The sequence below is a fragment of the Streptococcus sp. HMSC034B03 genome (assembly GCF_001838575.1).
Taxonomy (GTDB): Bacteria; Bacillota; Bacilli; order Lactobacillales; family Streptococcaceae; genus Streptococcus; species Streptococcus anginosus.
The window spans coordinates 1-99663 of sequence record NZ_KV837621.1 but is presented as its reverse complement, the minus strand read 5'-3'; the positions used below and the strand labels follow the sequence as shown (position 1 = coordinate 99663).

Sequence of the window (99663 nt, the reverse complement as noted above, 5' to 3'; positions counted from 1 at the left end):
GAGGTCGGTGGTTCGAGTCCACTCGTGCCCATAATAATTTTTGGAGAATTACTCAAGAGGCTGAAGAGGACGGTTTGCTAAATCGTTAGGTCGGGTAACTGGCGCGGGGGTTCGAATCCCCCATTCTCCGTATGTAAGGAGTGTAGCGGTAGCTATCTCCTTTTCTATTACCTGTTGAATCTGGCGTGTCTATTGTGGGAGTAGAGTGAATCGTATGAAAAAATCCAAATTTATTATTATGACTGCTATTTTGATAATCGTAACTTCTGTACTTTTAGTTACTACTCGTTCTTTAGGTGTGGTGAATGCAACTTCTAATGTTGTTTCTATTTTGGATAATATTATTTCAAAACCATTTAATTTTTTGGTGGATGTTAAATCAGATTTGACTGATTTATCACGGACATATAAAGAAAACAAGCAATTAAAAAAAGCTTTATTTAAAGCAGAAGAACAATCTGCTGATTCAGCTTCATTAAAAGATGAAAATGCTCAATTAAGACAGCTATTAGAAATGAAAAATCTTTATGAGTCAAAAAAAACGGTTTCATCTGATGTTATTACGCGTATGCCGGTTTCTTGGTTATCTGAATTAACTGTCAATGCTGGTCGTCAAAATGGAATTCGAAATACAATGCTAGCGGTGGCAAACGGTGGCTTGATTGGTAGTGTGAAAGATGTCGCTTCTCATTCTAGCCAAGTAAATCTTTTAACAAATAATAAAAATGTTGATAATATTTCAGTAAGAATTCAAACGGAGACAAGCACAATTTATGGTGTGATTGTTGGCTACAGTAAAGAAAGATCTGCTTTTATTATTAGTCAGTTAAATAGTTCGGATACCATTAAAAAAGGTGAGAAAGTTGTGACCAGTGGTTTAGGAACGTACAACATTCCTAATATTCCGGTTGGAACAGTCCTTTCTGTTACTGAAAAATCGGACCATTTAACAAAAGAGGTATTTATAAAACCGAGTGCAGATTTGTCAGATATTCGTGTGGTAACATTGGTAGGAAATTGATATGAAATTTTTTAAAAACTACGTTTTACCTTTTTTGGTTTTATTTGTTGTGATGTTAGTAGATGGCCATCTTTCAAATCTTTTAACTAATTTATTTCCAAATAATATCCACTTACTAAGTCATCTTTTGCTTATCTTTATTTTGTATATTTCGATAAATCTTTCAGAAAATACTAATTTTATCATGTTGCTGTTAATTGGTTTATTGTATGATGTGTATTATTTTCATATTATCGGCATTTCGACACTATTGTTGCCTTTAGTGGGGATTGTTATTAGTAAATATAATTCTGTTTTGATGTCTAATCGAGTTAGTCGTTTTTTAACAGTTGCTATTTTAGTATTTTTCTTTGAGGTGGCTACGTTCGCTTTGGCAAATGTTACCCATCTAGCTCAAATGTCTTTTGCAGATTTTGTCGTTTATACAATTGCTCCGACAATGGTCTCAAATTTACTATTCTTTTTGTTGCTTCAACCAATTTTGGAGAAGATATATTTATGATAAGATTTTATGATGAATTGGAAATAGAAATGTAATAAAGGCGTAACATACTCAGCGCCTTTTTTTGTTATACTTATAAATGTCTTATCGAATAGGAGTATAATTGTTTATGAAGAAAAAATTACTTACGTCAATCTTATTAAGTACAATGGTTTTTGCACAGGGAGCATCTCTTGTAAATGTACATGCAGATTCTACTGATGACAAAATCGCTGCACAAGATAGTAAAATTAATAGTTTGAATGATCAACAAAAATCAGCTCAAGCTCAAGTAGATCAAATTCAAGCTCAAGTTTCATCTATTCAATCTCAACAAGAAAAATTGAAAGCTGAAAACGAAAAACTTCAAGCTGAATCAACAAAATTATCGGCTGAAATCGAAACGTTGTCTAAGAATATTGTAGCGCGTAATGAATCATTGGCTAATCAAGCACGTAGTGCTCAAACGGGCGGTACAGCTACAAGCTATATCAATACAATTGTAAATTCAAAATCGATTACAGAAGCTATTTCACGTGTTTCTGCTATGAGCGAAATTGTTTCAGCAAACAATAAAATGTTGGAACAACAAAAACAAGATAAAAAAGCTATTTCTGAAAAACAAGTAGCAAATAATGAAGCGATAAATACTGTTATCGCAAATCAACAAACACTTGCAAATGATGCAAAAACATTGTCTACTAAGCAAGCTGAACTAAAAGCAGCGCAGTTGAATCTTGCTGCGGAAAAAGCAACTGCTGAAGGTGAAAAGAACTCATTGTTGGCACAAAAGGCAGCGGCACAAAAGGCAGCTGAAGAGGCAGCAGCACAAGAAGCAGCTTATAAAGCACAACAAGCGGCGCAAGAACAAGCTGTAGCTTCTTCTGCTAATACAAGTTTGGCAGCACAAGTACAAGCTGTAAACAACAATAGTGGTGCAGCAGCTACGCCAACTCAAACAAATGTGACGCAACAAGCAGCAACTACTACTACTAGAACTGTGAGCCGTCCTACATATAGTTCATCTGCTTCAACTTATCCAGTTGGTCAATGTACATGGGGAGCAAAAACATTAGCTCCGTGGGCTGGTGATTATTGGGGCAATGGGGCTCAATGGGCAGCAAGTGCGGCTGCAGCTGGTTTCCGTACAGGTTCAACACCTCAAGTAGGTGCAATCATTTCATGGAACGATGGTGGTTATGGACACGTTGCTGTTGTAACAGCTGTTCAATCAGCTACAAGTATTCAAGTATCTGAAGCAAATTATGCAGGTAATCAAGCTATTGGAAATTATCGTGGTTGGTTCAATCCAGCTGCTGCAGGACAAGGTTCATTTACTTACATCTATCCAAATTAATGAATATAAAGATAAAAAGCGCATCTTGCGTTTTTTATTTTTAATTGAAAAATTCACTAAAAAGGGTTACAATGTTAAGTGGAGAATTTTGTAACTGATTTACAAAGAAACGAATATATACTGGAGGAAATCATGTCGTTTTCTGATTTAAAGCTTTTTGCTCTTTCATCTAACCAGGAACTGGCTAAACGCGTTGCTCAAGAGATTGGTATGGAGCTTGGAAAGTCAACTGTGCGTCAATTTTCTGATGGGGAGATTCAAGTAAATATCGAAGAATCTATCCGTGGAAAACATGTTTTTATCTTGCAGTCAACGAGCTCGCCCGTCAATGATAATTTGATGGAAATTTTAATCATGGTGGATGCTTTAAAGCGTGCAAGTGCTGAATCAATCAATGTTGTAATGCCTTATTATGGCTATGCTCGTCAAGACCGAAAGGCACGTGCTCGTGAGCCAATTACTTCAAAATTAGTTGCAAATATGTTGCAAGTGGCTGGTGTTGATCGTTTGCTGACAATTGATTTGCATGCGGCTCAAATTCAAGGATTTTTTGATATTCCAGTAGATCATCTTATGGGGGCTCCTCTCATTGCGGATTATTTTGAACGTCGTGGGATGACAGGTGGCGATTATGTAGTTGTTAGCCCTGACCACGGTGGTGTGACGCGTGCTCGTAAATTAGCTGAATTTTTGAAAACACCGATTGCTATTATTGATAAGCGCCGTAGTGTAGATAAGATGAATACGAGTGAGGTGATGAATATCATCGGTAAAGTAGAAGGCAAAACTTGTATTTTAATTGACGATATGATTGATACAGCTGGGACAATTTGCCATGCTGCTGATGCGCTTGCTGAGGCAGGTGCGGTAGAAGTTTATGCAAGCTGTACTCATCCAGTACTTTCGGGTCCTGCTATGGATAATATTCAGAAATCGGCGATTAAAAAATTGGTCGTGTTAGATACAATTTATTTGCCAGAAGAACGTTTAATTGATAAAATTGAACAAATTTCGATTGCTCATCTTTTGGCAGAGGCGATTGTACGTATCCATGAAAAACGTCCTCTTTCGCCATTATTTGAAACTTTAACGGCTCTTTAATAAGAAATCTAGAAGGGAATCACTCTGATAGCTGGAGTGATTCTTTTGCTTCAATCAGATGATAAGTGATGAATTTTCTCAATATTATGATATTTTTGCTATGGCTTAGGTTTTATAGTATAATAGTTCTATCAGATTTTGGAGGTAAGATATGGATTTGGCGAAACGTTTTAACAAAAATTTAGATAAAATTGAAGTTTCTTTGATTCGGCAATTTGATCAATCTATTTCGAGCATTCCTGGAGTTCTTCGTTTGACATTGGGAGAGCCTGATTTTACAACTCCAGATCATGTAAAAGAAGCTGCGAAAGTAGCAATTGATGCAAACGAGAGCCATTATACAGGCATGAGTGGGTTGTTAGCATTGCGTCAGGCAGCTAGTCAATTTGTGAAAGAAAAATACAATCTTTCTTATGACCCTGAAACAGAAATTTTAGTGACAATTGGGGCAACCGAAGCTTTATCTGCGACGTTGACAGCTATCTTAGAAGAAGGAGATAAGGTACTGTTGCCTGCACCTGCTTATCCGGGATATGAGCCGATTGTTAATCTTGTGGGAGCAGAAATTGTCGAGATTGATACCACAGACAATGACTTTGTTTTAACGCCTGAAATGCTGGAAAAGGCTATCTTGGAGCAAGGTAATCAGCTTAAAGCAGTGATTTTAAATTATCCAGCTAATCCGACAGGAGTGACTTATTCACGAGAACAAATGGCTGCGTTAGCTGATGTATTGAAAAAATATGATGTCTTTGTTGTTTGCGATGAAGTGTATTCTGAGCTGACTTATACCGAGCAACCACATGTGTCTATTGCAGAATTTTTACCAGAGCAAACGATTGTAATCAATGGTTTGTCTAAATCACACGCGATGACGGGCTGGCGTCTAGGCTTCACTTTTGCCCCAGCTGCTTTTACGGCTCAATTGATTAAAAGTCACCAATACTTGGTGACAGCTGCAAACACGATGGCTCAATTTGCAGGAGTGGAAGCATTGACAGTAGGTAAAGATGATGCAGAGCCGATGAAAAGGGAATATATTGAGCGTCGCGATTACATTATCGAAAAAATGACAGAATTGGGCTTTAAGATTATCAAGCCAAATGGTGCATTTTATATTTTTGCTAAAATTCCAGCTGACTATAATCAAGATTCTTTTGCTTTTTTGAAGGATTTTGCACAAAAAAAAGCAGTTGCTTTCATTCCTGGTGCTGCTTTTGGTCAGTATGGGGAAGGTTATGTACGTCTTTCTTATGCGGCCAGCATGGATACGATAAAAGAAGCTATGAAGCGGCTTAAGGAATATATGGAGGAGTATGCTGAAATCCATCACAAGTAAAGGTTTGGTTCTCTATAATCGTAATTTCCGAGAAAATGATAAACTGGTCAAAATTTTCACAGAGCAAGCTGGTAAGCGAATGTTTTTCGTGAAACATGCTAGAAATTCTAAGTTGAATCCGGTTGTCCAACCATTGGTAGTGGCCGATTTTTTGATGAAAATAAATGATGACGGTTTGAGTTATATCGATGATTATCAAGAGGTTACGACTTTCCAGCATATCAATCATGATTTGTTTACAATGGCTTATGCAACTTATGTGGTAGCTCTGGCAGACGCCAGTATTCAGGATAATAAAATAGATTCGGCTCTCTTTGCTTTTTTGCAAAAAACGTTGGAATTGATGGAGCAGGGCTTGGATTATGAGGTGCTGACCAATATTTTTGAAATTCAAATTTTGTCACGTTTTGGAATTTCTTTGAATTTCCATGAATGCTGCTTTTGCCACCGAGTAGGATTGCCGTTTGATTTTTCTTTTACTTATAACGGCGTTTTATGCTCGGAACATTACAACAAAGACGAGAGACGGAGTCATTTGGATCCCAACATTCCTTACTTATTAGACCAATTTCAAGCGATTCAATATAGTGAATTGGAGACCATTTCTTTGAATCCTGAGTTAAAACGACAATTACGAAAAGTGATTGATCAAATTTATGAAGAATATGTTGGGATTCATCTAAAGCCAAAAAAATTTATTGATTCTCTGGGAGACTGGGGAGAAATTTTAAAGAATAAGGAGTCGAAATGAAAAAAATAGCGATTGATGCCATGGGTGGCGATTATGCTCCACAATCTATTGTAGAGGGAGTCAATCAAGCACTGAACGATTTTTCGGATATTGAAGTCATCCTTTATGGAGATGAAGCAAAAATCAAGCAGTATTTAAAGGCAACTGAACGGGTTCGTATTGTTCATACGGATGAAAAAATCAACTCGGACGATGAGCCAACCAAAGCAATTCGCAAGAAGAAAAATGCCAGCATGGTGCTAGCGGCAAAAGTAGTAAAAGATGGAGAAGCTGATGCCGTTCTTTCAGCGGGGAATACTGGCGCACTCTTGGCTGCGGGATTTTTCATTGTTGGTCGTATCAAGAATATTGATCGTCCGGGATTGATGTCCACATTACCAACGACAGATGGAAAAGGCTTTGATATGTTGGATTTGGGGGCTAATGCGGAAAATACAGCTCATCATTTGCATCAGTATGCTATTTTAGGGTCATTTTATGCTGAAAATGTCCGTGGAATCAAGCAACCACGCGTAGGGCTTTTAAATAATGGGACAGAAGCGAGCAAGGGTGATCCGCTTCGTAAGGAAGTGTATGATTTGTTAGTAGCGGACTCCTCGCTAAATTTTATTGGAAATGTGGAAGCGCGTGATTTAATGGATCATGTAGCAGACGTTGTGGTAGCGGACGGATTTACAGGTAATGCTGTGTTAAAATCCATGGAGGGAACAGCCATGGGAATTATGAGTCAGCTCAAGAAATCCATTTTGAACGGTGGCTGGAAAGCAAAACTAGGTGCAGTGTTGTTGAAAGACAGTCTAAAGTCTTTGAAGAGTAGTTTAAATTATTCTGATGTAGGGGGTGCTGTTTTATTTGGAGTAAAAGCACCTGTTGTTAAAACACATGGAGCGAGCGATGCAAAAGCAGTTTATAGCACGATTCGTCAAATTCGTACAATGTTGGAAACGGATGTTGTAGGAAAAGCAGTAAAAGAATTTTCAGGAGAGGTAAAATGATAGAACAAGAAATTTACGAAAAAATTGTAGAGATTATTCAGGAAAGTCGTGGAAAGGAATTTCAAGTTTCTCAAACACTTAGTTTGAAAGATGACCTGCAGGCAGATTCTGTTGATTTGATGGAATTTATTCTAACTGTGGAGGATGAATTTGGTATTGAAATTTCAGACGAAGATATAGATGAGTTGAAGAATGTGAGTGATGTTGTTGCTTGCGTGCAGAAAAATTTGAAGAAAGCATAAAAACGAACTTTTTATTGACTAAATAAAGAAAATATGAGAAAGCAGCTGAAACCCCAGCTGTTTTTTGATATTTGCGAATATTGTACGGCATTTTCTTGAAAATCCTTTTTGAATATGATAGACTTAAGTCAGAAAAACATGAAAGGCGAATATTAAAATGACAGGTGATTTGTTATATTCGGGAAAAGCCAAAGATTTATTTTTAACAGATGATGAAAATCTTATTATTGCACATTACAAAGACCAAGCGACAATGCTTAATGGTGCTCGTAAAGAGACTATTAAAGGTAAAGGCGTTCTTAATAATCAAATCTCATCTTTAATTTTTACGAAATTGAATGAAGCAGGTGTGGCAACTCACTTTGTTAAACAATTGTCAGAAACCGAACAATTGAACAAAAAAGTGGATATCATTCCGCTTGAAGTTGTTTTGCGTAATGTCACTGCAGGTTCATTCTCAAAACGCTTTGGTGTTGAAGAAGGAATTAAATTAGATACTCCAATCGTTGAATTTTACTACAAAAATGATGATTTGGATGACCCATTTATTAATGATGAACACGTAAAATTCCTTGGTATTGCAAGTGATGAAGATATTGCTTATATCAAAGCAGAAACACGTCGTATTAATGACCTTTTGAAAGATTGGTTCAGCCAAATTTGTCTTAATTTGATTGATTTCAAATTGGAGTTTGGCAAAGACAAAGATGGCAAAATTATTCTTGCGGATGAATTTTCACCAGATAACTGCCGTCTTTGGGATGCTGAAGGTCATCACATGGATAAAGATGTTTTTCGTCGTGATTTAGGTAGTTTGACAGATGTTTACGAAGTTGTCCTTAAAAAACTCAAAGGGCTTAACTAAAAACTGTGATTTCTAATTAAGTAGAAAGAAGAATTCTAAAAAGGGTAAAAAATGAATAAACGAATTTTCGTTGAGAAAAAATCAAATTTTAACATTAAGGCTCAGGCGCTTGTTAAAGAACTCAAACACAATCTTCAATTAACGAGTTTGACCGATTTGCGTATTATTAAAGTGTATGATGTGTTTGGCTTGGCAGATTCGCTTTTTGAGCGTGCTGAAAAGCACATCTTCTCTGAACAAGTAACGGATACTATTTTGGCTGAAAGTGATGTGGTTGCTGAACTTGCTAACTATGCTTTCTTTGCCATCGAATCACTTCCAGGTCAATTTGATCAGCGTGCGGCTTCATCACAAGAAGCATTACTCCTTCTTGGCAGCAGTAATGATGTAACGGTTAATACGGCTCAACTTTATCTTGTTAACAAAGATATTGATACTGCTGAACTTGATGCGGTTAAGAATTATCTTCTTAATCCAGTAGATTCTCGTTTTAAAGATATTACGACAGGAATTGCACCGCAAGCATTTTCAGAGTCGGACAAAACGATTCCAAATCTTGATTTCTTCAAGACTTATACAGCTGAAGATTTTGCGGCTTACAAGGCGGAACAAGGTTTGGCAATGGAAGTGGATGACCTTGTCTTCATCCAAGATTATTTCAAATACATCGGGCGCGTGCCAACGGAAACAGAATTGAAAGTGTTGGATACTTACTGGTCAGACCATTGCCGCCACACAACTTTTGAAACTGAGCTGAAGCATATTGACTTCTCAGCGTCTAAATTCCAAAAACAACTACAGGCAACTTATGATAAATATATTGCTATGCGTGATGAACTTGGACGTTCTGAAAAACCACAAACATTGATGGACATGGCGACAATCTTTGGTCGTTATGAACGTGCGAATGGTCGCTTGGACGATATGGAAGTGTCAGACGAAATTAATGCATGTTCTGTTGAAATTGAAGTGGATGTGAACGGTGTTAAAGAACCATGGCTTCTGATGTTCAAGAATGAAACACACAATCACCCAACGGAAATTGAACCATTTGGTGGTGCGGCGACCTGTATCGGTGGTGCAATCCGCGACCCATTATCAGGACGTTCTTATGTTTATCAAGCGATGCGTATTTCAGGTGCTGGTGATATTACAACACCAATTTCAGAAACACGTCTTGGTAAATTGCCACAACAAGTGATTTCTAAAACAGCGGCACATGGTTATTCTTCATATGGTAACCAAATCGGTCTTGCCACAACTTATGTTAAAGAATATTTCCACCCAGGATTCGTCGCTAAACGTATGGAACTCGGTGCCGTTGTCGGTGCAGCTCCTAAGGGAAATGTTGTTCGTGAGAAACCAGAAGCTGGTGATGTGGTTATTCTTCTCGGTGGTAAAACTGGTCGTGACGGTGTCGGTGGTGCAACTGGTTCATCTAAGGTTCAAACAGTTGAATCTGTTGAAACGGCTGGTGCAGAAGTTCAAAAAGGGAATGCCATTGAAGAACGTAAAATTCAACGTCTTTTCCGCAATGGTAATGTGACTCGCCTCATTAAAAAATCAAACGACTTTGGTGCTGGTGGTGTATGTGTAGCTATCGGTGAATTAGCTGACGGTCTTGAAATTGATCTGAATAAAGTACCACTTAAATACCAAGGGCTTAACGGAACTGAAATTGCCATTTCTGAATCACAAGAACGGATGGCTGTTGTGGTTCGTCCGAAAGATGTTGATGCTTTTATCACTGAATGTCACAAGGAAAATATTGATGCGGTAGTGGTTGCCACAGTTACGGAAAAACCAAACCTTGTTATGACTTGGAATGGTCAAACAATCGTTGATATTGAACGTCGTTTCCTTGATACAAACGGTGTGCGCGTGGTGGTTGATGCCAATGTCGTTGACAGTCAAGTTGATTTGCCAGAACAACGCACAACATCAGCTGCGACACTTGAAGCTGACACTGTAAATGTCCTTTCAGATCTTAACCATGCTAGTCAAAAAGGTTTGCAAACTATCTTTGATAGTTCTGTTGGTCGTTCAACGGTTAACCATCCGATTGGTGGTCGTTATCAAATCACACCAACAGAAAGTTCAGTTCAAAAACTTCCTGTTCAAAACGGTGTAACAACAACAGCTTCCGTTATGGCACAAGGTTTTAACCCATATATTGCAGAATGGTCACCATATCATGGTGCTGCCTATGCTGTTATCGAAGCGACAGCTCGTTTGGTCGCAACTGGTGCGAATTGGTCTAAAGCACGCTTTTCTTATCAAGAGTATTTCCAACGTATGGATAAACAAGCTGAACGCTTTGGACAACCAGTTTCAGCCCTTCTTGGGTCAATCGAAGCACAATTACAACTAGGTTTACCATCAATCGGTGGTAAAGATTCAATGTCTGGTACCTTTGAAGAATTGACAGTACCACCAACATTGGTTGCCTTTGGTGTGACAACAGCTGATAGTCGTAATGTTCTTTCGCCAGAATTTAAAACAGCTGGTGAATACATTTACTACATTCCAGGGCAAGCTATTTCACAAGACATCGATTTTGACTTGATTAAAGCTAACTTTGCTAAATTTGAAGCGATTCAAAAAGCACATCCTATCACATCAGCTTCAGCTGTTAAATACGGTGGTGTGGTGGAAAGTTTGGCACTTGCTGCTTTTGGTAACCATATCGGTGCTAAAGTAGAATTGGCAGAGCTTGCGACTAGCCTGACAGCACAACTCGGTGGCTTTATCTTTACATCTACTGAAGAAATCGCTGAAGCTAGCAAAATCGGTGAAACTACAGCTGACTTTACACTTACTGTCAACGGTGTCAACCTTGTGGGCGATAAACTTTTGTCAGCCTTTAAAAGCAAACTCGAAGATGTTTACCCAACTGAATTTGAACAAAGTACTAAACTTGAAGATGTTCCAGCAGTTGCTTCCGATGCTGTCATTAAAGCAAGTAAGAAAGTGGCAGAGCCGCTTGTTTACATTCCAGTCTTCCCTGGTACAAACTCAGAGTACGATTCAGCTAAAGCCTTTGGACAAGCAGGTGCAAAAGTTAACTTGGTACCATTTGTAACACTTGATGAAGCAGCTATTGAAGCATCTGTTGACACAATGGTTGACAATATCAGTAAAGCTAACATCATCTTCTTTGCAGGTGGTTTCTCAGCTGCTGATGAACCAGACGGTTCGGCTAAATTCATTGTCAACATCTTGTTGAACCAAAAAGTCCGCGCAGCTATTGACAGCTTTATTGAAAAAGGTGGCCTTATCATCGGTATCTGTAATGGATTCCAAGCACTTGTGAAATCAGGTCTGCTTCCATATGGTAACTTTGAAGACGCGACTGAAACAAGCCCAACTCTTTTCTACAATGATGCTAACCAACACGTGGCGAAAATGGTTGAAACACGTATTGCCAATACGAATTCACCTTGGCTTCTTGGTGTTGAAGTGGGTGACGTTCATGCTATTCCAGTATCACATGGTGAAGGTAAATTCGTCGTAACAGATGAAGAATTTGCAGAACTTCGTGATAATGGACAAATCTTCAGCCAATATGTTGACTTTGACGGTAAACCAAGTATGGATTCTAAATACAATCCAAACGGTTCTATTAATGCGATTGAAGGGATTACCAGCAAGAACGGTCAAATCATTGGTAAAATGGGACATTCAGAACGCTGGGAAGACGGTCTTTTCCAAAATATCCCAGGAAATAAAGACCAACACTTGTTCCGTAGCGCTGTGAAATACTTTACAGGGGAATAATCAAGCACAGCAGTTGATATGCTGTACTGAACACGGGCTAAGCAATGTATCAAAAAGAACTTAGAAAAACAGGATTTCTTCTATTTTGATTAGATGCTTAATGGCCTTTGTATCGAGGTGAAAATGACATACGAAGTGAAATCTCTTAATGAAGAATGTGGAGTTTTTGGGATTTGGGGACATCCTCAAGCTGCTCAAGTGACTTATTTTGGACTCCATAGTCTTCAACACCGCGGTCAGGAAGGTGCTGGTATCGTGACAAACGATAAGGGCAAACTTCTTCAGTACCGTAATACAGGTCTACTTTCAGAAGTATTTAAAAATCCTGCCGATTTGGAAAAATTGACCGGGCATGCTGCAATTGGACATGTTCGCTATGCGACAGCAGGCTCAGCTTCTATTAACAACATTCAGCCATTTCTTTACAATTTTACAGATGAACAGTTTGGCCTTTGTCATAATGGAAATCTGACAAATGCTTTGTCGCTGAAAAAAGAACTGGAGGACCAAGGAGCGATTTTTAATGCTTCGTCTGATACTGAAATTCTAATGCATTTGATTCGCCGTAGCCATAATCCTGAATTTATCGGTAAAGTCAAAGAAGCGTTGAACACTGTCAAAGGTGGCTTTGCTTACCTTTTGATGACAGAAGATAAGTTGATTGCTGCGCTTGACCCAAATGGTTTTCGTCCCTTGTCAATTGGGCAAATGGCAAATGGTGCTTGGGTAGTATCAAGTGAAACGTGTGCCTTTGAAGTGGTTGGTGCTAAATGGGTTCGTGATGTAAAACCAGGAGAACTTGTTATCATTGATGACAATGGCATTCAGTATGACACTTACACAAATGATACACAGCTTGCTATCTGTTCAATGGAATACATTTATTTTGCACGTCCTGACAGTGATATTTATGGTGTCAATGTTCACACGGCTCGTAAAAATATGGGGAAACGTTTGGCACAGGAATTTCAACATGAAGCTGATATTGTTGTTGGTGTACCGAATTCATCACTTTCAGCAGCAATGGGATTTGCTGAAGAATCAGGTCTCCCAAATGAAATGGGCTTGGTGAAAAATCAGTACACACAACGTACTTTCATTCAACCGACACAAGATTTGCGTGAGCAAGGTGTTCGCATGAAGCTCTCAGCTGTATCTGGTGTTGTTAAAGGTAAGCGCGTGGTCATGGTTGATGATTCTATCGTGCGTGGAACTACATCACGCCGTATCGTTCGTTTGCTTCGTGAAGCTGGTGCGACAGAAGTTCATGTGGCAATCGGTAGTCCAGAATTGAAATACCCATGTTTCTACGGTATCGATATTCAAAATCGTCGTGAATTGATTTCAGCTAATCATACCAAAGATGAAGTTTGTGAGATTATCGGTGCTGATAGCTTGACTTACTTGTCAATTGACGGTTTGATTGAATCAATCGGTCTTGATACAGATGCGCCAAATGGTGGTTTGTGTGTAGCTTACTTTGACGGTAAGTATCCAACACCACTTTACGATTACGAAGAACCTTACCTCAAGAGCTTAGAAGAAAAAACAAGTTTCTATATTCATGAAGTTAATGAAAATAAATAGAACTGTTTAATAGCTCTGCTATTTCCCAAAAGGAGAAAAATATTATGACAAAAAATGCTTACGCTCAATCTGGTGTTGATGTTGAAGCGGGTTATGAAGTTGTTGCACGGATCAAAAAACACGTTGCGCGCACCGAACGTCTTGGCGTCATGGGCGCTCTTGGCGGTTTTGGTGGGATGTTTGACTTGTCTCAGCTCGACGTGAAAGAACCTGTTTTGATTTCAGGAACTGATGGTGTGGGAACAAAACTCATGCTGGCTATCAAGTACGACAAACACGATACCATTGGTCAGGACTGTGTGGCCATGTGTGTCAACGACATCATTGCAGCTGGGGCAGAGCCGCTTTACTTCTTAGATTACATTGCTACGGGTAAAAATGAACCTGCAAAACTTGAACAAGTCGTTGCAGGTGTTGCGGAAGGTTGTGTTCAATCTGGTGCAGCTCTTATCGGTGGCGAAACGGCTGAGATGCCTGGTATGTATGGTGAAGACGACTATGATTTAGCTGGTTTTGCGGTTGGTATCGCTGAAAAATCACAAATCATCGATGGCTCAAAAGTCAAAGAAGGAGATGTGCTACTGGGATTGGCTTCCAGCGGTATCCATTCAAACGGTTATTCTCTTGTCCGCCGTGTCTTTGCTGATTATACAGGTGAAGAAGTACTTCCAGAACTTGAAGGCAAAAAATTGAAAGAAGTGCTGCTTGAACCAACACGTATCTATGTCAAAGCGGTGCTTCCGCTTATCAAAGAAGAATTGGTTAACGGTATTGCTCACATCACTGGTGGCGGCTTCGTTGAAAATGTTCCACGGATGTTTGCGGATGATTTAGCTGCTGAAATCGAAGAAGACAAGGTGCCAGTTCTGCCAATCTTCAAGGCGCTTGAAAAATATGGTGAGCTGAAGCACGACGAAATGTTTGAAATCTTCAACATGGGTATCGGGCTCATGCTGGCTGTCAGTCCTGAAAAGGTTGACCGTGTCAAGGAAGTCCTTGATGAGCCTGTTTATGAGCTTGGGCGTATCGTGAAAAAAGCTGACGCAAGTGTGGTGATCAAATAATGAGCAAAAAAATTGCTGTTTTCGCTTCTGGTAATGGGTCAAATTTTCAGGTCATCGGCGAGCAATTCCCAGTAGAATTTGTTTTCTCTGACCATCGTGATGCCTATGTCTTGGAGCGTGCTAAAAATCTTGGTATCAAAAGTTACGCCTTTGAACTCAAGGAATTTGACAACAAAATTGCTTATGAGCAGGCTATCATTGACCTCTTGAAAAAATATGCTATTGATCTTGTTTGCCTAGCTGGTTACATGAAAATCGTTGGCCCAACCTTGCTGGCTGCCTATCAAGGTCGCATTATCAATATCCATCCAGCTTATCTGCCAGAATTTCCAGGGGCTCATGGTATTGATGATGCTTGGGAAGCAGGTGTTGACCAATCTGGTGTTACCATTCACTGGGTTGACAATGGTGTTGACACGGGAAAAGTGATTAAACAAGTTCGTGTGCCTCGTCTGGCTGATGATACCATTGACAGTTTTGAAGCTCGCATTCATGAAGCAGAGTATAAACTCTATCCAGATGTTTTGGAGAGCTTAGGAGTTAAGAAAAAGTAGTCCGTGTATTTGATAGCGTAGTTAGCTATTAGTATGCTGCCTTATAAGGAGATTATGATGATAAAAAAGATTTTGGTGTTTGTATTAACTTTTATTGTCGTTGCCTTTATAGTAAATGTACTTATTTGGTAATCTTGAAAATCCGTTACGCCTTTGCTTGGCTTATTCTATCGGGCTTATTGCCAGTATTACTATTGAGTGGTTTATATTTTACAAAAAGAAGTAGAAAGTAGGACTGAAATGACAAAACGTGCACTAATCAGTGTTTCAGACAAAGCGGGCATTGTTGAATTTGCTCAAGAATTAAAAAAACTTGGTTGGGATATTATCTCAACTGGCGGAACAAAAGTTACGCTTGATAAAGCAGGCGTTGATACTATCGCCATTGATGATGTAACGGGCTTCCCAGAAATGATGGACGGTCGTGTGAAAACACTTCATCCAAATATTCACGGCGGCCTTTTGGCTCGTCGCGACCTTGACAGCCACCTTCAAGCTGCAAAAGATAATCACATTGAATTGATTGACCTTGTTGTGGTTAACCTTTACCCATTCAAAGAAACTATTCTGAAACCAGATGTGACTTATGCTGATGCGGTTGAAAACATTGATATCGGTGGTCCATCCATGCTTCGCTCTGCTGCTAAAAACCATGCTAGTGTTACAGTTGTCGTTGACCCAGCTGATTACGCTGTTGTTTTAGATGAATTGACAGCTAATGGTGAAACAAACTTTGAAACGCGTCAGCGCTTGGCAGCCAAAGTTTTCCGTCACACAGCAGCTTACGACGCTTTAATTGCGGAATATTTCACAAAACAAGTCGGAGAAACAAAACCCGAAAAACTCACCCTCACTTATGATTTGAAACAACCCATGCGGTATGGTGAAAACCCTCAACAAGACGCGGATTTCTACCAAAAGGCTTTGCCAACGGACTACTCGATTGCTTCTGCTAAACAATTGAACGGGAAAGAATTGTCCTTTAACAATATTCGTGATGCTGATGCTGCAATCCGCATTATCCGTGATTTCAAAGACCGTCCAACCGTTGTTGCTCTTAAACACATGAACCCGTGTGGTATCGGACAAGCTGATGATATTGAAACAGCTTGGGACTACGCTTATGAATCAGACCCAGTTTCAATCTTTGGTGGTATTGTTGTGCTGAATCGTGAAGTTGACGCCGCAACAGCTAAGAAAATGCACGCTATCTTCCTTGAAATCATCATTGCACCAAGTTATTCAGAAGAAGCCCTTGAAATCTTGACAACTAAGAAGAAAAATTTGCGTATTCTTCAATTGCCATTTGAAGCTCAAGAAGCTAGCCAAGTTGAAAAAGAATACACGGGTGTTGTCGGTGGATTGTTAGTGCAAAACCAAGATGTTATCGAAGAAAATCCAGCTGATTGGAAGGTTGTAACCAAACGCCAACCAAACGAGCAAGAAAAAACTGCGCTTGAATTTGCTTGGAAAGCAATCAAATACGTGAAATCTAACGGTATCATTGTGACAAATGACCACATGACACTTGGTGTTGGCCCTGGTCAAACAAACCGTGTGGCTTCAGTTCGTATCGCGCTTGACCAAGCCAAAGACCGTCTTGACGGTGCTGTTCTTGCTAGTGATGCTTTCTTTCCATTTGCGGATAATGTTGAAGAAATTGCTGCTGCAGGTGTGAAAGCCATCATCCAACCTGGTGGTTCAGTTCGTGACCAAGAATCAATCGATATGGCTGATAAATACGGTATTGCCATGGTATTTACAGGCGTACGGCATTTTAGACATTGAAAATAGTATAAAAACCTTGGATTGATTTTCCAAGGTTTTTAAAGTTGTTCAGAGGGACTTATTTTGGATAAATGTAACTAACTGCTCCTTGTCCAGCTGCATGAGGATTGAACCAGCCGCGGAAGTTGCCAATATATTGTTTTCCAGCGTAGTTGGCCTCTTGAATCTGAATGCGTGTGTTTGAGGCAACGTGAGTAACAACTCCAACGTGACCGTAACCACCGTCTGTCCAACAAATAATAGCCCCTACTTGTGGAGTTGTACCGGTTTTAAAACCAGCTCGTCTGGCACTAGCAGCCCAGTCGCCACCGTTGCCCCAATAATTGCCAGCCCAAGGCGCAAGAGCTTTGGCGCCCCAAGTGCATTGACCTTTTGGATAAGTCGTTGCTGCGGCATAATTTGGTTGGAAAGAGATAGCAGGCTTCTCTACTTGATAGCTCGTACCTGTTAGTCCAATCATTTGACCGTTGAGATTGCGGTAGACATGTGTATGGAAAAGCCCGCTGCCAGTGTGTTTTTGCGTATCAATTGTGAATTTGTAAATTCCATTTCCAGCTTTAGTAGCAGTGTACCACTGAATATCGTCTTGTCCATTGACTTCAGACCAAGTCGGTAGGCTGATCTTGCCATCGCCGTAAGCATCTGTCACCGTCACTTCATAAAGATAAGTTGAGCGTTTAGCGACAGATACTTTGGTTTTAATTTTTTCTGCGGACATAGCAACCGAATCCGTTGCGTAACTATGCTCGCTACCGTCTTTATATTTCACATAAATATGATTGGTGTATGTTCCGGACAAAACTTGATGATTGCGAATATCAAAGCTTGTCGTAAAGGTTCCATCACCGTGATTAGTGGCTGCATACCACTTGATATTGCTTTGATTGCTCGTGCTCCAAATAGGTACTCGGACAGATTGAATCGGTTTGGACTTTGAAGTTTCACTAACTTTGACGGTATAAGTCCCTTGTTCTTGATTGATATTTTCAACAGAGAAGAATGGTTTTTGCTCTTCTTCAGAAGGCAATTTATCAGCATCAACTTGGGCAGTTATTCCAGCTAAGCCAGTAAACTCTGGTTTGACATAGCTTTCTCCGTAAAGATGAATGTGATAAGTTCCTGTGTCATAGTTGTGTTTTTTTAGCTCAACTCTAACATTGTAGCTTCCATCAGGATTTTTAGTAACTGCATACCATTGAAGATCATCCTGTCCGTTGCGGTCAGACCAAGCCGGAACAGTTAGTTTGTAGATTGTTTTAGGAACATTTTTGATCTGAATATCCATGATACCAGGCTCAGGAAAGCTAGTCTGAATAGTAGGATTTGGTTTTTCAAGGTTAAAAGTGGTGCCATTTAATCCAATCATCTTTCCGTTTTTACTTTCATAAGTATGAACATGGTAAACACCGTATCCTTTATGATTGGATAAGTCAATTTCTGTTGTGTCTTGCCCTGCCGTATACCACTTGATGTCATCTTGTCCTTTTTCGTCAGACCAAACAGCGTGTAAAATATTGGCATTTGTTTGATCTTTGTTTCGAGTAAAGGATATTTGAGCAGTCTTTCCTAAAACGGTTGTAGAAACCGTGCCGCTAGCTGGTTTTTCTACTTTGAAAGTCGTTCCGTTTAAACCAACCATTTTTCCATTGATATTGATATAAGTGTGAACATGAAAGGTTCCATAACCAGTGTGCTGACGCAAATCAATAGCTGTAGTTGGTGTTTGGGGCGCGGAATACCACTTAATGTCATCTTGCCCATTTTCATCAGACCAAACAGCGTGGTAAATGGTGTAAGGAACTTGTGTCTGTGAGCGTGTGTAGTTAATAGAAGCTGTATTTCCAGAAACATTGACGGTAATGTTGCTAGCAAGAATTGCTGGATTTGAGCTTTTTTGAGCATTATCTGCTTCCGAGGCTTGAGCAGTTAGTTGAGCAGAAAAAACGCCCAAAATAGTGCTAGATAGTAAAAATAATTGACTGTATTTCTTCATAAATCTCCTTTGAATAAATAATTTGGATAGTTCCATTTAGATTATTCGGGAAAAGATGAAAAAATTGAAAACTGAATTGAAAAATTAGAAATGGTAATGGGATTTCGTTATTATCAAAATATTTTACGATAAATAAAAGTATAAACGAACATTTATGGTATAATTGATATAAATAATTCGTAAAGAGGGCAATCATGAAACTTTTAGTTGTTGGTTCGGGTGGTCGCGAGCATGCGATTGCTAAGAAGTTGTTGGAGTCACCGCAGGTGGAGCAGGTCTTTGTTGCTCCCGGAAATGACGGGATGACCTTCGACGGTCTTAAGTTGGTTCCGATTGGGATTTCTGAGCATGCAGCGCTGATTGACTTTGTCAAAGAAAATGATATTGCTTGGACTTTCATTGGTCCAGATGACGCTTTAGCTGCAGGTATCGTTGATGATTTTGAAGCCGCCGGTCTCAAGGCTTTTGGACCAACTCGATTGGCTGCGGAACTGGAGTGGTCCAAGGACTTTGCCAAGTCAATCATGAAAAAATACGGTGTGCCGACAGCACGCTATGAAACTTTTTCAGACTTTGAAGCCGCCAAAGCCTATATCGAAAAAGAGGGCGCTCCAATCGTGGTGAAGGCGGACGGCTTAGCCTTGGGGAAAGGCGTGGTAGTCGCTGAAACGGTGGAAGAAGCGATCGAAGCAGCGCACGAAATGTTGCTGGACAATAAATTCGGCGATTCTGGTGCGCGCGTAGTTATTGAAGAATTTCTTGAAGGAGAAGAGTTTTCTCTTTTTGCCTTTGTTAATAGTGATAAGTTTTACATCATGCCAATAGCTCAGGACCACAAACGTGCTTATGACGGTGACAAGGGTCCTAATACAGGCGGTATGGGTGCTTATGCGCCCGTACCACATCTGCCAGCAAGCGTGGTTGAAACTGCAGTTGACACCATTGTCAAGCCAGTGCTGGAGGGGATGATTAAAGAAGGGCGACCTTATATCGGTGTTCTTTATGCTGGTTTGATTCTGACTGCGGACGGTCCCAAGGTCATTGAGTTCAATGCTCGCTTTGGTGATCCAGAGACGCAGGTCATTCTGTCGCGCCTAACCTCTGATTTTGCGCAAAACATCGCGGACATTTTGGAGGGCAAGGAGCCAGATATGACCTGGGCGGACAGCGGTGTGACATTGGGCGTTGTGGTGGCTTCTGAAGGTTATCCACTTGACTACGAAAAAGGTGTGGTTCTGCCAGAAAAGACCGACGGTGATATCATCACCTACTATGCAGGCGCTAAGTTTGGTGAAAATGGCAAAGCACTGCTGTCCAATGGCGGCCGAGTCTATATGTTAGTCACCACATCTGACAGCGTTTCAGCTGCGCAGGAAAAAATTTACACCCAACTCGACAAACAAGACACGACTGGACTGTTTTACAGAACTGATATTGGGAGCAAGGCTCTTGAAAAATAAAAAATGTATACTAGTTAGTGCCTGTTTGCTTGGAGAAAATTGCAAGTACAATGGAGGCAATAATTATAATCAAGCTGTTATTGACTTTGTTGCAGATAAAGATGTCTTAGCAGTGTGCCCAGAAGTTGCGGGCGGCTTACCAGTTCCAAGAGAGCCAGTAGAGATTTTAAAAGGGCGGCCATGTGATGTCAATGGGAATTTTTATGATAAAGAATTTCAAGTAGGAATTGATCACACATTGTCTAGTTTAGCTGAAAAAAACATTGACTTGGCTATTCTTCAGTCCCGAAGTCCCTCTTGTGGTGTCAACCAGATTTACGATGGTCATTTTTCTGGTCGAAAAATAGAGGGCAGTGGTCTTTTTGCGCAAGCATTAAAGAAACGAGGCTACAGAGTTGTTGATGCTGAAGATATAATTAAATAAAGTATAGCGCTAGCTCAAGCGACCAAAGGTCGTTATGAAACTATGTCTGTTATCGCTGTGGTATTTTAGGAAAGTTTGTAGCTCAAAGGTCTACAAACCTAGTCAAGAAGATTTTTTAGATGGGATGTTAGCTTTTCCTCGGCTTTTAAGAAAAGATGAGAAGAAAAGCGTAGCATCACACGCAAGAAAGTTCACGACGCCTCTACAGCCTAAGGCAGGCTTGAAAAAGGAGAAATTATGCAACCAATTATTTCTATCATCATGGGTTCCAAATCCGACTGGGAAACGATGAAAAAAGCAGCCCAAGTTCTTGAGGACTTCGGTGTTGCTTATGAAAAAAAGGTGGTCTCTGCCCACCGAACACCAGACCTTATGTTCCGATATGCTGAGGAAGCACGCGCACATGGTATTAAGGTTATCATTGCAGGTGCTGGCGGGGCGGCTCACCTGCCTGGTATGGTAGCGGCTAAAACAACGTTGCCGGTTATCGGTGTGCCTATAAAATCTCGTGCATTGAGCGGAGTGGATTCGCTCTACTCTATTGTGCAAATGCCTGGCGGTGTGCCTGTGGCAACGATGGCTATCGGCGAAGCAGGTGCAACCAATGCAGCCCTCTTTGCTTTGCGCTTGCTGTCTGTTGAAGATGCTAAAATCGCTCAAGCACTGGCTGACTTTGCAGAAAAACAAGGAAAAATTGCTGAGGAGTCTAGCAATGAACTCAACTAAAACGATTGGAATTATCGGTGGTGGTCAATTAGGACAAATGATGGCGATTGCTGCAATCTACCGAGGCCACAAAGTCATTACGCTAGATCCAGCTGCTAATTGTCCAGCTGCTCGTGTCAGTGAAGTCATCGTTGCGCCTTATGATGATGTGGCGGCTCTTCGTCAATTGGCTGAGCGCTGTGATGTCCTGACTTATGAATTTGAAAATGTGGACGCAGACAGTCTGGATGCGGTCGCGGATTTGGCAGATTTGCCGCAAGGAACGAGGTTGCTACGTATCTCTCAAAACCGAGTACATGAGAAAGAGTTTCTTTCAAGTACAGGCGTGGATTTGGCTCCCTATCGAATTATCCGCTCATCAGCAGACTTGGAAAATTATGATTTCTCTGTCAAGCGTGTATTAAAAACAGCAACAGGTGGCTACGACGGTCACGGTCAGGTGGTCATCAGAGACGAGGAAAGTTTAGCGACTGCGCGTGATTTAGCAGACAAGACTCTTTGCGTACTGGAGGATTTTGTCCCTTTCACCATGGAAATATCGGTCATTGTGTCTGGAAATGGCACGGATTTGACCCTTTTCCCTGTTCAGGAAAATATCCACCGCAACAATATCCTTTCTAAAACGATTGTCCCAGCGCGGATTTCCCAAGATTTAGCGGACAGGACCCTGCAAATGGCAAGAAAAATTGCCACAGAAGTCCAACTTTCTGGTACACTATGTATAGAGATGTTTGTGGCTGGCAACCAGATTTTGGTCAATGAAATCGCACCGCGCCCGCATAATTCAGGGCATTATTCTATCGAAGCCTGTGATTTCTCACAGTTTGATACTCATATCTTGGGTATTTTGGGTCAGCCCCTGCCAGAAGTGACCCTTCATGCCCCAGCTGTCATGCTCAATGTTCTTGGCCAGCACATGGAGCAAGCTGCACAGTACGTCGCAGAAAACCCTAGCGCCCACCTTCACCTTTATGGCAAAGAAGAAGCCAAGCACAATCGTAAGATGGGACATGTGACCCTGTTTAGTGATGAGCCAGATGAGGTGAGAGAACTAGGTGAGGGAATAGATTTTTAGAGGAGTTTGTTATGATTCAAATCATTGTTCACGCCTTTATTGAAAATGGAGAAGCAGGAATCGTTGAAGTACTCTTTGCCAGCAAAGACGCTGAGAAAATCCAAACAAAATATGAAGAACTGCAAGCCCAGTACCCAGCAGACTACCTAGCAATCTATGACCTGCCACTGGATACAGACTTAAACCAGCTGTCCCATTATCCATCGGTGGAGATAGGAAAAGAGGAGTTCAAAGAAGAAAATGTTTGAAAGAATTAAAGGAATTAAAATAAAATCAGGTATCTTTGAGGATGAAACGAAATTAGAACTCTTTGAAGGGAATTTTGAGGGGACAAATCAAGCACAGAACGATAGGGCAAGCCTGTTATTTGGAAGAAACGGTTCAGGAAAAAGTACAATTGCTCGTGGAATAAATCAATTAAAAAATGATTGGAGTGGAGTAGATAGCGTATCATTTATTGACAAGAATAATGATAATATTATACTTAGTGATATCGATAAAAAATCAATTTTTGTTTTCGATGAGAATTATGTTGATCAGAAAGTTAGAATTGCTCAAGATGGATTGGATACAATTGTAATTTTTGGGGAACAAATTGATATTGATGCTCAACTTGAAAGTTTGAGAGCACAGTTATCTGAAGCAAAAATTGAATTTCAAAAATACGATTCTGAATATAAAGAATATTTAGATGAGAACAATGAAAAGTCTCCCGATTTTTGGCAAAAAGAAATGATAAACTCCTTGAAAGGGATAGGAAATTGGGCTGAAAGAGATAGGGAAATAAAAGGAAATCGAGCGGCATCTCCTGTTAATAATAATACTGTTCGAAATTTTGTTAGTATACAACCAACTTTTAAAAAAAATAAGTTAGAGGCTGATTTTAATAAGAAAAAGGAGAGATATTTTTCAATAAGAGATTCAGCAGTTGTTATAGAGCAAGAGTTAGTTTTACCTATTATTAATTTTGACAGGGATGAATTGTCAACTTTATTATCTAAAAAAATTGAAAAACCTGAGTTGAATGCTAGGGATGAGTATTTACTGAAATTACTATCTGATTCTACAAAAGGTGAGCATCATTTAAGAGAAGTTAAGGATTTCTTTGCAGATGAATATCAAACAATTTGTCCTTTTTGTACTCAATTAGTATCGGAAGATGTCAAAACTGAACTTACAAATGGTATCACTAAACTCCTATCAAGAGCAGTTGAAGAGCATCAGTCTGCATTGATGGGTAAAAAAATTGACGAAATAAATCAAGATTTCTCTGAGTATGGGCAGTTAGATTCAGATTTGATTCGCTCCTATCAAAGGAGTATTGATGCTTTGAATACTAAAATTAATGAGATTAATTTAGTGATTGATGAAAAAATTAAGAACCCATATGTTGTAGTTGAGCTACCCGATATAGATTTTTCTCAAGAATTACTTAAGGTAAAAAATGATATTAAAATAATTAACCAAGCCATTGTCAAACATAACTCAGAAATTTCAGATATCCAAAAATTAAAAGAAAGTCTACTTCAAATCAATAAAGGGTTAGCTTTCTATGAAATTCAAGACGATTATAAAAAATTTCAAGAAAAAACAGTAGAGAAAGAGACTTGCTATGCTAATTATGATACGATAAAAGAACAGATAATTGATTATGAACAACAGATTTCTGATTTAGAAAGTCAAAAACTTAATATAGATATTGCGGTTGATGAAATTAATAAAAGTTTGAATTACATATTTTTTTCAAAAAATCGGTTAACTATTCGAAGTCAAAATGGAAAATACTACTTATTATCAAGAGATAAGTTTGTGGAACCTAGTAGAGTATCAGTAGGTGAGAGAAATGCACTGGCGTTATGTTATTTCTTTACTGAAATAATTCAGCAAAGAGAGTTAGCAGAAGCTTATAGTCAAGAATACTTTATTGTCATTGATGACCCAATTTCTAGTTTTGATATGGAAAATAAGGTTGGAATAACTTCTTATTTGAAATATTGTTTAACTAGATTTTTTAAGGGAAGTAGTTACACTAGGGTTTTATTGATGACTCATGATAAACAGATGATGTATGATTTTGACAAGTTTCTGCAGGAGATAATGGATTTTTGTAAGTTGAAAGAAGGTGGACAAAAGTCTAAATATAAAAAATTAGAGTTAGTCAATGGGGAATTACAGGTATTTAAAACGAAGACTCATGATTATACCGAACTCCTTGAAACTGTATTTGCCTATGCAACGGGAAGTGGGGCACCTAGTTCTGAGAGTTTCGTTGGTAATGCAATGCGAAAAATTTTAGAAGCATATGGTACATTTAATTATAAACAAGATATTACAAAGCTAACAACAGATCCAATGATTGTAAATAAAATTGATGAAAAATACAGAGATTATTTTGAAAATTTGATGTATCGATTGGTCTTACATGGTGAAAGTCATTTTGAGGATCCTGTTAAGGTTTTGAATATTGATTTCTTCGATACTATTTCTGATGAAGAGCGGGAAAAAACAGCTCGAGATTTGCTAGTCTTACTTTATCTTTTAGATGATTTACATGTTTTGAAGCATCTGGCAGGTGTACGAAATGCGAAAGATCAGCTTGAACAATGGAAGTGTGAAATTTTGGAATAAGAGGTTCATACTATTTAATTTGTTGTAATGATTTAAGAATGTATGATATTCAATATTATTTTTAGTTATTGGAGAAAAAATGGTAAATACAGGAAAAAAGTTGGAAGACTACGCACAATATGTGTATTCACAATTGCTACAACTCAACGATTTTGAAAATACATTAGTTTCTAAGAGAGTAACTATAAAAGGACAAAGTGGTGCAACAAATGAATTTGATGTCTATTATCAATTCTCTCATTTAAATGTTGAGTGTAGAGTAGCGATTGAATGTAAAGATTGGAAAAATAAAGTGTCAATCAAAGAGATTCGGGATTTTGCGACAAAATTATCTGATGTTGGATTGGGTAATATTATTGGAATAATGATTTCAAAAGTTGGTTTTCAAGAAGGAACAAAGACATTCGCCGATTCCTATGGAATAAAGCTAATGACTGAAGATGAGCTACCGACAATAACAGATATTGTTGCTGGTATTCTTAAGAAAGCATTTTTACCTGATGGGAAAATTCAAGGTGAACCTTTTTGGACATTGATGGAAATACAAGATGGAGATGTAACAGGAAGCTATTGTACAATTGCACCGAATCAGATTCCCTTGTTTTATTCCCAAAATATGGCAAACTATTATCTTAATTTAAGAATTGATAAAGATAAGTTTGTTGTTAGAGGTATTTCACAATATCAGTTGAGAGGACTTTTAGCCTTAGCTGACTTACACAGTCAAAAGTTTGTTCTTTTTCCGATTCCGTTTGCTACAGATCCTGATTTAGAAGATTACAAGGCAATAGTTGTGGAACCCTGTGTGATAAAAAAAGATTTTTTAAAGGAGTAAAAACAATGATCAACCGTTACTCTCGCCCTGAAATGGCGAATATTTGGAGTGAAGAAAATAAATACCGTGCGTGGCTTGAGGTGGAAATCTTGGCTGACGAGGCATGGGCTGAGTTGGGGGAAATCCCTAAGGAAGATGTGGCTTTGATTCGCGAGAAGGCGGACTTTGACATCGACCGTATCTTGGAGATTGAGCAGGAGACTCGCCACGATGTAGTGGCATTCACGCGTGCGGTTTCTGAGACTCTTGGTGAAGAGCGCAAGTGGGTCCACTATGGTTTGACTTCTACCGATGTGGTGGATACTGCCTACGGTTACCTTTACAAGCAAGCCAACGACATCATCCGTCGTGATCTTGAAAATTTCACCAATATCATTGCTGATAAGGCCAAGGAGCACAAGTTCACCATCATGATGGGGCGTACCCACGGAGTGCATGCGGAGCCGACGACTTTCGGTCTTAAGCTCGCGACTTGGTACAGTGAAATGAAGCGCAATATCGAGCGTTTCGAGCATGCGGCTGCTGGTGTGGAAGCTGGTAAGATTTCTGGTGCGGTTGGGAACTTTGCTAACATCCCACCGTTTGTGGAGCAATACGTCTGCGACAAGCTTGGGATTCGTGCTCAAGAAATCTCTACACAGGTGCTTCCTCGTGACCTTCACGCTGAGTACTTTGCAGTTCTTGCTAGCATTGCGACTTCCATCGAGCGCATGGCAACGGAAATCCGTGGTCTGCAAAAGTCTGAGCAACGCGAAGTAGAAGAGTTCTTTGCCAAGGGGCAAAAGGGTTCATCAGCTATGCCTCACAAACGTAACCCTATCGGTTCTGAAAACATGACTGGTCTTGCGCGTGTTATCCGTGGTCACATGATTACAGCCTATGAGAACGTAGCTCTCTGGCATGAACGTGACATCTCCCACTCATCAGCTGAGCGGATTATCACACCAGATACGACCATCTTGATTGACTACATGCTCAACCGTTTTGGCAATATCGTCAAGAACTTGACGGTCTTCCCAGAAAATATGATCCGCAACATGAACTCAACTTTCGGTCTTATCTTTAGCCAACGGGCTATGTTGACCTTGATTGAGAAAGGCATGACGCGGGAGCAAGCCTATGACCTAGTGCAACCAAAAACAGCCCACTCATGGGATAACCAAGTGGACTTTAAACCGCTTCTGGAAGCTGATCCAGAAGTTACTTCCCGCCTGACCCAAGAAGAAATTGACGAAATCTTCAACCCTCTTTACTACACGAAACGGGTGGATGATATTTTCCACCGTATAGGTTTGGATTAAAACAAAACTAAAAAATCCAGTAAAATCAAACTTGATTTTACTGGATTTTTGTTCTCTCACCAAGCAAAAGCATTGGTTGGGGTTTCTAAGGCTTTTAGCCAGGAATTGTCGGAAACACGGCAGAGGGTAACAGAAAGCCCTGCCATATCTAGGCTTGTGATGAGGTGACCTGTTTTGATAAAAGAAAGTTTCAAGCCCTCAATATCCAATAGTTGCAGGATATCATCTGTGAAAACGAGTTCTTCCAATTTTGAAGTGCCGCCTAAGTTATTGATGAGGAGAATAAATTCTTGTCCTTCTTGCCACTTGAATTTCATTTTGATTTTGTTGATAAGCTCAACAGCAAGCAGTTCGGAAGATTCAAACGGAACCATCCGATAACCGGGCTCACCGTGGATTCCAATTCCGTAGGAAATTTGACCTTGGGGCAAATCAAAGATAGGCAGCTGCTTGCTTGGTAAGGTGGCAGATTTTGTAGCTACTCCTAGTGTCGCAATGGAGGTGGACAGAGAAAGAGCGAGTTTTTCCAACTCATCCAGACTGGCTCCTTCTTTGGCAGCTTGCCCGAGAATTTTATGTAAAAGAATTGTTCCTGCAACCCCGCGGTGGCGGATTTGGAAATTGCTTTTTTCCACAGAAATATCATCATGAGAAATGATGTATTTGACTGGAATTCCTTCCTTGCGTGCTTGATAAATGGCTTGGGAAAATTCTTTAATATCAGCGTCGAAGTTTTTAATAATGACAAAAACGCCCTTGTCTTGATGCAGAAAACGAATGGTTTCTAAAATATGCTCAGCACAGGGGGGCACAAAAATGGGGCCACTAATAGCAGCGGTTAACATACCATCGCCCACATAGCCAAAATGAGCTGGTTCATGACCACTGCCGCCACCCGAAATAATGGGCACGACAGAAGAATCGTGCTGATTATGATAAATGACGGGCAGTTGTTTCAGCTGTGAAAGGTGAGGATACATGCGAGTAATTGCATTGATGTTTTGCTGAATGCTTGAATGAATTGAATTGATAATGTGAACCATATACTTGCCTTAATTTTCTATAGCTGTTTTGATTAGTTGTGTTAAAAGTTGCGCCTGTTGCTGGTAATCTTGCTCAGATAAATCCAGCAGATGTTTGATAGCATTCGCAAGCGCTTGACTGTGATACTGAATGAAAAAATGATACTCCATTTCAGAATGGAAAGGGCGGGAATGATATTCTCTGACGAGTTTGGCTACAAGTTGTTGACAGTAGGTTTGAAAATAAGAAGAAAAGTCATTTTGGTCAACGATGTCAAATAATTGTGCATAAAAACTCTTATTGACGTTAAAATAGTGCAGCAATTCTTGCAGCAGCTGATAGCCAGAGATATATTCCAGATTATCTGTGACTTGCTCTCGCAACTCCGTCTGAAAAATCCATTCTAATAATTCATACTTGTCCAGAAAATGATTGTAAAACGTTTGCCTGCGAATACCGGCGTCTTCCATAATTTGCCGAACAGAGATTTTTTCAAAAGCTTGTTCGGTCAGTAATTTTTTAAAGGATTTGGCAATCCTTTTTTTCGTGATTAAGGATGTTGCCATCTTCCCTCCTCAGTCTTTTTAGTTCTATTCTTAGTTTATCATGAATGATGCAATAGGAAAACTAAAAAGAGGGACAGATTTTTGATTTTGTCCGTTCCAAAATGGAGCAAAGAATTTTACAATAAAAATAAGAAACATAAAGCAAAGGAGAAACTCATGAAAAAAATTATCAATCAACCAACGGCTGTTGTGGACGAAATGCTAGACGGTCTGGCTTATATCCATGGTGATTTGGTGCATCGTGTAGAAGGCTTTGATATCATTGCTCGAAATAGCGAAAAATCTGGCAAGGTAGCGATTATCTCAGGTGGCGGGAGCGGTCATGAGCCTGCTCATGCTGGCTTTGTGGGCGACGGTATGTTGTCAGCTGCGATTTGCGGAGCGGTCTTTACTTCCCCAACTCCTGACCAAGTCTTGCAGGCAATCAAAGAAGCAGACGAGGGCGCAGGTGTATTCATGGTTATCAAGAATTATTCTGGCGACATCATGAACTTTGAAATGGCGCAGGATATGGCAGAAATGGAAGGAATCGAGGTGGCAAGTGTTGTTGTCGATGACGATATTGCTGTTGAGGACAGCCTTTACACGCAAGGCCGCCGTGGAGTTGCTGGTACCATTTTGGTTCATAAGATTTTGGGAAATGCTGCGCGTGCTGGAAAATCACTGAGTGAAATCAAGGCCTTGGCTGACGAATTGGTTCCTCAGATTCATACGGTTGGGCTGGCTCTCAGTGGAGCAACTGTTCCTGAAGTCGGAAAACCCGGCTTTGTGCTTGCTGATGATGAAATTGAATTTGGAATCGGCATTCATGGAGAACCCGGCTATCGCAAAGAAAAAATGCAGCCGTCTAAAGACTTGGCACAAGAATTGGTGGCGAAATTAAAAGATTCTTTTGAATTCAAAGCAGGAGATAAAATCGGAATCCTTATCAATGGTATGGGGGCAACGCCGCTCATGGAACAATACGTCTTTGCCAACGATGTGGCTGGAATTCTCGCAGCAGCAGGTCTGGAAGTTGTTTACAAGAAATTAGGAAATTACATGACATCTATTGACATGGCAGGCATTTCTCTTACCTTTGTCAAATTGGAACGTGAAGACTGGCTGGAAGCTTTGAACAGCCCAGTTGCAACGATTGCTTGGTAGGAGGTACGATATGGATGCAGCATTAGCAAAGAAATGGATGCTTCTCTTTAATGAAAAAATTCAAGCCAACAAAGACTACTTGTCAGAGTTAGACACGCCCATTGGTGACGGAGACCACGGAGGAAATATGGCGCGTGGCATGGCAGCTGTCGTTGAAAATCTGGAAGGAAAGGATTTTGCCAATTCAGCAGAAGTCTTTCAAGTTGTCTCCATGCAATTGCTTAGCAAGGTTGGCGGGGCTTCTGGACCTCTTTACGGCTCAGCTTTCATGGGAATAATGAAGACTGAAAAAGAAGCTGCTAGCTTGGCAGAAGCTGTTCAAGCAGGGCTTGATATGATTCAAAAGCGAGGAAAGGCTGTTCCGGGTGAAAAAACCATGGTGGATGTCTGGTCTGGTGTGGTGATGGCTCTTCAAAAAGGAGAATTGACCAAAGAAACCATTCATACTTTGGTTGAAGCGACGAAAGATATGAAAGCAACGAAGGGTCGGGCTTCTTATGTCGGAGAGCGCTCTATCGGACATATTGACCCCGGTTCGTATTCATCAGGCTTACTTTTTGAAGCCTTGCTAGAAGTGGAGGAAAAAGCATGACAGAAGTTGGGATTGTCATCGTTTCTCATTCAAAATGGATCGCTCAAGGCCTTGTAGATTTAATTTCAGAAGTTGCCAAGGATGTCTTGCTGACCTATGTAGGTGGTACAGAAGATGGCGGCATTGGTACAAGTTTTGAACAAGTCCAAACGATTGTAGAAGCCAATGAAGCAGAGAAGATTTTAGCTTTCTTTGATCTTGGATCGGCTCGCATGAATCTGGAGCTGGTGGCAGACTTTTCAGATAAAGACATCATCATTAACAATGTTCCCATTGTTGAAGGAGCTTATACTACGGCTGCTCTCTTGCAAGCTGGTGCAGATTTGGCGACCATACAAGAACAATTGAAAGAGTTAGAAATTAAGAAATAAAGGAGTTTGATTATGAATCAGTATCTCGGTGAATTTTTAGGAACTTTCATCCTAGTATTGCTTGGCGACGGGGTTGTTGCTGGGAATGTTTTGAGCAAGACAAAAGAGGAAGGAACTGGCTGGGTTGCTATCGTTTTAGGTTGGGGGATTGCTTGTACAGTGGCGGTTTATGTATCTGGATTTTTCAGTCCAGCTCACTTGAATCCAGCGGTTACATTTGCAATGGCCTCTATTGGAGCGATTAGTTGGGGGCAAGTCTTTCCTTTCATTATTGCACAAATGCTGGGTGCCATGGCTGCGGCTTTTGTTCTATGGCTTCACTATTACCCTCATTGGGCTGAAACGAAAGATTCAGGCTTGATTTTAGCCAGCTTTTCAACGGGACCAGCCATTCGCCATACAGCTTCTAACTTTTTGGGGGAAGCACTGGGAACGGCCATTCTTGTCATCACGATTATGGCAATTGGTCCAAATAAAGTTGCTGCTGGTTTGGGTCCAATCATCGTAGGAACGGTTATTTTTGCAGTCGGTTTCTCACTTGGACCAACAACAGGCTATGCAATCAATCCTGCACGGGATTTGGGCCCGCGTATCATGCATGCTCTTTTACCAATCGCAAATAAAGGGGATTCTGACTGGTCCTATGCTTGGATTCCAGTCCTAGGTCCAATTGTCGGCGGTGTCGTAGGGGCTTTGCTCTACAATATCATTTTGGGTGTCATTTAAAAATAGTCAAAAGTAGGTTTCGGCCTACTTTTGTTGTCTCTTCTTGTGCTTCTTGTCTGAATTTTTTATAATAGCTGTATAGAATAGCGAGGATAGAGATGGCAAAGAAGCATTGGCTGAAATTACTTGGAGTGTTTTTGATTTTCGGAATAGTTGCCTGCCATTCAGTTTTGCTAGATCCAGCTGAGCGAATAGATGAACAAAAAGAGTATCAAACTATTGTAGCGAAATTTCACCAGATAACGGTGCCTGAACTCAAAGAAAAGCAGGCTCAGAGTGAAAATTTTTATCTCTACATTGGGCGAGGAACTTGTCCACACTGTAGGCGATTTGTGAAACAGCTGGAACGAATCAAAACAAAATCTTTTTATTATTTAGAGAGTGAGAAAAAGACGCCAGAGTTAGTTGCTTTTCGTGAGGCATATAAGATAAAATTTGTTCCTTATTTTGGAAAATTTAGTGGTTTTACAGAAGAAAAAGTGCTACAAATCAAGAAAAATATGACTGCTAAAAAAATTGAGGATTTTATTAAGTAGGAGAAAAACAAGGTGACAGTAAATCTTGTTTTTTTCTTATAGCAAGAATAGAAAAATTGTTAAATAAAAAAAACAAAATACTTTTCAAATTGGTCTAGACGGGTTATAATGATGTCAAGATATAAAAAAGAGAGTGGGACAGAAATCAGTAGTTTCGTAGAAACTTGATTTCATCGTCCCACCTCTGCACAGCTCGAAAGGTTTGGAAATAAAGTCAAGTGAAGCTTGACGTCAAAAGGGCTGTAAAAGTTGATTTATCAACGTGTTAGAGTCCACTCAGCAGTGATTGATTGGCACTAAAGTGCCTAATCAATTGTGCATGGGAAACTCTACATTGACTAAAGTCAATAGAGCTTCTCCAAACTACTGCGTTTTATAATTCTAACTATATAAACAAAGGAAGCCGAGCACTTTGTCCCAGCTTCTTATATAAAAATAATTAGTGATTTCCACTGCGTGACACGAACTTGATTTTAAAGAAATCACCACGTTTGTAGGCTTCGCTATACTCTAAAATTTGTCCTGTACTTTCTAACTGTGTTGTTTTTACTTGGAAGACGGTCGGGAAGTTTGTGTCAATGTCCAGTAATGTTGCAACAGCTTCTGGTGTCGGGAAGATAATTTCATTAGTTTCTTCAAAGTGCTCATCATTCATGTGAATATGATAGTCTTGTTTGAAGCGATTGTAGATAGAGCTGTAATATTCAAGATCTGGATAATTTGCGTTGATATATTGCTCTGGGATATAGGATTGATGATAGATGTAAGGAGTATCTTTCGCTTTACGAAGTCGCTCGATTTTATAGTAAAATTGATGTCCCTTCAAATCTAACTTATCAAGAAATTTCAAGTCGTTTCCGCGCTCGATCGATAAAACGGTCACTTGATCATTTTGGGTAGGAAATATCTCAACGTCAGAAAATTCAACGAGTTTGTGCTTACGCGCGCGCGACACAAATGTTCCTTTTCCTTGCTGACGAATGATATATCCGTCTTTTGCTAGCTCATTTAAAGCTCTGACAACAGTAATAGAACTCACATCGTACATTGTGATTAGCTCAGCTTCTGTATAAAATTTATCTCCATTCTCAAATTGACCCGAGATAATCTTGCTTTTGAGTTCGTCTTTAATGTATTGGTATTTAGGGATTGCCATGTTATTCACCTCTCTTTCGCTTCCCTCTCATAAAAAATTTTACCATAATTTTTCTTAAAATGGTTAAATTTATTAAATTTTTCAAAAACTATTGACATTTCATACAAAATATATTATACTAACCAATGTAAACGATTGCAAAATCGAAGATTTGTTGTGTGAAAGAAGGAAATGATTTGGCAAGATTTGAGATTAAAGAAGAATTTTATCTGAATCAACAGCCTTTTAAAATATTGTCTGGTGCCATTCATTATTTTCGGATTCAGCCAGATGATTGGTATCATTCGCTTTATAATTTGAAAGCTCTGGGCTTTAATACGGTAGAAACCTACATTCCATGGAACGTCCATGAACCTCAGAAAGGGCAGTTTTGCTTTGAGGGGATCTTGGATTTGGAGAAATTTCTTCAAATTGCACAGGATTTGGACTTATACGTTATTCTTCGTCCGTCGCCTTACATTTGTGCAGAATGGGAATTTGGTGGTTTGCCGACTTGGCTTTTAGAAGAAGATATGAGAATTCGTTCTTCTGACCCTGCTTATCTTGCAGCAGTTGCTAGTTATTACGATGAATTGATGCCGCGCTTAGTCCCGCATCTTTTGGAAAATGGCGGCAACATTCTCATGATGCAGGTCGAAAATGAATATGGCTCGTATGGCGAAGATAAGGAATATTTGAGAGCTGTTCGAGATATGATGTTAGAGCGAGGTGTGACTTGCCCGTTATTTACGTCAGACGGGCCTTGGCGTGCGGCGTTGAGGGCAGGAACGCTTATTGAGGATGATGTATTTGTAACGGGGAACTTTGGCTCCAAAGCAAAAGAAAATTTCGCGCAGATGCAGGAATTCTTTGATGAACATGGCAAGAAGTGGCCGCTCATGTGTATGGAATTTTGGGACGGTTGGTTCAATCGTTGGAAGGAGCCGGTTGTCACGCGAGATCCAGAAGAGTTGGCTGAAGCGGTTCACGAAGTCTTGCAACAAGGCAGTATCAATCTTTATATGTTTCACGGGGGCACAAATTTTGGTTTTATGAATGGCTGTTCAGCGCGAGGAAACATTGATCTGCCGCAAGTAACGTCTTATGATTACGAAGCTCTCCTTGATGAACAAGGAAATCCAACACCTAAATACTTTGCTATTCAGCAAATGTTAAAAAAATATTATCCAGAGTATCCACAAATGGAGCCTTTGGTAAAAGAATCGTTTGAGTTAAAGAATATTCCGCTCAGTGAGAAAGTTAGTTTATTTGAGACTTTAGAAGATGTAGCGCAGCCAATCGAGAGCTTGTATCCTATGAAAATGGAGGAGTTGGGCCAAAATGTTGGTTATCTGCTCTATCGTACAGAAGCGGAATGGGATGCGGACGAGGAACGGATTCGTGTCATTGATGCGCGTGACCGCATGCAGCTTTTTGTCGATGAAGAGCTTGTCGTCAATCAGTATCAAATGGAAATTGGTGAAGACATCTTTGTTCCCCGGCAGAAGCAATCCACGCATCAGATTGATATTTTGATAGAAAACATGGGGCGTGTTAACTATGGGCATAAACTTTTGGCAGAAAGCCAGCATAAAGGTATTCGCACAGGAGTTTGCAAAGATCTTCATTTTATGCTCCATTGGAAACAGTATCCATTAGAGTTGAAAAATCCAGAAAAAATTGATTTTACGAAAGAATGGCATGAAAATCAGCCAGCTTTCTATGCGTTTGACGTTGAATTGAAAGCGCTTAAAGATACTTATCTGGAGTTGACCCACTTTGGCAAAGGAATCGTCTTTGTCAATGGTGTCAATATCGGTCGCTTCTGGGATGTCGGACCGACCTTATCGCTGTATATTCCACATGGTCTCTTAACTATCGGAAAAAATCGTATCATTATTTTTGAAACTGAAGGGAAATACAGCGAATTTATTCATTTAGTTCACAAACCTACATTTAAAACAATAAAGGGGGCAAAATTATGACAATTGTAGGGAATCGGATTGATGGACGTTTGATCCATGGGCAAGTAGCTAATCTTTGGACTACAAAATTAAACATCTCACGTATCATGGTAGTAGATGATGAAGTGGCAGAAAATGCTATTGAAAAAAGCGGCTTGAAATTGGCGACACCAGCTGGTGTGAAATTGAGTGTTTTACCAGTTGCAAAAGCAGCAGAAAATATTCTAGCCGGCAAATATGATAGCCAACGCCTGCTCATTGTTGCGAGAAAGCCAGACCGCTTTTTGAAATTAGTAGAAGCAGGCGTGCCAATTGAAACACTCAATGTAGGCAATATGTCGCAAACACCTGAAACGCGTTCTATCACACGCTCAATTAACGTAGTAGATGAAGACGTGGTAGTATTTAACAAGTTGCATGAAAAAGGTGTGACAATAACAGCTCAAATGGTTCCAAATGATCCAGTTGAAGACTTTATGAAATTATTGAAATAAATTTAGGAGGTCATTGTTATGATACAATGGTGGCAAATTCTCTTACTGACGCTGTATTCAGCGTATCAAATTTTGGATGAGTTGACGATTAACTCATCAGCTGGCTCCCCTGTTTTTGCAGGTTTTATCACTGGTTTGGTCATGGGAGATTTGAAGACTGGCCTATTTATTGGTGGCAGTCTCCAGCTCGTTGTGCTTGGGGTTGGTACATTCGGTGGTGCCTCTCGGATTGATGCAACGTCTGGTGCGGTTCTTGCAACAGCATTCTCTGTGGCAACAGGTATGAAATCAGAACTCGCTATTTCAGCTATTGCCGTTCCGGTAGCAGCCTTGCTGGTTTATACAGACGTTCTTGGACGTTTCTCTACGACTTACTTTGCACATCGTATTGATGCAGCGGTTGAAAAATTTGACTACAAAGGCATTGAACGCAATTACTTACTAGGTGCCATTCCATGGGGACTTTCACGTGCCCTTCCAGTATTTCTGGCTTTGTGGCTCGGTGGAGATGCTGTAAAAGCCTTCTCAGACTGGCTTGCCAATAATGCACAATGGATCGCAGACGGATTGATTCTTGCAGGTAAAATGCTTCCTGGTGTCGGTTTTGCAATTTTGCTTCGTTACCTTCCGGTCAAGAAAAATCTTCATTATCTTGGTTTAGGTTTTGCCATTACAGCTATGTTGAAAGTTGTTTTTGACTATATTTCAACATTGGCAGCTGCTTCAGGAGCTGTCAAACAACTCGCTACAGCTCTTGGTGGTGCAAAATTTGAAGGTCTACCAATGATTGGGATTGCGATTATTGGCTTTGCCTTGGCAACAATCAACTATAAAAATGCGACTAATAAACAAGTCGTGACTGTTGCTGCAGAACAATCAGAAAGTGGGGAAATTGACGATGACGAACTCTAATTACAAATTAACAAAAGAAGATTTTAACCAAATCAACCGTCGTAGTCTCTTTACTTTCCAATGGGGTTGGAACTACGAGCGTATGCAAGCGTCAGGCTATCTTTATATGATTTTGCCGCAATTGCGCAAGATATATGGAGACGGTACGCCAGAATTAAAGGAAATGATGCGGACACATACGCAATTCTTCAACACATCTAACTTTTTCCATACTTTAGTAACAGGGATTGATCTAGCACTTGAAGAAAATGAAGGAGTTGCGGCTAAAGATACCGTTACAGGGATTAAAACCGGTTTAATGGGGCCATTTGCAGCGATTGGCGATGCGATTTTTGGTTCTACTATTCCTGCTATTATGGGTGGTCTGGCTGCTGGACTTGCTGTTGAAGGCAATCCTCTTGGAATTTTCCTTTGGATAGCTGTGACAATCGCAATCAATGTCTTCCGTTGGAAACAATTAGAGTTTGCCCACAAAGAAGGGGTGAAATTAGTTACAACCATGCAGGACAAATTGTCTGCCATCACAGATGCTGCAACAGTTCTTGGTGTTTTCATGGTGGCGGCCTTGATTGCTACGATGATTAACTTTAAATTTACCTATACACAAAGTTTTGGTGGTGTAACCTTCAATCTTCAAGAAACATTGGATAAAATCTTCCCGCGTTTGGTTCCGGCATTGTTTACTGGTTTTGTTTATTGGCTGCTTGGTAAAAAAGGTATGAATTCAACCAAAGCAATCTTTATTGTCATTATTATTGCAATTGGTGTTTCTGCGCTTTCACACTTTACTCATACGCCAATCTTAGGTGTTTAAAAGGAGCTTTTCTATAAATGACAAAACAACTTGTACTGGTCAGTCACGGTCGCTTTTGCGAAGAATTGAAGAAAAGCACCGAAATGATTATGGGGCCACTGGACTTCATTCATACAGTTCCTCTGCTTCCAGAGGAAGGAATAGACGACTTTACTGCTAAATTTTCAGCGACTGTAAAAGATTTAGGTGATTATATCGTCTTTGCCGACCTGCTTGGTGGAACACCTTGCAATGTCGTTAGCCGTCTGATTTTGGAAGGACTCCAAATTGAACTTTATGCAGGGATGAATATGCCAATGGTGATTGAATTTATCAATTCTGCCCTAACTGGCGTAGAAGCAAAATATATCGAAAAAGCGAACAAATACATCGTGAAAGTCAATGATGTATTAGCAGAAATGAACGATGACGAAGATGAATAAAGGAGTGTCCAGCTAATAGTCGCTGAAAAACACGTCCTTGCTTGAATTGCTCCAATGAGCAATCTGTATAACTAAGGGGGCTGGGGCAAGAAAATGGATTTCTTTGAAATCATCATTTTCCCACTCCCTTTCTTTTAGTTAGCATTGCAAAGCAGAAAGGAGAACCATGCTAGATTATACAAAGGAAGACTTGATTGAATTAGGTGCGGAAATCACCACACGGGAAATCTATCAACAGCCACAAGTTTGGCAGACGGCTTTTGAAAATTATAAAGCGCAATCTGATGAGATTGTAGCTTTTCTAAATGGGATTGGTGAAAAGCATGATTATATCAAGGTTATTTTGACAGGGGCTGGGACATCAGCCTATGTCGGAGATACCCTTTTGCCTTATTTCAGAAAGATTTACGATGAACGCAAGTGGAACTTTAATGCCATTGCAACGACAGATATTGTCGCTAATCCGCTTGCTTATCTGCACAAGGAAGTGACGACCATTTTGGTTTCCTTTGCTCGTAGTGGCAATTCACCAGAGAGTGTTGCGGCAGTTGACTTGGCAAAAGACATAGTTGAGGAACTTTACCAAATCACGATTACATGCGCCGAAGAAGGTAAATTAGCCCAGCAAGCACACGGTGACGAACGCAATTTGCTCTTGCTCCAACCTGCACCGTCAAATGATGCTGGCTTTGCCATGACATCGAGCTTTACGTCTATGATGTTGACAGCCTTGCTCGTCTTTGACAAAGCAGATTTAGCTGCAAAAGCCGAAAAAGTTTCTACTTTGATAGCCTTGAGCCAAGAAATGTTAGACTCGGCAGAAGCGATTCAAAAGATGGTTTCCTTGGATTACAATCGTGTCATTTATCTGGGAGCAGGTCCTTTCTTTGGCTTGGCGCATGAAGCTCAGTTGAAAATTTTAGAATTGACAGCAGGACAAGTGGCAACGATGTATGAAAGCCCAGTCGGATTCCGTCACGGTCCAAAGTCGTTAGTGAATGAAAAGACGGTCGTTGTGGTGTTTGGATCGACAGATCCCTACACCAAATTATACGACCTTGACTTAGTACGAGAAGTAGCCGGAGATGAGATTGCCCGCAAGGTAATTTTATTGACAGAACAAAAAGAAGATTTGGAAAATATTGAACAAGTCATTCTTTCTAGTCAACAGCTAGCAGATGATGTTTATCGCGTATTCCCTTATATTGTTTATGGTCAATTATTTGCCTTGTTGACAGCCCTCAAGGTGAAAAATCGTCCAGACACACCGTCTCCGACAGGCACCGTCAACCGTGTTGTGCAGGGTGTTATCATTCACTCATTTGACAAAGAATAGGAAGGAATCCATGGAAAAATTAAGGATTAGTCACGAAAAATTAGCACACTTAAAGAATCTTTCAGATGAAAATGACATTATTGGAGCTTTGGCGATTGACCAGAGAGGTTCGTTGAAAAAAATGCTGGCAAGTGGCGCACATGCTGTATCAGGAAATGAAGCATTGATTGAATTTAAACAATTGATTTCCAGTCAGTTGACTCCGTATGCAACTTCTATCCTTTTGGATCCAGAATTCGGTGTACCTGCTACCAAATTACGTGCGCCAGAATGCGGTCTTATTGTTGCTTATGAAAAAACGGGCTATGATGCGACGACAGAAGGGCGCCTGCCAGACTTGCTACCAAATTGGTCAGCCAAACGCATGAAAGAGTTGGGCGCTGACGCGGTCAAGGTTTTGATTTACTATGATGTAGATGACAAGCCTGAAATCAACGACATCAAACAAGCCTGGGTAGAGCGCGTAGGAAGCGAATGTGTGGCAGAAGACATTCCTTACTTCCTTGAAATCTTGACTTATGATAGGAAGCGTGCTAGTGTAGTAGATGCAGATTATGCGAAAGTAAAACCACACAAAGTCAATGAAGCCATGAAGCTCTTTTCAGATCCACGCTACAATGTTGATGTCTTGAAAGTGGAAGTACCGGTCAATATGAATTTTGTCGAAGGGTTTACGAAAGGCGGAGTTGAAGCTGTCTACAACCTCGCGGAAGCCAAGACATTTTTCAAAGAGCAGTCTGATGCAACTCATCTGCCCTTTATTTTCCTGAGTGCTGGAGTTAGCGCAGATCTTTTCCAGGAAACGCTGAAAGTAGCGCATGAAGCAGGTTCTCAATTCAACGGTGTCCTTTGCGGACGTGCTACTTGGAAAGATGCAGTTACGGTCTTTGCAGATCAAGGAGCAGATGCAGCTAAAGCTTGGCTAGATGAAGCGGGGCGTCAAAATATTGAATACTTGAATCGTGTTATACGTGAAACAGCTGTTTCGTGGACGGAAAAACTAAAAATTTAAAATAGGAAAACATAAATTTGTAATAAAAATAAGGAAAGTTGTATGAAATCTTATCAAGAAGCTATTTTTGGAACATTTCAAGGAAAAGATATTGTTGCTTATACATTTGAAAATGACTTGGGCTATCGTTTGAAAGTCATGACTTATGGTGCGACTGTCTTAGAGTATGTCACTCCGGATAAAAATCATGAATTTGCAAATATCGTGGTGGGGTTTGATCATTTTGATGCCTATGTAGGCAACAGCCCTAAATATGGTGCAAGCGTCGGACCAGTTGCAGGACGGATTGCAAAAGCACAGTTTGAGCTGAATGGCGAAACCTATCAGTTAGAAGTCAACAACGCAGAAAATTGCAATCATAGCGGTTCTACTGGCTGGGACAGTGCTATTTTTCAAGTTGAGGAAGTCACAAATGAAGGCGTCACTTTCTATACCGAACGTGCAGATGGAACGGGTGGTTTTCCGGGAAATCTGAAAGTCTGGGTTTCTTATACTTTAACGGAACTAGGTGAGTTAGAGATTTCTTACCAAGTTCAGACGGACAAGGATACCTTGGCCAATCCAACCAATCACAGTTACTTCAACTTATCAGGCAATTTCAGCCAACCAATTGATAACTGTATCTTGCAGCTAAATACCTCAGGGGTATTTCCAATCGCACCAGACGGCGTACCTGCTAAAGTCGCTGATTCAAACCGCAATTTTGTCAAAGACTTAACAAAAGGTGTGACTTTGAAAGATATTTTTGCCAATCAAGATGAGCAGATTCAGATTGTGTCCGGTCTGGATCATCCATTTGCATTGGAAAAAGGAGAGAAGGAAGCAGGTTCCTTGTATGATCCTAAATCCGGTCGCCTTTTGACATTTAAAACAAGTGCGCCTTGCTTAGTGACTTACTCAGCAAACTTTGTAGATGATACGGTCATTTTAAATGGACAATCCATGATTCAACACAATGGCTTGGCTCTTGAAACCCAAGCCCTACCAGATGCCATTCACAGCGACCTGAAAGCTGATGTTATCTTGAAAGCAGGTGAGGTTTTTACCAGCACAACCATTTATCATGCAACAAGCAAATGAAAATGAATATTGAAAACGGCAGTACATTTTTCTGTCGTTTTTGATTTAAGACATTTAGTATCATCAAACATTATCATAATCTCATTCCTTTTGATTTCTATTTGTAAAATCTAAGGTTAAACCAGCTTACCAACCTGATTTTTTGCTATAATAGTATCTATGAGTAGAATTTTGGATAATGAATTGATGGGAGACGAGGAGCTCGTAGAGCGCACATTGCGTCCCCAGTATTTACAAGAATACATCGGTCAAGACAAGGTCAAAAATCAACTGAAAATTTTCATTGAGGCAGCTAAACTGCGAGATGAAGCACTAGATCACACGTTGCTTTTTGGACCTCCAGGGTTGGGAAAGACCACTATGGCTTTTGTCATCGCCAATGAGCTAGGAGTTAATCTCAAGCAAACTTCTGGTCCGGTCATCGAAAAAGCAGGCGATTTGGTGGCAATCTTGAACGATTTGGAGCCGGGAGATGTTCTCTTTATTGATGAGATTCACCGCTTGCCTATGTCTGTTGAAGAGGTGCTCTATAGCGCTATGGAGGACTTTTACATTGATATTATGATTGGCTCTGGCGAGACCAGTCGTAGTGTTCACTTGGACTTGCCACCGTTTACCTTGATTGGAGCAACGACCCGAGCTGGTATGTTGTCCAATCCTTTACGGGCTCGTTTTGGCATTACTGGTCACATGGAATATTATGCAGAAGCAGATTTGACCGAGATTGTGGAGCGAACGGCAGAAATCTTTGAAATGGACATCACTCATGAAGCAGCTGAAGAATTAGCACTGCGTAGCCGAGGCACGCCTCGGATTGCCAATCGACTTCTTAAACGCGTACGAGATTTTGCTCAGATTATGGGTGACGGGCTGATTGATGACCAAATTACTGATCAAGCGCTGACGATGCTGGATGTGGATCAAGAAGGCTTAGATTATGTGGATCAGAAGATTCTCAAGACCATGATTGAGGTTTATGGCGGCGGGCCAGTTGGTCTGGGGACTCTGTCTGTCAATATCGCAGAAGAGCAGGAAACGGTAGAAGACATGTATGAGCCTTATTTGATCCAGAAAGGATTTGTTATGCGAACTCGAACAGGGCGCGTGGCAACTCGTAAAGCTTACGAGCATTTGGGTTATGAATATTTGGAGAAATAACATGCTGTCCGAAAAAGAGATTTTACATGCGTTTTCATCAGACCGAGATATGATGACTATCTTACAGATTATCTATGACTTGCAATTGAAAAACAGCTGGCTTTGTGCTGGTTCGGTGCGAAATTTCATCTGGAATATCCTGTCGGACAAGCCCGGCTTTGATACAGAGACGGATGTGGATGTGATTTTCTTTGACCCAGATGTTTCTTATGAGGAAACACTCAACATTGAAAATCGGCTCAAGCGAGAATTTCCACATTACCATTGGGAAGTCAAGAATCAAGTCTATATGCATATCCACAGTCCAAATACCCAATCTTATATTAGCTCGCAAGATGCCATGAGTAAATATCCAGAGCGCTGTACAGCTGTGGGTTTACGTTTGTTGGATAATAGACAGCTGGAACTCTTTGCGCCTTATGGCTTAGACGACATTCTCCATTTTCGTGTTCAGCCGACTCCGCATTTCCTAGAAGATGCAGATAGGAGACAGCTCTATAATATGAGAATGCAGAAAAAAGATTGGCAGAAGAAGTGGAACAATCTTCAAATTGAATTTCTTTAAAATTTCTCAAAAATAGTAAAATCTTTAAGAAAAATTTAAGTCAGAATCGGTATACTATAATTACAAGTTGAGAAGAACTTAACTTGAACTCCTAAAAACTTTTCTTTTTCATAATAATCTCCCTATAAGAGTCGCCCAATCGGCGGCTTTTTTGAGATTTATAAAGAATTGAAAAAATCTCAAGGGTTAAAATCCCTATTTTTATAGATTTTGTTATAATAGTAAAGAGGTCTATGCTATGAAAAAAATTGTGTTTGTTTGCCTGGGAAATATCTGTCGCAGTCCAATGGCAGAATTTGTGATGAAAGATTTGACAGATGAAGTTTATGTTGAAAGTCGTGCGACTTCGGATTGGGAACATGGGAATCCAATTCACTCTGGAACGCAGGCAATTTTCAGGAAATATGCCATTCCTTATGATAAAGGTAAGACCTCGCAGCAAATATCAATACAGGACTTTGAACGTTTTGATTATATTATCGGAATGGACCAATCCAATCTTCAGGATTTAAAGAAAATGGCGCCAAAGCAATATGCTAGTAAAATTTTCCAATTTGAAGAGAAAAGTGTGCCAGATCCGTGGTACACAGGAGATTTTGATGAAACCTATCAGCTTGTATTGGAAGGTTGTCAAAAGTGGCTGGAGCAGATGAAGAACGAAGATTAAGTAAAAAATGGATACACTAAAAGCATTTTACGAAAAATATAAAATTTATCTTACAAGGCATAATTTAGAGTTGCTAACAGTAACAGTTATTGTCATATCAGCGATTGTTGCCTTTACATCAGGGATTCCAAGTCAAGGGGCATTGACGTTGGATAAAGGAGCAATCAAGTACAATGGTAGCCTTGTTCGTGGGAAAATGAGTGGACAAGGAACCTTGACTTTTAAAAATGGCGATGTCTATAAAGGGCATTTTAAAAATGGAATGTTTAATGGGCAAGGAACCTTTACAGCTAAAGCTGGCTGGAAGTACGAAGGCAACTTTGTGAATGGACAGCCTGAGGGGCAAGGTAAATTAACAACAGAAAATAATGTTGTCTACAAGGGAAAGTTTAAACAGGGGATTTATCAAAATGCGCATTAAATGGTTTTCATTAGTGAGGATTACAGGGTTACTCCTAGTTCTGCTCTATCATTTCTTCCAGAAAGCTTTTCCTGGCGGGTTTATTGGTGTGGATATTTTCTTCACTTTCTCAGGCTTTTTGATTACGTCTCTTTTAATTGATGAATTTGCCAGAGACAAAGACATTGATGTTAAAGGATTCTTGAGACGTCGCTTTTATCGGATTGTGCCACCGCTTGTCTTTATGATTTTGATTGTCATGCCCTTTACCCTGTTGATTCGGAAGGATTTTGTGGCTGGTATTGGGACGCAAATCGCTGCTGCACTCGGCTTTGTGACAAATTTTTATGAAATTTTGTCTGGTGGAAATTACGAGAGTCAATTTATCCAACATCTCTTTGTGCACACATGGAGCTTGGCGTTGGAAATGCACTACTATATTTTATGGGGCTTAGCAACATGGTATTTAGCTAAGAAAAGTAAAACCATTGGGCAATTTCGAGGGATTATCTTTCTTTTATCATCTGCTTTATTCTTGATTAGTTTTCTCTCTATGTTTGTCAGAAGCTTCTTCTCTTCAAACTTTTCTGTGATTTACTTTTCAAGTTTCACGCATATCTTCCCGTTTTTTGCAGGAAGTATTTTAGCGACACTTTCGGGTGTGAGTGATTTGGGAGCACCTTTTCGTAAAATGGAGCAGGCGCTTGATTTGAAAAATACCTTTTATCTACTTGGTGGTAGTTTTGCAGCTTTGCTGTTATTAACATTCCTCCTGAGATTTGATAATTTATTGACTTATCTGTTTGGTTTCCTTTTGGCAACGGTATTTTCAGTCGTGATGATTTTGGCAACGCGTGTGCTTCATGAGAAGACACCGCATGTTGATGAGCCGCCCGTTATCACATTTATTGCAGATACGAGCTATGGCGTGTATTTGTTCCATTGGCCGTTTTACATCATCTTTTCCCAATTGATGGGCAATGGATGGGCAGTTCTATTGACCACCGTGCTTTCCTTTGCTTTGGCGGCTTTCTCTTTCTATCTGTTAGAGCCGACATTAGCGGGTAGAGAGCCAAGAGTATTTGGCTTGAAGATGGACATTAAGCAAATCACAACGCCTGTATTTTATAGTTTGATTCCATTAATACTGGTTTCTTTTGTCATTATCGTGACTGCTCCGAAAATTGGTGCTTTTGAGGAAAATTTGCTCGTCAATGGGTTAAATCAAGCTGACAGTAAAATGCAGATTACTCGTACCCAAGCTGATAATGTGAGTGCCAGTCAATACAACGTAGCAAAGGGTACGACAGTTATCGGAGATTCGGTAGCTTTGCGAGCAAGTGAATGGCTCAAGCAGGCTATGCCGGAAATTCAAGTGGATGCAGCAGTCAGTCGAAACTTAGAATCGGGCTTGCAAGTCTATCAAACTGATATTTCAAACAAAGTACTTCTGGAGACAGTGGTCTTAGCTTTAGGAACTAATACGGTTGATAACTACGAAAGTTTGCTCAATCAATTTATTGAGAAATTACCAAAAGGACATCGTTTGGTTTTAGTGACGCCGTATGATGGTCGGACAGCACATAACGCTTCTAGCTTGGCAGTCAAAACACGTCAGTATGAATTGGAATTGGCGAAAAAATACGATTATGTCTTTGTGGCAGATTGGTATCAAACAGCTATTGAACATCCTGAAATTTGGTACGGCACAGACTATGTGCATTTTGGCTCAGAAACAACAACGATTACCAAAGGCGGAGAACTCTATGCTCAAACAGTCAAACAAACGATTGATGAAGCAACGAAAAAAGGAACCGTTAAGAAATAATAAAGAAAGTAGAAGTCATGGATTGCATTGCGATTCATGACCTTTTTGTACTATCAAAAGACAGTACAGAGCAAATACGCAGCAAAAAGAGCTTTTTTACACAATTTTTTCGCCCATAAAACCTTGGCTCAAGTATGTGAAATATATAATTTTAAGTTTTAAACTTCACAAACAATGTTTTTAAATATAATAGAAAACTCATGTTTTGAAATAAATTCACAATATAAAAGAAAAAGTTTGTGAAGTTTGCATGAAACTGTTTACAAGAGAAAAAAAATAAGGTATAATAATCTTGTGAAAAATTTAACAAAGGGTTTATAAAAATCCTAAAAACCATTGGAGGAACACATGGCTGATAAAAAAACATTAACTCCCGAAGAAAAAAAGTTAGCTGCTGAAAAGCATGTTGACGAACTCGTTCAAAAAGGGCTAGTTGCTCTGGAAGAAATGAGAAAATTAAATCAAGAACAAGTAGACTACATTGTTGCAAAAGCTTCAGTTGCTGCTCTTGATGCACATGGTATCTTAGCAGAACATGCTGTTAAAGAAACAGGTCGCGGCGTCTTTGAAGACAAAGCAACAAAAAACCTTTTTGCCTGCGAACATGTTGTTAACAATATGCGTGGTGTTAAAACTGTTGGTGTGATTGAAGATGATCCTATTACAGGTTTAACGAAAATTGCTGAACCGGTCGGAGTAATCTGCGGAATCACTCCAACGACCAACCCAACTTCAACAGCGATTTTTAAATCATTGATTTCGTTGAAAACGCGTAATCCAATTATCTTTGCTTTCCACCCATCTGCTCAAGAATCTTCTGCTCATGCGGCACAAATCGTACGTGATGCAGCGATTGCAGCAGGTGCACCTGAAAACTGTGTTCAATGGATTACACAGCCATCTATGGAAGCAACAACAGCTTTGATGAACCACGAAGGGATTGCAACAATCCTTGCGACTGGTGGGAACGCCATGGTAAAAGCTGCTTATTCATGCGGCAAACCTGCTCTTGGAGTTGGTGCTGGTAACGTTCCAGCTTACGTTGAAAAATCAGCAAATATCCGCCAAGCAGCACATGATATCGTGATGTCCAAATCATTTGATAATGGTATGGTCTGTGCATCTGAGCAAGCCGTGATCATTGATAAAGAAATCTATGATGAATTTGTAGAAGAATTCAAATCTTACCATACTTACTTTGTCAACAAGAAAGAAAAAGCGCTTTTGGAAGAATTCTGTTTTGGTGCAAAAGCTAACAGCAAGAACTGCGCTGGTGCAAAATTGAACCCAAATATTGTTGGTAAACCAGCTACGTGGATTGCTGAGCAAGCAGGATTCAAAGTACCAGAAGGTACGAATATCTTGGCCGCTGAATGTGCAGAAGTTGGAATTAAAGAACCATTGACTCGTGAAAAATTATCACCTGTTATTGCAGTTTTGAAAGCTGAAGATACTGAAGATGGACTTAAAAAAGCTCGTCAAATGGTTGAATTTAATGGTCTAGGACACTCAGCTGCTATCCATACAAAAGATGAAGCTCTTGCAAAACGTTTCGGTACGGAAATAAAGGCAATGCGTATTATCTGGAACTCTCCATCTACTTTTGGTGGTATCGGTGATGTATACAACGCCTTCATTCCATCATTAACACTTGGATGTGGTTCATACGGACACAACTCAGTTGGTGATAACGTATCAGCTATCAACCTTCTTAACATCAAGAAAGTAGGAAAACGTAGAAATAATATGCAATGGTTTAAAGTTCCTTCAAAAATCTACTTCGAACGTAACTCAATCCAATACCTTCAAACTTGCGAAGGTATCGAACGTGTCATGATTGTTACCGATAAATCAATTGAAAAACTCGGTTTTGTACAACGTGTGATTGACCAATTGAATCTTCGTAAAAACAAAGTCACGATTCAAGTCTTCTCAGATGTTGAACCAGATCCAGATATCACAACAGTTCGTCGTGGTGTTGAAGTAATGCGCTCGTTTGAACCAGATACTATCATTGCCCTTGGTGGTGGCTCACCAATGGATGCGGCTAAAGGTATGTGGATGTTCTATGAACAGCCAGACGTTGACTTCGGTGACCTCGTTCAAAAATTCATGGATATCCGCAAACGTGCCTTCAAATTCCCATCACTTGGTAAGAAAGCACAGTATATTGGTATTCCAACAACATCTGGTACAGGTTCAGAAGTAACACCGTTTGCAGTTATCTCTGACAAGGCAAACAACCGGAAATACCCAATCACTGACTACGCTTTGACACCAACCATTGCAATTGTTGACCCTGCTTTGGTAGAATCTGTTCCAGCATTTATTGCTGCTGACACAGGTATGGATGTCTTGACACACGCAACTGAAGCTTATACTTCTAACTTTGCCAATGACTATACAGATGGTATTGCTCTTCAAACCATCAAGTTAGTCTTCAAATACTTGGAAAAATCTGTAAAAACGGCTGACCCAGAAGCCCGTGAAAAGATGCATAATGCCTCTACAATGGCTGGTATGGCCTTTGCAAATGCCTTCCTTGGAATGAGTCACTCAATGGCGCATAAGATTGGTGCTGTTCACCACACCATTCACGGACGTACAAATGCTATTTTACTTCCTTATGTTATCCGTTACAATGGAACTCGTCCATCTAAAACTACAACATGGCCTAAGTACAACTACTGGAAAGCTGATGAAAAATTCCAAGATATTGCTCGTATGCTAGGTCTTCCTTGCTCAACACCAGAAGAAGCGGTTGAAGCGTATGCCAAAGCTGTTTATGACCTTGGTGTAGCGGTTGGTATCAAGATGAACTTTAAAGATCAAGGTATTGATGAAAAAACTTGGAAAGATAGCTTACATGATATTGCCGTTCTTGCTTATGAAGATCAATGTTCACCAGCAAATCCACGCTTGCCAATAGTTACTGACATGGAAGAAATTATGGCTGATGCCTACTATGGCTATGCAGAACGTCCAGGACGTCGTAAATAGACAGTAAAGTTTGTTCTAATTTGAATCGTTCGTCATTGTACAGACAATGTATTCAGATTTTTAGACATAAAACAGTTTATCAGTCACCATCTCCCTGCTTTTGTAGGGAGATTTTTCTATTTGGAGAGAGTGTCCTTTCTCTTGCTTGATATTGTATGCGTTTTCCTGTAAACTAGTTGTGAAAAAAGGAGGGCGGTCATGTTTCAATTGTTGGTATTTGATATGGACGATGTCATTGTGGATACAGAAAATCTTATACTTCTCTTTGCCCTAAAATATCAGAATAGACTGATAAGTTTTGAATCTGTAAATTTGATACTAAAATAATGAAAAGTTGATGTTGCAAAAAGCATTATGAGTGTTATAATATAGTCGTGTAAGCGGTTTCTAAAATAGATGATATTTATAAAAAATAAGGAGGAAATATAATGTCAGTATTTTATGTTCCATCAGTTAATCTTATTGGTTGTGGTGTGATTAATGAAATAGGTGGTCATATCAAAGAGTTGGGGTATAAGAAAGCTCTCTTGGTGACAGACCATTATATTGCAAGTAGTGACATTTTACCTAAGGTAACTGCACCACTTGATAAGGAAGGCATTGAGTATGTCGTTTTTAGTGATGTTGAGCCAAATCCAACTGTTAAAAATGTTGAAGATGGTTTAGCTGTTTTGCGAGATAATAATTGTGATTTTATTATTTCACTTGGTGGTGGTTCGCCGCAAGATGCTGCAAGTAGTATTTCAATTCTTGCAACGAATGGTGGGCGTCCGCAAGATTACGAAGGTGTTCACAAATCAAAGGAAAAAGGCTTGCCGGTTGTAGCAATCAATACGACAGCAGGAACATCAGCTGAAATCACGATTAACTATGTTATTACTGATGAAGAGCGTAAAGTGAAAATGGTTATGGTTGATAAGAATAGCCTTGCACTCCTGTCAGTAAATGATCCAGAATTGATGATTTCAAAACCAAAAGCTTTGACGGCTGCAACAGGTATGGATGCCCTTACACATGCGGTTGAAGCTTTGGTAACACCAGGTGCATACAATGTAACGAAAAAATTATCTATTGGTGCAATTGAGTTAATTAAAGAATTTTTGCCACGTGCTGTTGAAAATGGCCATGACATTGAAGCACGCGAAGCGATGGTTAATGCGATTTTCCTAGGTGGTATGGCCTTTAATAATGCTGGGCTAGGTTATGTACATTCTATGGCTCATCAACTTGGAGCAGTTTACAATCTTCCTCACGGTGTTTGTTGTGCCATGCTTTTACCGGTTGTAGAGCGTGAAAATGCAAAACGTGTGCCAGAAGCATTCCGAAATGTTGCAAAAGCTCTTGGTCTCCATACGGAAGGCAAAAGTGATAAAGAATGCGCTGATTATGCCATTTCTGAAATTGAAAAATTATCAGCAATTGTGGGCATTCCGAAAAAATTGACAGAACTGGACATTAAAGAAGAATTTGACTTTGAATACCTTTCTAAAAATGCACTCATTGATGCTTGTGCACCAGGAAATCCATTTATGCCAACCTTAGAAGAAACGATTGCTCTTTACAAAGAATTGTTTTAAGTGCTGATTTGTCATAAAAATAAGCTACCGATGAAATTTTCGGTAGCTTATTTACGTTCATTTTTGGGAATGTCCAAAATAGGTACGACATTTGTCATAAAAGTAAGTTTTATTTGAAAATCCAACACTTTGTGCTACCTCGTAAATTGGCATACGTGTAGATAGGAGAAGATGTTTAGACGGACGCCAGGACAATACCGAAAAGAACACCAGCACTGAGAAATTTTATTCAAAAGCAACTCTGGATGATGCTCCTGAAAAAAGCATTCACCCTTGCTAATTCTATTATAGGGTCTCCATTCTGGAAAATTCTTGGGGGAAAGCTTGTGATGATGTGGTAGATAGCGCTCGCAGAGATGTAGTCTTTTGCGTGCCTCAGAGGCAATGTGCGATAATGATAGTATCATGTTAAAATGATTATCTCTCTGAAACTACTTTCAAGATTTAAGAGAAAAGTGAGTATTATCAGAAATTAGAACCAAAATCTCAGATATTGTTGAAAGCGCTTTAAAAAATAGTTATAATAACATCGTGAGATTGAAGGCGCTTTAAAAATCGATCTACAATAGCAAAGGAGAAGGCTGTCTATGGCACAAATGACAAAAGACGAGCTGATTGCCAAAATAAAAGATGGCATCATTGTTTCCTGTCAAGCCTTGCCACACGAACCGCTATATACTGAAGCAGGTGGGGTTATTCCCCTTTTGGTAAAAGCGGCTGAACAAGGAGGAGCTGTTGGCATTCGAGCTAATAGTGTTCGGGATATTAAGGAAATTAAAGAGGTTACTTCGCTGCCAATCATCGGCATTATCAAGCGAGATTATCCACCTCAAGAGCCGTTTATTACCGCAACGATGCGAGAAATTGATGAACTAGCAGCTCTGGATATTGAAGTAATTGCTTTTGATTGTACAAATCGGGAACGTTTTGACGGTTTAAAGATTGCGGATTTTATCAAGCAAGTGAAGGAAAAATATCCTCATCAATTGCTCATGGCAGATGTGAGCACCTTTGAAGAGGGTGTGGCTGCAGCAGAAGCAGGTGTGGACTTTGTAGGTACAACTTTGTCAGGGTACACCTCTTATAGTCTGCAATGCGAGGGACCGGATTTTGAATTAGTAAAAAATTTATGTGATGCAGGTTTGGATGTCATCGCGGAAGGAAAAATCCATTATCCGAGTGAAGCCAAAACGATTCATGACTTAGGTGTTAGAGGAATTGTAGTAGGTGGTGCCATTACGCGTCCAAAAGAAATTACAGAGCGTTTTGTTGCAGCAGTAAGTGAAAAGTAGGAACAACTCTATCCGTATAGAAGGATAAAACAAAAGGAGAAACAATATGAGGATGAAGAAAATACTTTGTTCGTTAGTTGCAGGAGCTGCTATTTTATCGTTAGCAGCATGTGGAAATTCAGGTGGTTCAAACAAGTCGGCTGATTCAGGTAATTCTTCTGGTAAGACAGAGATTACTTGGTGGGCTTTCCCAGTCTTCACGCAAGAAAAAGCAAACGATGGTGTTGGAACTTATGAAAAAGAAATTATTAAAGCATTTGAAAAAGCCAATCCAGATATTAAAGTGAAACTAGAAACAATTGATTTCAAATCTGGTCCAGAAAAAATCACAACGGCGATTGAAGCAGGAACAGCACCAGATGTCCTCTTTGACGCACCGGGCCGGATTATTCAATATGGTAAAAATGGTAAATTGGCAGAATTGAACGATCTCTTTACAAATGATTTTGTCAAAGATGTCAATAACAATCAAATCATTCAGGCCAGCAAAGCTGGTGACAAAGCCTATATGTATCCAATTAGCTCTGCGCCATTTTACATGGCATTGAACAAGAAAATGCTGAAAGAAGCTGGTGTGTTAGACCTTGTTAAAGAGGGCTGGACAACTGCTGACTTTGAAAAAGTATTAAAAGCATTGAAAGCTAAAGGGTATACTCCTGGCTCACTCTTCAGTAATGGTCAAGGTGGTGACCAAGGTACACGTGCTTTCATTTCAAATCTTTATGGTGGTTCTGTAACAGATGATAAGGTGACAAAATATACAACGGACAGTCCAAACTTTGTCAAAGGTTTGAACAAAGCAGTGAGCTGGATTAAAGATGGTTTGATGACAAATGGCTCTCAATTCGATGGTGGGGCAGATATTCAAAACTTTGCGAATGGTCAAACGTCTTATACCGTTTTATGGGCACCTTCACAAAATGGTATCCAAGCAAAATTGCTGAAGGCAAGTGGCGTTGAAGTTGTTGAAGTACCATTCCCGTCAGACAATGGCAAACCAGCTTTGGAATACCTTGTAAATGGCTTTGGCATCTTTAACAATAAAGACAAAAAGAAAGTGGAAGCTGCTAAAAAGTTTGTCAAATTTATTGCGGATGATAAAAAGTGGGGGCCAAAAAATGTTGTTCGTACAGGTGCCTTCCCAGTCCGTTCCTCATTTGGAAAATTGTATAATGACAAACGGATGGAAACAATCAGCACTTGGACAAAATATTATTCACCATATTACAACACGATTGATGGATTTGCAGAAATGAGAACGCTCTGGTTCCCAATGTTGCAATCTGTTTCAAATGGCGATGAAAAAGTTGAATCTGCTTTGAAGACCTTTACAGAAAAAGCAAATGAAACCATTAAAAAAAGTAAAAAATAAATAATGTAACGATTTCCCTTTTTCTGTTGTTGGTTTCATAAAATAGGAAAAGGGAATTTTTTATCAAAAAGAGGAGGTCAGTATCTCCTCTAGCTAAATGAGGTGTTGAATGTGAAAGTGAATAAAATAAGAATGAGAGAAACCTTGGTATCCTATGCCTTTTTAGCACCAGTTCTATTATTCTTTATTGTCTTTGTATTAGCGCCGATGGTGATGGGATTTGTAACGAGTTTCTTTAATTATTCTATGACTTCCTTTTCATTCGTTGGATTGGATAATTACTCACGAATGTTTAAAGATCCAGTCTTTATTAAATCTCTCATTAATACAGTGATTATCGTTATTGGTTCGGTACCAATTGTTGTGTTGTTCTCTTTGTTTGTAGCGTCACAAACCTATAGTCAGAATGCGATTGCGCGCTCTTTCTACCGATTCGTCTTCTTCCTGCCGGTGGTAACAGGGAGTGTAGCTGTAACGGTTGTATGGAAATGGATTTACGACCCACTGTCAGGGATTTTGAATTTCGTCCTGAAGTCGGGTCATGTCATCAATCAGAATATTTCTTGGCTGGGTGATAAGCATTGGGCGTTGATGGCGATTATTGTGATTTTGCTGACAACTTCTGTCGGACAGCCTATTATTCTCTATATTGCTGCTATGGGAAATATTGACAATTCATTGGTGGAAGCTGCGCGTGTTGATGGAGCGACAGAGCTGCAAGTTTTCTGGAAGATTAAATGGCCAAGTCTTTTGCCAACAACTCTGTATATTGCAATCATTACAACAATCAATTCCTTCCAATGTTTTGCCTTGATTCAGCTGTTGACATCCGGAGGGCCAAACTATTCAACCAGTACATTGATGTATTACCTGTATGAAAAAGCCTTCAAGTTATCTGAATATGGTTATGCTAATACCATGGGAGTATTTTTAGCTGTCATGATTGCTTTGATTAGCTTTGCCCAATTCAAGATTCTTGGAAATGACGTCGAATATTAAAGAAAGGAGAGACAAGATGAAACAGAAAAAAATGAGTGCCTTTACGGTAATTTCAACGATTATTCTCTTGGTGTTGACCGTTCTCTTTGTTTTTCCTTTCTATTGGATTTTGACAGGAGCTTTCAAATCGCAGCCAGATACGATTGTCATTCCACCTCAATGGTGGCCTAAGATGCCAACATTAGAAAATTTCCAACAGCTGATGGTGCAAAACCCAGCCCTGCAATGGATGTGGAATAGTGTGTTTATCTCGCTAGCGACCATGTTTTTGGTCTGCATTACTTCTGCCTTAGCGGGTTATGTTCTGGCTAAAAAACGTTTCTATGGGCAGCGGATTCTTTTTGCAACTTTTATCGCTGCTATGGCTCTGCCTAAACAAGTAGTACTGGTTCCTTTGGTCCGTATTGTCAACTTTATGGGAATTCATGATACACTAGCTGCAGTTATTTTGCCTCTTGTCGGTTGGCCTTTTGGGGTTTTCCTCATGAAGCAATTTAGTGAAAATATCCCAACGGAATTGTTGGAATCTGCTAAGATTGATGGCTGTGGTGAAATTCGGACTTTTTGGAATGTAGCTTTTCCAATTGTAAAACCAGGTTTTGCTGCCCTTGCCATTTTTACCTTTATCAACACATGGAATGATTACTTTATGCAATTGGTCATGCTGACATCGCGGCAGAATCTAACGATTTCACTTGGAGTGGCAACGATGCAAGCTGAAATGGCAACGAATTATGGTTTGATTATGGCTGGTGCTGCGATGGCAGCTGTTCCGATTGTAACCGTCTTTCTTGTCTTCCAAAAATCCTTCACACAAGGTATTACCATGGGAGCTGTGAAAGGATAAGGAGGGAGAACGAATGATTTTCGATGAATTGGAAAATCTCGCCCATTACAAAGGTATCCATAATCATTTAGATTGTGCCATTGATTATCTCCTAACTCACGATTTAAGCAATTATGAATTAGGACGGTATGAGATTAATGGAGACAAAGTTTTCTTCTTTGTGCAGGAAAATGAGCTTAATCAAGAAGAGAATGATGAATTTGAATTTCATCATCGTTATTTGGATTTGCATTTTCTCTTGGAAGGGCGAGAAATAATCCAGTATGGCTATGAGCAAACGGAACTTCGCAACGTTTATGATGCAGAGAAAGATATTGGTTTTAACACTTGCAACCAAGTCTATCCGCTAGTTTTGGATCATCGGAATTTTGTGGCGTTTTTACCAGAAGAAGCTCATCACCCAAATGGTTTTGCTGGCAAGGGGTTGACGGTCAAGAAATGCGTGGTAAAAGTGCTATTTGACTAACTAGAAAAATAAAGGAGATTGAGCATGGAGAACAAAAGCTCTCAGTTAGTGAAATCTATTTTTAATACGGATAATTTATTCATGAGAATTTGTGAAAAAATTCTTGATTTAGTGACAGTCAATCTTCTTTTTCTGCTGTCTTGTCTACCATTTGTTACGATTGGTATTGCCAAAATTAGCTTGTATGAAACTTTGTTTGAAATCAAGGGTGCGCGTCGCGTAAAAGTCACAGCGATGTACATGCAAGCATTTAGAAAAAATTGGAAAGTCGGTTTCAAACTTGGTTTGCTAGAACTGCTACTTGTAGGAATCAGTCTATTTGACCTCGTGCTTTTTTGGAAGCAGGAAACAATGCTGTTTCAAATGTTAAAAGCAACTTGTATCGGTGTCATCATTTTTACTAGTTTGCTGTTTTTATGCATCTATCCTTTGGCAGCTAAGTTTGAAATGACGGTAAAAGATCTATTACAAACGGGACTGATCATGGTGAGTTTGCATTTCCCGTGGTTCTTTTTGATGATAGCCTTATTAGCTGTAATTGTCTTTTTCCTCTCTAGTTCAGGATTTGTATTGCTACTGGGCTTTACTCTTTTTGTATTAGTTGGCTTTGCAGCCTTAGGATTTTTGCAATTGCCTATTATGGAAACTATTTTTAATAAATATAAACGATAAAACCAATTAACTTGGAGAATAAAATATGAGAGATTTAAAAAAATATGAAGGGGTCATTCCGGCCTTCTATGCTTGCTATGATGATCAAGGCGAAATTAGTCCAGAGCGCGTGCGAGCTTTGGTAGAATATTTTCTCGTCAAAGGAGTTCAAGGATTGTATGTCAATGGTTCATCTGGTGAATGTATCTACCAAAGTGTTGCTGATAGAAAATTGATTTTAGAAGAAGTAATGGCAGTGGCAAAAGGGAAATTAACTATTATTGCTCACGTCGCTTGCAACAACACCAAGGATAGTATGGAGTTAGCGCGCCATGCAGAAAGCTTGGGAGTGGACGCTATTGCGACCATACCACCGATTTATTTTCGTTTGCCAGAATACTCGATTGCTCAATATTGGAACGATATTAGCGCAGCTGCCCCACATACAGACTTTGTGATCTACAATATTCCGCAGTTGGCAGGTGTAGCTCTGACGCCAAGTTTATATACAGAAATGCTCAAAAATGAACGTGTGATTGGCGTGAAGAATTCTTCCATGCCTGTCCAAGACATTCAAACCTTTGCAGCACTTGGCGGGGAAGACCACCTCGTCTTTAATGGGCCAGATGAGCAATTTTTAGGTGGTCGCCTGATGGGAGCAAGAGCAGGTATCGGCGGAACATATGGGGTTATGCCAGAACTTTTCTTAAAGCTCAACCAATTGATTGCCGACAAAGAATTGGAGAGAGCAAAAGAATTACAATTTACCATCAACACTATTATCGGAAAATTAACTGCTGCTCATGGAAATATGTATTCTGTCATTAAGGAAGTCTTGAAAATCAATGAAAATCTAAACGTTGGTTCTGTTCGTGCTCCGTTAACACCAGTGACAGGCACAGATCGTCCGATTGTAGAAGAAGCAGCTCGCTTGATTCGTGCAGCTAAGGAAACGTTCTTGTAATAAAAAAGAGGTGGATTATGGGGAAATATATTGCCATTGATATTGGTGGAACAAATATCAAATATGGTCTGATTGATGATACTGACACCTTGCTGGAAGCGCATGAAATCCCAACAGAGGCTCATAAGGGCGGTCCAGAAATTTTGCGCAAGGTAAAGGGAATTGTAGCACGTTATTTAGAACAAATTCCAGTTGCTGGGGTTTGTATCTCCTCGGCTGGAATGGTCGATCCAGATAAAGGAGAAATCTTTTATGCTGGTCCTCAGATTCCGAACTATGCAGGTACTCAGTTCAAGAAAGTGGTAGAAGAAACATTTGCCGTTCCTTGTGAGATTGAAAACGATGTCAATTGTGCTGGCTTAGCGGAAGTCATGTCCGGGAGCGGAAAGGGAGCGAACATTGCGATTTGTTTGACGATTGGGACGGGTATTGGTGGCTGTTTGCTGGTGGATGGTCAGGTTTTTCACGGCTTTAGTAATTCAGCCTGTGAAGTCGGTTATGTGTATCTATCAGATGGTGCATTCCAAGATGTGGCTTCAACGACGGCCTTGGTCAATCATGTAGCAGAACTTCACGACGAAGAACCTACTATGTGGAATGGACGGCGCATTTTCAAGGAAGCAACAGAAGGAAATGCACGCTGTATCCAAGGTATTGACCGTATGGTCAACTATCTGGGACAAGGGATTGCTAATATCTGTTATGTGGTTAATCCAGAAGTGGTGATTTTAGGTGGCGGCATTATGGAGCAAGAGGCCGTTCTTCGTCCTCGAATTGAGGCTGCTATGAAAGCCTGCTTGGTACCAAGTATCGCTAAAAAAACCAAGCTCGCTTTCGCTTACTATCAAAATACAGCAGGAATGTTTGGTGCCTATTATCATTTTAAAAATAAACAACAATAGATAAAAAGAGCAAGCGAGGTTCTCAGGAAAATCTGAACTCAACTTGCTCTTTTGTTATTTATGTCGTTGGTAGTAACCATTTAATTTTTTATTTTCCCAATAGCTGTTGAAGATTTTTTCTTTTTTCTCCCGATCAATTTCAAGGAAAAAAGCATAGAGTAAGTCAATCACCAGCAACATAGAAAATTGAGCTGAGATGCGCAAAATATACTCTGGTTTGCTTTGAATGGCAACAGGAATGATTTCCGTAAATTGTTGGTCAACTTTGTCTGATTGGCCTGTTACCAATACAGTTTTAGCTCCCATTGCTTTGGCATCCATCAGACTATTGATGATAGATTGGGTTTGTCCTGATAAAGAGAAACCAATCACCAAGCAATTTTTGTCTAAAATACTGGTCGTCCAAGCAAAGCCGTCTTGATCTGTCAAAGCTTCGCAGATGACCCCAAGCCGCATGAAGCGCAGTTTCATATCACGAGCTACCAACCCTGAACTACCAATACCAAAAAAATACACTCGATCCGCTTCTTCGATAAACTGCACCACACGCAACAGTTTTTCTTCATCAATCAATTCCTCTGTCTGTTGTCGAATTTGAGTATAATTTCGCAAAACTCTACGGGACACATCGTGTTGTAAGTGGTTGGTTTCTTCTACATTATTTCGCAATTGATGAATATATTGAAAATTAAACTCTCTGTAACCTTTAAATCCACATTTTTTTGCAAAGCGAGTAAGTGCCGCCTGGGAGATGTAAAGAGTTTGCGCAACTTTTTGCGAAGAAAGGTCGTCGTAGATACTAGAAGGATTTAAAAAGTAGTTTGCAATCCGCTTTTCTAAGTCGGTCATGCTGTCAAAATGGCTTTCGATTCTCGCCATAATATGTCGCGTATTTTTCATAGATGTACTCTCTTTACTTGTAGTGATATAGAACAAATGTTTTGAAAAACCTATTTGTATTATAACATAGTTTTACAAAATAAGACGCTGGGTAGCTTGATAAATAGCACACGGTGAAATGATTTCAATTAAGCGCAGAAAAGGAATAAAACTCTGTGACGAATGGTTTGAAAATGTGTTATAATTTACACAAGTAAACGTTACAGCCATTGTATGATACAAAGGAGGTGCAAGATATGACGAACGCTACTCTTGAGCAAATGCAAGAAATTGAGCGAGCAGCAGATGAAGTGCTAGCTGGTTATCAACATCAGATTCGGGAGTTGCAAGACCAAGCAGCTAGGGATTTGAAGCAGCTAGGGCGAGCCTATGATGAAGAAAAACAACAGTTGCTTATTGAGTTAAAGGAACAATCTGAAAAAGAGATTGCTAGCTTGACACAAGACTTGGAAAAAACGAAACAAGAGAACGAAGAAAAAGTCCAAGCAGCTTTGTCAAATAAAAAAGAGGCGTTACTGCAAATGATTGTAGACAGGGTGGTAGAAAAATATGGCAATTAGTCAAATGCAGGAGTTGTCGTTGCTGTTGCCAAAAGAATTGTTGGATGAAATTCTTTCCTATCTGCAAGATCTCCAATCGGTCGAAATTCAGGATTTACAAGCAAAAGAGACCTGGAAAGGTGCTTTTGAGAAAGAGTTAGTGTGGAATCCTGATACATCTTTTTCGGAACATCTTCAAGCTTTGACTCAGCGGCAGGAAAAACTCGCACGTATGATTGAAAACCTGCAAGCATTTGTTCCTAAGAAAAAAATGCTGGAATCATTGAAGGAAGCTCCGTTGGAAACAAGCTTTGTCAGTTTAGAACAGGTGGGGCAAGCGCGTGACGAAGAAGCGTTTCTTGTGGCGATTCAGCAACAATTTCAAGTGTTGGCAAGAGCACAAGAAGTCAAAGAAACGGCTCAGTCGGAAGTAGCGGAGTTGGAGAAATGGGCAAGTTTAGACGTTACTCCAGTAGCACTTAAGCAATTTAAACATCTTCGTGCGTTTGTGGGAACCATTCCAACCAGTGGAAACAATCAGTTCAATATTCGATTGCAGGATTATCCCAATCTGGAAGTTCGAGAGGTTTTTACTAGCAGTACAGAAAAAGGAATCCTTGTGTTATGCAAAGCAGAAATTGCTAAGGAAACCCAAGCAGTTTTGACAGAACTTGGTTTCAAGCTGTTTGAATATGCTTTTGAGGAATTACCAAAGGAGCGTTTGGTAGCATTACAAGCGACGATAAAAGAGCAAGAAGCACTCATAACTTCAACAAAAATACAATTGGCGTCTTCAAATGAAGAATTAAAACAACTCAAGTGTCAGTTGGATTATGTATTGAATTTAACTTCTCGTCAAGAAAGCAAGGAAGCTCTTGCTAGTACACAGAATTTAGTTGCCTTAGAGGGCTGGATTGAGCAGGAGCAGATAGAAGATTTGAGAATGGGACTCACGCAGCAATTTGGTGGTGCTGTCTTGCTTCAAATCCATGAAATGACGGCAGCTGATCGACAGCGCGTGCCGACAAAACTCAAAAACAATGCGCTGATTGAGCCGTTTGAGTTGGTAACGGAAATGTATTCGCTGCCGAAGTACGAAGACAAAGATCCAACACCCGTTGTGTCGCTGTTTTATTTTATCTTTTTTGGTATGATGGCAGCTGATATTGGTTATGGTTTGTTGCTCTTTGGTGGAACAAGTTGGGCTTTGAAGGCTCTACATATCAAGCCAAATCTGGCTAAGAATTTACGCTTTTTTAGAATTTTAGGAGTCGGCGTTGCATTCTGGGGAGTCATCTACGGTTCATTCTTTGGTTTCAAATTGCCTTTTGCGGTTGTTGATACTAGTACGGATGTGATCACCATTCTGATTATGTCGGTCGTGATTGGGTTTATTACAGTCATGACAGGGCTTTATCTCAGTGGTACAAAGAATATTCGCATGAAAGACTATGCGGAAGCCTATAATTCAGGATTTGCTTGGATGCTGATTCTCGTCGGGCTGGCCTTATTAGCAGCGGGCCGATTATTCCCATCGCTTGCTATTGCTGGTTTGATCGGACAATGGCTTGCTATTATAAATGCTGTGGGTATTGTACTCGTTTCTATTATCAGCGCTAAGAGTTTGAAAGGATTGGGGCCTGCATTGTTTAATTTATACAATATCAGCAGTTATGTGGGCGATTTGGTGAGTTTCACGAGACTTATGGCTTTGGGTCTTGCAGGTGCGAGCATTGGTTCAGCCTTTAACTTAATTGTTAGTCTCTTTCCTCCTTTTGCTCGCTTCAGTATTGGTATTGTGCTATTTATCGCCCTTCACAGTATCAATATGTTCCTCTCCTTTTTATCAGGCTATGTACATGGAGCACGTTTAATTTTTGTTGAATTTTTTGGAAAATTCTACGATGGTGGTGGAAAAGCCTTTAAACCTTTGAAACCAGCAGGGAAATATGTTCGCTACAAAAAGTAGTTCAGCGAAATTGTTTTAATTGCTCAGATAGAATTTTATATCATTGACAATTAGAACAATCAAACAAATAGTATTTACTATTAGAAATGGAGTTTATTTATGCAAGCTTTTTCATCTTATTTTTCAACTTATGGCGGTGCCTTTTTCGCAGCACTCGGTGTGGTTTTTGCGATTTTTCTCAGCGGTATCGGTTCTGCGCGGAATGTCGGCTCGACCGGTCAGGCTGCGGCAGCCCTATTAAAAGAGCAACCTGAGAAATTCGTCAGCGCCTTGATTTTGCAGCTTTTGCCAGGTACGCAAGGCTTGTACGGTTTTGTTATTGGGATTTTGATTTTCTTTAAAATCCAGCCTGAAATGGCTCTTCAGACAGGTCTAGCTCTCTTTTTTGCCGCACTTCCAATCGGAATTGTTGGTTATTATTCTGCTAAATACCAAGGAAATGTAGCAACCGCTGGCATGCAGATTTTGGCAAAACGTCCTGAAGACGTAATGAAAGGAGTAATCCTTGCTGCCATGGTCGAAACCTATGCTATCCTTGCCTTTGTTGTGTCTCTTTTAATGGTTTTGAATGTAAAATGAAAATGAGACAGTTTTTAGGGTCTTGAACCATCTGATTTCATAGAAGGAGGCAGATATGGAATTTGAATCTCATTTGAGGGATTCGGTTTTAGAGCAGGCGCATGAAAATGGGCGACAGTTAGTAGCTAATGCCCAAGAAACCCTTGATCGCGAAACTAAAGAACAAAAAGTACGGCTGAAACAAGAAAAAATGCAACAACGTGAGCAAGAAGTAAAAGTGCTAAAACGTCAAGTACAGCGTGAAGTGCAGCAACTTGAAAATGAAAAACGCCAGTCTACTTTGGCGACCAAGCAAGGGATTTTGAAAGAATTATTTGCAGGGGCTTATGAGCAAATGGCGGCTTGGTCGGTCAAACAGGAACAGGCTTTTTTGGAGCAGATCTTAAAAAAGTATCCTCAAGAAGAGCTGGTTTTGACATTTGGTTCACGAACATTTGGTAAATATTCAGCCGTTCAATTAGAACAATTGTTAGAGCGTTATCCGCAAGTGAAATTAGCTTCTTCACCTGTGAGTGGAGAAGCGGGTTTTCTCCTTTCGCAAGGCAACATTGACGATAACTACCTCTACCGCAATTTGGTGGATTCTTTGTGGCAGGAGGAGAGTTATCAGCTTGCTCAGACGATTTTCCAAGATGAAGCAGACTAAGGAGGCGTTCTATGAATGAAAAGACCTTCGCTCAAGTGAATACAGAAATTAGTATTCATGAGAGTAGTTTCTTAAGTCCTGCGCAATATGAGCAGTTGTTGCGAGCTTCAACTTCTGAAAGTCGCTCAGCAGCTTTGGAAGGGACAGCATATAATCCGAATCATGAACAACTAACTGACTTAAATACGATTGAGAGATTTCTCATGAAGCATTTGTTTGCAGAGTATACATGGGCTTTTGAAGTCAGTCCAACATCTGCTTTGGTGGAGTTTTTCACGCTTAAATATACCTATCACAATCTTAAAGTGTTGCTTAAGCACAAGGCAACAGGCTTAAATTTAAAGCATCTGTTGATTCCTGTCGGGTCATATTCGTTAGACATGCTGGAGCAGCTGATTACAACCTTTTCTGCGGAATACTGTCCCAAATTGATGGTGGATGAAATAGCAGCAACTTGGGCAGAATATCAGGATTACCAAGATGTGCGTGTTCTAGAAATCGGAATGGATCTAGCTTATTTCGCGCACTTAAAAAGGTTGGAATCTGAATTTGAAGATGAGCGGCTTAAGCAGTTGGTGCGGTTGACGATTGATTTTTATAATGCAACAACGGTGCAGCGTGCCATTCGTCACCAAAAACCGCACAGTTTCATGACACAGTTGTTATCAGATGAAGGCTCTTTGACGAGTGCAGAGTGGATTGAGTTGGCTGAAAAAGGCGATCTTGCTAGCTGGTTTTCCAAAGTCAATCCACTAGAATTTGACGCGGAATTACGTACTTATGAAGAAAAAATGCGTTCGGGTAAACTGACAAATCTTGAACTGGAGTATCTAGCAGACTTGGTTCAGTTTAAGCTCTTAGAGCAAGGGCGATTCGAAACAAGTGGTTCGCTTCCGCTCGCTCGCTATTTATTGGGAAAAGAGCTAGAAGTGAAAAATCTTCGACTTATTTTGACCGGTTTGACAAATCAGCTTCCAGTAGAAATCATTAAAGAAAGGATGAGACCGATTTATGGCCAGTAAAACTTATAAAATTGGTGTGGTAGGAAATCGTGATGCCATTCTGCCTTTTCGCCTGATTGGTTTTCAGACTTTTCCAGTCACCGAAGCGACCGATGTGGTGAATACTTTACGACGACTGAGCCGAGAAGATTTTGCTATTATTTATTTGACAGAGGATGTGGCTGCAGAAATCCCTGAAACATTGGCTTACTATGATAAGCAAGTGCTGCCGGCGATTATCTTAATCCCGACTCATAAAGGAGTAACAGGATTAGGACAGAGACGTATTCGCGAGAACGTAGAAAAAGCAGTTGGACAGGATATATTGTGAGGTTTTTATGAAAATAAATGAATTAGGCCAGCTTATTGGAGATACCTTGCCGAATTTCAAGCCGGGAGATTTGCCCAATCTGGAGCGACTAGAAGGACAATATGTTATCGTTGAATGCCTGTCCAAGGACAAACATGGGGCGGATTTGTATGAAGTCTATGGTCCGGATTCTCCTGCTGACATGTGGACTTATCTCTTTCAAAATCCTGTTCAAAGTCAGGAAGAATGGTCGGCCTTGCTAGATCAGATGTTGGCAGCTCAGGATCGTTTTTACTATGCCATTGTAGACAAGGAGAGTGGCAAGGCATTGGGCACTTTTGCTCTAATGAGAATCAATCGTGGTAGCCGTGTCATTGAGGTAGGGTCTGTGACCTATTCGCCCCAATTGAAACGAACCAGACTGGCGACAGAAGCCCAATATCTGTTGGCACGCTACGTTTTTGAGGAGCTGGAGTATCGCCGCTACGAGTGGAAATGCGATGCACTCAATCAACCTTCAAGATACGCAGCAGAAAGGCTTGGTTTTATCTACGAAGGCACTTTTCGTCAGGCAGTTGTTTATAAAGGGCGTAACCGAGACACTGACTGGCTAGCCATGATTGACAAGGACTGGCCAGCGGTCAAAATTCGTTTAGAAAAATGGCTAAGCCCAGATAATTTCGATGAAAATGGGCAACAAATAAAAGCCTTGTCTGATTTTTAAAATAAGAAGTATCAATTTTTGCTGTAGAGATAACTAAGAAAGATTTCAAGCTCACGGCAAGGATAGAAAATAAGCAAAAATCTCCCAAGAATGGAGGAAGATTGTGAGTCAAGGAAAGATTATAAAAGTTTCTGGTCCTTTGGTAGTTGCCTCTGGGATGCAGGAAGCGAATATTCAGGATATTTGTCGTGTGGGCAATTTGGGCTTGATTGGGGAAATCATCGAGATGCGTCGAGATGAGGCCTCCATTCAAGTATATGAAGAAACCTCTGGGCTTGGACCAGGAGAGCCGGTGGAAACGACGGGGAGTCCGTTGTCGGTCGAATTGGGACCGGGGTTGATTTCGCAAATGTTTGACGGAATTCAGCGACCTTTGGCACGCTTTCAAACGGTGACGCAGAGTGATTTCCTGGTGCGCGGAGTGCAGTTGCCTCATCTGAATCGAGAGACCAAGTGGGACTTTGTGCCTTGTCTGGAGATTGGAACAGAGGTGACCGCTGGTGATATTCTGGGAACGGTTCAAGAAACCACATTAGTAGCTCACCGCATTCTAGTGCCGATTGGTGTCAGCGGTCGTGTGACTAAGATAGAAGCGGGGAGCTATACTGTCGAACAGCCTGTCTATGAGATTGAACAGGCAGACGGCTCCGTCTTTGTCGGCAGTCTTATGCAGAAGTGGCCGGTTCGCCGAGGTCGTCCATTTGATCAAAAGCTGATTCCAGAAGAGCCTTTGGTGACGGGGCAACGAGTGATTGATACCTTTTTCCCTGTGACTAAGGGCGGGGCGGCTGCCGTTCCAGGACCTTTCGGGGCGGGCAAGACCGTTGTTCAGCATCAGGTCGCTAAGTTTGCCAATGTGGATATCGTGATTTATGTGGGTTGCGGTGAGCGGGGCAATGAAATGACCGATGTGCTCAATGAATTTCCAGAGCTAATTGATCCAACGACTGGTCAGTCTATCATGCAGCGAACTGTTCTGATTGCCAATACGTCTAATATGCCAGTTGCAGCGCGTGAGGCTTCTATCTATACAGGGATTACGATTGCTGAATATTTCCGAGATATGGGCTATTCTGTGGCTATCATGGCAGATTCAACATCTCGTTGGGCAGAAGCTCTGCGGGAAATGTCAGGGCGTTTGGAAGAAATGCCGGGCGACGAAGGCTATCCTGCCTATCTGGGTAGCCGGATTGCTGAATATTACGAACGAGCTGGTCGGGTTAAAACCTTAGGGAGTGACGAGCGTGAGGGAAGCATTACCGCAATCGGTGCCGTTTCCCCTCCGGGTGGAGATATCTCGGAGCCAGTCACGCAAAATACCCTGCGGATTGTCAAAGTTTTCTGGGGCTTAGACGCTCAGTTGGCACAACGTCGCCATTTCCCTGCGATTAACTGGCTGAGCTCTTACTCGCTTTATCTAGACGAGGTAGGGCAGTACATCAATCAGCATGAGCAGTCGGCTTGGTCGGAAAAAGTGACCAAGGCGATGAACATTCTCCAAAAAGAGAGTGAGCTACAGGAAATCGTGCGGCTGGTCGGTCTGGACTCTTTGTCTGAAAAGGATCGTCTCACCATGAATACAGCTAAAATGATTCGTGAGGATTACCTGCAGCAGAATGCTTTTGATGAGGTTGACACCTACACTTCCTTTAAAAAACAAGTAGCTCTGCTCACTAATATTTTAACATTTGATGAGGAAGCCAATCGTGCCTTGAATTTAGGTGCCTACTTTACCGAAATCATGAACGGTACTGTGGAGCTGCGAGATCGAATTGCTCGCTCTAAATTTATCCCAGAAGAGCAGCTGGATGCAATTTGTAATTTGGATGCTGCTATTCGAGAAAACTTGCATGAGATTCTTGCACAAGGAGGAACGGACAATGAACGTGATTAAAGAATACCGTACCGTCAGTGAAGTTGTTGGTCCTTTGATGATTGTGGAGCAAGTCGAAGGTGTGCATTTTAATGAGCTGGTGGAAATCCAGCTCCATGACGGAACCAAGCGTCAGGGACAGGTCTTGGAAGTGCAAGAAGACAAGGCAATGGTGCAGCTGTTTGAAGGCTCCAGCGGTATTAATCTAGAAAAAGCCAAGGTTCGTTTTACCGGTCGACCGCTTGAATTGCCAGTGTCAGAAGATATGGTAGGACGAATTTTCAACGGTATGGGCAAGCCTATTGACGGTGGACCAGATATTTTGCCGGAAAAATACTTGGATATTGACGGTCAAGCCATCAATCCAGTCGCGCGAGATTATCCCGATGAGTTTATCCAGACTGGGATTTCAGCCATTGATCACCTCAATACCTTAGTTCGAGGACAAAAATTGCCAGTTTTCTCTGGTTCAGGTCTGCCTCACAAGGAATTGGCTGCCCAGATTGCTCGTCAAGCTACGGTGCTCAATTCAGAAGAAAATTTTGCAGTAGTCTTTGCGGCTATGGGGATTACCTTTGAAGAAGCCGAGTTTTTCATGAATGACTTGCGAGAAACGGGAGCTATTGACCGCTCTATCCTCTTTATCAATCTAGCCAATGATCCTGCTATTGAGCGGATTGCGACACCGCGGATTGCCCTGACTGCTGCTGAATATTTGGCTTATGAAAAAGACATGCATGTTCTCGTCATCATGACAGATATGACCAACTACTGCGAGGCCTTGCGCGAAGTATCCGCAGCTCGTCGAGAAGTGCCGGGACGTCGAGGTTATCCGGGCTATCTCTATACCAATCTTTCCACCCTTTATGAACGGGCGGGGCGCTTGGTGGGGAAGAAAGGCTCGGTGACGCAGATTCCTATTCTCACCATGCCTGAGGATGACATCACTCATCCCATTCCTGATTTGACGGGTTACATCACCGAAGGTCAGATTATCCTGTCGCGTGACCTTTACAACAGCGGTTATCGTCCGCCGATTAACGTACTGCCGTCTCTTTCGCGCCTCAAAGACAAGGGTTCTGGCGAAGGAAAGACTCGGGGAGATCATGCAGCAACCATGAATCAGCTCTTTGCGGCTTATGCACAAGGCAAACAAGCCAAAGAATTAGCGGTTGTACTGGGAGAATCCGCGCTATCTGACACAGACAAGCTCTATGTTCAATTTACCGATCGATTTGAAAAAGAATATATCAATCAAGGTTTTTATACCAATCGGACGATTGAAGAAAGTTTGGATTTAGGCTGGGAATTGTTGTCTATCTTGCCACGGACAGAACTTAAACGGATCAAGGACGACATGATTGATCAATATTTGCCAGAAAGCAAGCAGCAAGCCTAGGGAGGTGATCTAAATGGCTCGTTTAAATGTCAAACCAACCCGAATGGAGCTGAACAACCTGAAAGAGCGCTTGAAAACAGCTACTCGCGGACACAAACTTCTCAAGGATAAGCGAGATGAATTGATGCGTCGTTTCATTGAAGCTGTTCGCGAGAACAATCACCTTCGCCAAAAAGTTGAATCAGCTCTGGTTGGTCACATGCAGGATTTTGTATTGGCAAAAGCCTTAGAAAGCGACCTCATGGTGGAGGAAATTTTTGCTGTTCCCATGCGAGAAGTCAATCTTCATATCGAACAGGAAAATATCATGAGTGTGCAGGTGCCTAAGATGCATGCCCGTATTGACAATCCTTATGGTGATGATGAGGGAGATGTGGTTTATAGCTATATAGCTTCTAATAGCCAGATGGATGAGACGATTGAGGATATGGGCAACCTATTGCCTGACCTCCTGCGCTTAGCAGAAATTGAAAAGAGTTGCCAGCTGATGGCAGATGAGATTGAAAAGACCCGTCGTAGGGTCAATGGCTTAGAGTATGCAACCATTCCGGATCTCACAGAAACCATTCATTATATCGAGATGAAGCTAGAAGAAGCCGAACGCGCTAGTCTAGTGAGAGTAATGAAAGTGAAATAAAGATGTGAGAGCATTAAAAAATCACTGAAAATAGGCTGTAAAACAATTTACAAAGAGAGTTCTGCCAAGTTTTTAGCCAGCCGACCTCTGCGCTGACAAATTGGAAATAAAATAATAACAAAAGAGACGATAAATGTGATGAATTTATCGTCTCTTTTGTTGATTGAAAAAGAAGCAGCTTTTTTCTGTGGTCATCTATTAGTATTCTTTGAAAAACTCATGATGTGTCGTTGGCTTCAGCCTGCCTAATTCTGCACAATCATCCAAAATTCTCTTAAATTTCTCTGTAATAACGACAGCTTTTCCTATTCTTATACTTGAAGAAAATTAAAATCACACATTGTTAACTTCATTTTGTCATACTTACTGTTACTGACAATTCGGCTCTTTGATTTTTCATTACCTGTTAATAAGATTCACGCTTTTAGCAATATTTATTTTAAAAGCTAAGAAGTTTTCACTTGACAAGTGAGTGATTACTCACTATAATGGGAATTGTAGGGATAGTGAGTAATCACTTATCTATTAGAAAGAGGTTTTTTATGGAAAAATTATTGGATTTACAAAACCTGAGAAAAAATTTTGGCAGTCAGGTTGTTCTTAATCATGTTAGTTTCCATCTAGAAGCAGGGGAAATTGTTGGTTTAATTGGACCGTCTGGTGCTGGAAAATCAACGATGATAAAGACTATGCTCGGAATGGAAAAAGCCAACGAAGGGAAGGCGCTGGTTCTCAATCATCAGATGCCTGACCGGCGAGTTTTAGGAGATATCGGCTACATGGCACAATCCGATGCCCTTTACGAAAGTCTATCTGGGACAGAAAATCTGGAATTTTTTGGAAAAATGAAAGGGCTGACGAAAACAGAACTTTCTCAAGCTATTCACCACGCTGTTCAGGTTGTTGATTTATCTGAACACCTCAATAAAACTGTTGCGGGCTATTCCGGTGGAATGAAGCGCCGACTTTCTTTGGCAATTGCTTTTTTAGGCAATCCTCGCCTCCTCATACTAGATGAACCAACTGTTGGGATAGACCCCGCACTGCGTCGTCAAGTTTGGCGAGAACTGCGTCAACTCAAAAAAAACGGCGTTGGTATCCTAGTGACAACACATGTTATGGATGAAGCTGAATTAACAGATAAAGTTGGATTATTGCTAGATGGCAGAATAATGGCCTTTGATAGTCCTGCTAACTTAAAGTCAAGCTATCAAGTTAATTCCATCGAAGATGTTTTCTTAAAGGCAGAAGGAGAATTATGATGAGAATTTTCGCGATTTCAAAAAAGGTATTGACAGAATTATTACGTGACAAACGGTCTCTGGCACTTTTGTTTTTGGCTCCAATATTCATCATGTGGCTCATGAATATTGCTTTTTCTGCCAGTACCGATACGAATGTTCAAATAGCTTCCGTAAATGTTTCAAATGCTGTTAAAAAGTCATTAGATGGTGTTAAACACATCAGTACTAAAGGCTATAAAACAGAATATGCGGCTAAAAAGGCTTTAAAAGACAAAAAGGCAGATGCCGTACTAGTTTATAAAGGCAAAGAAAAATATAAGCTCACCTATGCTAATACCGATACTAGCAAAACCGCGCTAACGCGGCAGGCTGTTAAAAGCACTCTAAAACAAGTGCAAGTACAGGAATTGCTTCAAAATCTCAAAAAGGCACAACAACAAGCGAGTGCAAAAGCAGCTCAAGCGAATAGATTGCCAGACCAATATCAAAATAATAGCCAGTCTGATATGAGTGAAGCTAACCTTAATCAAACCAAACAAACTAATATTCAACAAACGACATTTGATATTTCTGAAGATTATATTTACGGCAATAAAGATACCACCTTTTTTACTAAGATAGTCCCAATCTTGATGGGCTTTTTCGTCTTCTTCTTTGTTTTCCTCATTTCAGGCATGGCCTTGCTTAAGGAACGAACAACAGGAACACTTGATCGCCTTTTAGCAACCCCAGTCAAACGTTCAGATATTGTCTTTGGTTACATGCTTTCTTATGGCGCTGTTGCAGCCTTACAAACAACTATTATTGTGTTGTCAACAGTTTGGCTGTTAAAATTAAAAGTATTAGGAAGCATGATAGATATTATTTTAGTCAATATTTTATTTGCCTTGGTTGCTTTATCTTTTGGATTATTATTATCCACTTTAGCGCAATCTGAATTTCAAATGATGCAATTCATTCCTATCATTATTGTTCCGCAAGTATTTTTCTCAGGTATTATTCCTTTAGATTCCATGGCAAACTGGATCCAATCTATGGGAAAATTCCTCCCTCTTTATTATGCTGGACATGCGTTATCAGAAATTGTTTTACAAGGGACTAGTATCCTTAACCTAGAATCTGACTTATTTGTCCTCCTAATTTTCTTGTCTATCTTAACCGTTCTCAATATTGTTGGACTTAAACGTTATCGAAAGGTATAATAAAATAGACAAAAGTGAGGTAACTATGAACAACAGTAATATTTTACATAACTACAAAGAATGGTTAGAGCATCATCAAATGCCAGCTGGAAAAAAGAAAACATTAGTTGCTGCCATTGAACTTTTTTCTCAACAAGGCTATAATGGAACCTCTACTGCTCAGATCGCTGAAAAAGCTGGGGTTAGTCAGGCTACCATCTTTAAATATTTTAAAACTAAAAGTGAATTATTATCAGAAATTATGCAGCCTATGATTCCTGAGTTGAAGAAAGATTTTTTCCCGCGGCTTAAGAACTACCATCGTTTGGAAGAGACTGTTCATTTCATTGTTCAAGATCGTTTTCACTTTTTAGCTCAAAATGCAGAACTCATTAAAATTCTTGTGCAAGAATGTTTGGTCAATACAGAATTACGAGAAGCGCTATTAGTTAACATTCAAATGTCGATCTTGACTGACTTTACTGACTATTGGCAATTATTAAAAAGCAAAAACCCTCAAATCAATTCTAATCTCAGTGGTATGGATGTTATCAGAACGAATGCTGGTTTGCTTTTTGCTTATTTCGCACAGCGTTTTATTTTAAATATACCAACACTATCGCAAGCTGATGATTTAATCCTTATTGAAAAACAAATCCTGTCTCTTTTGACATTGAAATAAAACGCTACAAGCCTATGACTCAAAAATCAGAGAGGCATAGGCTTTATTGAAGTAGGGCAAGCTCAAAGCGTCCACTGTAGGAAATAGAGACAATCTAATCAGCGTCATGTCTACAATGGCATAGTATAAAAGTTCAAAGTGTCAAAAAACTTTTCGAGGTAGCTATATAAACACTGAGAATCTCCAACTCCACTCTCTCACATTTCCCATAAAATGCGGGAATTTTCTGATAAATCATGTTATAATAGAACAGACTACACGAAAAGGACAGAAACTCATGACTTTAGTTTATCAATCAACGCGTGACGCAAACAATACGGTGACAGCCAGTCAGGCTATTTTGCAGGGGTTAGCAACGGACGGTGGTCTCTTTACGCCAATTTCTTATCCGCAACTAGAGCTGGATTTTACTAAACTCAAAGATGCTTCCTATCAGGAAGTTGCAAAATTGATTTTATCCGCTTTTTTAGATGACTTTACAGATCAAGAGCTGGATAACTGCATTAACAATGCCTATGACAGCAAGTTTGACACGCCAGAGATTGCTCCCTTGGTGAAACTGAATGGGCAATACAATTTGGAACTATTCCATGGTGCTACGATTGCTTTCAAGGATATGGCCTTGTCTATCCTCCCGCATTTGATGACGACAGCAGCGAAAAAACATGGCTTGAAAAATAAAATCGTCATTTTGACGGCGACTTCTGGTGATACTGGGAAAGCAGCTATGGCAGGCTTTGCGGATGTTCCGGGAACAGAAATTATTGTCTTTTATCCTAAAGATGGTGTCAGCAAAGTTCAGGAGTTGCAGATGACCACTCAGACGGGGGACAATACTCATGTGGTGGCTATTGAGGGCAATTTTGATGACGCCCAGACCAATGTCAAAAGCATGTTTAATGATGCGGCTCTTCGGGAGTGTTTAGCTACACATCAGTTGCAATTTTCTTCTGCTAACTCCATGAATATCGGGCGTTTGGTGCCACAGATTGTTTACTATGTTTATGCCTATGCACAATTGGTTAAAACCGGTCAGATTCAGGCAGGCGAAGCAGTTAATTTTGCTGTTCCAACTGGAAACTTCGGCAATATCTTAGCAGCCTATTATGCTAAACAAATCGGTCTTCCGGTGGGCAAGTTGATTTGTGCTTCTAATGAAAATAATGTCCTAACAGATTTCTTTAAGACACATGTTTATGACAAAAAGCGCAGCTTTAAGGTAACGTCTAGTCCGTCTATGGATATTTTAGTTTCTTCAAACTTAGAGCGTTTAATTTTCCACCTGTTAGGAAATAGTGCAGAAAAGACAGCGGATTTGATGAAGTCTCTCAATCAGCATGGTCAGTATGAGTTGACTGATTTTGACCCAGCTATTTTAGAACTCTTTGCGGCAGAATATGCCACCGAAGTTGAGACAGCATCTGAGATCAAACGAGTTTATGAGGCGTCTGATTACATTGAAGATCCGCACACAGCGGTCGCTTCAGCTGTTTATCAAAAATACCGGACAGCTACAAGTGATGAGACTACGACTGTTATTGCTTCAACCGCCAGTCCTTACAAATTCCCAGTTGTGGCAGTCGAAGCTGTGACTGGGCAGACAGGTCTGAGTGATTTTGAAGCCTTAACAAAACTCCACGAGATTTCAGGAGTTGCAGTGCCTTCTGCAGTTGCTAACCTAGAAACCGCACAAGTTCGCCATAAAACGACTGTTGCTACTGACCAGATGCAGGCAGCAGTAGAAAGCTATTTAGGACTTTAATAATCTAATAAATTTTTGTAACAAACACTCAGTTGGTAGCCAACTGAGTGTTTTCAGATTGCAACAGAGTGTAAACAAAATATTGCCAGCAAAGTGCAGAAAAGTGTATAATCAAAAGCAGGAGTTTCATGATGTATGACCACTTATAAAAAGATTTTAAATATTGCCCTACCAGCCATGGTCGAAAACTTTTTGCAGATGCTAATGGGAATGGTGGACTCGTATTTGGTAGCGAGTCTCGGTCTCGTGGCTATTTCAGGAGTTTCGGTTGCTGGTAATGTTATTACGATTTACCAAGCTATTTTTATTGCGCTGGGAGCAGCAGTATCCAGTCTCATTTCCAAGAGTTTGGGAGAAGGAGATCGAGACAATCTGGCTTATCACACTAGCGAAGCCATTAAATTAACTCTGATTTTGAGCGTCTTTCTAGGACTTTTCTCGCTTGTTTTTGGACGCCAGATATTAGCTTGGCTGGGAACGGAGCCTGCAGTTGCCAATGCAGGTGGTCTTTATTTAGCTTTAATCGGGGGAACGATTCTCCTTTTGGGTCTGATGACTACGCTAGGCTCCTTGATTCGAGCAACTAGCAACCCTCGCATGCCTATGTATATCAGTTTTTTAAGCAATCTGCTCAATGTCCTTTTTTCCAGTCTTGCGATTTTTATTTTCCACATGGGAATTGTTGGAGTGGCGCTGGGCACCATTTTAGCCCGTCTGGTGGGTATATTGATTTTATGGAAAGAATTGTCCCTGCCTCTGGCGCCTTGGAGTTGGAGGCTGGACTGGGACTTGTTGCGTTTATCTCTGCCAGCTGCTGGAGAGCGGCTGATGATGCGGGCTGGGGACGTGGTGATTATTGCCATTATCGTTAAGTTCGGGACAGCTGCCGTTGCGGGAAATGCTATTGGAGAGGTTCTGACTCAGTTTAACTATATGCCGGGTTTTGGAGTCGCTACTGCAACGGTTATGTTAGTGGCTCATGCGGTGGGACAGGCAGATTTTCAAACAGTTAGAAAGCTGACGAAGCAGACCTACTGGCTATCTCTTGGACTCATGCTAGCGGTGGCTCTGCTTATTTTTGCACTTGGACAGCCACTAACACATCTTTATACAAAGGATAGCGGCGCTGTAACAGCTAGCTTGTCGGTCATTCTTTTTTCACTTTTGGGTGTGCCTATGACAACAGGAACAGTCATCTACACGGCTGTTTGGCAAGGATTGGGAAATGCGAAGTTACCTTTTTATGCCACGACGGTTGGTATGTGGCTGATTCGCATTGTGGCGGGTTACTTTCTGGGGGTAACTCTGGGATTAGGCTTGCCCGGAGTTTGGACAGCCACCCTTTTGGACAATACCTTTCGCTGGATTTTTTTACAAATCATCTATCAACGAAAAATGAGGAGTCAAACATGACAAGAGCTTTTATTTGGGATTTGGACGGAACCTTGCTGGACTCTTATGATGCGATTTTGGCGGGGCTTGAGGAAACCTATATGCACTATGGCTTGGATTTTGACAGACCAGCTATCCACGCTTATATCTTGCAACATTCTGTTCAGAAATTACTGGAAAAAGTCGCAACAGAGAAAGGTTTAGATGCTGAAGAGATGAACCGCTTTCGAGGTCAAAGTTTGCAAGAGAAAAATGCTCACATTCAGCTCATGGATGGTGCTAAGGCTATTCTTGTTTGGGCGCAGGAAGCAGATATTCAGCAGTTTGTCTATACTCATAAAGGGAAAAATGCTTATCAAATTTTGGCGGATTTAGAGATTTTAGATTATTTCACAGAAATTGTAACTACTGCTAATGGATTTGCAAGGAAGCCCGACCCAGAAGGTGTGAACTATCTCGTAGAGAAATACCAGCTGGATAAGACAAGTACTTACTATATCGGTGACCGGACGTTGGATGTAGATGTTGCCTTTAACAGCGGTATTCAATCAATCAATTTCTGCGATGACCGACCAAACATTAATCACGAAATCAACAATTTACTAGAGATTAAACAGATAATCTGTTAAAGGGGAGCAAAATATTTGCTTTTCTTTTTTTGATAGTCTATAATTGATTTATCAATAATTGACTAGTCAATTAAAATCAGAAAGGAGAAAAAATGGTTGCCATTCATCACCTGCTGTACCAATTGCATTTAACTGATCAAGCTATCACGCAACTCTTTGAGCAAAAATTAGAAATCAGCTTAACGCGGTACGAGATACTGACCTTTTTATTGGACAATGCTCCATGCAGTCAAGTTGCTGTGCAAGAGGTCTTAAAAATCGATCCTGCAGCCTTAACTCGGCATTTCAAACTTTTAGAAGAGCGCGGTTATGTTCAACGGAGCCGCAATCCCAAAAATCAACGAGAGGTTCTAGTGAATGTCACGAATGTTGCAAAAGAGCAGCTTTTGCATGAGCCACCGACCTATCATGTAAATGTCAAAAAGCAAATGGAAAAAGTTCTCTCGAATGATGAGAAAAGGACGCTGAGCACTTTATTAGAAAAAATTGTATCTGGCTTAGATCAGATTACCGTGGAAAAACATTAGAAAGAAAAAATTATGTCACTCATTACTACTATATTAGCTACACTTGTCGCACTGGAACACCTCTATATTTTTTATCTAGAAAGTATCGCTACCCAGTCAGACAGCACCAGCCGAGTCCTTAATATGACAAAGGAAGAATTATCTCGCCCGTCCGTTACTTCTTTGTTTAAAAATCAAGGGGTTTACAATGCCTTTTTAGCTCTTTTCCTACTATATGGCTTGTATATTTCACATAATTTAGAAATTGTGACCGTTTTTATTTTGTTTGTTATCGGGGTTGCAGCGTATGGTGCAGCCACAGCTAACAAGAAAATCATCTTGACTCAAGGCGGACCTGCGATTTTAGCTATTCTAAGCATTTTATTGTTTAAATAGCACCAAATATTAACCATTATAAAAATATAAATTAACCACCGTTAATAGTTTGTGCTATAATATATAGTAGAAATAATTCTACAATAGAAAGAATGATAGAAATGTCAGACAAAAAGGTTTCCTTAAGTGAAGTTAACCAAAGTATTGTAACGCCTAAAAACGCTGGTTTCTTTCGTACTTTATTAGCTTTTTCAGGGCCGGGAATGCTGGTTGCCGTTGGTTATATGGATCCGGGAAATTGGATTACAAGTGTTGTAGGTGGTGCTACCTATCGTTATTTGCTCTTATCAGCTGTCTTGGTTTCTTCTGTAATGGCTATGCAGTTACAACAAATGGCGGGAAAATTAGGAATTGTCACAAGGATGGATTTGGCACAAGCCATTGCGGCTCATACGTCAAAGCCAGTTCGCTATCTCCTTTGGGTTATTACAGAGTTGGCTTTAATGGCAACGGACTTGGCAGAAGTCATCGGTGCAGGGATTGCGCTTCATTTACTATTTGGCTGGTCTTTGCTATTTTCGATTCTGATTACAGTCTTTGATGTTTTCTTGTTGCTTTTTTTGATGAAATTAGGCTTTCGTAAGATTGAAGCAATTGTTGGAACGCTGATTTTAACTATTTTATTGATTTTCTTATATCTGGTAATCCTTGCAAAGCCCAATCTTCATCATATTTTATCAGGATATTTGCCAAACGTGGCAGCTTATCAACATACGGCTAGTAAAAATGGAACGTCCGTTTTGACCTTGGCACTGGGCATTGTAGGGGCAACGGTTATGCCGCACAATTTGTATTTGCACTCTTCTATCGCCCAAACGCGAAAAGTTAACTACAAGGCTAAACAATCTGTACATGAAGCTGTACGGTTTATGACGTGGGACTCGAATATTCAATTGAGTTTGGCTTTTGTGGTTAATTCTTTGCTGTTGATTTTAGGGGCAGCATTATTCTTTGGACATGCGGATAAAATTGGTGCTTTTTCTGCAATGTACAATGCCTTAAAAGACCCTCAAATTGCTGGTGCTATTGCTAGTCCTATCCTCTCAACGCTCTTTGCAGTGGCTTTGTTAGCGAGTGGTCAAAACTCAACTATTACAGGAACTTTAACGGGACAAATTGTGATGGAAGGCTTCTTAAACATGAAGCTACCACCGTGGTTTCTCCGCTTGGTAACCCGCTTATTAGCTCTTTTGCCAGTTGTGATTGTTGCTATTTTATACGGAGACAAAGAACAAGTGCTAGACAATCTTTTGGTCTATTCCCAAGTCTTTCTTTCTGTCGCTTTGCCATTTTCAATCTTTCCACTCGTATATTTCACCTCTAATAAAAAGCTCATGGGCGAATTTGTCAACAGCAAATGGAATACCTACTTAGCTTATGCCGTTTCTATTTTATTAACTATTTTGAATGTAAAACTTGTGGTTGATCTTTTTTAAAAATTTGTCTATCAGTTCAAATTTCTCTAGAATAAATGGCTTAAAAGCGCTATAATGAAAGTGGAAATATTCTCATATACGGAGGTGTCAAGATGGACGAATTGAAAAAAGTTTTGCTGGCAGGAATTGGATTGACTTCCATGACTTATGATAAAGCTACCGAATTTGTCAAAGAATTGATTGCCAAAGGTCGCTTGACGGTGGATGAAGGCAAACAGCTTCAATCAGAGCTAAAGCGCAAAGTAAATGAAAAAACGGCTGAAAGTCCAGAGGAGCAATCCGATGATGTATATGCCACCAAGCAAGATATTGAACGACTAGAAGATAAACTAGATCAACTACTCAAAGGATTTTCAAAAACAGAAGAATAATCTTCCTGATAACGCAGTCACAACTTTATAAAGACTGCGTTTTTTGCTAAACTAAAAGTAGGATTTGAAAGAAAAAATGATGATGACAAACAGGATGGAGATAACCTTATGGCAAACAAGCGCTTACGAGAGATTCTAACAGACTTTAGTGCAGTCGGCTGGTCCAATCTGAAAGATCGAAAAAAACCGTTGGACGAGAAAAAAGCTCCCAAGCAATTGCGAGAAGCTTTTGAACAACTAGGACCCAGTTTTGTAAAAATCGGTCAAATTTTATCTACCCGTAGTGACTTATTGCCAGAAATCTATATCAAGGAATTGAGCAAGCTACAAGATGACGTCAATCCTTTGGACAAAGAGACTGTTATGGCTGCGATTGAAGACGAGTTAAAGTGTCCGATTGAGCAACTCTTTTCAGATGTTTCACAAGAGCATTTGGCGAGCGCTTCCGTGGCACAAACTCATCGTGCTGTTTTGTTAAATGGCGATGAAGTCGTACTGAAAATTCAGCGTCCGCACATTCAAGAGCAAATTACAGAAGATCTTGCTCTTCTGGTTCGTTTAGCCCGTCATTTTCCCAAACATTTGCTGCCTATGGTGGATTTGCCAAAGATTTTGCAACAGTTGCAGACAACATTGTTGAACGAAATTGACTTTCGCAACGAAGCTAAGTATATGGACGAGTTCGCCCAATATAATCAAGATATTCCTTGTGTTGGAGTGCCAAAAGTCTATCCAGAGTTTACCACTCCGCACTTGATTGTCGAGGAATATATTCCAAGTGTCCGTATCAATCAATATGCTGTTTTACAAGAAGCGGGTTACGATTTGGCAGATATTGGTCAGAAACTCATGTTGAGCTTTATCAAGCAGGTATTTAAAGATGGCTTTTTTCACGGTGATCCACATCCAGGTAATCTTTTAATCTATGAAGGAAAGATTTATTTTATTGATTTTGGGATTATGGGAGAATTGGAAACGGGTTTTCGTATGTCTCTAAACGACATGTTGTCTAGCTTTACGACACAGGACATTGACTCGATGACGCAGGCTATTCTGACCATTACGACGGCTAGTGAACCAATCAATAAATTACAACTAGAGCAAGATGTTGAACGCATGTTGACCAAGTATGGCAATTTAGAGTTGGGCTCCTTGTCGATTACAGATATGTTTGAGGACGTAGTGGCGATTTGTACACGTCATCATTTACAAGTACCTTCTCAGATGGCAATTTTAGAAAAAGCCGCTTTGCAAATTGAAGGTCTTTTTCGCGAGTTAGCTCCTAATATCAATCTGATGACACTCGCCAAGCAATATTTCCTTGAAAATATGAAGTCAGATATTCTACACCAGACTTTGAGTTACGATTCTTTCTTAATCGAACTACTTTACTTGCTACGGCATGGAAAAAGTATTCCGCGACGACTACACCAACTTGTGGAGCAAGTGGTGAACGGTCGCTTGGTTGTCAACCATGACTTAATTGACTACAATCAACGATTTCGGCGTATTGAATCCTTAGCCAATCGTCTTGTACTAAGCCTTGTCTTCTTAGCTTTATTACTGACAGGAGGGATTTTAACCCTTAATCCAGACATACTGTTTTTAGCAAAATTTCTGTTAACATTAGCAGGCTTGGTATTAGTGTGGTTATTCTATCTTATCATCTGCTCCACAAAAAAATAACATAAAAAGAAAACGAGATAACTTGAATTATTGAAAATTACAATCTATCTCGTTTTCATCATTATTAAAAGCCTATACAACGATTGTATGTTGTAAGCTTATTATCTAAGATTAGGAAACTTATGAACCGCACCCCAAAAGTTAGATTTTTTATGTCTAACTTTTGGGGGCAGTACAATCTTATCCTAGTCTTTTTCTTTGCCTTCTAAACTATTTGTAACGATCAGTTTGTCATTAGAGGAAGTTTGCTTGAAACAAACATAGTCTGTGAGAGGGAAATGAATCAACTTTAAAAAGGTTTCTGCAAATTGTTCAGGAGGGGTAGGTTCAGGTTGGGTAATCCAAATTTCGATAAAGATTAAAATTCCTCTAACAAGAACTTGAGCAGCCTTTTCTTTTGGAATGTTTAATTTTTGATAGTCAATCGTAATATGCTGTTCAATCCATTGTCCATAGGTATTTCGTAAAAATTCCCTCCAATATGGATCTGCTGCTGTTGTAAAAAGACAGCTGATTTGTTTTCGGTGGGTGTATAAGATAGGAATCACTACCTCTGCAAAAAAGACAAAAGGATCAGGATAAACTTTCTTATCATAAGTTTGAAAAATCATTCGAAATTCAGCGTCAAGTTCTTTATGAATATAGTCTAGAATTTCATGATTTCCATTGAAATGACGTTTGTAAATGGCTTGTCTTGAAATTCCAGCCTTTTTGGCAATTTCTGCTAAAGAAAAATGCATTTTATTTGGATGTTCCATAGCAAGCTCAAAAAAAGCCTCTAGAATTTTTTCTCTCGTATTAAGTACCATCTTGCTCCCTCCTTATAAATATTCTAATTTAAAAAATATATGTAGTCTAGCAAAACCATCGAAAAAAGTTTACATTTTGTAAATTAATATGCAGTAGACGGCTGTGCATAAATACTACTATCATCATGACTAATATAAAAACTTTACAGATTGTCAACAAATATAGCAAGAATCGAGAGCTTTTTGATTGAAAGTGCTATTAGAGAGTTGATATACTAGTGTTAGTGTAGCTTTGTACTTTTATACAAAGTCCTGAAAAACCATAGAAAGGAAATCGTCATGATTAAAAAAGCGATGAATCTTGTTGGGGTTGCATTATTGCTAGCTTCAACAATCTTATCACCGGCTAGTGCACTTGCTCAGACATTGTCGAATCAATCTTCTGCAGTGACAACTCAGTCAGCTACAAAAACAGGGGCGGCTGAACAGCCAGTATCTTCTACTGAGCCAATGCAAAAGACAGTAGACACTAGTTCTAGTCAGGGGCAGCAGCCTGCTACTGAGAATAAAGCGGAAGCTAATTCAAATGAGCAGGAAAATAAGCCAAGCACCTCAAAAGAAGAAAGCTCTGATGCTAGCCAAGTAAAAGAAGATACATCTTCACAAAAAGCTAGTAAGGTAGAGGAAAAGAGTGAGACTCAGCCAGGAGCTCCACCTGCTGCTAAAGATACTAAAGATACCCAAGCAGCTCCTAAAACTCAAAGAGCCCCTAAAGAAATAGATGCGATTACGAAATTTAGCATTACCGATCATAATGGAAAACCGTTAGACAAGCCATTGCAACAATGGGAACAGTTTAAAATTGATGGTCAGTTTAAGTTGCCAAATAACGATGTGCATGAAGGGGATTATACAACATTCAAGATTTCAGAAAATCTGGTTTTGGTGTCAACTCCTAATTTTGATATTAAAGATAAAGATGGTCAAGTTGTAGCTCGTGCAACTATTGATCCAGAGAATCGACTATTAAAGTTGACCTATACAAAGTATGTTGAAAACAAATCAGATGTTTCTGGTAGCTTTTATTTTTATACTTATGTTAATCATCATATCGTAAAGGAAAAGAAAAAGGTTCCACTCCAAATTACAGTTAATCGGAATATAGTTCCGATAGGAGAAGTAGAGTTTGGAGGTTTAACTCCGCCATCACAAAAAGATTTGACAAAAGTAGGTAATTTTAAACCAGACAATACTATCACTTATGATATCACTGTAAATCAGTCAGGAAAAGAAATTCCGGATGCAAAAGTAACTGATATTTTAAAAACACCAAATATTTCCTATGTTAAAGATAGTTTTGAAATTTATAAAGGAAAATGGGTCATTAAAGACAACCGATGGGTTTTAAAAAATAAAAAAACTGTTACAACCCAATTTAATGTGGAATTTTTATCTGACTCAGAATTTTCTATTAAATTAGGAAAAATAAATAAGGATGAAGGCTACCATATTAAATATAAAGCTAAGGCAAATTATAAATTACAAAGTGGTGAAGTTGTTGAAAATGTCACATCGCTCTGGTCTAGTCAAACCAAAATTATAGACTCTATCGCCAAAACGACCTATCTAGAAGCGGGTGGAAGTGCAGAAGGCTATGTTTATTCTATAACCTTGCATAAAAAAGATGAAACCTCTGGAGCATCTTTGGCAGGAGCAGTCTTTAGAGTAACACGTGATCGGAATGGTGCTGTTGTAGGAGACTTCACTACGGATAGTACAGGAAAAGTCACGATTCCTAATTTGCTGAAAGACAATTATACTATTAAAGAAATCAAAGCGCCGGATGGTTATCAGTTAACAGGCAAAGAAATTAAGGTTAAACCAGAAAATTTCAATAGTAGTAAGTCTTACAGTTTAGATATTTCAAATAAACGGCAAAAAGTATCTGCGACTTTACAGGTGAATAAGAAGCTCGTTGGTCGCAAACTGAAAGCGCAAGAGTTTGAGTTTGATTTGGTTGATAATACTGAAGTTAGTCCAACTGTCGGTAAAATCTTGCAAACTGTTAAAAATAACGCCAATGGTGAGGTCAATTTCAAATCATTGGAATATACTAAAGCAGGAACTTATGAATATTTTATCCGAGAGAACAAAGGTTCTGCACCAGGAGTTACCTATGACCAAAAATTTATCACGGTAACAGTAGAAGTCAAGGAGAAATCCGGTAAACTGAAGTTAGCAAAGTGACTTATATGACAGATGGAGAAGAAATTAAAAAACCAACTTTCAATAATCGCTATACTCCAGTTAAAACATCTGCTAAGTTAGAAGTGAAAAAGGTTTTAACAGGTCGTCCTCTTCAAGAAGGTGAATTTGAATTTGAACTCAAAGATCTACAACGAAATAAAAAGATTTTAGAAACTGTAAAAAATACGGCTGATGGTAAGGTTCAATTCAAAGAGCTTAAATATACTAAAGCAGGAATCTATCATTATACCATTAGTGAAAAGGCTGGTGATGTTCCAGGAGTTGAATATGAACCGAATCTTATCTCGGCAACTGTAACTGTCGAAGATAAGGGAGGAAAGCTTGAAGTTACAAAGATCACTTATTCGAAAGCTGGTGAGGAGACGAAGGATCCAACCTTTATCAACCAATACACTCCAGGAAAAACGTTTGCCCGATTAGAGGTAAATAAAATTCTGACAGGCCGTCAGCTACAAAAAGACGAGTTTGAGTTTGAGTTGAAGGAAGATGGTAAACCAGATGTTCTTCAAACGGCTAAAAATGATGCCCAAGGAAAAGTTCAGTTCCAAGTTATTAACTACGACAAGGCAGGTGAGTACCACTACACCATTACAGAGAAAAATAATGGTCTGACAGGAGTTACTTATGACTCGAGCAAAGTCAAAGTCACAGTTAAAGTAACGGATGATGGTAAAGGGAAGCTAAGAGCTTCCGTGACTTATGACGGTGGTAAAAAGACCTTTAAGAATACGTTCACACCAAAAGAAATCACAGTGCCACTGCAAGTGACAAAAGCCTTAACGGGTCGAAATCTACAAGATGACGAGTTTGAGTTTGAATTATACGATGGACAAAACAAGCTACTTCAAACAGTTAAAAATAAAGCGGATGGTACGATTCCTTTCAAAGCTCTTAAGTTCACCAAGACTGGTCTTTACAACTACCTTATCAAAGAGAAAGCTGGTAAGGTTCCAGGTGTTGACTACGATAAACAACCAATTAAGGTTACCATTCGTGTTCAACAAGAAGAGGATGGACAGTTGATTTACAATATCGTCTACCTCGGTCTTGACGAGAGCGGTAAAAATCAAATTTCTAAACAAAGCTTTACAAATAAATATACTGCCAAAGGTACCGATGCTACTTTCTCTGTCACGAAGAAATTAACCGGACGTGCTTTGAAGGATGGCGAGTTTAGTTTTGATCTGAAAGAAGATGGCAAGGCAGATGTTCTTCAAACCAAGAAGAATGATAAATATGGTAAGGTTCAATTTGATGCAATCAAGTATCAAACTGTTGGTACTCACAAGTACACCATTACTGAGAAAAACACAGGATTGGGTGGTGTGACTTACGACACCAAGACCATCAAGGTAACAGTTGAAGTCACTGATAATGGTAAAGGTCAGCTTGTTTCAAAAGTAACCTATGAAAACAATGACCAAACTTTCAACAATACATACTCTAGTCAAAAGGTTAGTGCACAACTAAGCGTGACTAAAGAACTGACAGGTCGTGCATTAAACGATCAAGAGTTCGAATTTGAATTAGTCGGATCTGATGACAACGTTCGTCAAACGAAGAAAAATGCAACAGACGGTCGTGTTACTTTTGATGCGATTGACTATACAAAAGTCGGAACTTATCATTACACCATCAAAGAGAAGGACAATGGCTTAGGCGGTGTAACTTACGACAAGAAAGAAATCAAGGCGACTGTAAAAGTCACTGATGATGGCAATGGTCAGTTAGTTGCCCAAGTATCTTACGATACAGCTAATCCAACCTTCCGCAATACTTACCTTGCTAAGGAAACAACTGCGACATTAGAAGCGAACAAAGTGCTAACTGGTCGCGAATTGAAAGCGAATGAATTTGCCTTTGACTTGATTGATCCAAACGGTAAAGTGGTGGATACCGTTAAGAACGCTAAAGATGGTAAGATTTCATTTAAAGAGTTGACATTCAAAACAGCTGGAACTTATACTTATACCATTAAAGAACAAGCTGGTGCTTTAGGCGGTGTGAAATATGACACCAAAGTAATCAAAGCAACAGTCACTGTCACGGATGATGGTAAAGGTCAACTACATACAACAGTTGCTTATGAAAACAACCAAAACACCTTCACGAATACTTATTCAGCAGATAAAGCCACTGCGACACTTTCTGCTAAGAAGCTATTAGAAGGTCGTAACCTCAAAGAAGGGGAATTTGAATTTGAACTGACTGGTACAGACGATCAAGTTCGCCAAACGAAGACAAATGCACAAGATGGTAGCGTCACTTTTGATACCATTGAGTATACTAAGGTAGGTACTTATCACTACACCATCACCGAAAAAGATACGAAACTCGGTGGTGTGAAATATGACACCAAAGTGATCAAAGCGACAGTCACTGTTACAGACGATGGTCAAGGCCGCTTAGTAACAAAAGTTTCTTATGAAAAAGATGATCAGACCTTCAAGAACACTTATTCCGCTGCAAAAACAAACGCACAACTCTCTGTTAAGAAAGCCTTGACAGGTCGTGCTTTGAAAGATGGCGAGTTTGAGTTTGAATTGAAAGGTCAAGATGATAAAGTTACTCAAAGCAAGAAGAATGCTCAAGACGGTAGTGTCACTTTCGATACGATTGAGTACACGAAAACTGGTACTTATCATTACACCATCACCGAAAAGAACATCAGACTAGGCGGTGTAACGTATGATAAGAAAGTGATTAAAGCAACCGTAACCGTAACAGATAATGGTCAAGGTCAATTGGTAGCACAAGTTGCCTATGAACAGAATGACCAAACCTTTACGAACCAATACCAAGCTGCTCCAACGGATGCTCAGCTTTCAGCTAACAAGCAATTAAGTGGTCGTGACCTTAAAACTGGTGAATTCAGTTTTGAACTAAAAAATGACAAGGACGAAGTGCTTGAAACGGTGACAAATGATAAGGACGGTAAAATTACCTTTAAGAAGTTGACTTATACAGCAGTTGGTACTTATCAGTACACGATTACCGAAAAAGATACGAAGCTTGGCGGTGTGAAATATGACACTAAGGTAATCAAAGCAACCGTTACTGTGACCGACAATGGCGCAGGGAAACTGGTAGCAACTGTATCTTATGATACAAAAGATCGTGTCTTCAACAATACTTATACGGCAGATTCAGTCCAAGCAACGGTTGAAGTAACTAAGAAATTGGTCGGTCGTACCTTGAAAGCAAATGAATTTGAGTTTGTATTGAAGGATGAAAGAGGTCAAGTGCTTCAAACGAAGAAAAATACCGCAGATGGTTCGGTAAACTTTGATGCTTTTGAATACAAAACAACTGGTACCTACCATTACACGATTGCAGAAAAGGATACAAAACTTCAAGGAATCACTTATGATAAGAAGGTGATTAAGGTGACAGTAACAGTCACAGATGATGGTAATGGTCATTTGGTTGCCAAAGTAAGTTATGACAAGAACATAAAGACATTTGAAAATCGCTATACTCCACCAAAGAAAGGTTTGCCTAAGACAGGTACGGTCATTCATACAGTAGCTATTTTCATTGGTTTGATTGTTTTGGTCGGTGCAGTTTATCTCATCAAGAAGAAATCTTGATAAAATCAAGACTTCAGAAAAATAATAAGTTTAAATTGGGAATCTAGAGAGCATTCTCCTCCGAAATGGGGGCTCTTTAGATCCCCTTTTTGGTGCCTAGAGCATAGAATGTGAAAAGAAAAAGGAAGAGCTGTTTCCTAGAGAAAATGGACTTAGAAAAGTTATACAAAAATTTAGAGAATACTTAATCCTTTTCGTGGAAACTATGCTGAAATTTTCACTTGACTCTTTTTTTCTTTATGATATACTTAACTAGTAAAGAATTAACTGGTTAATCAGAAAAGGAGCAACATGAGTCAATTAGCACATGAAATGGATCATTTCTTAAATGAAATCATTTTAAAAGCCGAGAATCAGCATGAGATTTTGATTGGTTCTTGTACAAGTGGAATGCCTTTGACAAATACTCAAGAGCACATCTTGATGTTGCTGTCTGAGGAGTCGTTGACAAACTCAGAGTTGGCGAAGCGCTTAAACGTCAGTCAAGCAGCTGTAACAAAGGCTATCAAATCGCTCATCAAACAAGAAATGCTGGAACCTTTCAAGAATCAGAAAGATGCGCGTGTTATTTTTTATCGGTTGACAGAATTAGCGAAGCCAGTTGCCGTGGAGCATCATCATCATCATCAGCATACATTGGAAATTTACGAAAAAATCGCCAATCAATACACTCCTAATGAGCAAGCTACCATTCAAAAATTCTTGGAAACCTTAGTAGGAGAAATCGGAAAATGAGATATATCACAGTTGAAGATTTATCCTTCTATTATGACAAAGAGCCTGTGTTGGAGCATATTAACTATTATGTGGATAGTGGTGAGTTTGTGACTTTGACAGGTGAAAATGGAGCAGCAAAAACGACCTTGATCAAGGCTAGTCTTGGGATTTTGCAGCCTCGATTTGGTAAGGTGACGATTTCTAAGACGAATACAGCTGGCAAGAAGTTGCGGATTGCTTATCTGCCGCAGCAAATCGCTAGCTTTAATGCAGGCTTTCCAAGTACTGTCTACGAATTTGTAAAATCGGGTCGTTATCCACGAAAAGGTTGGTTTCGTCGTTTGAATGCGCATGATGAAGAACATATCAAGGTCAGTCTGGACGCCGTTGGCATGTGGGAACATCGAGACAAGCGGATTGGCTCGCTTTCGGGTGGGCAAAAGCAGCGGGCGGTCATAGCGCGCATGTTTGCTTCAGATCCGGATATTTTTGTCTTGGATGAGCCAACAACAGGGATGGATGCTGGTAGCAAGGATGAATTTTATGATTTAATGCACCATAGTGCGCATCGGCACGGCAAGGCTGTGCTGATGATTACGCATGATCCAGAGGAAGTTAGAAAATATGCGGACCGCAATATCCATTTGGTGCGAAATCAAGATTCGCCATGGCGGTGCTTCAACGTTCACGAGAGTGATCAGGAGGTGAGCCATGTTTAATTTACTAACTTATGATTTTATGCAACGGGCTTTTCTGGCTGTGATTGCTATGAGTTTGTTCTCACCTGTGTTAGGAACGTTTTTAATTCTACGTCGTCAAAGTTTGATGAGTGATACACTTAGTCATGTGTCGCTTTCAGGAGTTGCATTTGGCTTGGTATTGGGTATTTCACCTACAATTTCAACAGTCATTATCGTGATGATTGCGGCAGTTTTTCTAGAATATTTGCGCACTATCTACAAAGATTTCATGGAGATCGGAACAGCCATTTTAATGTCGACAGGACTTGCTATTGCTTTGATTGTGATGAGCAGGGGCAAAAGCTCCAGTTCCATGAGCTTAGACCAATATTTGTTTGGTTCTATTGTCACGATTAGTACAGAACAAGTGATTTCACTATTTATTATTGCGACGATTGTACTTATTTTGACTTTTCTCTTCATTCGTCCGATGTATATTTTGACCTTTGATGAAGATACAGCCTTTGTGGACGGTCTACCTGTGCGTACTATGTCTATTCTATTTAATATCGTGACAGGTGTTGCCATTGCTCTCATGATTCCAGCGGCAGGTGCGCTGTTGGTATCGACCATTATGGTGTTGCCGGCAAGTATTGCTTTACGGCTTGGGAAAAATTTCAAATCTGTTATTCTATTAGCTAATTTTATCGGATTTGTAGGTATGATTGCTGGATTGTATATTTCTTACTATGCTGAAACGCCAGCCAGTGCAAGTATTACGATTATTTTTGTCGGCGTATTTTTACTAGTGAATCTATTAAAAAAATTTATCAAATAGGAGTGAAAAATGAAGAAAATTGGTCTATTAGTAGCAAGCTTACTAAGTCTCTTTTTAGTGGCTTGTTCCAATCAAAAAAGCGCAAATGGGAAGCTAAATGTTGTGACAACATTTTACCCAGTTTATGAATTTACCAAGCAAGTAGCAGGCGATACTGCCAATGTCAAACTCTTGATTGGTGCAGGAACAGAACCGCACGAATACGAGCCTTCTGCCAAAGCAGTTGCAACGATTCAAGATGCAGATACTTTCGTTTATGAAAATGAAAACATGGAAACTTGGGTACCAAAATTGCTTAAAACCTTGAAAAAAGGTAAAGTGAATGTGGTGAAGGCGACTGGGAAGATGTTGCTACTGCCTGGTACAGAAGAAGAAGGAGATCATGATCATGGTAAAGAAGGACATCATCATGAATACGATCCCCATGTATGGTTATCACCAAAACGTGCCATTAAAATGGTGGAAAACATTCGCGACAGCTTAAGCAAGAGTTATCCGGATAAGAAAACCACTTTTCAGAAGAATGCAGCAGCTTACATTAAGAAATTAGAAGCTCTGGATAAGGAATACGCAGCGGGATTGGCAAATGCCAAACAAAAGAGTTTTGTGACACAGCACGCAGCCTTTCGTTATTTAGCGTTAGACTACGGTTTGAAGCAAGTGCCTATTTCAGGACTTTCACCAGATAGTGAGCCTTCAGCGGCACGTTTGGCTGAATTGACAAAATATATTAAGAAAAACAATATCAAGTACATTTACTTTGAAGAAAATGCTTCTCAAGCACTGGCATCTACTTTGGCAAAAGAAACAGGTGTGAAGTTGGATGTGCTCAATCCACTTGAAAGTCTAACAGAAAAACAAACCAAAGACGGGGCAGATTACATTTCAATCATGAAGTCCAACTTGAAAGCCTTGAAAAAGACAACCGATCAAGCAGGCGCTGAGATTTCTGCTGAAAAAGAGGAAAATACGAAGACTGTACAAAATGGTTACTTTGAAGATAGTGCTGTCAAAGACCGTACTTTGTCTGACTACGCTGGTCAATGGCAATCCGTCTATCCATATTTGCAAGACGGAACTTTAGATCAAGTCTTTGACTACAAAGCAAAATTAAGCGGTAAGATGACAGCAGCTGAGTACAAGGCCTATTATGAAAAAGGCTATAAGACAGATGTGTCTCATATCAATATCACAGATAAGACTATGGAATTTGTAGTTAACGGACAAAAGAAGAAATATACTTATAAATATGTTGGTAAGCATACATTGACGTACTCTAAAGGAAACCGAGGCGTGCGTTTCATGTTTGAAGCGACAGACCCAGATGTAGGTAAGTATAAATACGTTCAATTTAGCGACCATAATATTGCACCAACGAAAGCAGCGCATTTCCATATCTTCTACGGTGGTGAAAGCCAAGAAGCCCTCTTTAACGAATTAGAAAATTGGCCAACTTACTACCCAACGAAATTAAATGGACAAGAAATCGCCCAAGAAATGCTTGCGCATTGATAAAGACACAATTTCTATACAAAAAGAGAAAAATCGAGTTGAGCAATCTTCTCGATTTTTTTGCTTGACAAACTCTGATTACAGATGTAAACTATAAAAGAATTTATAATTACAATTGTAATCAGAGAAGAGATGAAACAAAATGGAACAACAAAATATTAGTCAGGCAGAATGGCAAGTTATGCGTGTTTTGTGGGCGTATCCTCATAGCAGAAGTACTGAGGTGGTGGAGCGTTTAGAAGCTGATTTTGATTGGAAACCGGCTACTGTTAAAACCTTACTTAATCGTCTGAAAACCAAAGAGTTTATTTCAATGGAAAAAATTGAAGGCAAATTTTACTATGATGCTCTGATCTTAGAAGATGAGCATTTGGAAAATAGTTGGCGAACCTTACTTGACAATATGTGCAATACCAAGCATGGTGATTTAGTGATTTCAATACTAGAAAGCAATCAATTCAGTCAAATGGATTTGTCCCGAATTTTGGATGTTGTAAAAGAAAAGCAAGTTCAAGCGCCGGAGACGATTCAGTGCAATTGTCCACCAGGTCAATGTACTTGTGGCGCGCATTGTCAAGATGACACGAATCAATCGAAAATGGCGGAGTAAGAAATGGAAAAAGACAAAAAAGAGTATAAATTATCCGGTATGACCTGTGCAGCTTGCGCGATGACCATTGAAATGGCCGTCAAGGAACTTCCAATGGTTGAGGAAGCTACTGTGAACTTGGCGACGGAAAAATTGACAGTTTTTCCCAAAGAAGGATTTGCAAGCGAGCAAGTCTTAGAGGCTGTGAAAGAAGCAGGTTACCAAGCGGTAGAAAAAGGGGAACAAAAGCAGTCGGATTATGCAAAACAGGCTGCAGAGAAAGAAGAAACCGTGCGCCAAATGGCGCGTCAGATTTGGTTTGCGGCAGGAGCGACCGTGCCACTCCTCTATATTTCAATGGGGAGCATGATTGGCTTGCCGTTCCCCTCCTTTTTAGATCACATGACGCATCCCATTGCCTTTGTGGTGGCGCAGTTTTTCCTTACTTTGCCAGCGATTTGGGTTGGTCGCGGTTTTTATGTACGTGGTTTTCGGAATTTGGCAAAACGGCATCCGAACATGGATAGTTTGATTGCTGTAGGAACGAGTGCAGCCTTTCTGTATAGTCTATACTCGGTTGTTCAAGTTTTACTGGGGCATCATACTTTTGTACACCAGTTGTATTTTGAATCAGTTGGTGTGATTATCACTCTTGTTTTACTGGGGAAATATCTGGAAGCCAATGCCAAGGGTCGAACTTCGCAAGCGATTCAAAGTTTGATGAGTTTGGTACCCGACCAAGCGACCGTTATTCGCTATGGCGAAGTCGTCGCAATTGATACAGAAGACATCAAGGTTGGAGATATTGTGCGGATCAAACCGGGAGAACGTATGCCAGTAGACGGTGTGGTTATCTCTGGACAAACCTATGTAGATGAGTCCATGATGACAGGTGAAAGCGTTCCTGTCGAAAAAAATGTCGGAGATGTGATTACCAGTGCCACTATGAATCAAACGGGTTCTATTGACTATGAAGCAACCAAAGTCGGTTCGGACACAACCTTGGCTCAGATTGTTCATTTGGTAGAGGAAGCGCAAGGCTCGAAAGCGCCTATTGCGGCTATGGCAGATAAAATCTCGCTCTACTTTGTACCAATTGTCTTGGGCTTGGCAGTTTTAGCAGTTCTGTTGTGGTACTTTCTGGCGGGAGAAAGTCTGCAATTCTCGCTTTCTATCTTTATTGCGGTTTTGGTCATTGCTTGTCCCTGCGCGCTTGGGCTAGCTACTCCGACGGCTATTATGGTCGGCACGGGGAAGGGCGCTGAAAATGGCGTCTTGATTAAGTCGGGGCAGGCTCTTGAAGCGGCTCATTTGGTAGATGTTATCGTTCTGGATAAGACAGGTACAATTACCGAAGGGAAGCCAAGTTTGACGGATGTGTTAACCTTTGGTGATGTCACACGGGAGAAATTGCTGCATTTGCTTGCAAGTAGTGAGCAACATTCAGAGCATCCGCTGGCAATTGCTATTTTAGAAGCCGCTAAAGCGGAAGCTATACCATTAGCATCGGTAACAGATTTTCAAGCGATTTCAGGTAAAGGGATTATAGCTCAAGTAAAAGCTCAAGAAATTCTAATTGGGAATGAAAACTTAATGAGACAATACCAAGTCGAGCTCGGAGAATATATCTCTGACTTGATTTTCTTATCGCATCAAGGAAAGACGGCTATGTTTGTTGCTTTGGATAGACAATTGGTTGGGCTGATAGCAGTCGCTGACCAAATCAAAAAAAATAGCTGTAAAGCTATTGCTGAATTGCAAAAAATGGGCTTAGAAGTGGTGATGCTGACAGGGGACCGTGAGGAAACAGCTCAAGCCATTGCAAGAGAAGCTGGTGTCAATCAAGTCATTGCAGGAGTATTTCCGGACGGCAAAGCAGATATCGTCAAGAATTTGCAAGCGCAGGGGGAAAAGGTTGCCATGGTGGGTGACGGGATCAATGATGCACCTGCTCTGGTGCAAGCTGAAGTCGGGATTGCGATTGGTTCTGGAACGGATGTGGCTATTGACTCAGCCGACATTGTTTTGATGCACAGCGACCTTTTAGATGTGGTGACAGCCATTCGCCTCAGCCAAGCAACGATTAAAAATATCAAAGAAAATCTGTTCTGGGCCTTTGCCTACAATACTCTAGGAATACCAGTTGCAATGGGGCTCCTGTATGTATTTGGCGGCCCACTGCTCAATCCTATGCTAGCCGGTCTTGCCATGAGCTTTAGCTCGGTTTCTGTCGTCACCAATGCGCTGCGTTTACGGCGCTTTAAAATAAAATCATAAAAGGAGTTCATCATGAAACAAATCGTCACTTTAGAAAATATATCTTGTCAAAATTGCGTAAAACACGTCACTGAGCACTTCCTAAAATTAGAAGGTGTATCGGACGTTCAAATTGATTTAGATACAAAGGCTGCTACTGTCACGACCGATCACACTTACAGCGCAGCAGATTATCAGGCAGCACTTGCTAAAACAATTTATAAAGTTGTTACTGTTGCATAATTAAAAACGGACAGGCAAATATACTGACGCTTGTCTGTTTTTAATTTTCTTTCTTTAATCCCTCTTCAAAACTTTCGGAAAAGGCTTCAATACTTAGTTTTTCAAGTGTGAAAGGGTGTGTGAACGTTAAGCGATGAGCATGGAGCATGAGACGTTTTGCTTTTTGCGGATTGTACAATGGATCGCCAACGATAGGATGCCCATGATGAGCAAGGTGTACACGGATTTGATGAGTTCGCCCAGTTTTAAGTTGACACTTGATAAGGGTGTTGTTTCCAATTTCTTTGAGCTTAGTGACCTGCGTTTCAGCGTATTGACCGTTTTTGTTATCCACTAGCCGTTTTCGCCGATCGTGACGGTCACGCCCGATTTTATCTGTATAGATTTGACGTTTTTTGGGGAATACTCCTTGTACCAAAGCCCAATATTCACGCGAAATTTCCTTGTTTTCTAGCAATCGATTTAAGATTGGCAAGATAAAAGGATTTTTAGCAAAAAGGACAGCCCCACTAGTTTCCTTGTCCAAGCGATGAACGACATAGCACGTACTTCCAACATAAGCAGAGACATGATTTAAAAGCGCCAGCTCTGCCGGTTCATTGGCATGTGTTTTCATACCTTCAGGTTTATTGACAATGATGATGTGTTCATCTTGGTATAATTCTTCCACAAGATTAGCTTTGCCCATTAAAATAGACTTTTCTGGATAATCTTCTTCGTCAAAAATCAATGTAAATTTATCATGTGGGTGGATAATGCTCTGCCAGTTAATCGGTTTTTGATTGACGAAGACATGTTTTTTGATACGCAAAAAATGGCGAATCTTTCGTGGAATCAGAAACTGTTCTTCCAGCAGTTCTTTGACTGTCATCTCTGGCAGACCTTGTGGAATCGTAATTGTAAAATGCATGATTTTATTGTAACAAAATAGTAGATGATTGCAAATAGTCAGCTAACTCTTGAACAATTTCTTAAAGTTTTCTAAACGAAACGCTTGATAAGAGGTCCTTTCTTGTCTGGATATGGAGAAGGTGATAGAATAGGGATATGAAAAAATTGAGTGAATTATTTGAAATAGTAGTGAATCATTTTAAAAAGGAAAGTCCTGAGCGCAAGCATCAAGAGGTGACAGAGGCGGAAGAAAGCGAATCGCATTTGAGCCGTTCTGGAAAAAGTCGGAAAAAGCCGATTTCTCAACATCCATTTTGTCGATTTTGGCGTCGCTATCACCTGACGAAGATTGTCTTGATTTTGGGACTTGGTTTTGGCTTGGTGACAGGAGGCTATCTCTTTTATGTTGCCAAATCCACTAATGTGAATGATTTGCAGAATGCTTTGAAAGCAACGACATCTATTTATGATAAGGACGGCAAAAAAGCGGGCAGTTTGTCAGGGCAAAAGGGAACCTACGTAGAATTGTCCCAGATTAGCCCGAACTTACAACATGCCGTCATTGCGACAGAAGACCGTTCTTTTTATAAAAATAGTGGGATTAACTACGGTCGTTTTATCATGGCGATTTTGACTGCGGGACGTTCTGGCGGTGGATCCACCATTACGCAGCAATTAGCCAAAAATGCTTACCTATCTCAGGATCAGACTATTGAGCGGAAAGCAAAGGAATTTTTCCTTGCCTTGGAATTAACCAAGAAATATAGTAAGAATCAGATTCTCACCATGTACCTCAACAATTCTTACTTTGGAAATGGTGTATGGGGCGTAGAAGATGCCTCTAAAAAGTATTTCGGAGTATCTGCTAGCCAACTGACACTAGATCAAGCAGCTACCTTAGCAGGAATGCTTAAAGGACCGGAACTATATAATCCGCTTGCTTCTATCAAAAATGCAACCAATCGGCGCAATACCGTTCTGCAAAATATGGCAGCAGCAGGTTATATCAGTCAAAATACTGCGAACCAAGCAGCAGCAAATGGTTTGGGCAGTCAATTGGTAGATGCTTACACAGGAAAATCAGCAGATTATCGTTATCCGTCTTACTTTGATGCGGTTATCAATGAAGCAGTTCGAGATTATGGCTTAACAGAAGCTGATATTGTCAATAACGGCTACCGTATTTACACAGAGCTAGACCAAAATTACCAAGCTAGCATGCAAGTCATCTATGATCGCGAAGATTTATTCCCGCAAGCAGCAGACGGCACCAGAGCCCAATCGGGTAGCGTAGCGCTTGATCCTAAAACGGGAGGTGTTCGCGCACTTGTTGGGCAAATCAATAGTACCAGTGCCAATTTCAGAAGTTTTAACTATGCCACACAATCTTCAAGAAGCCCTGGCTCGACTATTAAGCCCTTAGCAGTTTACAGCCCGGCAGTTGATGCAGGCTGGTCCATCAATAAAGAGTTAGACAATAGCACAACAACGTATGGAACTTACACCGTGAACAACTATGGTGGGATTCAATCCAGTTCGACTGTGCCAATGTATCAGGCTTTAGCGCAATCCTTAAATATTCCAGCGGTTGCTGCTGCTAATGAATTGGGACTGAAAAAAGTTTTTGAATATGGTAAAAAATTTGGCTTGAATATGGATAAAGTGGATCAGACTCTTGGGGTGGCTCTCGGCAGTGGCGTAACAACCAATCCGCTACAAATGGCACAAGCCTACTCGACTTTTGCCAATAATGGTGTTATGAATGATGCTCATTTGATTACCAAAATCGAAAATGCTAGTGGACAAGTAGTCAAAACTCATAAATCAACTTCAACGCGAGTGCTTAACCGCTCAACAACAGAAAAAATGACCAGTATGATGCTGGGAACATTTACCAATGGTACCGGTGTTTATGCTGCTCCTTACGGCTATGACATGGCTGGGAAGACAGGAACGACAGAGACTGACTTTAACCCAGATTTATCAGGAGACCAATGGGTTATTGGTTACACGCCAGATGTGGTTATCAGTCAGTGGTTAGGTTTTCCAAAGACAGATGAAAATCATTATCTGACAGGCACCAGTGCCAATGAAGCTTCAGCTATTTTCCGAAGTGTGGCAAATAGTATCTTACCGTACACAAATGGTACGAAGTTCGGTGATGAAAATGCCTATGCAAAAAATGGTATTGCACCGGTTGATACGAGTGGTACAAATAACACTACGAATCAAAGTGACAATCGTTCAGATGTTTTGAAAGATGTGCAGGATAAAGCTAAGAACTTGGTTGACCAAGCTAAAAAAGCAATTGACGATGCTAAGATTTCTGAAAAAGCACAGAATCTTTGGGACACGGTTAAGAGTTGGTTCCAATAGACTTGTCAAAAATGGGCTTTCTTGATATAATAAACAAGATGGAGGCGTTATGGCACTAAAAAAAGCGAGTCTGGCGTGCACGGTTTGTGGATCGAGAAACTATTCAATCAAAGTGAGTAGTACGCCAAAACCAAAACGTCTGGAAGTAAATAAATATTGTAAACATTGCAGTAAATACACGATTCATAAAGAAACTAGATAGGAGAAAGTTGTGAAATTCATTAAAGATACATTTCAAGTATTAAAAGATACAACTTGGCCAACTAGAAAGCAAAGCTGGGTAGATTTTATCTCAGTTATGGAATACACAGCTTTCTTTGTCGTCATTATTTATCTTTTCGACTTACTTGTCACAAGAGGTTTGGTACGATTGTTAAATATCTTTTAAATTTTAGCCTGCTTGTTGTTTTATCAAGTAGGCTTTTATCTTTTATTATAAAAATAGCAGTAAAAAGATTGCATTTGCTATTTTTATGGTATAATAGGGCTAGAAAGAAACCGAAGCCCACAGGCTTTTTTATTTAGGAAAGGAAGAACTCATGGACAGTTTTGATAAAGGCTGGTTTGTCTTGCAGACATACTCAGGGTATGAAAATAAAGTAAAAGAAAATCTTTTACAACGTGCACAAACCTATAATATGTTGGAAAATATTTTGCGCGTAGAAATTCCAACGCAAACGGTACAAGTGGAGAAAAACGGAAAAACCAAAGAAGTTGAAGAAAATCGTTTCCCAGGTTACGTCTTGGTAGAAATGGTGATGACAGACGAAGCATGGTTTGTCGTACGGAACACACCAAACGTAACAGGCTTTGTCGGCTCACATGGAAACCGCTCTAAACCAACACCACTTTTGGAAGAGGAAATTCGCCAAATCTTGATTTCAATGGGACAAACCGTTCAAGAATTTGATATTGATGTGAAAGTTGGCGATACCGTACGTATCATTGATGGTGCTTTTGCAGATTATACGGGTAAAATCACTGAAATTGACAACAACAAAGTGAAAATGATTATTTCGCTATTCGGGAATGATACAGTTGCCGAAGTAAATCTAAACCAAATTGCTGAATTATAATCAAAAAGCAAGCTAGAATCAGTATATGCAGAAATTGATTCCTAGCGTGCTTTTTTATGCTATCTATTTTTATCCAAAATAATAAATTCATTCTAAAACTACTTGTCCACTATTTGCCCACCAACTTTATCAGATTTGATCTGATTTAACCTGACGGAAAATCAAAAAAGCCCGACTTTACGGGCTTTTCATTCGGTTAATTCCTGTTAAATTAGGTACTGAAAGGCGGTAGACGGATTTGAACCGACGATCAAGCTTTTGCAGAGCCGTGCCTTACCACTTGGCTATACCGCCACAACGTTTATTATTTTATCCTAAAAAATCGTTTTCGTCAAGAGTGTAGATTGGTTTCTCTTTGTAAAATTTTAGTGTTTTCCGATTAAATTTAATCATTAAAGTGGTGAAATTATCATTTTGATAAGCCAAAGAAAAGGTTGGATTGATAGTTTTTCTTGCTTTAGTTAAGGTAACAATAAGATAAACTTGTTTAGCTGAACCAACTGACTTCAAAAATATCAGCCACCATCTTCCTAAAAGTAAAGAAGTCATAAGTTAATTTCCCGTTACTTGCTTCCTTTTTTTAATAATTGTATCCATCTCATATGACATTTCTAAAATTAGATGTTCATATTTTTTAGCCATGGGAACTTCTTTAACAAATAAACGTTTCCAGCTATCAATTTGAAAGAAAAAGTGCTAAAATTCAAGTAGAAGTTAGCCAGTCAACAAAAAAATCTGAGGCGACTTGTAGTTTAAAACTTTCTTAGGATAGTTATTAATCCAATTTTCGATGAAAGCGACCAGTTTGTGGGTCGTTTTCTTAACTCCCTTAGGAAGCCATCGTCTGATAAGTCTGTTATGATTCTCGTTTGTTTCTCTTTCCCATGAGGAGTAAGGATGCGCGTAATAGATGTTGTCCTGTGGAAATACCTCAGCTAGTCTATTAAACTCCGTTCCATTATCAGCCGTGATGGATTTGATGGTATCCGTTTCCATAACTGCAGTGACAGCTTGGTTGACCAACTGAGCGGTTTTGTCAGGGATTAGTCGGATAATCTGGTGCCGACTTCTGCGGTCAGTGAGGGTGAGAAGGCACTGATTTTTCTGCTTGGTCAGAATGACGGTATCCATCTCATAATGCCCATTTTCAAGACGTTGGTTGATGAATTCAGGTCGTTCCTCAATCGACTTCCCAGCAGGTTTAAACCGTGGACTAGCTCTCTACTTTTCAGTTTTTGGCTTTCTGGGGTAAATCAAGTCCTTGTAGGTCAGTCCTAGCTGTCCATGATGAATCCAGTAGTAGATGGTAGATATGGGGACATTGACTTTCTTTGCATTGATCATCATTTCGGGAGAGTATTTCTGCTTGATATAGTGCAAGATTTTCTCCTTGGTAGCCTTATCAAGTCGACACTTTCGGACAACTTCTCTCTAGCTGATTCGTAACGACTTTGAGCAGTATCTGCAGAATAGAGCAGTTCAAACTTTCCCTTGAGTACTTGTTGGCGAACCAGCTCACGCTTGATGTCATTATGAATAGTTTGAGGTGCTTTTCCAAGCAAGAGAGCGATTTGACGATTTGATTTTCCCTCGTCCTTCCATTTTTCAATGAAACGGCGCTTAGCTATTGTTAAGTGCTTGCCTTTTTGGGTATAATGAGTAGGCATCTTAAAGAATCTTCTTGTGTTTGTGGTGAACTACAAGTATATCTCTTTGAGATATTTTTTCATACACTCGAAGTGGCCAACTTCATTTTAGAACTATCAAATTGAAAGAAAAAGTTTAAGAAAATAAAAAAAGATAAAAAAAGGTATTGACAAGAAGAGAAGGAGATG

General features: G+C 40.1%; 90 protein-coding genes, 2 tRNA genes and 2 pseudogenes. 84 read left to right on the top strand and 10 right to left on the bottom strand.

Going from position 1 to position 99663, the window contains the following annotated elements; translation table 11 throughout:
- Positions 1-42 precede the first annotated feature (42 nt).
- The 15 genes from HMPREF2634_RS01980 (at position 43) to purH (ending at position 16922) form a co-directional block, all read left to right on the top strand.
- A tRNA-Ser gene (locus tag HMPREF2634_RS01980) sits at positions 43-130 on the top strand.
- 84 nt (positions 131-214) lie between these two features.
- On the top strand, positions 215-1021 hold the full coding sequence (gene mreC, locus HMPREF2634_RS01975) for a rod shape-determining protein MreC (protein ID WP_021001139.1): 807 nt from the start codon (positions 215-217) through the stop codon (positions 1019-1021).
- Position 1022: 1 nt separating this feature from the next.
- On the top strand, positions 1023-1523 hold the full coding sequence (mreD, locus tag HMPREF2634_RS01970; RefSeq protein WP_021001140.1) for a rod shape-determining protein MreD: 501 nt from the start codon (positions 1023-1025) through the stop codon (positions 1521-1523).
- A 109-nt stretch (positions 1524-1632) separates the two neighbouring features.
- On the top strand, positions 1633-2859 hold the full coding sequence (gene pcsB / locus HMPREF2634_RS01965) for a peptidoglycan hydrolase PcsB (RefSeq protein ID WP_003027163.1): 1227 nt from the start codon (positions 1633-1635) through the stop codon (positions 2857-2859).
- Positions 2860-2991: 132 nt separating this feature from the next.
- Positions 2992-3960, top strand: coding sequence for a ribose-phosphate diphosphokinase (locus tag HMPREF2634_RS01960; RefSeq protein ID WP_003032055.1), 969 nt, complete (start codon positions 2992-2994; stop codon positions 3958-3960).
- Positions 3961-4111: 151 nt separating this feature from the next.
- A complete protein-coding gene (locus HMPREF2634_RS01955) occupies positions 4112-5299 on the top strand; it encodes a pyridoxal phosphate-dependent aminotransferase (RefSeq protein ID WP_057489498.1) in 1188 nt (395 codons plus the stop codon).
- Positions 5277-6050, top strand: a complete 774-nt coding sequence (recO, locus tag HMPREF2634_RS01950) for a DNA repair protein RecO (RefSeq protein ID WP_021001142.1) — start codon at positions 5277-5279, stop codon at positions 6048-6050. The genes HMPREF2634_RS01955 and recO overlap by 23 nt, the downstream gene beginning before the upstream one ends.
- Positions 6047-7045 carry a phosphate acyltransferase PlsX gene (plsX, locus tag HMPREF2634_RS01945; protein WP_021001143.1) on the top strand — a complete coding sequence of 333 codons (999 nt, stop codon included), beginning with the start codon at positions 6047-6049 and terminating at the stop codon, positions 7043-7045. The genes recO and plsX overlap by 4 nt, the downstream gene beginning before the upstream one ends.
- On the top strand, positions 7042-7287 hold the full coding sequence (locus HMPREF2634_RS01940; RefSeq protein ID WP_003027168.1) for an acyl carrier protein: 246 nt from the start codon (positions 7042-7044) through the stop codon (positions 7285-7287). The genes plsX and HMPREF2634_RS01940 overlap by 4 nt, the downstream gene beginning before the upstream one ends.
- A gap of 157 nt (positions 7288-7444) precedes the next feature.
- Complete coding sequence (gene purC, locus HMPREF2634_RS01935; RefSeq protein WP_021001144.1) at positions 7445-8152, top strand: phosphoribosylaminoimidazolesuccinocarboxamide synthase; 708 nt, start codon at positions 7445-7447, stop codon at positions 8150-8152.
- 51 nt (positions 8153-8203) lie between these two features.
- Positions 8204-11929 (top strand): phosphoribosylformylglycinamidine synthase, encoded by a 3726-nt coding sequence (locus tag HMPREF2634_RS01930; protein ID WP_021001145.1) that lies wholly within the window; start codon positions 8204-8206, stop codon positions 11927-11929.
- A 123-nt stretch (positions 11930-12052) separates the two neighbouring features.
- Positions 12053-13516: an amidophosphoribosyltransferase gene (purF, locus tag HMPREF2634_RS01925; RefSeq protein WP_021001146.1), complete on the top strand. Its 1464-nt coding sequence runs from the start codon at positions 12053-12055 to the stop codon at positions 13514-13516.
- Positions 13517-13557: 41 nt separating this feature from the next.
- The gene (gene purM, locus HMPREF2634_RS01920; RefSeq protein ID WP_171004455.1) at positions 13558-14580 is read left to right on the top strand and encodes a phosphoribosylformylglycinamidine cyclo-ligase; all 1023 of its coding nucleotides are present in this window, start codon (positions 13558-13560) and stop codon (positions 14578-14580) included.
- Complete coding sequence (gene purN / locus HMPREF2634_RS01915; RefSeq protein WP_021001148.1) at positions 14580-15134, top strand: phosphoribosylglycinamide formyltransferase; 555 nt, start codon at positions 14580-14582, stop codon at positions 15132-15134. Before purM ends, purN begins: the two co-directional genes overlap by 1 nt.
- A 240-nt stretch (positions 15135-15374) precedes the next feature.
- Positions 15375-16922, top strand: coding sequence for a bifunctional phosphoribosylaminoimidazolecarboxamide formyltransferase/IMP cyclohydrolase (gene purH, locus HMPREF2634_RS01910; protein ID WP_021001149.1), 1548 nt, complete (start codon positions 15375-15377; stop codon positions 16920-16922).
- A 58-nt stretch (positions 16923-16980) separates the two neighbouring features.
- On the opposite strand, the gene HMPREF2634_RS01905 is transcribed toward purH, so the two are convergent.
- Positions 16981-18915 carry a GBS Bsp-like repeat-containing protein gene (locus tag HMPREF2634_RS01905; protein ID WP_070836143.1) on the bottom strand — a complete coding sequence of 645 codons (1935 nt, stop codon included), beginning with the start codon at positions 18913-18915 and terminating at the stop codon, positions 16981-16983.
- A 194-nt stretch (positions 18916-19109) separates the two neighbouring features.
- Between HMPREF2634_RS01905 and purD the strand changes: the two genes are divergently transcribed.
- From purD to purB, 8 genes are all read left to right on the top strand, one after another.
- Complete coding sequence (gene purD, locus HMPREF2634_RS01900; RefSeq protein WP_021001151.1) at positions 19110-20375, top strand: phosphoribosylamine--glycine ligase; 1266 nt, start codon at positions 19110-19112, stop codon at positions 20373-20375.
- Entirely contained in the window at positions 20365-20799 is a 435-nt protein-coding gene (locus HMPREF2634_RS01895; protein ID WP_003032062.1) for a 2-thiouracil desulfurase family protein, read from the top strand. Before purD ends, HMPREF2634_RS01895 begins: the two co-directional genes overlap by 11 nt.
- A 237-nt stretch (positions 20800-21036) precedes the next feature.
- Positions 21037-21525 carry a 5-(carboxyamino)imidazole ribonucleotide mutase gene (gene purE / locus HMPREF2634_RS01890; RefSeq protein ID WP_021001152.1) on the top strand — a complete coding sequence of 163 codons (489 nt, stop codon included), beginning with the start codon at positions 21037-21039 and terminating at the stop codon, positions 21523-21525.
- Complete coding sequence (gene purK, locus HMPREF2634_RS01885; RefSeq protein ID WP_021001153.1) at positions 21512-22600, top strand: 5-(carboxyamino)imidazole ribonucleotide synthase; 1089 nt, start codon at positions 21512-21514, stop codon at positions 22598-22600. The genes purE and purK overlap by 14 nt, the downstream gene beginning before the upstream one ends.
- An 11-nt stretch (positions 22601-22611) precedes the next feature.
- Complete coding sequence (locus HMPREF2634_RS01880) at positions 22612-22848, top strand: hypothetical protein (protein WP_021001154.1); 237 nt, start codon at positions 22612-22614, stop codon at positions 22846-22848.
- Positions 22841-25228, top strand: coding sequence for an AAA family ATPase (locus tag HMPREF2634_RS01875; RefSeq protein ID WP_021001155.1), 2388 nt, complete (start codon positions 22841-22843; stop codon positions 25226-25228). The genes HMPREF2634_RS01880 and HMPREF2634_RS01875 overlap by 8 nt, the downstream gene beginning before the upstream one ends.
- Before the next feature lie 79 nt (positions 25229-25307).
- A complete protein-coding gene (locus tag HMPREF2634_RS01870; protein ID WP_021001156.1) occupies positions 25308-26063 on the top strand; it encodes a restriction endonuclease in 756 nt (251 codons plus the stop codon).
- Between the two features lie 5 nt (positions 26064-26068).
- On the top strand, positions 26069-27364 hold the full coding sequence (gene purB / locus HMPREF2634_RS01865) for an adenylosuccinate lyase (RefSeq protein ID WP_021001157.1): 1296 nt from the start codon (positions 26069-26071) through the stop codon (positions 27362-27364).
- A 56-nt stretch (positions 27365-27420) separates the two neighbouring features.
- Here the strand turns inward: purB and dhaQ are convergent, their stop codons facing one another.
- Positions 27421-28407, bottom strand: a complete 987-nt coding sequence (dhaQ, locus tag HMPREF2634_RS01860) for a DhaKLM operon coactivator DhaQ (protein ID WP_021001158.1) — start codon at positions 28405-28407, stop codon at positions 27421-27423.
- Positions 28408-28416: 9 nt separating this feature from the next.
- Positions 28417-28953: a dihydroxyacetone kinase transcriptional activator DhaS gene (dhaS, locus tag HMPREF2634_RS01855; RefSeq protein WP_003032039.1), complete on the bottom strand. Its 537-nt coding sequence runs from the start codon at positions 28951-28953 to the stop codon at positions 28417-28419.
- Between the two features lie 156 nt (positions 28954-29109).
- Here dhaS and dhaK point away from each other — a divergent pair, with 156 nt between their 5' ends.
- From dhaK to HMPREF2634_RS01830, 5 genes are all read left to right on the top strand, one after another.
- Positions 29110-30099, top strand: a complete 990-nt coding sequence (gene dhaK, locus HMPREF2634_RS01850) for a dihydroxyacetone kinase subunit DhaK (RefSeq protein WP_003027192.1) — start codon at positions 29110-29112, stop codon at positions 30097-30099.
- Between the two features lie 10 nt (positions 30100-30109).
- On the top strand, positions 30110-30691 hold the full coding sequence (gene dhaL / locus HMPREF2634_RS01845; protein ID WP_041783970.1) for a dihydroxyacetone kinase subunit DhaL: 582 nt from the start codon (positions 30110-30112) through the stop codon (positions 30689-30691).
- Complete coding sequence (gene dhaM, locus HMPREF2634_RS01840) at positions 30688-31062, top strand: dihydroxyacetone kinase phosphoryl donor subunit DhaM (RefSeq protein ID WP_003027196.1); 375 nt, start codon at positions 30688-30690, stop codon at positions 31060-31062. Before dhaL ends, dhaM begins: the two co-directional genes overlap by 4 nt.
- Before the next feature lie 12 nt (positions 31063-31074).
- Complete coding sequence (locus HMPREF2634_RS01835) at positions 31075-31788, top strand: MIP/aquaporin family protein (protein WP_070836141.1); 714 nt, start codon at positions 31075-31077, stop codon at positions 31786-31788.
- 98 nt (positions 31789-31886) lie between these two features.
- Positions 31887-32324, top strand: coding sequence for a DUF6568 family protein (locus HMPREF2634_RS01830; RefSeq protein ID WP_021001161.1), 438 nt, complete (start codon positions 31887-31889; stop codon positions 32322-32324).
- A 439-nt stretch (positions 32325-32763) separates the two neighbouring features.
- Here HMPREF2634_RS01830 and HMPREF2634_RS01825 read toward each other — a convergent pair whose 3' ends face one another.
- Positions 32764-33480 (bottom strand): GntR family transcriptional regulator, encoded by a 717-nt coding sequence (locus HMPREF2634_RS01825; protein WP_021001162.1) that lies wholly within the window; start codon positions 33478-33480, stop codon positions 32764-32766.
- Between the two features lie 158 nt (positions 33481-33638).
- Between HMPREF2634_RS01825 and HMPREF2634_RS01820 the strand changes: the two genes are divergently transcribed.
- From HMPREF2634_RS01820 to HMPREF2634_RS01710, 23 genes are all read left to right on the top strand, one after another.
- Positions 33639-35444, top strand: a complete 1806-nt coding sequence (locus HMPREF2634_RS01820) for a glycoside hydrolase family 35 protein (RefSeq protein WP_235044317.1) — start codon at positions 33639-33641, stop codon at positions 35442-35444.
- Positions 35441-35917, top strand: a complete 477-nt coding sequence (locus HMPREF2634_RS01815; protein ID WP_021001164.1) for a PTS sugar transporter subunit IIB — start codon at positions 35441-35443, stop codon at positions 35915-35917. Before HMPREF2634_RS01820 ends, HMPREF2634_RS01815 begins: the two co-directional genes overlap by 4 nt.
- A gap of 18 nt (positions 35918-35935) precedes the next feature.
- Positions 35936-36829, top strand: a complete 894-nt coding sequence (locus HMPREF2634_RS01810) for a PTS mannose/fructose/sorbose/N-acetylgalactosamine transporter subunit IIC (protein ID WP_070836139.1) — start codon at positions 35936-35938, stop codon at positions 36827-36829.
- Complete coding sequence (locus tag HMPREF2634_RS01805; RefSeq protein ID WP_003027209.1) at positions 36816-37643, top strand: PTS system mannose/fructose/sorbose family transporter subunit IID; 828 nt, start codon at positions 36816-36818, stop codon at positions 37641-37643. Before HMPREF2634_RS01810 ends, HMPREF2634_RS01805 begins: the two co-directional genes overlap by 14 nt.
- Positions 37644-37660: 17 nt before the next feature.
- The gene (locus HMPREF2634_RS01800; protein ID WP_021001165.1) at positions 37661-38065 is read left to right on the top strand and encodes a PTS sugar transporter subunit IIA; all 405 of its coding nucleotides are present in this window, start codon (positions 37661-37663) and stop codon (positions 38063-38065) included.
- 166 nt (positions 38066-38231) lie between these two features.
- The gene (locus tag HMPREF2634_RS01795) at positions 38232-39401 is read left to right on the top strand and encodes an SIS domain-containing protein (RefSeq protein ID WP_057489501.1); all 1170 of its coding nucleotides are present in this window, start codon (positions 38232-38234) and stop codon (positions 39399-39401) included.
- 10 nt (positions 39402-39411) lie between these two features.
- The gene (gene lacD, locus HMPREF2634_RS01790; protein WP_021001167.1) at positions 39412-40413 is read left to right on the top strand and encodes a tagatose-bisphosphate aldolase; all 1002 of its coding nucleotides are present in this window, start codon (positions 39412-39414) and stop codon (positions 40411-40413) included.
- Positions 40414-40455: 42 nt separating this feature from the next.
- On the top strand, positions 40456-41493 hold the full coding sequence (locus HMPREF2634_RS01785; RefSeq protein ID WP_003027213.1) for an aldose epimerase family protein: 1038 nt from the start codon (positions 40456-40458) through the stop codon (positions 41491-41493).
- A gap of 159 nt (positions 41494-41652) precedes the next feature.
- Positions 41653-42651, top strand: coding sequence for a Holliday junction branch migration DNA helicase RuvB (gene ruvB / locus HMPREF2634_RS01780; RefSeq protein ID WP_021001168.1), 999 nt, complete (start codon positions 41653-41655; stop codon positions 42649-42651).
- A 1-nt stretch (position 42652) separates the two neighbouring features.
- Entirely contained in the window at positions 42653-43216 is a 564-nt protein-coding gene (locus tag HMPREF2634_RS01775) for a nucleotidyltransferase family protein (RefSeq protein WP_021001169.1), read from the top strand.
- A 238-nt stretch (positions 43217-43454) separates the two neighbouring features.
- Positions 43455-43883, top strand: a complete 429-nt coding sequence (locus HMPREF2634_RS01770; protein ID WP_003027217.1) for a low molecular weight protein-tyrosine-phosphatase — start codon at positions 43455-43457, stop codon at positions 43881-43883.
- A gap of 7 nt (positions 43884-43890) precedes the next feature.
- On the top strand, positions 43891-44304 hold the full coding sequence (locus tag HMPREF2634_RS01765) for an MORN repeat-containing protein (RefSeq protein WP_003027219.1): 414 nt from the start codon (positions 43891-43893) through the stop codon (positions 44302-44304).
- A complete protein-coding gene (locus HMPREF2634_RS01760; RefSeq protein ID WP_021001170.1) occupies positions 44294-46111 on the top strand; it encodes an acyltransferase family protein in 1818 nt (605 codons plus the stop codon). Before HMPREF2634_RS01765 ends, HMPREF2634_RS01760 begins: the two co-directional genes overlap by 11 nt.
- A gap of 348 nt (positions 46112-46459) precedes the next feature.
- A complete protein-coding gene (gene adhE, locus HMPREF2634_RS01755; RefSeq protein WP_021001171.1) occupies positions 46460-49111 on the top strand; it encodes a bifunctional acetaldehyde-CoA/alcohol dehydrogenase in 2652 nt (883 codons plus the stop codon).
- 428 nt (positions 49112-49539) lie between these two features.
- Entirely contained in the window at positions 49540-50688 is a 1149-nt protein-coding gene (locus HMPREF2634_RS01750; RefSeq protein ID WP_021001172.1) for an iron-containing alcohol dehydrogenase, read from the top strand.
- Positions 50689-51275: 587 nt separating this feature from the next.
- Positions 51276-51980: an N-acetylmannosamine-6-phosphate 2-epimerase gene (locus HMPREF2634_RS01745; protein WP_021001173.1), complete on the top strand. Its 705-nt coding sequence runs from the start codon at positions 51276-51278 to the stop codon at positions 51978-51980.
- A 46-nt stretch (positions 51981-52026) separates the two neighbouring features.
- The gene (locus HMPREF2634_RS01740; RefSeq protein ID WP_021001174.1) at positions 52027-53352 is read left to right on the top strand and encodes an ABC transporter substrate-binding protein; all 1326 of its coding nucleotides are present in this window, start codon (positions 52027-52029) and stop codon (positions 53350-53352) included.
- A 111-nt stretch (positions 53353-53463) separates the two neighbouring features.
- Positions 53464-54351, top strand: coding sequence for a carbohydrate ABC transporter permease (locus HMPREF2634_RS01735; protein WP_021001175.1), 888 nt, complete (start codon positions 53464-53466; stop codon positions 54349-54351).
- A gap of 16 nt (positions 54352-54367) precedes the next feature.
- Positions 54368-55198 (top strand): carbohydrate ABC transporter permease, encoded by an 831-nt coding sequence (locus tag HMPREF2634_RS01730; RefSeq protein ID WP_020997532.1) that lies wholly within the window; start codon positions 54368-54370, stop codon positions 55196-55198.
- 13 nt (positions 55199-55211) lie between these two features.
- On the top strand, positions 55212-55664 hold the full coding sequence (locus HMPREF2634_RS01725) for a NanQ anomerase/TabA/YiaL family protein (RefSeq protein WP_003071168.1): 453 nt from the start codon (positions 55212-55214) through the stop codon (positions 55662-55664).
- A gap of 24 nt (positions 55665-55688) precedes the next feature.
- The gene (locus HMPREF2634_RS01720) at positions 55689-56336 is read left to right on the top strand and encodes a DUF624 domain-containing protein (RefSeq protein WP_003027233.1); all 648 of its coding nucleotides are present in this window, start codon (positions 55689-55691) and stop codon (positions 56334-56336) included.
- Positions 56337-56361: 25 nt separating this feature from the next.
- Positions 56362-57279 (top strand): dihydrodipicolinate synthase family protein, encoded by a 918-nt coding sequence (locus HMPREF2634_RS01715; protein ID WP_003027236.1) that lies wholly within the window; start codon positions 56362-56364, stop codon positions 57277-57279.
- A 17-nt stretch (positions 57280-57296) separates the two neighbouring features.
- Positions 57297-58181, top strand: coding sequence for an ROK family protein (locus tag HMPREF2634_RS01710; protein ID WP_003027238.1), 885 nt, complete (start codon positions 57297-57299; stop codon positions 58179-58181).
- Positions 58182-58235: 54 nt separating this feature from the next.
- On the opposite strand, the gene HMPREF2634_RS01705 is transcribed toward HMPREF2634_RS01710, so the two are convergent.
- On the bottom strand, positions 58236-59081 hold the full coding sequence (locus tag HMPREF2634_RS01705) for a MurR/RpiR family transcriptional regulator (RefSeq protein ID WP_041783974.1): 846 nt from the start codon (positions 59079-59081) through the stop codon (positions 58236-58238).
- Between the two features lie 236 nt (positions 59082-59317).
- On the opposite strand from HMPREF2634_RS01705, the gene HMPREF2634_RS01700 reads away from it, so the two are divergent.
- The 21 genes from HMPREF2634_RS01700 (at position 59318) to HMPREF2634_RS01600 (ending at position 80043) form a co-directional block, all read left to right on the top strand.
- On the top strand, positions 59318-59641 hold the full coding sequence (locus HMPREF2634_RS01700; RefSeq protein WP_003027241.1) for a hypothetical protein: 324 nt from the start codon (positions 59318-59320) through the stop codon (positions 59639-59641).
- Positions 59631-61589: a V-type ATP synthase subunit I gene (locus tag HMPREF2634_RS01695; RefSeq protein WP_057489503.1), complete on the top strand. Its 1959-nt coding sequence runs from the start codon at positions 59631-59633 to the stop codon at positions 61587-61589. The genes HMPREF2634_RS01700 and HMPREF2634_RS01695 overlap by 11 nt, the downstream gene beginning before the upstream one ends.
- A gap of 99 nt (positions 61590-61688) precedes the next feature.
- The gene (locus HMPREF2634_RS01690) at positions 61689-62168 is read left to right on the top strand and encodes a V-type ATP synthase subunit K (RefSeq protein ID WP_003027244.1); all 480 of its coding nucleotides are present in this window, start codon (positions 61689-61691) and stop codon (positions 62166-62168) included.
- Between the two features lie 55 nt (positions 62169-62223).
- On the top strand, positions 62224-62814 hold the full coding sequence (locus tag HMPREF2634_RS01685) for a hypothetical protein (RefSeq protein WP_021001178.1): 591 nt from the start codon (positions 62224-62226) through the stop codon (positions 62812-62814).
- Positions 62815-62825: 11 nt separating this feature from the next.
- Positions 62826-63836: a V-type ATPase subunit gene (locus tag HMPREF2634_RS01680; RefSeq protein WP_070836137.1), complete on the top strand. Its 1011-nt coding sequence runs from the start codon at positions 62826-62828 to the stop codon at positions 63834-63836.
- The gene (locus HMPREF2634_RS01675) at positions 63826-64146 is read left to right on the top strand and encodes a V-type ATP synthase subunit F (RefSeq protein ID WP_021001180.1); all 321 of its coding nucleotides are present in this window, start codon (positions 63826-63828) and stop codon (positions 64144-64146) included. Before HMPREF2634_RS01680 ends, HMPREF2634_RS01675 begins: the two co-directional genes overlap by 11 nt.
- A 7-nt stretch (positions 64147-64153) precedes the next feature.
- Positions 64154-64849, top strand: coding sequence for a GNAT family N-acetyltransferase (locus HMPREF2634_RS01670; RefSeq protein WP_049517229.1), 696 nt, complete (start codon positions 64154-64156; stop codon positions 64847-64849).
- A 103-nt stretch (positions 64850-64952) separates the two neighbouring features.
- A complete protein-coding gene (locus tag HMPREF2634_RS01665; RefSeq protein ID WP_021001182.1) occupies positions 64953-66743 on the top strand; it encodes a V-type ATP synthase subunit A in 1791 nt (596 codons plus the stop codon).
- On the top strand, positions 66730-68121 hold the full coding sequence (locus tag HMPREF2634_RS01660) for a V-type ATP synthase subunit B (RefSeq protein ID WP_003027260.1): 1392 nt from the start codon (positions 66730-66732) through the stop codon (positions 68119-68121). The genes HMPREF2634_RS01665 and HMPREF2634_RS01660 overlap by 14 nt, the downstream gene beginning before the upstream one ends.
- A 13-nt stretch (positions 68122-68134) precedes the next feature.
- Complete coding sequence (locus HMPREF2634_RS01655) at positions 68135-68758, top strand: V-type ATP synthase subunit D (RefSeq protein ID WP_057489505.1); 624 nt, start codon at positions 68135-68137, stop codon at positions 68756-68758.
- A gap of 542 nt (positions 68759-69300) precedes the next feature.
- On the top strand, positions 69301-70020 hold the full coding sequence (locus tag HMPREF2634_RS01650) for an ABC transporter ATP-binding protein (RefSeq protein ID WP_003027266.1): 720 nt from the start codon (positions 69301-69303) through the stop codon (positions 70018-70020).
- Positions 70020-71204, top strand: coding sequence for an ABC transporter permease (locus HMPREF2634_RS01645; protein WP_041783976.1), 1185 nt, complete (start codon positions 70020-70022; stop codon positions 71202-71204). The genes HMPREF2634_RS01650 and HMPREF2634_RS01645 overlap by 1 nt, the downstream gene beginning before the upstream one ends.
- Positions 71205-71229: 25 nt before the next feature.
- Positions 71230-71865, top strand: a complete 636-nt coding sequence (locus tag HMPREF2634_RS01640; protein WP_003027272.1) for a TetR/AcrR family transcriptional regulator — start codon at positions 71230-71232, stop codon at positions 71863-71865.
- A gap of 277 nt (positions 71866-72142) precedes the next feature.
- Positions 72143-73627 carry a threonine synthase gene (gene thrC, locus HMPREF2634_RS01635; protein ID WP_021001187.1) on the top strand — a complete coding sequence of 495 codons (1485 nt, stop codon included), beginning with the start codon at positions 72143-72145 and terminating at the stop codon, positions 73625-73627.
- A 135-nt stretch (positions 73628-73762) separates the two neighbouring features.
- The gene (locus HMPREF2634_RS01630; protein ID WP_070836135.1) at positions 73763-75040 is read left to right on the top strand and encodes an MATE family efflux transporter; all 1278 of its coding nucleotides are present in this window, start codon (positions 73763-73765) and stop codon (positions 75038-75040) included.
- Complete coding sequence (locus HMPREF2634_RS01625) at positions 75037-75648, top strand: HAD-IA family hydrolase (RefSeq protein WP_021001189.1); 612 nt, start codon at positions 75037-75039, stop codon at positions 75646-75648. The genes HMPREF2634_RS01630 and HMPREF2634_RS01625 overlap by 4 nt, the downstream gene beginning before the upstream one ends.
- A 92-nt stretch (positions 75649-75740) precedes the next feature.
- Positions 75741-76175: a MarR family winged helix-turn-helix transcriptional regulator gene (locus HMPREF2634_RS01620; protein WP_021001190.1), complete on the top strand. Its 435-nt coding sequence runs from the start codon at positions 75741-75743 to the stop codon at positions 76173-76175.
- A 12-nt stretch (positions 76176-76187) separates the two neighbouring features.
- Complete coding sequence (locus HMPREF2634_RS01615) at positions 76188-76550, top strand: DUF1304 domain-containing protein (RefSeq protein ID WP_021001191.1); 363 nt, start codon at positions 76188-76190, stop codon at positions 76548-76550.
- Positions 76551-76651: 101 nt separating this feature from the next.
- Entirely contained in the window at positions 76652-77986 is a 1335-nt protein-coding gene (locus tag HMPREF2634_RS01610; RefSeq protein ID WP_080655052.1) for an Nramp family divalent metal transporter, read from the top strand.
- A gap of 92 nt (positions 77987-78078) precedes the next feature.
- Positions 78079-78357 carry a phasin family protein gene (locus HMPREF2634_RS01605; protein ID WP_003032012.1) on the top strand — a complete coding sequence of 93 codons (279 nt, stop codon included), beginning with the start codon at positions 78079-78081 and terminating at the stop codon, positions 78355-78357.
- Positions 78358-78465: 108 nt separating this feature from the next.
- A complete protein-coding gene (locus HMPREF2634_RS01600; RefSeq protein ID WP_070836133.1) occupies positions 78466-80043 on the top strand; it encodes an ABC1 kinase family protein in 1578 nt (525 codons plus the stop codon).
- A 185-nt stretch (positions 80044-80228) separates the two neighbouring features.
- Here the strand turns inward: HMPREF2634_RS01600 and HMPREF2634_RS01595 are convergent, their stop codons facing one another.
- Positions 80229-80852, bottom strand: coding sequence for a TetR/AcrR family transcriptional regulator (locus tag HMPREF2634_RS01595; RefSeq protein ID WP_039677531.1), 624 nt, complete (start codon positions 80850-80852; stop codon positions 80229-80231).
- Between the two features lie 279 nt (positions 80853-81131).
- On the opposite strand from HMPREF2634_RS01595, the pseudogene HMPREF2634_RS01590 reads away from it, so the two are divergent.
- From HMPREF2634_RS01590 to HMPREF2634_RS01555, 8 genes and pseudogenes are all read left to right on the top strand, one after another.
- A pseudogene (locus tag HMPREF2634_RS01590) lies at positions 81132-86650 on the top strand (Spy0128 family protein).
- 291 nt (positions 86651-86941) lie between these two features.
- Positions 86942-87385: a zinc-dependent MarR family transcriptional regulator gene (locus tag HMPREF2634_RS01585; protein ID WP_057489507.1), complete on the top strand. Its 444-nt coding sequence runs from the start codon at positions 86942-86944 to the stop codon at positions 87383-87385.
- Positions 87382-88086, top strand: a complete 705-nt coding sequence (locus tag HMPREF2634_RS01580; RefSeq protein ID WP_003027299.1) for a metal ABC transporter ATP-binding protein — start codon at positions 87382-87384, stop codon at positions 88084-88086. The genes HMPREF2634_RS01585 and HMPREF2634_RS01580 overlap by 4 nt, the downstream gene beginning before the upstream one ends.
- Positions 88079-88885, top strand: a complete 807-nt coding sequence (locus HMPREF2634_RS01575; RefSeq protein ID WP_021001197.1) for a metal ABC transporter permease — start codon at positions 88079-88081, stop codon at positions 88883-88885. The genes HMPREF2634_RS01580 and HMPREF2634_RS01575 overlap by 8 nt, the downstream gene beginning before the upstream one ends.
- Before the next feature lie 9 nt (positions 88886-88894).
- Complete coding sequence (locus HMPREF2634_RS01570; protein ID WP_021001198.1) at positions 88895-90397, top strand: zinc ABC transporter substrate-binding protein AdcA; 1503 nt, start codon at positions 88895-88897, stop codon at positions 90395-90397.
- A gap of 142 nt (positions 90398-90539) precedes the next feature.
- Positions 90540-91007: a CopY/TcrY family copper transport repressor gene (locus tag HMPREF2634_RS01565; protein ID WP_003036942.1), complete on the top strand. Its 468-nt coding sequence runs from the start codon at positions 90540-90542 to the stop codon at positions 91005-91007.
- Positions 91008-91010: 3 nt separating this feature from the next.
- Positions 91011-93263 carry a heavy metal translocating P-type ATPase gene (locus HMPREF2634_RS01560; protein WP_021001199.1) on the top strand — a complete coding sequence of 751 codons (2253 nt, stop codon included), beginning with the start codon at positions 91011-91013 and terminating at the stop codon, positions 93261-93263.
- Between the two features lie 12 nt (positions 93264-93275).
- Positions 93276-93485, top strand: coding sequence for a heavy-metal-associated domain-containing protein (locus tag HMPREF2634_RS01555; protein WP_021001200.1), 210 nt, complete (start codon positions 93276-93278; stop codon positions 93483-93485).
- Between the two features lie 40 nt (positions 93486-93525).
- On the opposite strand, the gene HMPREF2634_RS01550 is transcribed toward HMPREF2634_RS01555, so the two are convergent.
- Positions 93526-94395, bottom strand: coding sequence for an RluA family pseudouridine synthase (locus HMPREF2634_RS01550; RefSeq protein ID WP_021001201.1), 870 nt, complete (start codon positions 94393-94395; stop codon positions 93526-93528).
- Between the two features lie 137 nt (positions 94396-94532).
- Between HMPREF2634_RS01550 and pbp2a the strand changes: the two genes are divergently transcribed.
- From pbp2a to nusG, 4 genes are all read left to right on the top strand, one after another.
- A complete protein-coding gene (gene pbp2a / locus HMPREF2634_RS01545) occupies positions 94533-96752 on the top strand; it encodes a penicillin-binding protein PBP2A (protein ID WP_021001202.1) in 2220 nt (739 codons plus the stop codon).
- Between the two features lie 49 nt (positions 96753-96801).
- Positions 96802-96954, top strand: coding sequence for a 50S ribosomal protein L33 (rpmG, locus tag HMPREF2634_RS09625; protein ID WP_003027324.1), 153 nt, complete (start codon positions 96802-96804; stop codon positions 96952-96954).
- 9 nt (positions 96955-96963) lie between these two features.
- Positions 96964-97140, top strand: coding sequence for a preprotein translocase subunit SecE (gene secE, locus HMPREF2634_RS01540; RefSeq protein ID WP_003027327.1), 177 nt, complete (start codon positions 96964-96966; stop codon positions 97138-97140).
- A 151-nt stretch (positions 97141-97291) separates the two neighbouring features.
- The gene (nusG, locus tag HMPREF2634_RS01535) at positions 97292-97828 is read left to right on the top strand and encodes a transcription termination/antitermination protein NusG (RefSeq protein WP_003027329.1); all 537 of its coding nucleotides are present in this window, start codon (positions 97292-97294) and stop codon (positions 97826-97828) included.
- A gap of 223 nt (positions 97829-98051) precedes the next feature.
- Here nusG and HMPREF2634_RS01530 read toward each other — a convergent pair.
- The 3 genes and pseudogenes from HMPREF2634_RS01530 to HMPREF2634_RS09620 all read right to left on the bottom strand — a co-directional run bounded on the left by HMPREF2634_RS01530 (position 98052) and on the right by HMPREF2634_RS09620 (position 99495).
- Positions 98052-98122, bottom strand: a tRNA-Cys gene (locus tag HMPREF2634_RS01530).
- A gap of 15 nt (positions 98123-98137) precedes the next feature.
- Entirely contained in the window at positions 98138-98377 is a 240-nt protein-coding gene (locus HMPREF2634_RS01525) for a hypothetical protein (RefSeq protein WP_022526394.1), read from the bottom strand.
- A gap of 165 nt (positions 98378-98542) precedes the next feature.
- A pseudogene (locus HMPREF2634_RS09620) lies at positions 98543-99495 on the bottom strand (IS30 family transposase).
- Positions 99496-99663 lie beyond the last annotated feature (168 nt).

What these genes read in the sequence shown, in the direction of transcription:
- mreC (WP_021001139.1), top strand. Translation starts at nt 215, where the DNA reads ATGAAAAAATCCAAATTTATTATTATGACTGCTATTTTGATAATCGTA.
- mreD (WP_021001140.1), top strand. Translation starts at nt 1,023, where the DNA reads ATGAAATTTTTTAAAAACTACGTTTTACCTTTTTTGGTTTTATTTGTT.
- pcsB (WP_003027163.1), top strand. Translation starts at nt 1,633, where the DNA reads ATGAAGAAAAAATTACTTACGTCAATCTTATTAAGTACAATGGTTTTT.
- HMPREF2634_RS01960 (WP_003032055.1), top strand. Translation starts at nt 2,992, where the DNA reads ATGTCGTTTTCTGATTTAAAGCTTTTTGCTCTTTCATCTAACCAGGAA.
- HMPREF2634_RS01955 (WP_057489498.1), top strand. Translation starts at nt 4,112, where the DNA reads ATGGATTTGGCGAAACGTTTTAACAAAAATTTAGATAAAATTGAAGTT.
- recO (WP_021001142.1), top strand. Translation starts at nt 5,277, where the DNA reads ATGCTGAAATCCATCACAAGTAAAGGTTTGGTTCTCTATAATCGTAAT.
- plsX (WP_021001143.1), top strand. Translation starts at nt 6,047, where the DNA reads ATGAAAAAAATAGCGATTGATGCCATGGGTGGCGATTATGCTCCACAA.
- HMPREF2634_RS01940 (WP_003027168.1), top strand. Translation starts at nt 7,042, where the DNA reads ATGATAGAACAAGAAATTTACGAAAAAATTGTAGAGATTATTCAGGAA.
- purC (WP_021001144.1), top strand. Translation starts at nt 7,445, where the DNA reads ATGACAGGTGATTTGTTATATTCGGGAAAAGCCAAAGATTTATTTTTA.
- HMPREF2634_RS01930 (WP_021001145.1), top strand. Translation starts at nt 8,204, where the DNA reads ATGAATAAACGAATTTTCGTTGAGAAAAAATCAAATTTTAACATTAAG.
- purF (WP_021001146.1), top strand. Translation starts at nt 12,053, where the DNA reads ATGACATACGAAGTGAAATCTCTTAATGAAGAATGTGGAGTTTTTGGG.
- purN (WP_021001148.1), top strand. Translation starts at nt 14,580, where the DNA reads ATGAGCAAAAAAATTGCTGTTTTCGCTTCTGGTAATGGGTCAAATTTT.
- purH (WP_021001149.1), top strand. Translation starts at nt 15,375, where the DNA reads ATGACAAAACGTGCACTAATCAGTGTTTCAGACAAAGCGGGCATTGTT.
- HMPREF2634_RS01905 (WP_070836143.1), bottom strand. Translation starts at nt 18,915, where the DNA reads ATGAAGAAATACAGTCAATTATTTTTACTATCTAGCACTATTTTGGGC.
- purD (WP_021001151.1), top strand. Translation starts at nt 19,110, where the DNA reads ATGAAACTTTTAGTTGTTGGTTCGGGTGGTCGCGAGCATGCGATTGCT.
- purE (WP_021001152.1), top strand. Translation starts at nt 21,037, where the DNA reads ATGCAACCAATTATTTCTATCATCATGGGTTCCAAATCCGACTGGGAA.
- purK (WP_021001153.1), top strand. Translation starts at nt 21,512, where the DNA reads ATGAACTCAACTAAAACGATTGGAATTATCGGTGGTGGTCAATTAGGA.
- HMPREF2634_RS01880 (WP_021001154.1), top strand. Translation starts at nt 22,612, where the DNA reads ATGATTCAAATCATTGTTCACGCCTTTATTGAAAATGGAGAAGCAGGA.
- HMPREF2634_RS01875 (WP_021001155.1), top strand. Translation starts at nt 22,841, where the DNA reads ATGTTTGAAAGAATTAAAGGAATTAAAATAAAATCAGGTATCTTTGAG.
- HMPREF2634_RS01870 (WP_021001156.1), top strand. Translation starts at nt 25,308, where the DNA reads ATGGTAAATACAGGAAAAAAGTTGGAAGACTACGCACAATATGTGTAT.
- purB (WP_021001157.1), top strand. Translation starts at nt 26,069, where the DNA reads ATGATCAACCGTTACTCTCGCCCTGAAATGGCGAATATTTGGAGTGAA.
- dhaQ (WP_021001158.1), bottom strand. Translation starts at nt 28,407, where the DNA reads ATGGTTCACATTATCAATTCAATTCATTCAAGCATTCAGCAAAACATC.
- dhaS (WP_003032039.1), bottom strand. Translation starts at nt 28,953, where the DNA reads ATGGCAACATCCTTAATCACGAAAAAAAGGATTGCCAAATCCTTTAAA.
- dhaK (WP_003027192.1), top strand. Translation starts at nt 29,110, where the DNA reads ATGAAAAAAATTATCAATCAACCAACGGCTGTTGTGGACGAAATGCTA.
- dhaL (WP_041783970.1), top strand. Translation starts at nt 30,110, where the DNA reads ATGGATGCAGCATTAGCAAAGAAATGGATGCTTCTCTTTAATGAAAAA.
- dhaM (WP_003027196.1), top strand. Translation starts at nt 30,688, where the DNA reads ATGACAGAAGTTGGGATTGTCATCGTTTCTCATTCAAAATGGATCGCT.
- HMPREF2634_RS01835 (WP_070836141.1), top strand. Translation starts at nt 31,075, where the DNA reads ATGAATCAGTATCTCGGTGAATTTTTAGGAACTTTCATCCTAGTATTG.
- HMPREF2634_RS01830 (WP_021001161.1), top strand. Translation starts at nt 31,887, where the DNA reads ATGGCAAAGAAGCATTGGCTGAAATTACTTGGAGTGTTTTTGATTTTC.
- HMPREF2634_RS01825 (WP_021001162.1), bottom strand. Translation starts at nt 33,480, where the DNA reads ATGGCAATCCCTAAATACCAATACATTAAAGACGAACTCAAAAGCAAG.
- HMPREF2634_RS01815 (WP_021001164.1), top strand. Translation starts at nt 35,441, where the DNA reads ATGACAATTGTAGGGAATCGGATTGATGGACGTTTGATCCATGGGCAA.
- HMPREF2634_RS01810 (WP_070836139.1), top strand. Translation starts at nt 35,936, where the DNA reads ATGATACAATGGTGGCAAATTCTCTTACTGACGCTGTATTCAGCGTAT.
- HMPREF2634_RS01805 (WP_003027209.1), top strand. Translation starts at nt 36,816, where the DNA reads ATGACGAACTCTAATTACAAATTAACAAAAGAAGATTTTAACCAAATC.
- HMPREF2634_RS01800 (WP_021001165.1), top strand. Translation starts at nt 37,661, where the DNA reads ATGACAAAACAACTTGTACTGGTCAGTCACGGTCGCTTTTGCGAAGAA.
- HMPREF2634_RS01795 (WP_057489501.1), top strand. Translation starts at nt 38,232, where the DNA reads ATGCTAGATTATACAAAGGAAGACTTGATTGAATTAGGTGCGGAAATC.
- lacD (WP_021001167.1), top strand. Translation starts at nt 39,412, where the DNA reads ATGGAAAAATTAAGGATTAGTCACGAAAAATTAGCACACTTAAAGAAT.
- HMPREF2634_RS01785 (WP_003027213.1), top strand. Translation starts at nt 40,456, where the DNA reads ATGAAATCTTATCAAGAAGCTATTTTTGGAACATTTCAAGGAAAAGAT.
- ruvB (WP_021001168.1), top strand. Translation starts at nt 41,653, where the DNA reads ATGAGTAGAATTTTGGATAATGAATTGATGGGAGACGAGGAGCTCGTA.
- HMPREF2634_RS01775 (WP_021001169.1), top strand. Translation starts at nt 42,653, where the DNA reads ATGCTGTCCGAAAAAGAGATTTTACATGCGTTTTCATCAGACCGAGAT.
- HMPREF2634_RS01770 (WP_003027217.1), top strand. Translation starts at nt 43,455, where the DNA reads ATGAAAAAAATTGTGTTTGTTTGCCTGGGAAATATCTGTCGCAGTCCA.
- HMPREF2634_RS01765 (WP_003027219.1), top strand. Translation starts at nt 43,891, where the DNA reads ATGGATACACTAAAAGCATTTTACGAAAAATATAAAATTTATCTTACA.
- HMPREF2634_RS01760 (WP_021001170.1), top strand. Translation starts at nt 44,294, where the DNA reads ATGCGCATTAAATGGTTTTCATTAGTGAGGATTACAGGGTTACTCCTA.
- adhE (WP_021001171.1), top strand. Translation starts at nt 46,460, where the DNA reads ATGGCTGATAAAAAAACATTAACTCCCGAAGAAAAAAAGTTAGCTGCT.
- HMPREF2634_RS01750 (WP_021001172.1), top strand. Translation starts at nt 49,540, where the DNA reads ATGTCAGTATTTTATGTTCCATCAGTTAATCTTATTGGTTGTGGTGTG.
- HMPREF2634_RS01745 (WP_021001173.1), top strand. Translation starts at nt 51,276, where the DNA reads ATGGCACAAATGACAAAAGACGAGCTGATTGCCAAAATAAAAGATGGC.
- HMPREF2634_RS01740 (WP_021001174.1), top strand. Translation starts at nt 52,027, where the DNA reads ATGAGGATGAAGAAAATACTTTGTTCGTTAGTTGCAGGAGCTGCTATT.
- HMPREF2634_RS01730 (WP_020997532.1), top strand. Translation starts at nt 54,368, where the DNA reads ATGAAACAGAAAAAAATGAGTGCCTTTACGGTAATTTCAACGATTATT.
- HMPREF2634_RS01725 (WP_003071168.1), top strand. Translation starts at nt 55,212, where the DNA reads ATGATTTTCGATGAATTGGAAAATCTCGCCCATTACAAAGGTATCCAT.
- HMPREF2634_RS01720 (WP_003027233.1), top strand. Translation starts at nt 55,689, where the DNA reads ATGGAGAACAAAAGCTCTCAGTTAGTGAAATCTATTTTTAATACGGAT.
- HMPREF2634_RS01715 (WP_003027236.1), top strand. Translation starts at nt 56,362, where the DNA reads ATGAGAGATTTAAAAAAATATGAAGGGGTCATTCCGGCCTTCTATGCT.
- HMPREF2634_RS01710 (WP_003027238.1), top strand. Translation starts at nt 57,297, where the DNA reads ATGGGGAAATATATTGCCATTGATATTGGTGGAACAAATATCAAATAT.
- HMPREF2634_RS01705 (WP_041783974.1), bottom strand. Translation starts at nt 59,081, where the DNA reads ATGAAAAATACGCGACATATTATGGCGAGAATCGAAAGCCATTTTGAC.
- HMPREF2634_RS01700 (WP_003027241.1), top strand. Translation starts at nt 59,318, where the DNA reads ATGACGAACGCTACTCTTGAGCAAATGCAAGAAATTGAGCGAGCAGCA.
- HMPREF2634_RS01695 (WP_057489503.1), top strand. Translation starts at nt 59,631, where the DNA reads ATGGCAATTAGTCAAATGCAGGAGTTGTCGTTGCTGTTGCCAAAAGAA.
- HMPREF2634_RS01690 (WP_003027244.1), top strand. Translation starts at nt 61,689, where the DNA reads ATGCAAGCTTTTTCATCTTATTTTTCAACTTATGGCGGTGCCTTTTTC.
- HMPREF2634_RS01685 (WP_021001178.1), top strand. Translation starts at nt 62,224, where the DNA reads ATGGAATTTGAATCTCATTTGAGGGATTCGGTTTTAGAGCAGGCGCAT.
- HMPREF2634_RS01680 (WP_070836137.1), top strand. Translation starts at nt 62,826, where the DNA reads ATGAATGAAAAGACCTTCGCTCAAGTGAATACAGAAATTAGTATTCAT.
- HMPREF2634_RS01675 (WP_021001180.1), top strand. Translation starts at nt 63,826, where the DNA reads ATGGCCAGTAAAACTTATAAAATTGGTGTGGTAGGAAATCGTGATGCC.
- HMPREF2634_RS01670 (WP_049517229.1), top strand. Translation starts at nt 64,154, where the DNA reads ATGAAAATAAATGAATTAGGCCAGCTTATTGGAGATACCTTGCCGAAT.
- HMPREF2634_RS01660 (WP_003027260.1), top strand. Translation starts at nt 66,730, where the DNA reads ATGAACGTGATTAAAGAATACCGTACCGTCAGTGAAGTTGTTGGTCCT.
- HMPREF2634_RS01655 (WP_057489505.1), top strand. Translation starts at nt 68,135, where the DNA reads ATGGCTCGTTTAAATGTCAAACCAACCCGAATGGAGCTGAACAACCTG.
- HMPREF2634_RS01650 (WP_003027266.1), top strand. Translation starts at nt 69,301, where the DNA reads ATGGAAAAATTATTGGATTTACAAAACCTGAGAAAAAATTTTGGCAGT.
- HMPREF2634_RS01645 (WP_041783976.1), top strand. Translation starts at nt 70,020, where the DNA reads ATGAGAATTTTCGCGATTTCAAAAAAGGTATTGACAGAATTATTACGT.
- HMPREF2634_RS01640 (WP_003027272.1), top strand. Translation starts at nt 71,230, where the DNA reads ATGAACAACAGTAATATTTTACATAACTACAAAGAATGGTTAGAGCAT.
- thrC (WP_021001187.1), top strand. Translation starts at nt 72,143, where the DNA reads ATGACTTTAGTTTATCAATCAACGCGTGACGCAAACAATACGGTGACA.
- HMPREF2634_RS01630 (WP_070836135.1), top strand. Translation starts at nt 73,763, where the DNA reads ATGACCACTTATAAAAAGATTTTAAATATTGCCCTACCAGCCATGGTC.
- HMPREF2634_RS01625 (WP_021001189.1), top strand. Translation starts at nt 75,037, where the DNA reads ATGACAAGAGCTTTTATTTGGGATTTGGACGGAACCTTGCTGGACTCT.
- HMPREF2634_RS01620 (WP_021001190.1), top strand. Translation starts at nt 75,741, where the DNA reads ATGGTTGCCATTCATCACCTGCTGTACCAATTGCATTTAACTGATCAA.
- HMPREF2634_RS01615 (WP_021001191.1), top strand. Translation starts at nt 76,188, where the DNA reads ATGTCACTCATTACTACTATATTAGCTACACTTGTCGCACTGGAACAC.
- HMPREF2634_RS01610 (WP_080655052.1), top strand. Translation starts at nt 76,652, where the DNA reads ATGTCAGACAAAAAGGTTTCCTTAAGTGAAGTTAACCAAAGTATTGTA.
- HMPREF2634_RS01605 (WP_003032012.1), top strand. Translation starts at nt 78,079, where the DNA reads ATGGACGAATTGAAAAAAGTTTTGCTGGCAGGAATTGGATTGACTTCC.
- HMPREF2634_RS01600 (WP_070836133.1), top strand. Translation starts at nt 78,466, where the DNA reads ATGGCAAACAAGCGCTTACGAGAGATTCTAACAGACTTTAGTGCAGTC.
- HMPREF2634_RS01595 (WP_039677531.1), bottom strand. Translation starts at nt 80,852, where the DNA reads ATGGTACTTAATACGAGAGAAAAAATTCTAGAGGCTTTTTTTGAGCTT.
- HMPREF2634_RS01585 (WP_057489507.1), top strand. Translation starts at nt 86,942, where the DNA reads ATGAGTCAATTAGCACATGAAATGGATCATTTCTTAAATGAAATCATT.
- HMPREF2634_RS01580 (WP_003027299.1), top strand. Translation starts at nt 87,382, where the DNA reads ATGAGATATATCACAGTTGAAGATTTATCCTTCTATTATGACAAAGAG.
- HMPREF2634_RS01575 (WP_021001197.1), top strand. Translation starts at nt 88,079, where the DNA reads ATGTTTAATTTACTAACTTATGATTTTATGCAACGGGCTTTTCTGGCT.
- HMPREF2634_RS01570 (WP_021001198.1), top strand. Translation starts at nt 88,895, where the DNA reads ATGAAGAAAATTGGTCTATTAGTAGCAAGCTTACTAAGTCTCTTTTTA.
- HMPREF2634_RS01565 (WP_003036942.1), top strand. Translation starts at nt 90,540, where the DNA reads ATGGAACAACAAAATATTAGTCAGGCAGAATGGCAAGTTATGCGTGTT.
- HMPREF2634_RS01560 (WP_021001199.1), top strand. Translation starts at nt 91,011, where the DNA reads ATGGAAAAAGACAAAAAAGAGTATAAATTATCCGGTATGACCTGTGCA.
- HMPREF2634_RS01555 (WP_021001200.1), top strand. Translation starts at nt 93,276, where the DNA reads ATGAAACAAATCGTCACTTTAGAAAATATATCTTGTCAAAATTGCGTA.
- HMPREF2634_RS01550 (WP_021001201.1), bottom strand. Translation starts at nt 94,395, where the DNA reads ATGCATTTTACAATTACGATTCCACAAGGTCTGCCAGAGATGACAGTC.
- pbp2a (WP_021001202.1), top strand. Translation starts at nt 94,533, where the DNA reads ATGAAAAAATTGAGTGAATTATTTGAAATAGTAGTGAATCATTTTAAA.
- rpmG (WP_003027324.1), top strand. Translation starts at nt 96,802, where the DNA reads ATGGCACTAAAAAAAGCGAGTCTGGCGTGCACGGTTTGTGGATCGAGA.
- nusG (WP_003027329.1), top strand. Translation starts at nt 97,292, where the DNA reads ATGGACAGTTTTGATAAAGGCTGGTTTGTCTTGCAGACATACTCAGGG.
- HMPREF2634_RS01525 (WP_022526394.1), bottom strand. Translation starts at nt 98,377, where the DNA reads ATGACTTCTTTACTTTTAGGAAGATGGTGGCTGATATTTTTGAAGTCA.